We start from the raw sequence: 93,155 nt of genomic DNA, 5'->3' as shown, positions 1-93,155 counted from the left end.
CCGCTTGATCCCTTGCTCCATTTGGCACCTCTTCGTTTCGGCGAAAAAGTGTCAACCTATTTCAGGACGGGTCACGCGCATGAAAAAAAGCCCCGCATTGCGCGGGGCCTGTCCGTCACACCGGCATCTGGCCGAAGCGGCCGCTGTTGAAATCGTCGATCGCGGTCCGGATTTCCTCTTGCGAGTTCATCACGAACGGCCCGTAACCGACGACCGGCTCATCGATCGGCTCGCCGCTCAGAATCAGCAGCTTGGCATCGCCGTTCGCTTCGATCTCGACGTCGCGGCCGTCGCGGCTCAGTTGCACGAACTGCGCTTCGCGGGCGACCGTCTCGCCGTTCACCAGCAATGTCCCGCTCAGCACGACCACCGCGAGCGTCCGCCCTTCGGCGATCGGGAACCGTGCACGGCCGCCTGCTGCAAGCCGCACGTCCCACACATCGATCGGCGTGTGCGTGCGGGCCGGGCCGCGCCGCCCGTCGAACTCGCCCGCGATGATCCGCGCGCGACCGGCGCAGTCCGGCAATTCGACCACCGGGATGTCCGCGTTGAGAAGCGTCTGATAACCGGGCGCACCCATCTTGTCGGCGGCGGGCAGGTTCACCCACAGCTGCACCATCTCGAGCGGGCCGCCCCGCTTCGTGAACGCTTCCGAGTGAAACTCCTCGTGCAGGATCCCGCTCGCGGCCGTCATCCACTGCACGTCGCCCGGGCCGATCACGCCGCCCGCGCCGGTCGAGTCGCGGTGTGCGACTTCGCCGTCATAGACGATCGTCACCGTTTCGAACCCGCGGTGCGGGTGCTGCCCCACCCCGCGCGGCACCGAAGCCGGCTCGAAGTTCGCAGGACCGGCGTAGTCGAGCAGCAGGAACGGGCTCAGATGCGTGCCGTGCGACTGATAGCTGAACATCGAACGCACCGGGAAACCGTCGCCGACCCAATGACCGCGCGGCGCACTGTACACACCCTGGATCTTCTTCATTTGCCTTCTCCGAATTGCGGCGAAACCCGTGTTTCGCATCCTGAGAAGGAATATAGAGGTGGAACGATCGATGCGGTAGACTGCCAAAATCGCACTCAGCGTTCTATTTGATGAACGATAACGAACGGGATCTGAACGATCTCTATTACTTCGTGCAGGTGGTCGAGCACGGCGGCTTCGCGCCGGCCGGACGCGCGCTGAACATGCCGAAATCGAAGCTGAGCCGCCGCATCGCGCTGCTTGAAGCTCGGCTCGGCATGCGGCTGATCCAGCGCTCGACACGCCGCTTCACCGTCACCGACGTCGGCCAGACCTATTACGCGCATTGTCGCGCGATGCTCGTCGAAGCGGACGCCGCCGACGAGGCGATCGCGCTGCTGCACGAGGAGCCGCGCGGCATCGTGCGGGTCAGTTGCCCGGTCGTGCTGCTCGATTCGCTGGTCGGCGCGATGATCGCCGCGTTCATGGTCACGTGCCCGCGCGTCGAGATTCATCTCGAGGCGACCAACCGGCGCGTCGACGTCGTCGGCGAAGGGATCGACGTCGCGATTCGCGTGCGCCCGCCGCCGCTCGAGGACAGCGATCTCGCGCTGCGCGTGCTGGCCGAGCGCGGACAGTGTCTCGTCGCGAGCCCCGCGTTGCTGCGCGAACGTGGCGTGCCGGCCGTCCCCGCAGACCTGACCCGCTTGCCGAGCCTCGATCACGGCGTGCCGCAGGCCACGCACGTATGGCGGCTGCGCGGCCCCGACGGCGCGCAGGCGGAAATCCATCACCAGCCGCGGCTCGTGACGGGCGGCATGCTCGCGCTGCGTGCGGCGGCCGTCGCGGGCGTCGGCATCGTGCAATTGCCGACGATGATGGTGCGCGACGAAGTCGCGCGCGGCGAACTGGCGATCGTGCTGCCGGACTGGGCACCGCGGCGCGAAATCGTGCACGTGGTATTCGCTTCGCGGCGCGGGCTGCTGCCCGCGGTGCGCGCGCTGCTCGATTTCCTGGCCGAGCGGTTCGCCGAGCTCGAACCTGATTGAGCGACGGCGCTGCGCGTTCACCACCGCGCCCGCGAACCACGCGCTGCAAACAGGCCGCGCGTGCCGTAGACTGCGGAACGCGCATCGCGCTTTTCACAACCTCGCTGCCCACAACCCTTTTCGCATTTCAGCCATGTTCACGCTGTCCACCGCCCCTCACGCCTCCAAGGCCGAACTCTATGCAACGCTCGTCGAGCAGGCACGCGCGCTCGTCGAGTCGGAACGCGACCTCACCGCGAACGCCGCGAACTTCTCCGCGCTCGTCTATCACTCGCTCGACCGCCTGAACTGGGCCGGCTTCTATTTCTTCGACGGGACGGAACTCGTGGTCGGCCCGTTCCAGGGCAAGCCCGCGTGCGTTCGGATCGCGCTCGGCAAGGGCGTGTGCGGCACGGCCGCGCAGACCCGCGAAACGCAGGTCGTGCGCGACGTGCACGAATTCCCCGGCCATATCGCCTGCGATGCCGCGTCGGAATCGGAAATCGTCGTGCCGCTGGTGGCCGCCGACGGCACGCTGATCGGCGTGTGGGACGTCGATAGCCCCGTTGCCGCACGTTTCGATGACGAAGACCGCAACGGGATGGAAGCGCTGTGCCGCGTATTCGTCGAACACGCATGGCAGAAGGCGCGCGGTTGAGCCCCGGTTGAGCCCCGGTTGAGCCCCGGTTGAGCCCCGGTTGAGCCGCGTGGCGCTGCGGGTCGCGGCGGTGGAGACGATCATCTGCTGATCGTGCCGCGCGACGCCAAATGAAAAGGGCCCCATGAAGGGGCCCTTTTTCGTTGCGCCGCTGCGTGCGGCATGCCGCGCGTCAGGCCGCGTGCGTGCCGGACAGCGCCGCGAACGCCGGCGGCTTCACGTCGTCCGACAGGATCTCGAAGCCCTGCTCCGTCACGACGACCATGTGCTCCCATTGAGCGGACAGCGAATGGTCCTTGGTGACGACCGTCCAGCCGTCGGCCAGCACGCGCGTATCGCGCTTGCCCGCATTCAGCATCGGCTCGATCGTGAAGATCATCCCCGGCCGCAGCGGCACGCCGGTGCCCGGGCGGCCGTAGTGCAGCACCTGAGGCTCGTCGTGATACACGTCGCCGATCCCGTGCCCGCAATACTCGCGGACCACGCTGAAACCCTCGCGATGTGCGACCTGCTGGATCGCGTAGCCGACGTCGCCGAGCGTCGCGCCCGGGCGAACCGCGCGGATGCCCGCATGCATCGCCTCGTAGGTCGTCGCGACGAGGCGCCGCGCCAGTTCGCCCGGCTCGCCGACGAAGTACATGCGGCTCGTGTCGCCGAACCAGCCGTCCTTGATCACCGCGATGTCGAGATTCACGATGTCGCCGTCGCGCATCGGCCGCGACGACGGAATGCCGTGACAGACCACGTGATTGACCGACGTACACAGGGTTTTCGGATAGCCGTGGTAGCCGATGTTCGCCGGGATCGCGCGAAGCTCGTCAACGATGTATTCGCGGCAGCGCGCATCCAGCTCGTCGGTGGTGACGCCCGGCTTCACGTGCTCGGTGATCATCGTCAGCACCTGGGACGCGAGCTTCGCGGCCTCGCGCGACTTGGCGATTTCCGCGGCACCGCGGATCGGGATTTCGCGTCTCGCCATCACGCCACCTGCTCGATGCCGTGGGCGACCGGCTCCGTCGGCCGGGCATCGCCGCCGCGCGCTTCGGTCTCGATCAGCATCCGGCAGATATCGCCGTAGGACAGCGACGGATTGAGCTCCGCCAGCATCCCGACGCGCAGCCAGTGCTCCGCCTGTGCATTGATCGAACGGCTCAGCGCGGTACTGGTCGAGCGCAGCCGTTCGTGCATGTGCTCGGATATCTTGATGATTCCCATGTGTCTCTAATTAAACGAAATATAGCTGTTTCGTATATTACGCTCACCCGGGTCGTCGGGCAAGCACGCAGCCGACAGCGAATCGTCGACCCGCGACAGCAGGAATCCCGTTGACATCAAATTCCAGCTTGCTGGACAATAAATCCATCATGCAAGAATCAACCGCCGCCCCCGCCGACGACACCGGCATCAACGAACGCATCGCCCGGCGCGTGCGCGACCTGCGCACGCTGCGAGGCTACACGCTCGATGCGCTCGCCGCGCGTTCCGGCGTCAGCCGTTCGATGATCTCGCTCATCGAGCGCGCGTCGGCGAGCCCGACGGCCGTCGTACTCGACAAGCTCGCGGCCGGTCTCGGCGTGTCGCTGGCCGGGCTGTTCGCCGGCGATCGCGACGACGCACCCGCGCAGCCGCTGGTGCGGCGCGCACAGCAGGCGGAGTGGCGCGATCCGGCATCCGGGTACGTGCGGCGCAATCTGTCGCCGCCCGGCTGGCCGTCGCCGATCCAGCTCGTCGAGGTCGATTTCCCGCCCGGCGCGCGCGTCGCGTACGACTCCGGCGGGCGCGAAAGCGCGCTGCATCAACAGGTGTGGGTCGTCCGCGGGTGCATCGACGTCACATTCGGCGACCAGCTTCACAAACTACACGAAGGCGACTGTCTGGCCATGCGCGTCGATCAACCTCTGGTTTTCAGCAACCCGTCGTCGCACGTCGCGCGCTATGTCGTCGCGATCTGCGATGCCCCCGCCGCCATCGGCGCGCGGAATGTGTCATCCGTTCAAGGCCGACAGGCGCAGGAGCCCGTATGAATTCCCCAACACCGCGCGACGACGTGCGCCTGATCGATTGCAACGAGGCCGAGCATGCCGCGGCCATTCTCGAGATCCTGAACGATGCGATCTTGAACTCCACCGCGCTGTACGACTACCAGCCTCGCCCACCGGAAGCGATGGTCACCTGGTTCGCGACGAAGCGCGCCGGCGGGTTTCCGGTCGTCGGCGCGGTCGACGAATCGGGCACGCTGGTCGGCTTCGCGAGCTGGGGCACGTTCCGCGCGTTCCCGGCGTTCAAGTACACGGTCGAGCACAGCGTCTACGTCCACCGCGATCATCGCGGCCGCGGGCTCGGCGAGTTGCTGCTGCGCGAGTTGATCCGGCGTGCGCGCGAAGCTGACGTGCATTTGCTGGTCGGCTGCATCGACGCGACCAACAGCGGCAGCGTCGCGCTGCATACGCGGCTCGGCTTCGCGCACTCGGGCACGATCACCGAAGCGGGCTTCAAGTTCGGCCGCTGGCTCGATGCAGCGTTCTATCAGTTGAGGCTCGACACGCCGGCACGGCCGGTCGACGGCTGACCGGCATCGCCGAACGTTCGGCATGCTCATGATGACGCGGGCGGTACCGCGTCCCGCAGCACGCCCATCGCTTCACCCGCGACAACGCGCGATCGCCCCTCCCCACCGGAGCGCGTTGTCGCCCCTCCTCCGGGCCTTCCCGGGCCCCGGCCTTGCCCCTTTGCCCCGTGACCGCACGTGTGACGTTCGCCGCATTCTTGTGCGAGAACGGTAGCGATACGGTATTCCCCAGCGGCCGCAGCACGGCCGCGTACCGATCCATCACCGGAGAATGCCGTATGAAAACGCCCCCTGTCCTGTCGCACCATGCCGGATCGCGACGCGATGCCGGCCTCGCGCGCCGCGCGGCCCGACGCGTTGCGTGGTCGCTTGCCGCCCTCCCGCTTTTCTGCGGACAAGCATTCGCGGCCGGCGCGTGTCCGACGCCGTTCGCGTTGAGCGGCAACACCGATCTGCTGTGGAAGGAAGTCACCAACAACCAGTGGCGCAACATGCTGCCGCGCGGCTGGACCGACAACGGTTTTCATTTCTACAGCCGGGTGCGCAGCCGCGGGCCGGAGAACGGCATCAACACGCCGTCGGACCTCGAATCGGAAATCCGTAAACAGGTGTCGGACGAACCCGCCGGCGGCGGCAACCCGAATCGGCGGACGATCACGCTGCCGATACTGAACAGCAAGGGCCAGCATCTGCTCGCGATTTACGACTACGACGGCAAGAGCACGTCGAAGTGCGAGTTGGTGACGCTGACGTATCCGGCGGAATAGATGCGCGAATGAGGCGCGGAAAAAAGAAAAGCCCCGCCGAAGCGGGGCTTTTTCTCTTCTTACCTGGAGGCGCGAGCCGGAGTCGAACCGGCCTAAACGGCTTTGCAGGCCGCTGCATAACCGCTTTGCTATCGCGCCAAAAGCGGACTGTCCGGATGCCGTGGAGGCAAGCGACAGATTTTTTATTCGAGGACCATCAGTCCATCAAATAAAAAGGGAAGCGTGGCTTCCCCATTACTTGGAGCGGGAGACGAGTCTCGAACTCGCGACCTCAACCTTGGCAAGGTTGCGCTCTACCAACTGAGCTACTCCCGCATTGTCCTGCACCTGCAGCGCTTTGCCGTACAACACGCTGCCAGAAAAATCTGGAGCGGGAGACGAGTCTCGAACTCGCGACCTCAACCTTGGCAAGGTTGCGCTCTACCAACTGAGCTACTCCCGCATGTGTCCTGCATCTGCAGCGCTTTGCCATACAACACGCTGCCAGAAAAAATCTGGAGCGGGAGACGAGTCTCGAACTCGCGACCTCAACCTTGGCAAGGTTGCGCTCTACCAACTGAGCTACTCCCGCATGTGTCCTGCATCTGCAGCGCTTTGCCATACAACACGCTGCCAGAAAAAATCTGGAGCGGGAGACGAGTCTCGAACTCGCGACCTCAACCTTGGCAAGGTTGCGCTCTACCAACTGAGCTACTCCCGCGTATTGCTACGCTACTGGTTCCCCGTCACACACTTACTTCGTCGTGCAGCGGAGAAGCGAAATTATGTCGAAGGCACATTCGTGTGTCAAGGGCTTTTCCAGCCCTTTTTCCAAAAACCTGCGCAATCGACCATGCGGAGCCGATCACGCGCCGCCTCGCTCGCGAATCTGCGGCCATGCAAGCTTCATGTAGTACAGCATCGACCAGATCGTCAGCACCGCCGCGAGATACATCAGCCACTCGCCCCACACGCGCGTGTCGATCGTCGCGATGCCGAGCGGCAGCGGGCCGTAGTACAGCAGCATCGGGATCGCGACCATTTGGCACGCGGTCTTGAACTTGCCGAGCTGGTTGACCGCGACGCTCTTCGACGCGCCGATCTGTGCCATCCATTCGCGCAGCGCCGAGATCGCGATCTCGCGGCCGACGATCACGAGCGCGATCGCCGCATCGACCCGCGAAATCTGCACGAGGATCAGCAGCGCGGCGGTCACCATCAGCTTGTCAGCGACCGGATCCAGGAACGCGCCGAACGACGACGTCTGATTCCACTTGCGGGCGAGAAACCCGTCGAACCAGTCGGTCAGCGCGGCGAGAATGAAGATCGCCGCCGCCGCGAGGTTGCGGTGCGCGCCGCCCATCACCGTGTCCGGCAGATAGAACACGCCGACGACGAGCGGGATCAGCACGATCCGTACCCACGTCAGGAAAATCGGGAAATTGAACGGCATGGCAGGCGGGTCAGTAAAGGATTTGCAATTGTGCCGTGTCGACCGGCCTGCCACAAGAACGCGAGATCGCGCGCAGGAGCCGCCGGCCGCACGGCCGCTTCAGTGAAGCTGTTTGTAGATCTGCTCGGCGAGTGCGTGCGAGATACCTTCGACGCTCGCCAGTTCCTCGACGCTCGCAGCGACCACGCCGCGCAGCCCGCCGAACCGCGCGAGCAGCCGCTGCCGGCGTTTCGCGCCGATCCCTTCGAGCTCCTCGAGCCGTGAGGTCTGGCGCGCCTTCGCCCGCTTCGCGCGCATTCCGGTGATCGCAAAACGATGCGCCTCGTCGCGGATCTGCGCGACGAGCATCAGCGCGGCACTCTCCTTGCCGAGTTCGAGCGGCGCGCGGCCGTCCGCGAACACGAGCGTCTCGAGGCCGACCTTGCGCCCTTCGCCCTTCGCGACGCCGACCAGCATTGACGTGTCGAGCCCGAGTTCGGTGAACACCTGTCGCGCGATCTCGACCTGCCCCTTGCCACCGTCGATCAGCACGATGTTCGGCAGCAGGCTCGATGTCTCGGCCTTGCGCGTCGATTCGCCGTCGATGCCGGCCGCGTCGTCGGCGGCCGCCGCCTGCGCGGCCTGCTCGACCATCTTCTCGTAGCGGCGCGTCAGCACCTGCCGCATGGCCGCGTAATCGTCGCCCGGCGTGATCCCGGTGATGTTGTAGCGACGGTACTCGCCCGATTGCATCTTGTGATGGTGATATACGACGCACGACGCCTGCGTCGCCTCGCCCATCGTGTGGCTGATGTCGAAACATTCGATCCGCAGCGTGGCAAGATCGTCGCATTCGAAGCTGAGCGTCTCCGCGAGCGCGCGCGTGCGCGCCTGCTGCGAGCCCTGCTCGGACAGCAACCGTGCGAGCGCAATCTGCGCATTCTGCTCGGCCATCGACAGCCACGCGCGCCGCTGCCCCTGCGGCTGCCGCACCAGCGAGACCTTGTGACCGGCCTGCTCGGACAGCAAGTCGAGCAGGTCGCGGCTCGCGGGCGCGTGGCTCACGACCAGCACGGGCGGCACGCGATTGCCGAGATAGTGCTGCGCGATGAACGCATCGAGCACCTCGGCCTCCACCGACGCCCCCGCGTCGCGCGCGGCGGCAGCGTCTGCCTCGGGCCCGTCGGGCAATGCCGCGGCAGTTTCGTCGGCTGCGTCCGCCGCCTCGGCTTCGTCGCCGAGCCCGCCTTCGGCAAGCGTCAGCGCACTTTCGACGTGCGTCGGGAAATACGCCTTGTCGCCGAGATGCCGGCCGCCGCGCACCATCGCCAGGTTCACGCACACGCGCCCGCCCTGCGCGACGACCGCCAGGATGTCGACGTCGCTGTCGCTGCCGACCTCGATCGCCTGCTGGTGCAGCACCGTCGCGAGCGAGCTCATCTGGTTGCGCACGGCGGCCGCCTGCTCGAACTTCAGCTCGGCCGCGAACGCGTGCATCTTCTGCTCGAGCTCCTTCATCACTTCCGACTGCCGACCGAGCAGAAACCGCGCGGCATTCGACACGTCGATCGCGTAGTCGTCCTCGGAAATCGCGCCGACGCACGGCGCCGTGCAGCGCCCGATCTGATGCAGCAGGCATGGCCGCGTGCGGTTGTTGAAGACCGAATCCTCGCAGGTGCGCAGCTGGAACACGCGCTGCAGGATCTGGATGCTTTCGCGCACGGCCCATGCGCTCGGGAACGGCCCGAAGTACTGGTTCTGCTTGTCGACCGAGCCGCGGTAGTAAGCCATGCGCGGAAAGCGGTGCGCGGTGAGCTTCAGGTACGGATACGACTTGTCGTCGCGAAACAGGATGTTGTAGCGCGGCGTGAGCGCCTTGATCAGATTGTTCTCGAGCAGCAGCGCTTCGGCCTCCGAGCGCGTGACGGTCGTCTCGATGCGTGCGATGCGCGTGACCATCATCGCGATGCGCGGCGACAGCTGCGTCTTCGTGAAATAGCTGGATACGCGCTTCTTCAGGTCGCGCGCCTTGCCGACGTAAAGTACGGCGCCCGCCGTGTCGTAGTAGCGGTAGACGCCCGGCATGTGCGGCAACTGCGCGAGGATCTTCTTGGGTTCGAACGGGATGTCGGCGGCTTCTGGGGATGTCATGCGTGATCCGGGTGCCTTGTGGCGCGGAACGGGTCCATTAGAATCGCCAGTTTAGAGCATTCACCGGTCCGCTTCGATGCCCCGCACCACCCCTGCCTCCCCTGCGCCGCTCGCACCCGACGAACCGATCGCGTGCGACCTCTTCTGCACCGTGATCGACAACTTCGGCGACATCGGCGTGTGCTGGCGCCTCGCGCGCCAGCTCGCACACGAGCACGGCTGGCAAGTGCGCCTGTTCGTCGACGATCTGCGCACGTTCGCGCGGCTGCTGCCGGGGGTCGATCCCGATGCCGGACGGCAGACGCTCGACGCCATCGTGATCGAACACTGGCATGCGGAAGCCGGCGACGCGCTGGAGATCGCCGACGTCGTGATCGAGGCGTTCGCGTGCGAGCTGCCCGGCGCGTATCTCGCGGCAATGGCGCGCCGCGCGCGCCGCCCCGTGTGGATCAATCTCGAATACCTGAGCGCCGAGGACTGGGTCGCCGATTTCCATCTGCGGCCGTCGCCGCATCCGCGGTACCCGCTGCTGAAGACGTTCTTCTTCCCGGGACTATCGGCCGGCACGGGCGGCGTGCTGAAGGAACGCGACCTCGACGCGCGCCGCGCGGCCTTCGAAGCCGACACGGCAGCGCGCGCCGCCTGGTGGCGACAGGCGACCGGCGACGCGCCGCCGGCGCCGGGCACGACCGTCGTCAGCCTCTTCGCCTATGAAAATCCGGCCGTCGACGCGCTGCTCGCGCAATGGCGCGACGGCCCCTCGCCCGTCGTCGCGCTCGTGCCTGCCGGCCGCATATCGCCGGCCGTTGCCCGTTTCTTCGGGGTCGAATCGTTCGGCGCCGGCGCGCGCGCGACCGCCGGCAACCTGACCGCTTACGGGCTCGCGTTCGTCCCACAGGCCGACTATGACGCGCTGCTGTGGGTGGCCGACATCAACTTCGTGCGCGGCGAAGACTCGTTCGTCCGCGCGCAATGGGCGCGCAAGCCGTTCGTGTGGCACATCTACCCGCAGGCCGACGACGCGCACCTGCCGAAGCTCGACGCCGCGCTCGCGCACCTGTCGGCCGGCCTCGCCGACGCGCCGCGCGCCGCGCTCGAGCGCTTCTGGCACGCATGGAACGGCGGCGGCACGCCCGATTGGGCCGATTTGCTGCAACACCGTGCCGCACTGGACGCCAACGCGGCATGCTGGGCCGACGCGCTGGCGGGCGTCGGCGATCTCGCCGGAAAGCTGGCGGAATACGCAAAATCTCAGTTAAAATAAGCGGTTATCCGACGGCTGACCACGCAAGCGCTCGCGTTTGGGGCTCTTGGCACCCACCGGAACGCCCCCCGCTTGCGCCGTCAGCCGTTGTGCAACGCTCAGGCACCTATTTATTTGATTGGATCAGGACAGTTTTTTTATGAAGACCGCACAGGAACTCCGCGTAGGCAACGTCGTGCAGATCGGCAGCGACGCATGGGTCATCGCAAAGACGGAATACAACAAGTCGGGCCGTAACGCCGCCGTCGTCAAGATGAAGATGAAGAACCTGCTGACGAACGCAGGCCAGGAATCGGTCTACAAGGCTGACGACAAGTTCGACGTCGTCGTGCTCGACCGCAAGGAAGTGACGTACTCGTACTTCGCCGATCCGATGTACGTGTTCATGGACGCCGACTACAACCAGTACGAAGTCGAAGCGGAAATGATGGGCGAAGCGCTGAACTACCTCGAAGACGGCATGGCTTGCGAAGTCGTGTTCTACAACGAGAAGGCGATCTCGGTCGAACTGCCGACGATCCTGGTTCGCGAGATCACCTACACGGAACCGGCCGTCAAGGGCGACACGTCGTCGGGCAAGGTGCTGAAGAACGCCAAGCTCGCGACGGGCTTCGAACTGCAAGTGCCGCTGTTCTGCAATACCGGCGACAAGATCGAAATCGATACGCGCACGAATGAATATCGCAGCCGCGCGTAATCGCTCGCGATTTCCGGATCGAACAAAGCGCCCTTCGGGGCGCTTTTTGTTTGCCTGCCGCAAACAGCACCGATGCGTCGGCACCATCGATCACACAAAATCCAGCACTAAAGGTATTCAATTTGTATCATCGGTAACTGTTTTATAGCGACAAAGAAATAATGCACGTCGGGCGTTCAGCGGGGCATAAAATCAGTTTTTATTCTGATATGCGGCTGCGGCCGGCTCGATTGCCGACAGCCCGCCTCTCTTGACTCGACTCGCGTCCACCATGCCACACGCCCTGATTGTCGAAGACGATCCCAACAGTCTGTCCGGCCTGACCGCGCTGCTCGCCGCGGACGGCTTCTCGGTCGACACGGCCACGTCGCTCGCCGAGGCACGCACGGCGCTCGGCCGCTCGATTCCCGATGTCGTACTGGTCGACCTGAACCTGCCGGACGGCAGCGGATTCGACCTGCTCCAGCATCTGCCGCAGCAGCAGCCGAACGGTTCGCTGCCGGTGATCGTGTTGACGGGCAACGCGACGGTCGAGAGCGCGATCGAAGGCCTGCGTCACGGCATCTGGGACTACTTGCTGAAGCCGATCAACATTCCGCGCCTGCGCAGCCTGCTGGCCCGGATTCCGCGCCCGTACGAACTGATCGACGAAGTGCGGACGCTGCGCGCGTCGCTGCGCCACCTGGGCCGTTTTGGTGCGCTGGTCGGCCGCAGCGAGGCGATGCAGCACGTGTACGACATGATCGAGCACAACGCCGGCACCGAAACGGCCGTGCTGTTCACCGGCGAAGCCGGCACCGGCAAGAAGCTGGCCGCGCGCACGCTGCACGAACTGAGCCGGCGCCGCAAGGGGCCGTTCGTGTCGTTCGACTGCCGCACGATCGCGCATGCCGGGCGTCACGGCGCGTCGCTCGACAGCGTGCTGTTCGGCCATGAGCGCGGCGCGTTCGACGGTGCCGAGCGGCGCGAATCGGGCCTGTTCGAACAGGCCGGCGGCGGCACGCTGTTCCTCGACGAGATCACCGCACTGCCGCTCGTGCTGCAGGAAGCGCTGCTGCATGCGCTCGACTCGCAGAACTTCATGCGGATCGGCGGCACGAGCTCGATCGCGAGCGACTTCCGGCTGATCGCGGCCACGCGCCGCCCGGCCCGCGAGGCGGTCGCGAACGGCACGCTGCGCGAGGATCTGTGGCTGCGTCTCGATGCGGCGTCGATCACGATGCCGCCGCTGCGCGAGCGCGAGGGTGATGCGCTCGCCATCGCGGACGCGCTTATCGACGAACTCAACCGCGAAGCGAGCGCCACCGGCCGCAGCACGACCGACAAGCGCGCGGCACCGGGCTTCGTGCGCGAATGCCTGTCCTACGAGTGGCCCGGCAACGTGCGCGAATTGCAGGAGCGCGTGCGTTTCGCCTATGACGCGTCCGGCGATTTCATCGAAACGCTGCGCGCGGGCGAAGCGAGCTTCGCCGCCGGCGCCGCGCTGAACGGCAGCAGCGTGCAGATCAAGGTCGGCACCCCGCTGTCCGACGTCGAGGACCTGCTGATCCGCGCGACGCTCGACGCGGTCGGCGGCACGCGCCATCGGGCTGCGACGCTGCTCGGCATCAGCCCCAAGACGCTGTACAACAAGCTGCAGCGGATGAAGGTCAACTGACCGCGCCGCAGTTGTTCGGGGCGCGCTCGGGATTTGACGGTTAGTTGCGCAAGGGCATGTCGCCTTGCGCCTCGCCCCGCCTCGATGGTGTCAAGTCCTGGAAAAGCAAAAAGCCGCGCTTCTGCGCGGCTTTTTGCTTTCGACAACGGGAAAGACGACATCACGCCGCCCTTCCCCGCTTACGCCAGCGCGCTGCTCAGCAGTGCCTGCGCCTGCAGATACTCGGGTTGCGCGATCAGCTTGTCCCACTTGAGCGGCTTGCCGCGCGCCCGCATCCGCTTGATGCGCCGCACCGACTCGGCCGACGCCTGGGCCTTCAGCCCGTTCAGCACGACCTCGGCGGCGTCCGGCTGGTTGCAGACGAGCACCATGTCGCAGCCGGCGGCGAGCGCTGCGTCAGCCGCCTGGGTGAGCGTGCCGCCTTCGCGTGCCGCCTCCATCGACAGGTCGTCGCTGAAGATCGCGCCCGTGAAGCCGAGCCGCCCGCGCAGGATGTCCTGCAGCCACACGCGCGAGAAGCCCGCGGGCCGCTTGTCGACCTGCGTGTAGATCACGTGCGCGGGGATCACCGCGGACAGCGACAGGCCGAGCCAGTCGTACGGGGCAACGTCCTGCTTGAGGATCGCGTCGAGCGGCCGGTCGTCGGTCGGCAGCGCGACGTGCGAATCGGCTTCCGCGAAGCCGTGCCCCGGGAAATGCTTGCCGCAGTTCGCCATGCCCGCGAGCGACAGCCCGTGGTTCAGGCTCTTCGCAAGCAGCGTGACGACGCGCGGGTCGCGATGGAACGCGCGATCGCCGATCACCTTCGAGTGCCCGTAGTCGAGATCGAGCACCGGCGTGAAGCTCATGTCGATCCCGCATGCGCGCAGCTCGGCGGCCAGGATGTAGCCGACGGCGGTCGCGACCTTCGTCGCGAGCAGCACGTCTCGGTCCCACAGCTCGCCGAGGCGACGCATCGCCGGCAGCACCGTGAAGCCGTCGGTGCGGAACCGCTGCACGCGGCCGCCTTCATGATCGACGGCGATCAGGATGTCTTCGCGCACCGCGCGGATCGAGTCGGTCAGCGCCGTCAGTTGCGCACGATTCTGGAAATGCCGCGCGAACAGGATCACGCCGCCGGTATTCGGATGCGCGAGGCGCCGCGCATCGTCGCGCGACAGGGTCGTGCCGACGACGTCGAGCATGACCGGGCCGGGAGTCGTTTTCATCGAATCGGAATTCCGTCAGGAGGAGGTTCGGGAAACAGGTGCAGTGCCAGGCGCGGCGTCCGTTTCGGCGACCACGAACGACACCGCGTAGTCGCGTTCGTCGCTGACCGTCACGCGCGCCGTGATGCCACGCGCGGCAAGCCAGTCGGCCAGCTCGCCCGAAGCGACCACGTACGGCTCGCCGCTGCGCTGGTTGAGCGTTTGCAGCGCGCGCCACGTCATCGGCCAGTGCATGCCGAGCCCGATCGCCTTCGAGAACGCTTCCTTCGCGGAAAAGCGCGTCGCGAGAAACGCGATGCCGCGCGCCTCCGAGCGCGCACGGCGAGCATGGAACACGCGCAGCTCGTCGGGGCCCAGCACCTTCTCGGCGAACCGGCCGCCCGTGCGCTCGAGCACGGCCGCGATGCGGCTCACCTGGACGATGTCGGTGCCGATGCCGTAGATCGCCATCTCAACGCCCGCCGTGATGCGCGGACGATGCCGGGCGGCGAGCGAAGCGCGCGCGCACGTCACGCATCGTCAGCGCGCGCCGCCGTGCAGCGCGGCGACCCGTGCGGCGACCATGATCGCCTTCATCTCGCGCACTGCGTTGTCCCAGCCTGCGAAGATCGCGTGCGCGACGATCGCATGGCCGATGTTCAGTTCGACGATGCCGTCGATCGCGGCGATCTGCTGCACGTTCGTGTAATGTAGGCCGTGGCCGGCGTTGACCTTGAGACCCAATTGCGCGCCGGCCTGCACGCCGGCGACGATGCGCTCGTATTCGCGCTGCTGCTCGGCCTCGTCGTGCGCATCAGCGTAGCGGCCGGTATGCAGCTCGACCACCGGCGCGCCGGCTTCGTGCGCGGCGCGGATCTGCGTCTCGTCCGGATCGATGAACAGCGACACGCGCACGCCGGCGTCGGCGAGCTGCCTGCATGCCGCACGCACGGCCTCGAAGCGGCCGGCAACGTCGAGACCGCCTTCGGTCGTCAGTTCCTCGCGCTTCTCCGGCACGAGGCACGCGTCGTGCGGACGCACTTCGCATGCGATGTCGAGCATCTCGGCCGTCACCGCGCATTCGAGGTTCATCCGCGTCTTCAGCAGAGGGCGCAGCGTGCGCACGTCGGCGTCGACGATGTGGCGGCGATCCTCGCGCAGATGCAGCGTGATCGCGTCCGCACCGGCCTCTTCGGCGGCGAGCGCCGCGCGGATCGGATCGGGATAGGACGTGCCGCGCGCGTTGCGCAGCGTCGCGACGTGGTCGATGTTCACGCCGAGGTCGATGGCAGTGGGCGTTGTCAGGAAGAAGCTCATAGGTTTTGCAGGTCGATCAGGATCTGACGCGTGGCAAGCGGCGTACCGCCGAGATAGGTGTTCAGCAGGAAGCGCATCAGCGTCTTGCTTTGCGCGACCGTCTGGGCTCGATGGTAATCGTCCTGCTCCATGTCGAGCAACGTCTGTCCGGTAATCACCGGCCAGTGCGACGGAACGTCGTCGTCCGCATTGCGCACGCCGCGCTCGGGATCGAACACGTAGCGGCGATCCGGCTCGACCGCACGGCGCGCGACCGTGCGGTTCAGCGCCATCGCATAGCCGGTCTCGCGCAGCAGCACGCGCTCGAACGAACGCAGCACCTGCACCGCGGGCTCGCCGTGCGCAAGGCGCGTGAGGGTCAGCACGTAATGATTGAAGAGCGGCGGCTGCGGATCCTCGCGCGCGCAGAATTTCACGAGCAGCTCGTTCGCGTAGAAGCCGCACAGCAGCCCGTCGCCGCCGAGCGGGAGCATCCCGCCGACCCACTCGGCACCCGTCAGCGTGCGTACTTCGGATTTGCCCGACCAGGACAGCAGCAGCGGCTGGAACGTCTGCAGCACGCCGCGCAGCGCGGAGTGCGGGCGCTTCGCGCCCTTCGCGACGAGCGCAAGGCGGCCATGATCGCGCGTGAGCACGTCGATGATCAGGCTCGTTTCCCGATACGGATAGCTGTGCAGCACGAACGCCGGCTGCTCGGCGACGCGGAAATCGGACGTGCGAGACGTCGCGCGCCGCGCCTTGCGACGCGGCGGTTCGGGCGGTGCCGGCAACGGCGCGTCGTTCGCGCCGGCGGTCACCGCGTCTTCGGTCGACGTCAGCGCGTCATTCGTACCCATAGGCACGCAGCCCCGCCTCGTTGTCGGCCCACCCGCTCTTCACCTTCACGAAGGTCTCGAGATACACGGGGCCGTCGAACAGCTTCTCCATGTCCATCCGCGCCTCGGTGCTGATCTGCTTGAGCTTCTCGCCCTTCTTGCCGATCACCATCGCCTTGTGCGAATCGCGCTCGACGAGAATCGTCGCGAAGATACGCTTCAGGCGCCCTTCCTCCTCGAACTTGTCGATCAGCACGGTGCTCGTGTAGGGCAGTTCGTCGCCGGTCCAGCGGAACACCTTCTCGCGCAGGATTTCGGCCGCAAGGAAGCGCGAGCTGCGGTCGGTCAGTTCGTCCTCGCCGTAGATCGGCTCGCCTTCCGGAAGGTACGGCTTGATGGTGTCCAGCAGGCGCTTGATGTCTTCCGGCCGCTGTGCCGACAGCGGCACGAGTTCGGTGAATTCGCGCAGCCCGCTCATCTGTTGCATGAACGGGAACAGCGTCGCCTTGTCGGACACACGATCGATCTTGTTCGCGATCAGCAGCGTCGGCATGCCGGGCGGGATCAGGTCGAGCACCTTCTGATCGTCGGGCCCGAAGCGGCCGGCCTCGATCACGAACAGGATCACGTCGACCGACGTGAGCGTCGACGTGACCGCGCGGTTCAGCGAGCGGTTCAGCGCCGTGCTGTGACGCGTCTGAAAGCCCGGTGTGTCGACGAACACGAATTGCGCGTCGTCGAACGTGTTGATGCCGGTGATGCGATGGCGGGTCGTTTGCGCCTTGCGCGACGTGATGCTGATCTTCTGGCCGACGAGTGCGTTCATCAACGTCGACTTGCCGACGTTCGGGCGGCCCACGATCGCGATCATGCCGCAACGGAAACCGGTAGGAGCGGGAGTGTTCATATCGTTTGGGAGACAGGTTCGGAAACGGCCGCGCGGCGCGCGGCACGATCGAGGGGCAATTCAGTGGTCGGCATCGGCCACGCGCGCCTGCGCGGCAGCGAGGCTTGCGCCACCCTGCGGCGTCTCGGTGCCGGGCGCCGCGGCGTCGCGGGCGCGCAACGTTGCACGCGAAGCGGCGTCGGAACCGGCGGCGGGCTTGTCGGTGGACGCGGCCGGATCGGCCGCCTGGCCCGCCTGCTTGTCGGCTGCACGGGGTGCGGCTTCCGCGTGCTTGTCCGCAGTGCGCGCGCCGGCTTCGTTGCGATCCGACGGCTTCTCAGGCGCCTTCTCGGCCGGCTTGTCGGCAATCGGCTTCGGGGGCCGGTCGGCCTTGTCCGTGGCCGTTTCCACATGCGCCGCGCGAATCGCGGCCATCGGCGCCTGCGTCGGCCGCTCGGTCGTGTGTGCGCCGGCGTCGGTCGCCGCCGACGCGGCAGCAGGCGCCTTCGCGTCGCGCGTCGTCGCACGCTCCTTTCGTTCCGGCGAACGCAGGTCGAGCGCTTCCTGCACGCCCTTCACGCCCGGCACGATTTCAGGCTCGACGTGCTTCGACCCGCGTGCGTTCTTCGAACGCTTCGGCTTCGAGGCCAGCATCGGCGCGGCCGCCAGCACCTCGTCGAGCGCCTTCTTCGCGGCAGCCTGCTCGGCCGCCCGCCGGCTCGCGCCGGAGCCTGACACCTTCACGTCGAGCTTCGGCACCGTGCATTCGACCTCGAACTGCTGATTGTGCGCCGCACCATGAGTCGCGACGACCGTATAGGTCGGTAGCGCGATCTTGTGCCCCTGCAGGTACTCCTGCAGCAGCGTCTTCGCATCCTTGCCGAGCGTGCGCGGATCGATGTGGTCGAGAATCGGGATATAGAGGCGCTTGATGACCCCTTGGGCGGCTTCGAAGCCGCCATCGAGGAATACCGCCCCGATGATGGCTTCGAACGCGTCCGCGAGGATCGACGGGCGACGGAAGCCGCCGCTGCGCAATTCGCCCTCGCCCAGCCGCAGCCCTTCCGAAATATTCAGGGCCTGAGCGATTTCGTAGAGCGACTGCTGCTTGACGAGGTTGGCGCGCACGCGCGACAGGTCGCCTTCGTCCAGCTTGCTGAAACGCTGGAACAAAAGGGCGGCCACCGCGCAATTCAGAACGGAATCGCCGAGAAACTCGAGCCGTTCATTGTGCGTGGCACTGTGACTGCGATGGGTCAAAGCCTGGCGCAATAATTCCGCATTGCGAAATTCGTAGCGCAGCCGGCTTTCCAACTGGGATAGGGGCATGTGCAGGAGTATAACGCGGGCGCCGGTCGGGCCGAAACGGCACGGCCGGACGCGAAAAGGCGTGACGAGGCGGTGTTACCGCCGGTTCTTAAAGTAGTTCGGCAATACGCGACGCGGCCCGTGCGTCGCGTATTGCGTGCGAGTCAAACGCGATCAGTTGAAGGAACCGATGCGCTTCAGGTCGCCGAAGTTCATCCAGATGAAGAACGCGCGGCCGACGATGTTGTTGTCCGGCACGAAACCCCAGTAGCGGCTGTCGGCGCTGTTGTCGCGGTTGTCGCCCATCATGAAGTAGTGGCCCGGCGGCACCTTGCAGATCACGCCGCGGCTGTTGTACGTGCAGTTGTCGCGATACGGATAATCGTAGGCGCCCATCACGAACGGCGGCACGGCGGGATTGTTGAGGATCGCGTTCTTCTTGTTGCCGATCGTTTCCTCGAACTGCTTCGCGTAGTTCTGGCGCTCGTCGTCGAAGAAATCCGGCAACGGCGTTTCGGGCACCGGCTGGCCGTTGATCGTCAGTTGCTTGTCCTGGTAAGCGACCGTGTCGCCCGGCAGGCCGATCACGCGCTTGATGTAGTCGACCGACTCGTCCTTCGGATAACGGAACACGACGACGTCGCCGCGCGACAGCGGGCTGCCCTGCGTGATCTTCGTGTTCGTGATCGGCATGCGCAGGCCGTATTCGAACTTGTTGACGAGGATGAAGTCGCCGACCAGCAGCGTCGGCACCATCGAGCCCGACGGGATCTTGAACGGCTCGACGACGAACGAACGCACGACGAAGACGGCCAGGATCACCGGGAAGAAGCTCGCGGTGTACTCGAGCCACCACGGCTGGCGCAGCTTTTCGTCGCGCAGCTTCGAACGCGTCTGCCCCGCGTTTTCGTCCGCGAAACGCTTGTCGATACGCGACTGCTGGCGATCGAACTCCTCGATCGCCGCGTCGGCCGCCTTGCGTCGCCGCGGCAGGAACACCAGTTTGTCCAACACCCACGCTACGCCCGTCACGACGACGAGCACAAAAAGAATCAGCGCAAAATTCATAAAAGGATCAGTCCTGTTATTTGTCTTCGACGCGCAAGATCGCGAGGAACGCTTCCTGCGGGATCTCGACCGAACCCACCTGCTTCATGCGTTTCTTACCTTCTTTCTGCTTCTCGAGCAGTTTCTTCTTTCGCGTGATGTCGCCACCGTAGCACTTCGCGAGCACGTTCTTGCGGAGTGCCTTGATGTTCTCGCGCGCGACGATGTGCGCGCCGATCGCGGCCTGGATCGCCACGTCGTACATCTGGCGCGGAATGATCTCGCGCATCTTCGCGGCCACTTCACGGCCGCGATACTGCGACTGCGAGCGGTGCACGATGATCGACAGCGCATCGACCTTGTCGCCGTTGATCAGCATGTCGACCTTCACGACGTCCGACGTGCGGTATTCCTTGAACTCGTAATCCATCGACGCATAACCGCGCGACACCGACTTCAGGCGATCGAAGAAGTCGAGCACGATTTCGGCCATCGGGATTTCGTACGTGAGCTGCACCTGGCGGCCGTGATACTGCATGTTGATCTGCGAGCCGCGCTTCTGTTCGCACAGCGTGATCACGGACCCGACGTAGTCCTGCGGCATGTACAGGTTCACGGTGACGATCGGCTCGCGAACTTCGGCGATGCGGCCGGGCTCCGGCATCTTTGCCGGGTTCTCGACCATGATCGTCGAGCCGTCGCTCTGCACGACCTCGTAGACGACCGTCGGCGCGGTCGTGATGAGATCCATGTCGAATTCGCGCTCGAGCCGCTCCTGCACGATTTCCATGTGCAGCAGCCCGAGGAAGCCGCAACGGAAACCGAAACCGAGCGCCTGCGACACTTCCGGCTCGTACTGCAGCGATGCGTCGTTGAGTTTCAGCTTCTCGAGCGACTCGCGCAGCGCGTCGTACTGGTTCGCCTCGACCGGATAGAGGCCCGCGAACACCTGCGGCTTCACTTCCTTGAAACCCGGCAGCGGCTCGGTGGCGGGCTTGGTCGAGTGCGTGACGGTATCACCGACCTTCGCGGCCGTCAGTTCCTTGATGCCGGCGATGATGAAGCCCACCTGCCCGGCCGACAGCGATTCGAGATTGCGCGACTTCGGCGTGAATACCCCGACGTGCTCGACCGGATACTGTGCGCCGGTCGCCATCATCTTGATCTTGTCCTTCGGACGCAGCGTGCCGTTGACGATGCGCACGAGCATCACGACGCCGACGTAGTTGTCGAACCACGAATCGATGATCAGCGCCTGCAGCGGCGCGGCCGGATCGCCCTTCGGCGGCGGCACCTTCGCGATCAGCGCTTCGAGCACGTCCTCGACGCCGAGCCCTGTCTTCGCGCTGCAGCGCGTCGCGTCGGTCGCGTCGATGCCGATCACGTCCTCGATCTCCTCGATCGCGTTCTCGGGGTTCGCGGCCGGCAGGTCGATCTTGTTCAGCACCGGCACGACCTCGACGCCGAGCTCGATCGCCGTGTAGCAGTTCGCGACCGTCTGCGCCTCGACGCCCTGGCTCGCGTCGACCACGAGCAGCGCACCTTCGCACGCGGACAGCGAACGGCTGACCTCGTACGAGAAGTCGACGTGCCCCGGCGTATCGATCAGGTTGAGGTTGTAGACCTTGCCGTCGCGGGCGCGATAGGACAATGCCGCCGTCTGCGCCTTGATCGTGATGCCGCGTTCGCGCTCGATATCCATCGAATCGAGCACCTGCGCTTCCATTTCACGGTCGGCGAGGCCGCCGCATACCTGGATGATGCGATCCGCGAGCGTCGACTTGCCATGGTCGATGTGCGCGATGATCGAGAAATTGCGAATATGATCCATTCAGTGCCGATCAAGCGAAAAAGGCGCGCTCGACGACTGCGGAGCACGCCTTGTAAGTCGGTGAAAAAACGGCTTATTTTAGCCGAAAAGGCCTTTGCCGGGCGGTAATTTGGGACGTCTGGTCGAGGACGCCCGGTCAGGGCGCCCTGCCGGAGGCCTTGGCGGGCAGACTCGCATCGGAACTCCGCGCAGCGCGCGGCCGGCGGCGGGGCCAGATTCAGCGCCGCGCCGTGAGCGCGCCGCGCACCCTCTCCTCGTCGAACCGGTGGCGGCACACTTCCGTGCCGTCCAGCAACAGCACCGGCACGTCCTCGTCGTAACGGGCGACGAGCGCCGGATCGGCATCGACGTCGACGTAGTCGACGGCAACGCCGAACTCGGCCGCCACCGGCGCCAGTGCATCGCGCATATCGTCGCACAGGTGGCACCAGCCGCGGCCGTAGAGCGTGAACATCGGCGTGTTACTTCTGGATCGGGCGCGGGCGCACCGGCACGAATTGCGTGTTGTCGCCGCGCCGCACGAGCACCGCGACCGCCTTCTGCGGATCCAACTGTGCGGTCACGTCGGCGAACTGCTTCGCGCTCGTGATGTCGGTGTCACCGACGCGCAGCACGATGTCGCCGCGCTGCAGGCCCGCACGGGCCGCCGGACCGTCGACGCCGTCGATCTGCACGCCATTCTTCAGCTTCAGCGACTTCAGCTGGTCGGCCGAAAGGTCGCTGACCGTCAAGCCGAGTGAATTGGCCTGGCGCGGCTTCTGCGGCACATTCTTGCGCTGCTCGGCCTTCGCCGTCGTCTCCGCCGGCGTCTCGGCGATCGTGATCGGCACATCACGCGCCTGACCCTTGCGCCACACGCTGACGGTCGCCTTGGTGCCCGGCTTCGTGTCGCCGACCATGCGCGGCAGATCCGACGCCGTATCGACCGGCCGGCCGTTGAACTTCAGGATGATGTCACCCGGCTGAATGCCCGCCTTGTCGGCCGGACCGCCCGGCTCGACGCTGCTGACGAGCGCGCCTTCCGCCTTCGGCAGCCCGATCGAGTCGGCCACGTCCTTCGTCACTTCGCCGATCGCCACCGCGATGCGACCGCGCGTGACCTTGCCGGTCGCCTTCAGCTGGTCTGCCACGCGCATCGCCTCGTCGATCGGGATCGCGAAAGAAATGCCCATGAAACCGCCGGTGCGGCTGTAGATCTGCGAGTTGATGCCGATCACCTCGCCCTGCATGTTGATCAGCGGGCCGCCCGAGTTGCCGGGGTTCACCGCGACGTCGGTCTGGATGAACGGCAGGTAATCGCCCGTGTTGCGGCTCTTCGAACTCACGATGCCGGCCGTCACGGTGTTGTCGAGGCCGAACGGCGAGCCGATCGCGACGACCCACTCGCCGACGCGCACCTTGTTCGAATCGCCGATCGCGACGACCGGCAGATTCGACGCCTGGATCTTGACGACCGCGACGTCCGTGCGGTCGTCGACGCCGACCAGTTTCGCCTTGAATTCGCGCTTGTCGGTCAACGTCACGTAGATGGTGTCCGCGTCGTCGACGACGTGCGCGTTGGTCATCACGTAGCCGTCCGCCGACACGATGAAGCCCGAGCCGACGCCGCGGTTCTGCTCGGTGTCGGGCGGATTGTCCGGCGCCGGCGCGTTCTTCGGGCTGCCATTGCCGTTGCCGGGCGCCTGCGGCAGCGGAATGCCGAAGAAGCGCCGGAAGAATTCCGACATGTCGCCGTTGTCGAAGCCCGGCGGGAGCACGCCGCGCGGCCCGGGCGTCGGCACGTTCGCGGTGGTCCGGATGTTCACGACAGCCGGCCCGACCTTCTCGACCAGATCGGCGAAGTCGGGAAGGCTGGCCGCAGGAGGCGTGACAGCGGCAGCGGTATGCGAGGCAAGCGGCAGGCTGGCAAACAGCACCGCCGCCGCGAACACTTTGCGCAGCGTGAGTTTCGTCATGTCGAAAGCCGTAGCGTTACTTGGAAGCCTTGTATTCTATGGCAGACGCGAACTGCTGCAACGTGGCCGGCGGCACTTCGCCGAGCACGGTGATCCAGTAGTCGCCGCGACGCTTCACGAGCACGTGGGTCGCGCCGGTGCTTCCCGCACCTTCCTTGCGCGTGTTCTTTTCGGCCGGCTCGATGAAGACGGAGATCGTCGCGAGGCCGTCGGTGAAGACGGCCTGGTCGACCGGAATCGGCGGATCGCCGGCGTCGCGCGCGGCCATCGGCCGGCGCACCTCGCGAATCTTCCGGAAGCCGGCAATGGTCGGTGCGATCTGCCAGCCCTGCGCTTCCATGTCGACCGTCGCGACCGGCGGGCGGACGACCGTCCAGCCGCTCAGGTTGCGCATGCCGGCCGCAATCGCGGATTTGTCGCCGGCCGCGCCGCCCGTCTGCACTTGCGAAAACGCGACCTGCTCGAGCACGTGATCGCTCGCATCGAGCGTCTGCGAACGCAGCAGCAGCCCGGTGCGGGTGTCGGCCCACAGCTTGTACGTGAACCGGTACGCATCCTTCGGTACGAGTTCGACCACTTGCGCGTCGACCCCGGCCACACGGTCCTTGCCGAGCAGCTTCGCGTCATAAACGGACATCACGTGTTCGCCGCCCGCGCCGAGCAATGCAGGGAACGAATCGCGCGTCTGGCGGCGCTCGACCACGCACAACTTGCGCTCGGGAACGAACGTGTACAACTCGTCGTTGTGCCGCAGAACCTTGCGCGGCTTGCCGTCGAGCGACTCGATCCGCTCGAACTCGCCGTCGCGGGACGCCACGTGCGCGATACGCGACGACTGAACATAGCCGCCACGCTGGTAGACGAACGTACCCTCGTAGCTCTGCTGCTGCGCCGCCTGCTGGATGCGATCGAGCCAATCCGCCGCACCCTTGCGGGTCGCGACGGGATCGTCCGGTTGCTGGGCGCTGGCTGGGAGGGATTGGACGGACAACAGGGCGGCTGCGCAAAGCAGGAGGGCCGGCAGCCGCTTCCATCCGGAGATGGCGTGATTCAACTGCAATGTCCGCATCGGGTTTATTGGCCTGGCGTGGTGGTCACGGCAGCGCGGATCAGCGGCATCGAGCCCGTGACGACGGGCTGCTGCGCGAATTGCTGGTGCGCTTCAAGGTATTGGTCGAGACTTGCGTCGCGGATGATGTTGACGTCCTGCAGGCCCGGCTGCGCCGATGCCTGCGCAACCGTCACGCGCTGCAGGTTGCCGCTCTGCGGTGCGCCTGTCGATGCGACCCGAACGGCGCCCGGCGCGCCGGCCGTCTGCATCTGCGGGACGACGATCCACGTCAGCGTGGCGGCCGCGGCGGCCACCGCGAACGCGGGCACGACTCGCCGGCGCAGCGACAGCAGCTTGCGCGCGACCGGCGCGGCGGCCGGCGCGAGCAGGTGCGGCTCGCTTTCGAGCGCGGCCGACATGCGCGCGGTGAACGCGACGCTCAGCGCGGGCGACAGCGCGAGCTCGTCCGAGCGCAGCGCATCGCCGATCAGGTGGTAATGGGCCCACGCAGCGCGATCCGCGCGGTCGAGCTCAGCCAGAAACTGCCCGTGATCCGGGCCGTCGAACAGTTCACCGTCGACCAGAGCGGAAAGGCGCTCGCCGCGCGAGCACGCTTGCGACTGCGTATTGACCGACCCCATGATGCTCCCCATCTTGCACACACCCCGTCGTGAATTCACGACTCTATCCGTAACTAGACCCCGACCCGCGTCGTTGCGCCCGTCGCGCTTACCAGCGCTTGCCTTCGGGCGTATCGAGCAGCGGACGCAATTTCGCAGCAATTGCCTCGCGCGCCCGGAAGATCCGCGACCGGACCGTCCCGATCGGACAATCCATCATTTCCGCGATCTCTTCGTAGCTCAGGCCCTCGATCTCGCGCAGCGTGATCGCCTGGCGCAGTTCTTCGGGCAGGACGGCCATTGCAGCGTTGACCGTCTCGGCAATCTGCTTGCTCATCAACATCGACTCAGGCGTGTTGATATCCCTTAGTTGGTCTGCGTCGGAGAAAGTTTCCGCTTCCTCGGCATCGGCCTCGGTGGAGGTCGGTGCCCGGCGGCCCTGCGTCGCAAGGTAGTTCTTCGCCGTATTGACGGCAATCCGGTACAACCACGTGTAGAACGCCGACTCGCCGCGAAATTGCGGCAGCGCACGATACGCCTTGATGAACGCGTCCTGGGCCACATCCTCGACCTCGGCGGGATCCCGCACGAGGCGCGAGATCAGCCGAATGATCTTGCGGTGGTATTTGGAGACCAGGAGTTCGAACGCTGCCTTGTCGCCTTTCTGCACGCGCTCGACCAGAGCCTGATCGATTTCTTTTTCACTCACCTGACAAATCCGTTAACTAGGGATGCAACGCGGAGCGTTATTGTAGCGTTCCGGCGCCGGCCGCTGGTTACGGTCGGTAACTGTGCCACCATCATGCCCGCCCCGCCGTGCCCGCGGTGCGCGCCAGCACGGACAGCGCGCTGAACGACGCGGCATCGAGCGCATCGGCCGGGATCAGCAGCGGCAGGGCGCGCCGGGCGCCCTGCCCGACCGACAGCACGAGCAGCAGGCTGCTCCAGTGTGCATGGCCGGTCACGCGACCCCGGGCCAGCAAGCGCCCGGTGCGGCCAAACGCCGCAATCTCCCCGAATGCATCGATCCGCAGTTCGGCCGGCAGCCGACGGGCGCAGGCCCGCGCGGCACACACGGCAAGCAGCGCAGCCGTCGCCGCGGACACGCACGCGCCGGCGGCAGCACCGGCCCGTGGCGCCCAGAACAGGTACGCGGACGCGGCAGCCGCTGCGACGAACACGGCCAGCACGACATACGACACGGCCGAGGCCCGCAACGCAAAGCGCTGCGGACGCCCGGCCGGAGCATCGAATGGACTCGTCAAGCGATTCGGCGTCAGACGCGCTTGAACACCAGCGTGCCGTTGGTACCGCCGAAGCCGAAGTTGTTCTTCACGGCGACGTCGATCTTCATGTCACGCGCGGTATTCGCGCAGTAATCGAGATCGCACTCGGGGTCCTGGTTGAAGATGTTGATGGTCGGCGGCGACACGTTGTTGTGCAGCGCCAGCACCGTGAACACCGACTCGAGGCCGCCCGCGCCGCCCAGCAGGTGGCCCGTCATCGACTTCGTCGAGTTCACGACGATCTTGTACGCATGCTCGCCGAAGGCCGCCTTCACCGCGTCGGACTCGTTCTTGTCGCCCAGCGGCGTCGACGTGCCGTGAGCGTTCAGGTACTGGACCTCATCAGCGTTCACGCCGGCGTCGCGCAGTGCCGCAACCATGCAGCGGCGCGGACCGTCCATGTTCGGCGCGGTCATGTGGTACGCATCGCCCGTCATGCCGAAGCCCGAGACTTCCGCATAGATCTTCGCGCCGCGCGCCTTCGCCGCCTCGTACTCCTCGAGCACCATGACGCCTGCACCCTCGCCCAGCACGAAGCCGTCGCGGTCCTTGTCCCACGGACGGGACGCAGTGGCCGGATCGTCGTTGCGGGTCGACAGCGCACGCGCGGCCGCGAAGCCGCCGATGCCGAGCGGCGACACCGTCGATTCGGCGCCGCCCGCGACCATCACGTCGGCGTCGCCGGCCTGGATCAGGCGCGCCGCGAGGCCGATGCTGTGCAGACCGGTCGTGCAGGCCGTCACGGCCGCGAGGTTCGGGCCCTTCAGGCCGAACATGATGCTCAGGTGACCCGAGATCATGTTGATGATCGAACCCGGCACGAAGAACGGCGAGATCCGGCGCGCGCCGCGATCGACGTAGGTCTGGTGCGTGTCTTCGATCATCGGCAGGCCGCCGATGCCGGAGCCGACCAACACGCCGATGCGTTCCGCATTGGCTTCGTTCACTTCGAGGCCGCTGTCCCGGATTGCCTGGACGCCGGCCGCGATGCCGTAATGGATGAACGTATCCATGTTGCGGGCTTCCTTCGCCGGAATGTATTCCTCGGCGCTGAAACCCTTCACCTCACCCGCGAAATGCACGGCGAGGTTCGACGGATCGAACTTCGTGACGGTGGCGATGCCGGACCTGCCGGCGACGAGATTGGCCCAGCCGTCGGCAACATTATTGCCAACAGGCGAAATCAGCCCCAGGCCTGTAACGACAACACGACGGCGGCTCACGGTAACCTCTTTTCCATTGGATGACAAAAACAAAAGCCACAGTGGCCACAGGAACCAGCCCTGCGAGCCCTGTGGCTGTTAGTCCGTCCGGCGCGGTTGCCGGCAGGATGGCGCGTCAAACGCGAAGATCGCGGCGACGTGGCAGACAAGCGCTAAGGCGCTTACGCCTTGACGTTTGCGCGAGCGTAGTCGATCGCTTGCTGAACGGTCGTGATCTTCTCTGCTTCTTCGTCCGGGATTTCCATGCCGAACTCGTCTTCGAGCGCCATCACCAGTTCGACCGTGTCGAGCGAGTCCGCGCCCAGGTCGTTCACGAACGATGCTTCGTTCTTGATCTCGGCTTCTGCGACGCCCAGTTGCTCAGCGACGATCTTCTTGACACGTTGTTCGATGTTATCCATTACCCCTCCGAGGGAAAGTTCAGATTTACAAGTGCGCGCATTTTATCAGGTTTGCTGACGCCAAAACGCGCGTTGGCTTGATGGTCGATCAAGCGCCTATCCGCCTGAAAAACGGGATACGGCGCGGATGGTAAACGAAAACCGTTACGACATGTACATGCCGCCGTTCACGTGCAGCGTCGTGCCGGTGATGTAACCGGCCTGCGGCGATGCGAGGAACGCGACGGCATGGGCGATGTCTTCCGGGCTGCCGAGGCGGCCGAGCGGAATCTGGGTCTTGAGCGCGGTCTGCTGTTCTTCCGGCAGCGTCTTCGTCATGTCGGTGTCGATGAAGCCCGGCGCGACGCAGTTCACCGTGATGCCGCGGCTGCCGATCTCGCGCGCGAGCGCACGGGTCATGCCCGCGACGCCGGCTTTCGCAGCCGCGTAATTGGCCTGGCCAGGGTTGCCGGCCGAGCCGACCACCGACGTGATGTTGATGATGCGGCCGCCGCGGGCCTTCATCATCGGGCGCAGCACTGCACGCGACAGGCGGAACACCGACTTCAGGTTGGTGTCGATCACCGCGTCCCAGTCCTCGTCCTTCATCCGCATCGCGAGTTGGTCCTGCGTGATCCCGGCGTTGTTGACGAGCACGTGGAGCGCGCCGAATTCCTTCACGGTCGCGTCGATCAGCGCTTCAGCGGCCGCCGCGTCGTTGACGTTCAGCACCGCGCCGCGGCCCGTCACGCCCGCTTCCGCGAACCCTGCGGTAATCGCGGCGGCGCCCGATTCGCTCGTCGCCGTGCCGATCACCGTCGCGCCCAGGCGCGCGAGTTCGAGCGCGATCGCCCGGCCGATGCCGCGAGACGCGCCGGTCACGATCGCGACCTGTTTATCGAGAGTCTTTTCCATGAATCGAATATCCGTCTCTTGAGGAAAGGCGCCGCGTCAGGCGGTCGCCAGCTTCAGTGCTTCGTCGAGCGAAGCCGGATCGAACACCGATGCGCCGACCAGGTTGCCGTCGATGCGCTTCGTCAGGCCTGCCAGCACCTTGCCGGGACCGCATTCGATCACGTGCGTGACGCCCGTGCCCGCGATGTGCTGCACGCATTCGACCCAGCGCACCGGGCCCGCGGCCTGGCGCACCAGCGCGTCCTTGATCGCAGCCGGATCGCTGACCACGGCGACGTCGATGTTGTTGACGACGGGAATCTGCGGCGCCTTCACGTCGACGTTCGCGAGATAGTCGCGCAACTGGTCCGACGCCGGCTTGAGCAGCGACGAATGGAACGGCGCCGACACCGGCAGCGGCAACGCGCGCTTCGCGCCCTTCGCCTTCGCGATCTCGCAGGCCTTCTCGACGGCCGCCTTCGCGCCCGCGATCACGACCTGCGCCGGAGCGTTGAAGTTCACGGCCTCGACGACGCCCGCTTGCGCGGCTTCGACACACACCGCGCGCACCGTGTCGTCATCGAGACCCAGGATCGCGGCCATGCCGCCCTCGCCGACCGGCACGGCCGTCTGCATCGCCTGCGCGCGGAAGCGCACGAGCGGCACCGCGTCCTTGAACGCGATCGCGCCCGCGGCGACGAGCGCCGTATATTCGCCGAGGCTGTGGCCCGCGACGATCGACGGAGCCGGGCCGCCGGCCTGCTGCCATGCGCGGTAGCACGCGTAGGCGGCCGTCAGCATCACGGGCTGCGTGTTGGTGGTCAGATTCAGTTCTTCGGCCGGACCTTCGGCGATCAGCTTGCCGAGATCCTGATTGAGTGCATCGGATGCTTCCTGAAGCGTCTCGCGCACGACGGCCAGATCGGCGAATGCGTTGAGCATGCCGACCGACTGCGAGCCCTGCCCCGGAAAAACGAATGCAAATTTCATGTCGTCCCCAATTGAATCGATTCGGACGGCGCGCGCGAACGGCGCGCCGGTTCGGGATCCGCGCGCAGCCATTGCGCGCCGCGGATCAGTAGCGGAAGACGGATGCGCCCCACGTGAAGCCGCCGCCGACGCCTTCGATCAGCACGTGCTGACCGCGCTGGATGCGGCCGTCGCGCACCGCGGTGTCGAGCGCCAGCGGGATCGACGCAGCCGACGTGTTGCCGTGCTGGTCGACCGTCACGACCATGCGCTCCTGCGGCAGGCCGAGCTTGCGGCAGGTGCTGGTCATGATGCGGATGTTGGCCTGGTGCGGAATCAGCCAGTCGACCTGCTCCGGCGCGAGATTCGCCTTGGCGAGCGCCTCGATCGCGACCTTTTCGAGCACGTTGACCGCGAGCTTGAACACGGCCTGCCCGTCCATGTACAGGAACGCGCTGCCGTCGATCACGCCGCGATTGACGTTGCCCGGTGTGCAGAGGATGTTCGAATAACTGCCGTCCGCGTGCAGCGCGCTGCCGAGCACGCCCGGTTCTTCCGATGCGGACAGGATCACCGCGCCCGCGCCGTCGCCGAACAGCACGCAGGTCGTACGATCCTTGAAATCGAGAATGCGCGAGAACGTCTCCGCACCAACGATGAGCGCCGTGCGGTGCTGGCCACTGCGGATGAAGCTGTCTGCCGTCGCCATCGCATAGGCGAAGCCGGAGCACACGGCCTGCACGTCGAATGCCGCGCCGCCGTTCTTGATGCCGAGCTTGTTCTGCAGCAGGCACGCCGTGCTGGGAAACACGTAATCGGGGGTCGAAGTCGCGACGATGATCAGGTCGATCGACTGCGGATCGATGTCGGCCGCCTCGATCGCACGACGCGACGCTTCGAGCGCGAGATCGCTCGTCGTGACGTCCGGTGCGGCGAAGTGACGCGCATGGATGCCCGTGCGCGCAACGATCCACTCATCGCTCGTCTCGATGCCTTCCTTCGCGAGTCGATCGGCGAGCTGCTGGTTCGTGACGCGGTCGGGCGGCAAATAGCTGCCCGTGCCGAGCACGCGGGAATAGAGAGTCGATTGGGCCATTTATGCTTTAGAGGATTGCGCAGCGGAAGGTTCGGCGTGATGGCCTGCGGCCGGGCTCGTCTGGCCCGCGCCGCCCGCGTCGTGTTCGCCGTCGCCGAGCGACACCGAATTGTCCGCCATCGCGCGCGCGAGGCGCTCCAGCACGCCGTTTTTGACGGCATCATACCCCCGTTTGATCGCCCACTCAAACGCATAGGCATCGGCCGAACCGTGGCTTTTGATCACGAGGCTCTTCAGCCCCAGCAGCGCTGCGCCATTGTACTGGCGGTGATCGACGCGCTTCTTGAAACGCATCAGCACCGGCAGCGCAAGCAGCGCCATCAGCTTCGACATCAGCGAACGGCCGAACTCCTCGCGGATGATGTCGGAGAGCATCTGCGCGAGCCCTTCGGACGTCTTCAGCGCGACGTTGCCGACGAAGCCGTCGCAGACGATCACGTCGACCGTGCCTTTGTAGATGTCGTTGCCTTCGACGTTGCCGCGGAAATTCAGCGTGCTGGCGCGCAGCAGTTCCCCTGCGCGCTTGATCGTCTCGTTGCCCTTGATGACCTCTTCGCCGATGTTCAGCAGGCCGATCGTCGGACGCTCCTTGCCTTCGAGCGCGGCAACGAGCGCGTGCCCCATCTCCGCGAACTGCAGCAGGTGCTGTGGCTCGCAGTCGACGTTCGCGCCGAGGTCCAGCATCATCGTGTAGCCGGTCGGGTTCGGCAGCGCGAACGCGATCGCAGGCCGCTCGATGCCGGGCAGCGTCTTGAGCACATAACGGGAAACGGCCATCAGCGCGCCGGTATTGCCGGCGGAGATACAGGCCTGGGCCGCGCCGTCCTTGACGTGGTTGAGCGCGACACGCATCGAAGAATCCTTCTTCTTGCGCAGCGCCACTTCGACAGGGTCGTCCATCGCCACGACTTCGGTGGCGGGCACGATGGTCAGCGCGGGATCGTCGAGGGCTTTCAGCTTTTTCAGCTGAGCGCGGATCGCGCTTTCGATGCCGACGAGCATCAGGTGCGCATCGGGATGCGCGCGGACGAACTTGACTGCCGCGGGAACGGTCACGGACGGGCCGTGGTCGCCTCCCATGCAATCGATTGTGAGCTTTACGGTCATGGAATGCGACGAATTTCAGGCACAAAAAAGCGGCAGTTGAATGCCGCCTTTTTGTTGAGCCAGGAAAGTGTCAAGCGAACCAGTTGTCACGCGAACGGCGAACGTAGCGCGCAACGCGTGACTTGACGCTTAGTCGTTCTTCGTCTTGACGACTTTCTTGCCGCGATAGTAGCCGTTCGGGCTGACGTGGTGACGCAGATGCACTTCACCCGTGCTCGGCTCGACTGCCAGCGGCGCTGCCGTCAGGAAATCGTGCGAACGATGCATGCCGCGCTTCGACGGCGACTTCTTGTTTTGCTGGACTGCCATGACTAACTCCTAAATAATTTTCCGGATTCTAACACAGCCCGATCCGGCGCTTAACTACCCTGGCCCAAAGCCCTTACGCCTTCCCGCGCCACAACTGCTTAGTGTTTCTTGCCGCCGTCCCCGTCCTTCTTCAGCGCTTGCAGCGCCGCGAACGGATTCGGCCGTTTGCCTTCGTCCTCGTCTTCGGCGGACTCGTCGTCCGCGTCTTCCGAAGGACCGCTCGCACCCGACACGAGGCTTTCGTGAACTGCCGGGCAAACCTCGTGCTTGGGCACGAGCGGCAACGAAAGCAGCAACTCCTCTTCGATCAAGTCGACGAGATCGAACTGGCGTGAGCCCACGATCACATCGGCTTCATCGTCGTCGAGCGGAAATTCTTCAGCTTCTTCTTCGGTCGCAACGACCCGGTAGGTCATGTCGACGTCGAACGTCTGGTCATACGGGGTCATGCAGCGCTGGCACGTGAGCCACGCATGGCCGTGCACCGCGAGGCGCAGATACGGCTGCTGCCCATCGGCGCCGTCGTCCTGCAACTCTTTCTGGGTGAACCCTTCGGCCTGCCACGTGAAGACCGTGTCGCGATCGGACGCGTCCGCCGGCACTTCGTTCAGCATGCGCGGCAGCTGCGACAGACGCACGGCACCCGCTGCTTGCCGCCCGCTGCGGGCGAATTCGAACAGGTCGACCGCGTGCGGATCAAGCGACGCCGCAGGCTTGCCAGAAGAAGTGTTCATGTTGCGCTCCTGCCTACAGGCTGACTTGCGGGATCCGGCTTGCCGACGCCACATATTTGGCGCCGCACACGTGCGCGATCTACGCCGCGTACGATGACGTACTTTACTTCCGAAGACCCGGCAGGCGCCACCACAGCGAAAGCCTGCCGACGAAAAGCGGGAAAGCATACCTGTTTTACCTTTTTCGGTCAATCACTTATGCTTGCGCCCTCGCAACACCGCGCCACACCTGACGACTCATCGACCCAACCGACCATGCCGGATACCGTTTGCCGCCCGCCACGGCTGATTCTCGCCTCCAGTTCCCGCTACCGCCGCGCGCTCCTCGAGCGCCTCGGCATACCGTTCGACGTCATGTCGCCCGACCTCGACGAAACCCCGCTCGCGGGAGAAACGCCGGCCGCGACCGCACTGCGCCTCGCCCGCGCGAAGGCGCGCGCGGTCGCCGCGACGATCGACGCGCCGGACGGCGTGCTCGTGATCGGGTCGGATCAGGTCGCGACGTTCGACGGCCGCCAGATCGGCAAGCCCGGCACGCACGAGCGCGCGCTCGCGCAGCTCCTGTCGATGCAGGGCCGCGACGTCGAATTCCACAGTGCGCTCAGCCTGTACGACAGCCGCACGGGTGAAACCTGGAGCGAAGACGTCGTCACGCACGTGCGCTTCCGCTCGCTGTCCGAAGCCGAACTCGACGCTTACCTGCGCACGGAAACGCCGTACGACGTCGCCGGCAGCGCGAAGTCGGAAGGGCTCGGCATCGCGCTGCTGGATGCCATCGACTCCAACGACCCTACGGCTCTCGTCGGCCTGCCGCTGATCGCGCTCACGCGAATGCTGCGCGCCGCGGGCTATCCATTGTTCGCTACCCAGGGAGACCGCGCATGACGGCCGGCACGCTCTATCTCGTCCCGAACACCCTCGGTGAAGGCGACGCATCGATGCTCGCCGCCGTGCTGCCCGCAGCCGTGCAGGCGCGCGCCGGCACGCTCGGCTACTACATCGGCGAAAACGCGAAAACGACCCGCGCGTTCCTGAAGAAGATCGGCACGACGCGGCCGATCCAGGAGATCGAGATTCGGGAACTGAACGTCAATACGCCGGCCGGCGAGATCGACCGGCTGCTCGCACCGGTGCTGGCGGGCGCGGACGCCGGGCTCGTATCCGAGGCCGGCTGCCCCGCCGTTGCCGATCCCGGCGCGCTGCTGGTCCGCCGTGCGCACGAGCGCGGCGTGAAGGTCGTGCCGCTCGTCGGGCCGAGTTCGATCCTGCTGGCGCTGATGGCATCGGGCCTGAACGGCCAGAGTTTCGCGTTCAACGGCTATCTGCCGGTCGATGCGGCCGCGCGCGCGAAAAGGCTGCGTGAACTCGAGCAGCTGTCGCGCAAGGCGCGCCAGACGCAGATCTTCATCGAGACGCCGTACCGGAACCATGCGATGCTCGACACGCTCGTCGCGACCTGCGCGCCGTCGACACAGATCTGCGTCGCGGCCGACTTGACCCTCGAGACCGAGACAATCGCCAGCCGCTCGGTGGCCGACTGGAAAAAGGCGCCTGCGCCGAATCTGCACAAGCGCCCAGCCATCTTCCTGCTGCTCGCGAACTGAGATCGGCGCCGGCAACAGCCTCGCGGCACGGCCCCCCCCCGCCCCGATCGGCACGGCGCCGGCCGGCTGCCGCTCAGCGCAGGCTGAACGACGTGCCGCCCGCGGTCAGCGCCTTCATCGCGGCACCGCCGACCGCCGCGCCGAACTTGCGCGCAACGCGATTCGTCAGGCTTTCCTTCACCGTGTAGTCGACGAGATCCGGCGCCTTCAGCACGTCGCGCGCGACCGTGTCGGTCGTGCCGTAGCCGTCGGCGAGCCCGAGCTCGACGCTCTTCTCGCCGGTCCAAAACAGGCCCGAGAACATGTCGGGCGTTTCGTGCAGCCGCTTGCCGCGGCCATCCTTCACGGCCTTGATGAACTGCGCATGGACCTGGTCGAGCAGCGCCTGCGCATGGGCATCCATCTTCGGCGTGTCGGGCGAGAACGGGTCGTAGAAGCCCTTGTTTTCACCCGCCGTGTGCAGGCGGCGATCGACGCCCAGCTTGTTCATCAGGCCCGTGAAGCCGAACCCGTCCATCAGCACGCCGATCGAGCCGACGATACTCGCCTTGTCGACGAAGATCTTGTCGGCGGCGGACGCAATGTAATAGCCGCCCGATGCGCACATGTCGGTCACGACGACGTACAACGGCTTGTCCGGATACTTCGTGCGGAGCCGGCGGATCTCGTCGTAGACCATCCCTGCCTGCACCGGGCTGCCGCCCGGGCTGTTGATCCGCAGCACGACGCCGGCCGTGCCGGTGTCGTCGAAAGCGGCATCCAGCGCCGTATTGATGTCGTCGGCATTCGCGTTGGTGCCCGCCGCGATCTCGCCGTCGATCGTCACGAGCGCCGTGTGGCGCCCGCTCGACGAGAACTTCGAGTCGCTCGAGAAATCGATCAGCGCGAACGCGAGCAGCACGAATACGCCGAGAAACGCAAAGCGGAAGAAGATCTTCCAGCGCCGCGCCGCGCGCTGTTCCTTGACGGCCGCAAGCGCGATCCGCTCGAGCGCCGCACGCTCCCAGTTCGGTTCGCGGCTGTCGGGACGGGAGGAGGAATCAGGGATGTTCGGTTGGTCGGCCATGCAGTAATGTCTTCAGTCGGTCGTGGCGGAGGGGGGCGCAGCGGCGGGGCCCAGGTCGGCATCCGGCACCCAGAATACCGCACGCCCGTCCGGCGTGTCGCGTTCGTCGACCTCGACCGGCCGCAGGCGACCGCCGCGGCACGGGCCGCCGACACACTTGCCGGTATCCGGCGCATAGATCGCGCCGTGCGTCGCACACATCAGGTACAGGCCCGACGACTCGAAGAACTGCCCTTCGGCCCAGTCGAGTTCCATCGGCACGTGCGCGCAGCGGTTCAGGTAGCCGTACGCACGACCTTCGTAGCGCACGAAGAACACGACCGCCTGCTCGCCGCGCAGCGATGCGTCGACGCGCACGCCGGCGCCGCCGTCGGCCAGCGCGTCGGATGCGCACACGCGCACGACTTCCGGCGCCGTGCTCATGCGTGCTCCCGCAGCCACGCCGCCAGCGCGCCGACGTCCGGCGCGACGAAGCGCGGCGTCAGCGCGGCCAGCGCATCGGCCGTGTGCGCACCGTACGAAACACCGATGCCGGCGGCCCCGGCGCTGGCGGCCATCTGCAGGTCGTGGGTGGTGTCGCCGATCATCACGGTACGCGCGAGATCCTGCCCCAATTCTCGCGACAGTTCGTGCAGCATCGCCGGGTGTGGCTTTGAGAACGTTTCGTCCGCGCAGCGCGTCGCATCGAACAGGCTCGTCAGCTTTGACTGGTCGAGCACGCGGTTCAGCCCGACGCGGCCCTTGCCGGTCGCGACCGCGAGCAGGTAACCCATGTCGCGCAATTCCGCGAGCAGTTCGCGCACGCCGGCGAACAGCTCGATGCGCTGATCGTCCAGCAAGTAGTGATGGCGGTAACGTTCGGCCAGCCGCGGATAGTCGGACGGATCGAGGGTCGGCGCAGTAATCTGCAGCGCATCGCGCAGGCCGAGGCCGATCACATAACGGGACGCCTCATCCGAAGGCGTGGGCAGGCCGAGATCGCGGCACGCGGCCTGGATGCTGTGCGCGATGTGCGCAGTCGAATCCATCAGCGTACCGTCCCAGTCGAAGACGATCAGATCAAATTGCTGTCGGGCCATGCGAGTCAGACGGTATCGCGCAGAGCGCTGAGTTGATCGAGGAAGCGCCGGCATTCGTCCGGCAGCGGCGCGTCGAACTGCAGCGCCTCGCCGGTCAGCGGATGCGCGAGCTTCAGCCGGTGCGCGTGCAGGAACATCCGTTTGAGCGACGGCTGCGCATTCGCGCGCGCCAGCGCCTTGTTCAGTGCGAAGTCGCCATACTTGGCGTCGCCGGCGATCGGCAGGCCGAGATGCGCGAGGTGCACACGAATCTGATGGGTCCGCCCCGTTTTGAGTTCCGCTTCGACCAGCGCATAGTCCGGCCAGCGCTCGATCAGGTTGAACACCGTGTGCGACGGCAGGCCGTCGTCCTGCACGCGCACCCGCCGCTCCCCTTCCGGGGTCGAATACTTGAACAGCGGCGCCTTCACCGCACGGCGGCGGCCCCAGTCGGACTGCCATTCTCCGTGTCCGCACGCGAAGTAGCGCTTGTCCATCCGGTTCTCGCGAATCTGCTCGTGCAGGCCGACGAGCGCCGAGCGCTTCTTCGCGAGCATCAGGATCCCGGACGTTTCGCGGTCGAGCCGATGCACGAGTTCGAGGAACTTCGCGCGTGGACGCGCCTGACGCATCTGCTCGATCACGCCGAACGCGACGCCGCTGCCGCCGTGCACGGCGACACCGGCCGGCTTGTTGATGACGAGCATGGCGTCGTCTTCGTACAGCACCTCGAATTGCGCGGGCGGCACGATCGGCGTGTCGGCGCGCGCGAGGTCCGCCGCGGCCACGCGCACGGGCGGTACGCGGACGATGTCGCCCAGGGCCAGGCGGTACTGCGCATCGATCCGGCCCTTGTTCACGCGCACTTCGCCGCTGCGGAGGATCCGGTAAATATGGCTTTTCGGCACGCCTTTACAGACGCGCAACAGGAAGTTGTCGATCCGCTGACCGGCCGAGTTTTCGTCGATCTCGATCATCGATACCTGGCCGCTTGCGACTGAATTCTGGGATATTTTGCCTAACTCATTCATACTGAATATAATTTTGCCCAGCCTGACGTTGAGGGTGGCCTGACCGGCCGGCCCCGACCGAGTCGGGCAAGGTGCAAGCGGAAACCATTATTTTACTTGCGCCGGGGGTCCGCTGCTCGCCCCTAATCAAAGAGATGCAGCAAGTTGCACGCACGGCGCCGCCCGTCGGCAAGGATCGCGCCCATAGGCGGATTCGGTCGGCAAGGCGCCGCGGTAACGGAAAGTTGGTTGAAAAGAATTTGATCGGCAGCCCGACGGCGCGAAGTGCGTCCGCAGGCTGCCGGTTGCGAAAATTACGGCGTTGCGCCCGATTTGGCCCCGCGAAGCGTGCGGGGCTTGGCGACGTCAAACCAGGGAAGTACACCCCAAGCGGGAAAGTCGGGCTGGATTCGATACTCCCCGCTGCGGCCCAAGCCGCAGCATCTGCCGCCCGTCGGCGCGCGCGACGCATTGCGCGCGCCCGTGGCAATGCGCGGACTCAGGCTTAGCGCGCTTTTTTGCAGCGTGCGGTGTGTGAACGCCGTGCTTTGAAGCCGTATTCGCAGGTGCCCTACGGCCGCCGGCCCCGTCTTTCGGGCCCAAGCGCCTCTTCAGGCAATTCTCCCCGCCATCCTTCCCGCTCCAGCGTGCTTGTGACAACACAACAAGGTGCGGCCTGCCGTCGTTCCCGCCCTCGCGACTGACAACCGCGAGGCGCCGGCTGCGGAGCCGCCTGGAGTCGTACATGAAACGCATGCTGTTCAATGCGACGCAGCAGGAGGAGCTGCGCGTCGCCATCGTTGATGGGCAAAAGCTCATCGACATCGACATCGAGACAGCCGGGCGCGAACAGCGCAAAGGCAATATCTACAAAGGTGTCGTCACCCGCATCGAGCCGTCGCTCGAAGCGTGCTTCGTCAACTACGGCGAAGATCGCCACGGCTTCCTGCCGTTCAAGGAAGTCGCCCGCCAGTACTTCAAGGAAGGCATCGACATGCGCTCCGCGCGCATCCAGGATGCCCTGCGCGAAGGCCAGGAGCTGATCGTCCAGGTCGAGAAGGAAGAGCGCGGCAACAAGGGCGCCGCCCTCACGACCTTCATCTCGCTCGCCGGCCGCTACCTGGTGCTGATGCCGAACAATCCGCGCGGCGGCGGCGTATCGCGCCGGATCGAGGGCGACGAGCGTCAGGAACTGCGCGAAACGATGGCGCAGTTGCAGATTCCGGACGGCATGAGCATGATCGCCCGCACCGCGGGCATCGGCCGCAGCGCCGAGGAACTGCAGTGGGACCTGAACTACCTGCTGCAACTGTGGCGCGCGATCGAAGCGGCGTCGCAAAGCGGCAACGCCGGCCAGCCGATGCTGATCTACCTGGAATCGAGCCTCGTGATCCGCGCGATCCGGGACTATTTCCAGCCCGATATCGGCGAAATCCTGATCGACACGACCGAGATCTACGATCAGGCCCGTGCGTTCATGGACATCGTGATGCCGGACAACGTGTCGAAGGTGAAGCGCTACCACGACGACGTACCGCTGTTCTCCCGCTTCCAGATCGAGCACCAGATCGAAACGGCCTACTCGCGCACGGTGCCGCTGCCGTCGGGCGGCGCGATCGTGATCGACCACACCGAAGCGCTCGTCGCGATCGACGTCAACTCGGCGCGCGCGACCAAGGGTGCGGACATCGAGGAAACGGCGACCCGCACGAACCTCGAAGCGGCCGACGAAGTGGCCCGCCAGCTGCGCCTGCGCGACCTCGGCGGCCTGATCGTGATCGACTTCATCGACATGGAGTCGGCGAAGAGCCAGCGCGAAGTCGAGCAGCGCCTGAAAGACGCGCTCAAGCATGACCGTGCACGCGTGCAGATGGGCAAGATCTCCCGCTTCGGCCTGATGGAACTGTCGCGCCAGCGCCTGCGTCCGGCCCTGTCGGAAGGCAGCCACGTGACGTGCCCGCGCTGTAACGGCACCGGCCACATCCGCGATACCGAATCGTCCGCGCTGCAGGTCCTGCGGATCATTCAGGAAGAAGCGATGAAGGAAAACACCGCGGCGATCCACTGCCAGGTGCCGGTCGAGGTGACCGCCTTCCTGCTCAACGAAAAGCGTCAGGAAATCAACAAGATCGAGTCGCGCTTCAAGGTCGGCATCGTGCTGATCCCGAACAAGCACCTCGATACGCCGCACTACAAGCTCGAGCGCCTGCGCCATGACGACGCGCGCCTCGACGATCCGCGTGCGTCCTGGAAGATGGCAGAGGAAGCCGCCCGCGAACTGGAGTCGGAAACCGGCTACAGCAAGCGTGCGGCCGACGTGAAGCCGAAGCAGGAAGCGGCAGTCAAGGGCATCACGCCCGAGCGTCCGGCACCGAGCCCGGCACCGCAGCGCCCGGTCGAGCCGGCGGTTGCGGCGCCCGCACCGGTCGCCGCCGCGAGCGGCGGTTTCATCGGCTGGCTGAAGGGTCTGTTCGGCATGTCGCCGGCTCCTGCGCCCGCGCCGGTCGCACCGGCACCGGTCAAGGAACAGGCAACCCGTCCGGCCCGCGAGCGGACCGAGAAGACCGAGCAGCGCGGCGGCGATCGCAACCGCAACCGCCGTGGCGGCGCCCAGCAGGCTCAGGGTGGTCGCGACCAGGCAGCGGCAGGCCGTGGCCAGTCGCAACGCCTGGAACGCGAAGGCAAGGAAGGTCGCGAGCCGCGCGAGGGTCGCGAACCGCGTGAAGGCCGCGAACCGCGTGAAGGCCGCGAGCCGCGCGAAAGCCGCGAACCGCGTGAAGGCCGTGAGCCGCGCGAAAGCCGTGAGGGTCGCGAAAGCCGCGAGGGCCGTGGCCCGCGCGAAGGCCGCGAGCCGCGTGAGAGCCGTGAACCGCGTGAGAGCCGTGAACCGCGTGAGAGCCGTGAACCGCGCGAGAACCGCGAACCGCGCGAGCGCACCGAGCAGCCGGAAGCCGTCGAGGCAGCCGGCCGCGGCGAGCGCCAGGAGCGCGGCGAACGTCGCGAGCGCGGAGAGCGCCGCAAGCCGGTGCAACACGCGGCGACGCTCGAAACCGTCACCCGTGGCGAGAACCATCCGGAAGCGGAAGCCGACCAGGCCGCAGCCGTCGCCCTGCCGGGCGCCGATGTCGCAGCCGACGCGGAAGCCAGCGCACGTGACGGCGAGGAACGTCGCCGTCGCCGCCGCGGTCGCCGTGGCGGTCGTCGCGAGCGCGAGGACGAAGGCGCTGTCGTCGACCACGCCGAGCAAGGCGCGGACGGCGAAGCCGCCATGCAGGCCGTGACGACGGAACCCTCGAGCGCGGGCGAGCCGGCTCATACGGCCGCACCGGTCGCAGCCGAGCCGCAACCGGCACCGGTTCGCGTCGAAGCAACGCCGGTCGCACCGCTCGAGCCCGCCGTCGTCGCACCGGCAGCCGAATCGGCACCGGTGGCGCCGGCCGCTGCTCCGGAAGCCGGCCCGGCTCCGGTCGCGGTTTCGCCGACCGATGCGTTCGAAGTGCCGGCCGCGCCGGCTGCCGTCGAAGCGCCGCAGTCCGCGCCCGTCGAGCAGGCCGCACCGGCACCGGTCGTCGCAGCCGAAGCGGTTCCGGCCGTTGTCGAACCGGCTCGCGTCGAACCGGCCGTTGCCGAACCGGCTCGCGTCGAACCGGCCCACGTCGAACCGGCTCACGTCGAACCGGCCCACGTCGAACCGGCCCACGTCGAACCGGCTCACGTCGAACCGGCCCGCGTCGAACCGGCCCGCGTCGAAACTGCACCGGTCGAAACCGTTGCCGCGCCGGCTCCGGCGCCCGTGCAACCGGCCGCTGCGCCAGCTTCGGCGAGCCTCGATGCCGTGCTGGAACAAGCCGGTCTCGTGTGGGTGAACACCGACGCCGACAAGTTCCGCGCTGCTCAGGAAGCCGCGTCGCGCCTGCCGCGCGCGGTCCGCGTTCCGCGCGAGCGCAAGGCGCTGCCGCCGGTCGACCCGACCCCGATGCAGCAGGTCGAAACGTCGCAACATTAAGCGGCGCATCGCCCGACCAGGAAAAGCCCGCCCCCGGCGGGCTTTTCCATTTCCGCGCCGAGGGTTTCCGCCCACCGGCCCGGCCAGCCGCTTGCGGCTAGAATAGAAGCTTGGCTCGCACTTCTTTCGACATGTCCCGACGCATCATTCCCCTCGCAGACGTCAGCGGGATGCCGGATATCTCCGGCGTCGCGCATACCCCTGACGGCGCCTTGACCGACACGTTCGCCAGGCCGCTGCGCGACCTGCGCATCTCGGTGACGGACCGCTGCAACTTCCGTTGCGTGTACTGCATGCCACGAGACGTGTTCGACAAGAACTACCCGTTCCTGCCGCACAGCGCGCTGCTCACGCACGAGGAGATCGAGCGCGTGGCGCGGCTGTTCGTCGCACACGGCGTCGAAAAGATCCGGATCACCGGCGGCGAACCGCTGCTGCGCAAAAACCTCGAATTCCTGATCGAGCGCCTCGCGCGCCTGACGACCCATGACGGCCGCCCGCTCGACCTGACGCTGACCACCAATGGCTCGCTGCTCGCGCGCAAGGCGCGCGCGCTGAAGGATGCCGGCCTCACGCGCGTAACGGTCAGCCTCGACGCGCTCGACGATACGTTGTTCAAGCGCATGAACGACGCCGACTTCGCGAGCGCCGACGTGCTCGACGGCATCTTCGCCGCGCAGGCCGCGGGCCTCGCGCCGGTCAAGGTCAACATGGTCGTGAAGCGCGGCACCAACGACAGCGAGATCCTGCCGATGGCCGAGCGCTTCCGCGGCACCGGCGTGATCCTGCGTTTCATCGAATACATGGACGTCGGCACGTCGAACGGCTGGAACATGACCGAAGTGCTGCCGTCCGCGGACGTCGTCGCACGGATCGCCGAACAGTTCCCGCTCGTGCCGCTCGAGCCGCACACGGCGGCGGAAACCGCGCAGCGCTGGGGCTATGCGGACGGCAGCGGCGAAATCGGCGTGATCTCGAGCGTCACACAGGCATTCTGCGGCGACTGCACGCGCGCGCGGTTGTCGACCGAAGGCAAGCTGTACCTGTGCCTGTTCGCATCGACCGGCCACGACCTGCGCGCCCTGGTGCGCGGTGGCGCCAGCGACGCCGAGATCGCAACCGCGATCGCCCGGATCTGGCAGGCCCGCACCGACCGCTATTCGCAGCTGCGCGGCAGCGCGGCCGCCGACGCGGCACCCAACGGTGCCGGCAAGCGCGTCGAAATGTCGTACATCGGCGGCTGACGCGCGCCCGCCGCCCCGATTTCCCGCGATGTCCGCTTCCGCCTCGCCTACCGTCACCGGCCTGCTGCTCGCGGGCGGACGCGCGACCCGCATGGACGGCGCCGACAAGGGCCTGCAACTGCTCGACGGCACGCCGCTTGCGCTGCACGTGCTGCGCCGGCTCTCGCCGCAGGTCGACGAGACGCTGATCAGCGCAAATCGCAACGCCGATCGCTACGCCGAGCTCGGTGCGCCGTTCGACGCGCGCATCGTGCCGGACGAAACACCCGATTTCCCCGGCCCGCTCGCGGGCCTGCTCGCCGGCATGCGGGCGGCGCGCGCACCGCTCGTCGCGTGCTCGCCGTGCGACACACCGTATCTGCCGACCGACCTCGTCGCACGACTGCACGCGGCGCTCGATGCGCAGCAGGCCGACATCGCGATGGCGGTGACCGTCGACGCGCAACAGGCACGTTCGCCGCAGCCGACCTTCGCGCTGCTGCGAACGTCGCTCGCCGACGATCTCGCGGCCGGACTCGCGGCCGGCGAGCGCAAGGTGCGTGCGTGGTACGCACGCCACAAGACGGTCGAAGTCGAGTTTTGCGACGAGCGTGCGTTTTACAATGCCAACTCCTGGCAGGAACTTGCCGCGCTTGCCCGCCGCTGACGGCACCGGCATCCGCTCCCGCCCGCCGCATGCGCCTTCGCGCTCCGGCGCCCTCCGCGCGCCACCGGCCACGAACCCGATACGCCTTGCGGCGCAGTCACACTGATGATCACGCAATCCTCGCCCGCCTCCCGAACCGCACCCGATTCCGCTGCCCCGTTGTCGCTCGCCGATGCGCAGGCGCTCGCGTGCCGGTTCGCGGTGCCGGTCGACGCGTGCGACACGGTGCCGCTGCATGACGCCCTCGACCGCGTGCTCGCGGCCGACGTCAATGCGCCGTTCGACATTCCCGCGTACGACAACTCGGCGATGGACGGCTATGCATTCGACAGCAGCGCACACACGCCCGCATCGACCGCCGACATCGCATTGACGGTCGCCGGCACGGCGCTCGCCGGCCATCCGTTCGATGGCGCCGTGGCGCCCGGTGCATGCATCCGCATCATGACCGGCGCGCCGATGCCGGCTGGATGCGACACGGTCGTTCCGCAGGAACGCGTGCGCGTCGACGGCGACGTCATCCGCTTCGCCGCGCACGACGTCACGCGCGGAGCAAACTGCCGCCGGGCCGGCGAGGACCTCGCGCGCGGCGCGTGCGCGCTTGCCGCTGGCCGCATCCTGCGCCCGTCCGATCTCGGCCTGCTCGCATCGTTCGGATTGCGCGACGTCACGGTGCGCCGCCGCGTGCGTGTCGCCGTGTTCTCGACCGGCGACGAACTGCGCGAACCGGGCGAGCCGCTCGGCCGCGGCACGCTGTACGACAGCAATCGCGGGATGCTGATCGCGATGCTCGAAAGGCTGCACATCGACGCGCTCGATCTCGGGATCGTCCGCGACGATCCGGCGGCCCTCGAACGCGCGCTGCGCGATGCCGCCGCCGCACAGGCCGACGCGGTGATCACGTCGGGCGGCGTGTCGGTCGGCGAAGCCGATTTCACGCGCGACGTGATGGCGCGGCTAGGCGACGTGACCTTCGCTAGTCTCGCGCTGCGGCCCGGCCGGCCGCTCGCGTGCGGCACGCTCGCACCCGCGGGCGACGGCGCCGGCCACGTGCTGTTCTTCGGGCTGCCCGGCAATCCGGTCGCCTCCGCCGTGACGTTCTATGCGATCGTGCGCCCCGCGCTGCTGACGCTGGCCGGCGCGCATGTGCCACCGCCCGCGCTGTATCCGGCACGCAGCACGCAGGCGCTCAAAAAACGCCCGGGCCGTACCGAATACCTGCGCGCCATCGCGACGCGCGACGCCGACGGCCAGTGGCTCGTCGCGCCGGCCGGTTCGCAAAGTTCCGCATCGCTGAGCGGCCTCGCGGCCGCCAACTGTTTCATCGTCCTGGGCCACGATTGCGCAGCAGTCGACGCGGGCGCCCCGGTCGACATCCTGCCGCTCGACGGCTTGATCTGAATTCCAATCGGTATATCTCTACGGGGCCATCCACACATGAAGAAACAAATCTCGTCGATCGCCGCGGGGCAGACCGCGAAGGCGCTGATCCTCGTCTACCTGACGTTCAGCGTGCCGATCGTGCTGCTCGGCATCCTGGTCGCGTACATCCGCTACGGGATGGTCGAACTGAGCACGATCCTGAGCGCGCTGCTGCTGAACGCGATCCTCGGTTTCGTGCTGCTGTGGATCGCCTGCCACGCGTACAACTGGGTCGCGTCGCGCTTCGGCGGCATCGAGATCGTGCTGTCCGATCCGCCGGAGGAAGCGTGAGCGGCACGCCGCTGATCCGCACGGCCGAGGCGCGCGACGTCGGCGCGATCCTCGCGCTGATGCGCGAGCTGGCCGAGTTCGAGAAGCTCACGCACCTGTTCGTCGCGAGTGACGCCGATCTGGCCGACGCGCTGTTCGGCGAGCGCCCCGCCGCCGAAGCGCTGGTGGCCGAGCGCGATGGCGCGATCGTCGCGTATGCGCTGTTCTTTCACAACTATTCGACGTTCCTCGGCCGTCGCGGCCTGTATCTCGAGGATCTGTACGTACAGCCGGCGCAGCGCGGCACGGGCCTCGGCACCGCGATGCTGCAGCACCTCGCAGCACTCGCAGTCGAGCGCCGCTGTGCTCGCTTCGAATGGTCGGTGCTCGACTGGAACCAGCCGGCGATCGACTTCTACCAGAAGATGGGCGCGACCGTGCTGCCGGACTGGCGCATCGTGCGCGTCACCGGGGATGCGCTGAACACGCTCGCCGAACGTTGAACGCGGGCCGGCCACGCCGGTCGGTGCTGCAAAAGAAAACGGGCGCCGCGGCGCCCGTTTTTCGTTCCAGCCGGCTTCGGCTGTACGCGTGATGCGTCATGCATCGTCCGCATCGGCACCCTCGGCACCCTCGGCGCCATCGGCGCCATCGGCGCCTTCCGTGCCGAGCATCCCGGCGGCCGTCTCACCCGGCAACGCCTCGACCTGCTTCAGCTTGCGGTTCATCACGCGGGTGCGCTGCTCGGCGGCCTCGATCGAGCGCGTGACCGTTTCAAGCTGCGCCTTCGTGCGCGCGAGCACATCGCCGAACTTGCCGAATTCAGTCTTCACTGCGCCGAGCACCTGCCACACTTCGCTCGAGCGCTGCTCGATCGCGAGCGTGCGGAAGCCCATCTGCAGGCTGTTCAGCAGCGCGGTCAGCGTCGTCGGCCCGGCCACCGTCACGCGATAGTCGCGCTGCAGCAGGTCGGTCAGCCCAGGGCGGCGCAGGATCTCCGCATAGAGCCCCTCGGTAGGCAGGAACAGCAGCGCGAAATCGGTCGTATGCGGCGGTGAGACGTACTTCTCGGCGATCGTGCGCGCTTCCAACCGCACGCGCGCCTCGAGCGCACGGGCCGCGTCCTCGACCGCCACCGAATCGGCACGCTCCTGCGCGTCGATCAGCCGCTCGTAGTCCTCGCGCGGGAATTTCGCGTCGATCGGCAGCCACACCGGCGGCGCGTCGCGCGTGCCGGCTTCGCGCCCCGGCAACCGGATCGCGAACTCGACGCGTTCGCTGCTCTTCGGCACCGTCGCGACGTTCTTCGCGTACTGATCAGGCGTGAGCATCTGCTCGAGCAAGGCCTCGAGCTGCACCTCGCCCCAGGTGCCGCGCGTCTTCACGTTGGTCAGCACCTTCTTGAGGTCGCCGACGCCAGCCGCGAGGGTCTGCATCTCGCCGAGCCCGCGGTGTACCTGCTCGAGCCGGTCCGACACGAGCTTGAACGATTCGCCGAGCCGCTGTTCGAGCGTCGCATGCAGCTTCTCGTCGACGGTGCGGCGCATCTCCTCGAGCTTCGCCGCATTGTTCGTCTCGATTTCCTTCAGCCGCTGTTCGAGCGTCGCACGCACTTCGCCGATCCGGCGATCGTTGGCCTCGGTCAGTTGTGTGAGCTGCCGGTTCAGCGTGTCACCGAACAGCCGCAGCGCGACCGTCTGCTCTTCGCGCGCCTGCTGCGCCTGGCGCTGCACGCTCTCGCGCATCGCGTCGAACTGCTGCGCATTGCCCGCGACGAGCTTGCCCAACTGTTGCGCGAAGCCCTCGATCTGATTGTTCTGCACGGTCGCGATGCTCGTGAGCTGCGTCGCGAGCGTCTGCTGAAGCTGCGAGAAACTGCCGGCCAGCTCGGTGCGCGAGCCTCGTGCGTTCTCGACGATCTCACCACGCAGCTCGCGCTCGAGCCGCTCGACCGCGAGCGCCTGCGCGTGCGCGGCGTCCTCGATCTGGTCGCCCAGCACGGCCGCATCGTCGTGGCGGCCGCCGCCGCGCACGATCGCGACGATCGCCACCGCGAGCGCGACGGCCAACACGACGACCGCCGCCAGCAACAACATCGTCGTCATGCGCGCGGCTTCCCGATTACGTCAGGGTTGATCGGGTTCGGCGGCTGCCCCGCGCGCGGCCCTTCGCCCAGCGCGGCGATCAGGTTGTCGGCCGCGAGGTTCGCCATCGCGCGGCGCGTCTTCTCGGTCGCGCTCGCGATGTGCGGCGTCAGCACGACGTTCGGTACCTCGAGCAGCGCCGGATGGACGCTCGGTTCGCCTTCATAGACGTCGAGGCCGGCCGCGGCGATCGTCCCGTCGCGCAGCGCGACGGCCAGCGCTGCGTCGTCGACGATGCCGCCGCGCGCGATGTTGGTCAGCGTCGCGGTGGGCTTCATCTTCGCGAGCTCGGCCGCGCCGATCGTGTGATGGTTCTCCTTCGTGTACGGCAGCACGAGAACGACGTGATCGGCGCGCGCCAGCAACGCATCCTTCGACACGTATTCGGCGTTCAGCTCGGCCTCGATCTCGGGCGCAACCCGCGACCGGTTGTGATAGATCACCTGCATCCCGAAGCCGCGCGCGCGCCGTGCGAGTGCCTGGCCGATGCGCCCCATCCCGATGACGCCGAGTGTCGAGCCGTATATGTCGCTGCCGAGGAAACCGTCGTACGCCCACTTCTGCCAGTGTCCGGCGCGCAACCAGTGCTCGGATTCGGCGATCCGCCGCGCGGCGGCCATCATCAGCGCCCAGCCGAAATCCGCGGTGGATTCGTTCAGCACGTCGGGCGTATTGGTGCCGAGCACGTTCGCAGCGTTGAACGCGGCCATGTCGAAATTGTTGTAGCCGACCGCCATGTTCGACACGACGCGCAGGCGCGGCGCCGCCGCGAGCGCGGCCGCGCCGACCGGGTCGCCCGCCGTCAGCGCGCCGTCCTTGTCCGCGAGGCGCGCGGCGAGCGCGTCGGGGGCGAGCGCATCGCCATTGTTCCAGTCGACTTCGAAATACTGCTCGAGCCGTTCGATCACGTCCGGAAAGATCGGACGTGCGACCAGGATCTTCTGCATCGCCATCTCCGCATGCCGCGGCCGGCACGCGGCACATCGTGCACCGCCGGAGCCGTCCGCGCTTGGTTGAAAATCGTCAGCCTACGCCGGGAAGAAGATCCACGACGTCAGCAGGAATACGGGTACCAGGATCACGAGCGCCCAGCCGAGATAGGCGAAGAAGCTCGGCATCTTCACGCCGCGCGATTCCGCGATCGCCTTCACCATGAAGTTCGGCGCATTGCCGATGTAGCTGTTCGCGCCCATGAACACCGCCCCCGCGGAAATCGCGGCGAGCGTCGTCGCGCCCGTCGTCATCAGCGCTTGCGCATCGCCGCCCGCGAGGTTGAAGAACACGAGATAGGTCGGCGCGTTGTCGAGGAACGACGACAGCAGGCCGGTCGCCCAGAAATACATCGCGTCGATCGGCTTGCCGTCGGGCCCCGTGACGAGATGGACGATCTGTGCGAACGCACCGTCCGCACCCGCGCGCAGGATCACGATCACCGGCGCGATCGTCACGAAAATCCCCGCGAACAGCTTCGCGACCTCCTCGATCGGCGCCCAGTTGAACGCGTTGCCTTCGCGCGCCGAGCGCGGCGTCAGCGCGAGCGACGCGAGCGCCACGACGACCAGCGCGACGTCGCGCACGAGATTCTGCAGTTCGACGTGCGTGCCCCACACGTCGAACGAGATGCCCGGCTTCCAGATGCCGCTCATCAGCACGAGGCCGATCACGGCCACGAGCAGCACGAAGTTGACCTTGCCGTCGATCGACAGCGCGCCGCCATCGGGCGTCGGGTCGAGTGCGGCCGGCCGCTCCTCACCGGCCTTCCGGTAGAAGTACGTATCGAGCACGAAGAAAAGCGTCAACAGCACCGCGCAGATGAACAGCATCGGCAGTGCGAGATGCGTGGTCGTCCAGAAGAAGCCCACGCCGTTCAGGAAGCCCAGGAACAGCGGCGGATCGCCGAGCGGCGACAGCGAGCCGCCCGCGTTCGCGACGAGGAAGATAAAGAAGATCACGACGTGCACGACGTGCTTGCGGTTATCGTTCGCGCGCAGCAGCGGCCGGATCAGCAGCATCGCGGCGCCCGTCGTGCCCATCACGCTCGCGAGCAGCGTGCCGAGCGCGAGGATCGCGGTGTTCAGCTTCGGCGAGCCGTGCAGGTTGCCGTTGACGCAAATGCCGCCGGCGACCGTGTAGAGCGCCGTCAACAGCACGATGAACGGGATGTACTCCTCGAGCAGCGCGTGCACGAGCGTACCGAACGCCGTGCTCGCACCGAACGCGACGGCGAACGGGACCAGGAACACGATCGCCCACGCCGCGGCGATCTTGCCGAAGTGGTGATGCCAGAACACCGGCGCGACGAGCGGGAACACCGCGATGGACAGCAGGATCCCGGCGAACGGGATACCCCAGAGTGCGGACAGCGTGGCACCGTCGAGCGTGGCGGCCGATGCAAGCGCGGGAACGGCGCCAAGCGCGGCTCCCGACGCCATGCCCGCCCAGGCGGCATGTCGTTTCATGCAGAACTTCCTTGTGCGAGTGAGTCGAGTGAGGATGGACCAGGTGCGCGCGTCATGCGCCGCGTACGACGATCACGTGAACGCGGTACGGGCCGTGCGCGCCCAGCACGATGGTCTGCTCGATATCGCCCGTGCGCGACGGGCCCGATACGAAATTGACCGCGCGCGGCAATTCGCCGCGCTCCGCGCGAATCAGCGCGAATGCGTCTTCATGGCCCGCGACGATCCGCGACGCCGGCACGATCGCGATGTGCGTCTCCGGCAGCAGCGCGGCCGATGCATAGGTGTCGGGGCCGGACAGCAACACCAGCGAACCCGTTTCGGCGGTTGCGCAGAAGCAGCCGGTGAGGCCGACGAGATCGCCGTCGCGCGGCTTGCGGCATTCGACCGACAGGCCGGCGCCGGCCCAGTCGAGCTCGGCCAGCGTGCGCCATGCGACGGCCTGCATCGGCAGGCCGTGAGCGGAAAGATAGCGGGCGGCGGCGGCCGGCGCGTCGGCCAGTGTCGCGACTTCGTCGACCGTCGTCGAGAGGCGCGCCGCTTCATCGCCGAATGCGGCGACGAGGTCGGCCGGCATCGGCGGGCGCGGCCCCTCGGGATGGCCGGCGAGGTAGTCGGCGACGCCGTCGCGCTCCGCTGCATCGGGTTCGGGCGCGCGTCGTTGCGCCGCGCGAATGCGTGCGAGGATCTGGCGACGCGCAGCGGAAGTGTCCATGAACGGTCCTCGTGACGTTGGCGTGCGATACCGTCGGATTATACCGGCCGCCCTCGCCGCGACGCACCTGGCCGCATGGCCGACGCTTACTGCGATGCGTCCTCGTCGACCGGCTGCGCGATGCCGAACACCTGGCGCAGGTACGCGAGATACGCCTTGTCGTCGCACATGCTCTTGCCCGGCGAATCCGACAGCTTCGCGACCGGCTGTCCGTTGCAGCGGACCATCTTGATCACGATCTGCAGCGGCACGTAGCCGAGATCGTTCGTGAGGTTGGTGCCGACGCCGAACGCGAGCTTGCAGCGGTTGCGGAACCGTTCGTACAGCTGCATGACCTTCGGGATGTCGAGCGCGTCCGAGAACACGAGCACCTTGGTACGCGGGTCGCAGCGGTTCGCCTCGTAGTGGCGCAGCATGCGCTCGCCCCACTCGAACGGATCGCCCGAATCGTGGCGCGCGCCGTCGAACAGCTTGCAGAAGTACATGTCGAAGTCGTTCAGGAACGCGTCCATCCCGTAGACGTCCGACAGCGCGATCCCGAGGTCGCCGCGATACTCCTTCGCCCACATCTCGAAACCATAGGTCTGTGAATCGCGCAGCCGCGGGCCGAGCGCCTGGCAGGCCTGCAGGTATTCGTGGGCCATCGTGCCGAGCGGCGTCAGGCCGTGCTTCATCGCGTAGAACACGTTGCTGGTGCCCGCGAACTGCGGCCCGAGCCCGTCGCGCAGCGTCAGCGCGACCTCCTCGTGCCACACCTTCGAGAAGCGCCGGCGCGTGCCATAGTCGGCGATCTTGCAGTCGGCGAACTCGGGCTTCGCGCCGAGCAGCTTGATCTTCTCGCGCAGCCGTTCGCGGCCCTCGCGATAATCGGGCTCGCGCTGCGTGTTGCGGAAATAGACTTCGTTGACGATCGCGAGCGCCGGAATCTCGAACAGAATCGTGTGCAGCCACGGCCCCTCGATCACGATGTCGATCTCGCCGTTGCCCTTCGGAGAAGGCGTGATCGAGATGTATTTCTCGTTCAGATGGAACAGCGCGAGGAAGTCGACGAAGTCGCTCTTGATGAAGCGCATGCGCCGCAGGTAGTCGAGTTCGTCGTCGGTGAAGCGCAGCGCACACAGGCCGCGCACCTCGTCGCGGATCTCGTCGATGTACGGGACGAGATCGACGCCGGGCGTGCGGCACCGGAACCGGTACTCGACGTGTGCGGCAGGAAAGTGATGCAGGACGACCTGCATCATCGTGAACTTGTAGAGATCCGTGTCGAGCAGCGAAGTGATGATCATGATTGCGGCACCGCCAATATCGGGACAGGGCCCGGCGCACCGCGCGCCGCCCGGTCTGTCTGCCGGCCATGTTACCCGAATGCGGGCCCGACCATCGTGAAACCGCCTCCCCCTTGCCCACCGCGTCGTGCGGCCGGCCGCACGCACCGCGCCCACGGTCGGCCCCATAAACTAATCACGAAACGATATAAGCCGGAAAGCCGACCACGCCATGCGGGTTTTGCGCTTCAGTTACAATGCCGCTTTTGGCGCAAACGCCACCCCATATATACCGCGAAGCAGGAGCGTTTTAATGACTCACGTTGTGACCGAAGGCTGCATCAAGTGCAAATACACGGATTGCGTGGATGTGTGCCCGGTGGATTGCTTCCGTGAAGGTCCCAACTTTCTCGCCATCGATCCGGACGAGTGCATCGACTGCGCCGTGTGCGTCGCCGAGTGCCCGACCAATGCGATCTATGCCGAAGAAGACGTTCCGGGCGACCAGCAGCAGTTCACCGAGCTGAACGCCGAACTGGCGAAGACCTGGCCGTCCATCACGAAGACGAAGCCGGCACCGGCCGACGCGGACGAGTGGAAGGACGTGCAGGACAAGCTGCACCTGCTCGAACGCTGATCGCGCAGCGGCGCCGCAAATTTTTTTGCATACCGCCGCTCAAAAGTGTTGACAGGTTAGCGAACGCTCCATAAAATCTCGTTTCTCTGCTGTTGTTGTTTGTTCCCCGATAGCTCAGTCGGTAGAGCGCCGGACTGTTAATCCGTAGGTCCCTGGTTCGAGCCCAGGTCGGGGAGCCAAAAACACAAGAGCCCGTTGAAAGTGGACGGGTTTTTTGTTGGCCACCAAACAAGCACGCAGATGTACCGATTTATTCCCCGATAGCTCAGTCGGTAGAGCGCCGGACTGTTAATCCGTAGGTCCCTGGTTCGAGCCCAGGTCGGGGAGCCAGACAGCAAAAGGCCCGTCATTCGACGGGCCTTTTGTTTTTCCGGCGCCCGTCGGTCACCGCCGCGCATGCTAGAGTCTCTGTCCCGCATTCGCATCCGGTTCCGTCGATGAAGCATCGTCTCCTTTCCGCCGCACCGTTCGCCCTTCTGCTCTCCGCCTTCGCCGCCGCGCCGCTCGCGCACGCGGAGGAAGTCGGCAGCGTCAACACCCATTTCCGCGTGACGGGCTCTGACCGCGTGGTCGTCGAAGCGTACGACGATCCGCTCGTGACGGGCGTCACCTGCTACGTGTCGCGAGCGCGCACCGGCGGGATCAAGGGCACGCTCGGCGTCGCCGAGGATCCGAGCGAAGCGTCGATCGCGTGCCGGCAGGTCGGCCCGCTCAGCTTCAAGGAGCCGCTCAAGCAGCAGACCGACGTGTTCAGCGAGCGGATGTCGTTCATCTTCAAGACGCTGCACGTCGTGCGCGTGGTCGACAAGAAGCGCAACACGCTCGTCTACCTGACCTACAGCGACCGCATCGTCAGCGGCAGCCCGAAGAACGCCGTGACCGCGGTGCCGATGCCGGCCGGCACGACGATTCCGGTCAAGTAAGCCCGCGCCGGCCGGGCGCTCGAGCGATACACTGTCGATTCGACCGCCCTCGCGCCCGACCATGTCCGCCACCCGCCTTCTTCCGGACTCCGCACGTTACTGGCGCACGCCGCTGCTGCCGGGCGCGGATCTGCTCACGGCCACCTATCGCGACCATACGTTCGCGCCGCACTGGCACGACGCGTACACGATCCCGGTGATCCTCGAGGGAGCGGAGCGCTACACCTGTCGCGGCAGCGGCCATGTCGCCGAAACGGGCACCGTGCCCGTGATCAATCCCGGCGAAGTGCACACGGGCTCGCGCGCGACCGACGAAGGCTGGTGCTATCGCGTGAGCTACGTGCCGGTCGACTACATTCGCGCGCTCGCGAGCGCGATCGCGGGGCGCCCGCAGGACGCGCCATGGTTCCCGACCGACGTGATCCGCGACGCCGATCTCGCGGCACGGCTCGCGCTGGCCCATCGGATGATGGAGGCCGGCAGCGAATGCATGCCGGCGTTCTATCCGCACGAGCAGCCGGCCGCCGACGCTCCGGCCGCGACGGCCGCACGCGTCTACGATCCGCTCGCCGCCGAAACGGCGATGCTCGATGCGTTGTCGACACTGATCGCGCGCCATGCCGACGCGCGGCTGCAGCCGGCAGTGCTCGCGGCCGACGAGCCGCGCGTCGACGCGATGCGCGAGAGGCTCGCCGCCGATCTCTCGAGCACTGTCACGCTCGACGACGTCGCGCAGGCTGCCGGCCTGTCGCCGTTCCACGCAGCGCGCCTGTTCACCCGGACGATCGGGATGCCGCCGCACGCATGGCGCAACCAGCTGCGGCTGCAGCGCGCGCTGGCGCCGTTGCGCGCGGGCGTGTCGATCGCCGACGTCGCCGCGGCCAGCGGCTTCGTCGACCAGAGTCACTTCTCACGACATTTCAAACGAATGTTCGGCGTGCCGCCCGGACGCTGGCAAGCGCGCTGACGCGCACTCCCCGCCCTGCATTCGACATGACGCGGCAACCGGCACGCAGGTTGCGCCGCCGGCACCGCGGGCGCAAGAACGTACAAGCCGCCACGGGCAGCGCTCCGCTATCCTGCATTGCATGGAGACGCACCCCTTGAATCCAGCACCCACACACTCGCCCCCGCCCCGCCGCCCGCTCAACGAATGGCTCGACGGCGCACGCGACACGATCCCGATGATGGTCGGCGCGGCGCCGTTCGGCGTGATCTTCGGCACGCTGGTCGGCGGTGGCCCGCTCGCCGCATGGCACGGCGCGCTGATGTCGCTCGCGGTGTTCGCGGGCTCCGCGCAATTCATCGCGCTCGGCCTGATCGCCGGCAGCGCAAGCTTCGTCGTCGTGCTCGCGACGACGCTGATCGTGAACCTGCGTCACCTGCTGTACAGCGCGACGCTCGCGCCGTACGTCGCGCACCTGCCGCTGCGCTGGCGCGCGACGCTCGGTGCGCTGATGACCGACGAAGTGTTCGCGGTCGCCTACGCGCACTACCGGCACTTCCCGCCCGGTGCAATCGGCCCCCACTACTTCTTCGGCTCGGGCCTCGCGATGTACCTGAACTGGCAGGTCTGGACGCTCGCGGGCATCGGCTTCGGCGCGGCCTTCCCGGGTCTCCAGTCGCTCGGCCTCGATTTCGCGATGGCGGCGACATTCATCGCGATCGTCGTTCCGCAACTCGGCACGCTGCGCTATTTCGCGGCCGCCGCGACGGCCGGCACGCTCGCGTACTTCTGGCAGGGCTGGCCGTACAAGCTCGGGCTGCTGGGCGCGGTCGCCGCCGGCGTCGTGGTCGGCGTCGCGCTGACGCTGCGGCACGAGCGTTCGCACACCGCTTCACGCACGGAGACTGCATCGTGAGCTACGCGCTGCTGATCCTCGGGATGGCCGTGATCACCTATGCGATCCGGACGACGCTGTTCCTGTTCGGCGAGCGGCTGACCTTCCCGCCGCTCGTGCGGACCGCGCTCGGCTTCGTGCCCGTCACCGTACTGACCGCGATCATCGTGCCGATGACCGTCTCGCCGCACGGCGGCACGGCCGAACTGACCTGGCGCAATCCGCAGCTCGTCGGCGCGCTCGCCGCCGTGGCCGTGTCGGCGACGACACGCCGACCGCTCGTGACGATCGCGGTCGGGCTCGCGGTGTTCTTCTTCTGGCAAGGGATCGTGATGCCGCACTGGCTGCCGGCCTGAGCGAACGTCGCCGGCCGCGCTCAAGTTTTCGCCCGGCGCGCCGATATCGGGTATGAAGACCCGCCATCGGCCTCGGCGCGAACCGGTCCGTCGACGCTGCGCCCGCACCGGTGCGCGGTGTCGGCCGCCGGCCCGCGCAGGCCGCCATCGAGACGATTCATGGGCCAGATCACCCTTTCCCTCAAAGACGACACGCTTGCGTCCCTGCGCAAGGACTACGACGCATTCGTGCGCGTGTCGCTGAAACTCGACCCGCAGTTCGCGACGCCGTCGTTCGAGGATTTCCTGCGCGCCAAGCTGCTCGACAACATGGTGCCGCTGACCGAGCATGCCGTGCAGCGGATGCTCGAGGGCGGCCAGTACGCGTGGGCGAAACGCACGCTCGACAAGGAATTTCCGGACGTCGTCGCGATCCTGATGCGGCAGGCCGGAGAATTCGGCTTCGGCTTCGCGTCGCGCTCCGAATGGACCCCCGACGAGCTCGCGAAGGCGTGCCGCGACTGGGCCAAGGCGATCGTCGCCGAAGCGCAGAGCGACGCGTCGCTCGTCGATCCGCTCGCCGCGCAGATCAAGAGCGCGGTGCACGACATCCAGGCGCTCGAGGAAACGATGCAGACGCCCGCATGGCGGCTTGCGGAATCGCTGCGCCAGCGCGTCTACGAGGCGAAGCTCGCGTGCGAGATGAGCGTCGGCAGCGCCGCGCGCGACAAGCTCGGCGAACTGCGCGGCCTGCTGCGGCTCGGGCTCGCGCACGGCTCGTTCCAGAAACAGGAAGCGCAGCAGATCATGGAATACCTGCGGCTGCTGAAGCCCGAAATCTTCGTCGACGAGCCATACGACGTATTCGCGCGGCTTGCCGCGTGGCTGCGCAGCGTCTTCACGCCGTCCGCCGCACGGCCGGCGCACGGACCGGGGCCGGAACAGCACCGGTCATGACGGCCCGCGTCCACGCATGAAGAACGGCCCGGTTCGCGCGAAGCGAACCGGGCCGTCGATCGATCGCCGTCACGACGCGCCGTCCGGGGCGAACGTCGTGCGACGTCGGGGGCCGCTTACTGCGCGGCGCCCGAGGCCGATGCACCGCCCTGCACGCCGGCTGACGCGCTGCCTTCGACCGCCTCGTCGCCCACCTTCGACTTCGCCGAGCCGGCATGATGCTTGGCCGACTTCGCCGCATGCTTCGCGTGCTTCTTGGCCGAGTGGACCGACGACGCCGCCGTATCCTTCGCGCCGTCGGCAGCCGCACCGACCGCGTCGGTCGCGCCGCCGACCGCATTGCCCGACGCGTTCGCGCCAGCGCCTGCCCCTGCTGCCGGCGCCTGCATCTGCATGCCGGCACCTGCGGTGCCCTGTGCCGCGACACCCGTCTGCGCGAATGCGGCCGAAGTAGCGAACGCCGTCAGCGCGGCACCGATCAGCATCGTACGAATCTTGGACATGACAATCCTCCTCAAGAAGTTGTGGGCGCGGACCGCCTCGATTCGGTCCGTCGCGTCCCCTGCCGCAACACGCAGCAGGTACGACGAAAGACCCGCAGGCCGCACGTCCGGTTCTCCAATCTCTCAGACTGTTACCCACCGTTTCATTTGCTGACGAATCGCTCACAGTCCTTAACAACTGCCGCGCGCGGGCCTGCGCGACCGTCCGCACTCGCGCGCCGGCCCTCGGTGCCGTATGATGCGGGGCGATTCCTCCTGCGCATCGCGCGCATCCTTCGTCATGCCCAATCTGGATTTCACGCTGACCGGCGAATACGTCGAGCTGCACAACCTTCTCAAGATCACCGGCCTCGCGGACAGCGGCGGCACGGCGAAGATGTTCGTCGCGTCCGGCGCGGTGAAAGTCGACGGCGTGGTCGAACTGCGCAAGACCTGCAAGATCCGCGCGGGGCAGGTCGTGCTGTTCGGCGATACGCGGATCGCGGTTCACGACGCGTAGCGGTTCCCCCTGACCGCGACATGGCCATCGGCACGCGCGTTCGACACCGTTCGAATAAAGCCGTAATCTAGGCGTCTCTCAAAATAAATACAGACAGCGCGGGCCCGCACCCGCGCGAGCGCTCATTCCATGTCGCATTCCGGTCTTACGCAGACGCCCGTCGCATCGCCGTCGCTGTCCAGTCATGCCGCCGATACCGCGCGCCTCGCCGCGCCGCTCGCGATCGCGCAGCTCTCGCAGATGGCGATGAGCGTCACCGACACCGTACTGCTCGGCTCACTCGGCCCCGATTCGCTCGCGGCGGGCGGCCTCGGCGCGAACTTCTTCTTCGTCATCGTGACCGTGCTGCAGGGCGTGCTCTCGTCGGTCAGCGTGAGCGTCGCGCATGCGCGCGGCGCGCAGGCGGAACACCGCGTGCCGCACATCTACTGGACCGGCTTCATGCTGTCCGTGCTGCTCGCGATTCCGGCGATCGTCGCGCTGTCGCTGTCCGAACCGATCCTGCTGATGTTCCACGAGCCGCCGACGCTCGCGCATCACGTCGGCGAGTACACCGGCATCCTGCGGTTCGCGGCGCTCGGCAGCCTGATCGGCGTCGGACTGATGCGCGCATTCCTGCCGGCGATCGGCGCCGCACGACGCCTGCTGTGGGTTTCGATCGGCGGCGTCGGCGTCAACGGCGTGCTGAACTACGGGCTGATCCACGGCGCATTCGGCTTGCCGCGGCTCGGCTTCCTCGGCTCGGCGGTCGCGACCACCATCACCATCTGGCTGACCGCGCTCGCGCTGATCTGGCTGCTGCACGGCCGCCAGCGGTTCCGCCATTTCGTGACCGCCTCCCGTCCGAAACTGCCCTTGATGGGCGAGCTGATCGGCATCGGCTGGCCGGTGGCGATCACGTACGGGGTCGAATCGACGCTCTTTCTCGCCACGGGTCTCACCATCGGCGTGCTCGGCGCGACGTCGCTTGCCGCGCATCAGATCGCGCTGAACGTCGCGTCCGTGGCGTTCATGGTGCCGCTCGCGATCGGCCAGGCCGCCAACGTGCGGGTCGGCTACTGGGTCGGCGCCGGCCAGCCGGTCGCCGCGCGACATGCGGGCTTCGTCGCGCTCGGCCTCGGCGTCGCGTTCATGTCGCTGTCGGGGCTCGTGCTGATCGTCGCGCCGCATGCGATCGTCGGCCTGTATCTGCAACTCGACGACCCGGCCAACGCGGCGACCGTGTCGCTGGCCGCATCGCTCCTCGGCATCGCGGCGGTGTTCCAGATCGTCGACGGCATGCAGACCGTCGGGTCGGGCGCACTGCGCGGACTGCGGGACACGCGCATCCCGATGCTCGCGGCGACCTTCGGCTACTGGGGAATCGGTTTTCCGACCGGTTACTGGCTGGCATTCCATGCCGGCCTCGGCGCTCGCGGCCTGTGGTGGGGGCTCGCGGCCGGCCTCGCGAGCGTCGCCGTACTGATGGCCTGGCGCTTTCACCGGAAGACCTCGTCGCTGGTCGCGCCGACGCGTTGAGCTCGGCACGACGCAAAATCGCAGCCGGCGCTATGCTTGTCGATTGAAGACCCAGGACGCCGCGCCAGCGGCGCGATTGCCTCACGATACGCCAGACGCCGCGCGACCCGCGGCCTTTCACCTTCCCAAGAGGAGTGCATCATGAACGAAGCAGTTCGGATGGAACGCGACACGTTCGGCGAGATCGCCGTGCCGGCCAACCGGCTCTGGGGCGCGCAGACGGAACGCTCGCTGCAGAATTTCCGGATCTCGACGGAGAAGCAGTCGCCCGAGCTGATCCACGCGCTCGCAATCGTCAAGCGTGCCGCGGCCGCCGTGAACCAGTCGCTCGGCGTGCTGGCCGACGAAAAGGCGCGCGCGATCATCGACGCGGCCGACGAGATCATCGCGGGCAAGCATCCGCGCGAATTCCCGCTCGCGGTCTGGCAGACGGGCTCCGGCACGCAGACCAACATGAACCTCAACGAGGTGATCGCGAACCGGGCGAGCGAGCTGCTCGGCGGCGAGCGCGGCGAAGCACGCAAGGTCCACCCGAACGACGACGTGAACCGCGGCCAGTCGTCGAACGACGTGTTCCCGACCGCGATGCATGTCGCGGCCGCCTACGCGATTGTCAACCACCTGCTGCCCGCGCTGCGCACGCTGCGCGCGACGCTCGACGCGAAGTCGAAGGCTTTCGCCGACATCGTGAAGATCGGTCGCACGCACCTGCAGGACGCGACGCCGCTCACGCTCGGGCAGGAGTTTTCCGGCTACGTCGCGCAGCTCGACCAGGGCATCCGGCACGTCGAATCCGCGCTGCCGCACCTGTACGAACTCGCGCTCGGCGGCACCGCCGTCGGCACCGGGCTGAACGCGCATCCGGAGTTCGCGGTGCGCGTGGCCGACGAGATCGGCCGGCTGACGAAGCTGCCGTTCGTGACCGCCCCGAGCAAGTTCGAAGTGATGGCGGCCGCCGACGCGCTGGTGTTCGCGCACGGCGCGCTGAAGACGGTCGCGGCCGGCCTGATGAAGATCGCCAACGACGTCCGCTGGCTTGCGAGCGGGCCGCGCTGCGGGCTCGGCGAACTGTCGATTCCGGAAAACGAACCGGGCAGCTCGATCATGCCGGGCAAGGTGAACCCGACGCAGTCGGAAGCGGTGACGATGCTGTGCTGCCAGGTGTTCGGCAACGACGTCGCGGTCAACGTGGGCGGCGCCAGCGGCAATTTCGAGCTCAACGTGTTCCGGCCGATGATCGCGCACAACGTGCTGCAGTCGGTCCGGCTGCTCGCCGACGGCGCGCAGAGCTTCAACGACCACTGCGCGGTGGGCATCGAGCCGAACCGCGCGCGCATCGACCTGCTGCTCAACGAATCGCTGATGCTCGTGACGGCGCTCAATCCGCACATCGGCTACGACAAGGCCGCGCAGATCGCGAAGAAGGCGCACAAGGAAGGCACGACGCTGAAAGCCGCCGCGCTCGCGCTCGGCTACCTGACCGAGGCGGAATTCGACGCGTGGGTGCGCCCGGAAGAGATGATCGGATCGCGCTAATCGCGGTGAGGTGACGCGATGACGGGCGCGGCATGCATGCGCGGCGCCCGTTGTCGTCAGACGGTGCCCTTCGCCACTTCCTCGGGCTTCATCTCGACGATCTTGTCGAGCGCGGCGCGCACGTCGGCCGCATATTTTGCGAGCACCTTCTGTTCGTCGGTCTCGGGCACGAACGGCGGCACCGGCACCGGGTTGCCGTTCTCATCGACCGCGACGAACACGACGAGGCAATCGGTCGTCTGGCGCAGTACGCCGCCCTTCGGATCGCCGGCGTGCACGGACACATGGATGTGCATGCTGGTGCGCCCCGTCGCGACGACGCGCGCCTTCAGTTCGACCAGGTTGCCGACGAGAATCGGCCGCTGGAAGCGGATGTTGCCGACGCTGACCGTCACGCAATAGCGGCTCGACCAGACCGCCGCACACGCATACGCGACCTCGTCGATCCACTTCATCAGCGCGCCGCCATGCACCTTGCCGCCGAAGTTCACGGACGACGGCTCGGCGAGGAAGCGGAATACGGTTTCGGTGCGGTCGAGGGCGGCCGGTACGGGGGACGGTTGGGACATCGTGGTAGCTCCAGGCGGCGGGGGCACTGCAATCGGCGCATTATACGTTGCACTGCGGCAACACGTCGCGGAGCCCGCCGCGCGGCAGCGACGGCACGCCCGCCCGCACCCTGAGCCGGCATCGGAAGTCGGCGCCCGTCAGCGGCGCACCGTGATGCCCTGGTCGATCGTCCCGTACATCTCGAGGCTGCCGCCCCGCGCGCCGGCGGCACCCGCACCGCCCTGCGCACAGGCCGCGCAGAGGAACGCGGCCGCCAACAGGCAGAAAATCGTCTTCATCGTTGCATCGTGTCGCATCCGGCGGCCCACTGCCGCCGCGTCGGGTCATTCTACGCGCACGGCCGGCGACCGCGCGTCGCACACCGCCCCGCCGCATCCGACATTTCATCCGAACGCGAAACATCGAATGCGCGCAGCGCCTACACTGCAGGCATTCCGCCTGACGAGACACGACGATGACCGATCAAGACGACCACCACTTTCCAGGCCTGAGCCGGATCGGCGCACTGATCGCCGATCCTGGGCGCGCCGCGATGCTGTGGGTGCTGATGGACGGCAGCGCGCGGCCGGCCGGCGAGCTGACGATGATCGCGGGGCTGTCGCCTTCCGCGGCGAGCGCGCACCTTGCGCGCCTGACCGAAGGTGGCCTGCTCGCGCTCGACGTGCGTGGCCGGCACCGCTACTACCGGCTCGCGTCGGCGGACATCGCGGCGTCGCTCGAGGCACTCGCGAACGTGGCCCGCGCGGCCGCGCCGAACCGTCCGGTGCCGCCGCCGTCGCGCACAGTGCCGGCCGAACTGCGCTACGCGCGCACCTGCTATGACCACATGGCCGGCGAGCTCGCGGTCCGCATCTTCGACGGGCTCACCGCACGCGGCTGGCTGCAGGCGGACGGCGATGCGATCGAAGCCACCGAACTCGGCACGCAGGCGCTCGGGCGCTGGGGCATCGACGTCGCACAGCAGCGCACGCGCCGCCGCCGTTTCGCATGCCGCTGTCTCGACTGGAGCGAGCGCCGCCCGCATCTCGGCGGCGCGCTGGGCGCGGCACTGCTCGACAGCTTCTGCACGCACGGCTGGATCGAGCGTACCGCGCGGCCGCGCGTGCTGCGCGTCACCGTGCCGGGACAGCAGATTTTCGACGACTGGCTTACGTCCACTTGACGCGCGCATTGCGACCGGACGACAACGGCGCGCGATGGACAGGTTTTGTTACATCGCGGGCCATCCGACTTACAAAACACTGAGCACTGAAACAGGCCGAGCGGATATTGTGAACTCAACGGCACGAATCGACGCGCCGCAATAACGACGAAGACGCTCATCATGGCCTCCCTGTTCACGCTCAAGCGAACCGCCCGCTGCACGCTGCTCGCCGTCGCCACGCTGGCGACCCTGCCGTCCGCATTCGCGCAAGCGGCACAGGCCGCGACGTATACGGCCGCCGCCCGACAGCCGGGCGGCGATCCGCCGGGCCGCGTCGCCCGGCTCAACTACATGTCGGGTGCCGTGACGACGGAGCCCGCCGGCACCGATACCTGGTCGTACGCTGCCGTGAACCGGCCGCTGACGACCGGCGACCAGCTGTGGAACGATGCCGGTGCGCGCTCGGAACTGCACATCGGCTCGACCGCGGTGCGTCTCGGCGAATCGACGAGCCTGTCGGTCCTGAACCTCGACGACAACACGACGCAGCTGAAGGTCGGGCTCGGCACCGTGTCGACGCACGTGCGCGATCTGCCGCCCGGCGGAACCTACGAAATCGATACGCCCAATCTCGCGCTCGGCATCACGGGCCCCGGCGACTATCGCGTCGACGTCGCGCCGAACGGCGCGACCACGACGGTCACCGTCCGCAGCGGCAGCGCGACCGTCTACGGCAGCAACGGGCAGTATCCGCTGTCGCCCGGGCAGCAGGTCGTGTTCACCGGCACCGACCTGCAGGTCGCGCAGCAATCGGCCGCACCAGCCCCCGATGCGCTCGACCAGTGGGCCGCCAGCCGCGATGCGGCCGAGCAGCGCTCGGTATCGGCCCGCTACGTGTCGCGCGACGTTCCCGGCTATCAGGACCTCGACGCGAACGGTACGTGGCGCGAAACCCCGAATTACGGCGAGGTCTGGGTGCCGAACGACACGCCGGCCGACTGGGCGCCGTATCACGACGGTCACTGGATCTGGCAGGCGCCGTGGGGCTGGACCTGGGTCGACGATGCGCCGTGGGGCTTCGCGCCCTATCACTACGGCCGCTGGGCCTACGTCGACGACAGCTGGGCATGGGTGCCCGGCCCGATGGTCGTCAGCCAGCCGCCCGTCTATGCGCCTGCGCTCGTCGCGTTCGTGGGTGGAGGCGGCGGCCCCGACTGGAGCGTCGCACTGACGGTCGGCGGCGTCGCCGCGGCCGGCTGCGCGTGGTTCGCACTCGGCCCGGGCGAACCTTGGCATCCCGGCTGGGGTGGCTGGAGCCCGCACTACTACGATCGCGTGAACCGGAACATCGTGGTCAACAACGTGACGGTCAACAAGACCGTGAACGTGACGAACATCACCAACATCACGAACATCAACAAGACGTACGTGAACTTCCGCGCGCCGCACGCGATCACGGCCGTGCCGGCCTCCGCGTTCGTGCACGGTCAGCCAGTCGCGCACTTCTCGCAGCGCGTCGATCCGCAGCAATGGCGCAACGCGCACGTGATGCCGGGCACCCCCGGCATCGCGCCGGTACGCCAGAGCTTTACCGGCGGACTGCGCACGGCCAGCTACCGCCCGCCGGCAGCGATCGGACAGCACACGTTCGTCGCGACACGCAATCCGGCGGTACCGGCCGCGTATCGCGACCAGGCGGCCGCGCGTCTCGCCCGGCAAGGCGCGCGCGTGCCGGGCGCGGGCGCGCCCGTCGCGAAGACGAGCGTGCCGGCCGACTATACGGCTCGCCCGGTCAGCGTTCCGGGCAACCCGAAAGCCGGTGCATGGGCGATGCGCAACGTTCAGCTCGTGAACCCGCACGGTCCTGTCGTGCAACCGGCGCACGCGCCGCGCGACGGGCAGCCAGCCCCGGCACAGGCACTGGCCGCACGGCCGGGTGCGCCGATGCCTGTCGTGCCGAATGGCGCGCGGCCGACCAACGGCGAAGGCCTCAATGCGCCGCGCTTCACGAACGGTGCCACGCCGCAGGCACCGGGCAATCCGGCTGCGCATCAGGCATTGGGCCCTGAAAATGGCGTCCCGCACCCGCCGACGGCCGCCAACACGCCGACCGGGCACGACAACACGCATGCTGCCGCGGCGCCCGCGCCCGCGTGGATGCAGCCGCATACGCCGATGGAGCGTCAGCGCCCGACGCCGCCGACGGCTCTGCACGCAGCGGGACAGAATGCACTGCCGCCCGTGCGCGGCGCGGCACCGGCCCCGCATCCCGAAGCCGCGCCCAGTACGCAACTCGGCGGGCGGCAGGAAACGCCGCGCGCGTTGCCGCAACCACGGCTCGATACGACCGCGCAGATTGCGCAGCCGCGTCCGCATCCTGACTTCGCGGCACCGGCCCAGCATGCGCAACCGAGGCCCGAGCGGGCCGCCCCGACACCGCAACCGAGCCCCGAATTCGCGCAACCGGCACCGCGGCACGAAGTCGCGCCGCCGCGCGTGAACGAGTACCGCCCGCCCGCGCCGGCCGTGCACGAAATGCCGCGACCGCAGCCGCAGGCTCCGCGAGTGGAGCCGCGGCCGTCGATGCCCGCGCCGCACATGGAACCACGGCCGCAACCGGCGCCGCACGTCGAGGCGCCGCGCCCGAGCAATCCGCCGCCCGGCGGCCACGACGAGCGGCACCGCCAGTAACCGCGCCCGATGAAACGGAAAGGCCCGACCGGCGAATGCCAGTCGGGCCTTCTTCATTCCGTCTAGCGCGGATTGCGTAACCCGCGCCGCCGTCGAACGCCAGGGCTCAGACCGCCATCGGCGCGGTCAACGGCTCATGATGCCGATAGCCGACGAGCGAGAAGTCGGACGGCTCGATCTGCTCGAGCCATTCGGGCGCATAAACACCCGTCTTCGCGTAGTCCGGCACGCGCTCGGCAATCTCGAGCTGCGGGCTGTCGTACGGTTCGCGCGTGAGCTGCTGCTGCAGCATGTCGAGCTGGTTCTCGTAGATGTGCGCGTCACCGATGAAGTACGTGAACCAGCGCGGCGTATAACCCGTCAGCCGACCGACGAGCGACAGCAGCGCAGCCCCTTCCGTCAGGTTGAACGGCGTGCCGAGCCCGACGTCGTTGCTGCGGATGTACAGACACAGCGAAATCTCGCGCTTCGTGACGTTCGGCAGGAACTGGTACAGCAGATGGCATGCGGGCAGCGCAATCTGGTCGAGTACGGCCGGATTCCACGCGTGAAACAGAATGCGGCGATCGGCCGGGTTCTCCATGATCGTGTCGAGACACTGGCGCAACTGGTCGATCGCCTTGTACAGCAGCACCTTCGGCGCACCGTCTTCCTCGAAGCGCGTGACGATCCGGAAACCGCGGCGCGTCGCGTCGGCGATTTGCGCGTCGGCGCCTGCGTCGAGCACCTTGTAGCCGGGCCACTGGCGCCATTGCACGCCGTACACGTCGCCCAGGTCGTCGACGCCCTGGCGGTACGGGTTCGCGAGCCACTGCGCATTGTCGTTCGCGTTCGCGTCCCACACCTTGCAGCCGAGCGCGCGGAAATCGGCCGCGCTGCGCGATGCCCGCAGGAAGCCGACCAGTTCGCCGATCGCGGACTTGAACGCGAGCTTCTTGGTCGTCACGGCCGGGAAACCTTGCTGCAGGTCGAACCGCAGCATCGCACCGGGCATGCTGATGGTGCGGATGCCCGTGCGGTTCTCCTGCCAGGTGCCGGTGTCGAGGATGGTGCGAACGAGGTCGAGGTACTGTTTCATGCGGGTTCCTTCGGCCGCGAGGGCGGCCGTCACCCGCCAATTTTAGCAAGCGTGGCGCGGAACCTCCGGCAACGGCGCCGGAAACCCTCCCAGCGGGTCGCTGCGATCGCGCATGCCATGCGCGCACATCAGCCTGTACAGCGTGACACGCGACACACCGAGTTCGCGCGCCGCATCGGCGAAACGGCCGCGGTGGCGCAGCAGCGCCTGCTCGATCGCCTGCCGTTCGGCCGCTTCCCGCGCCTCGGTGAGCGAGACGGGCGCCAGGATCGCGAATTCGTTGAGTTCGAGATCGGCCGCGGTAATCATCCGGCCCTCCGACATCACGATCGCGCGGCGCACGCGATTGATCAGCTCGCGCACGTTGCCGGGCCACGAATAGCCGTACAGCGCGGTGATCGCATCCGGCGAGAAGCCACGCAGGCGGCGATGCGCATCGCCCTTGAAACGCTCGAGCATGTGGCGCGCCAGCAGCTCGATATCCTTGCCGCGCGCGCGCAGCGGCGGCTCCTCGATCTTCAGCACGCACAGCCGATGGAACAGGTCCTCGCGGAACAGCCCGTCGCGCAGCGCCGCTTCCATGTTCACGTGCGTCGCGCAGATCACGCGCACGTCGACCGGCACCGACACATGCGCGCCGAGCCGCTCGATCTTGCCTTCCTGCAGGAATCGCAGCAGGCTCGCCTGGCTCTCGAGTGGCAGGTCGCCGATCTCATCGAGAAACAGCGTGCCGCCGTTCGCGGCCTCGACACGGCCGATCTTGCGCTGGTTCGCGCCCGTAAACGCGCCGCGCTCATAGCCGAACAGTTCGGCTTGCAGCAGCGTCGACGGAATCGCACCGCAATTGATCGCGACGAACGGCGCCTGCGCGCGCGCCGAGCGCTCGTGGATCGCAACGGCCGTCAGTTCCTTGCCGGTACCCGATTCGCCGGAGATGAACACCGGTGCTTCGGTCGTGGCGACGCGCCGGATCGTCCTGAAGAGTCCGAGCATCGCGTCGCAGGTGCCGACCATCTCGCCTTCGGCCCGCCCGGCGCCGACGGGCGCCGCCACCGGGTCGGTCAGTGCGACCATGCCGTGCGCATGGCCGATGGTCTCGACGATGCGCGATGCCTCGTACGGCATCGTCAAGTAGTCGAAGCAATAGTCGCGGATGAGATGCCGCAGCGTGGGGTCCTGCAACTGCCCACGCCGGGTCGCCGCGATCCAGCCGATGTGCTGGATGCTCAGACACGATTCGAGTTCGCGCAGATCCGCGGGCCGAAAGCCCGGCGAGAAATCGAGCAGGCCGGCGGTTGCCACGCCGTGCTGCACGACTCGCCGCACGTCGCGTGCGCTTTCCGCAAGATCGACGCGCCACCCGCATTCGTCGAAATGCCCGCGCAACGCATCGTTCGGCTCGCGCGAGAAATAGATCACATGCCGCTGCTCGGCTCCCATATGCCCACCCCGTTCATCAACCGTCTAACGATTGCAGCACACGCCAAGTCGCGTGCAAAAGGATCGAACCGGGTCAGCCGAAGCGGCTCGATTCGCCATGCCGATGCGCGGCGACGAACAGCCTCGCATGATGGCGCTTGTCTCGCGTCAAGTTATTGTTGGGTCACGACGGCTTAGTTATAGGCGCTGAATACGACAAACCGATTTCAGCGCAAATGGGCGAGCGGCCGAATCGCTCAATGGTCGACGTTTATCAATCATCTGCACATAGCACACGCGCAGTGAAGCGTACCTGCATCGACACACGCTCAGATTTTCATCCTTGAAGCGTATCGAATGAATCCGCAGTACTCCCAAGCCCCATCGTTTCACGCCTGAAACATTTCCCGGCGTTTTCGCTTGCGATTCACGACGCTCATCCGCGAATCGCAGACGCGACAATGCTCTTCGCCTGATGGCATGTATTTCGCTGAATGTGTCACGGATCGGAGAAGGCAGCCATGCGAACACTTTTTTCACGGTCTTGTGTGCAGGTGACGATTGCAGCATGTGCGCTCGCGTGCCCGTTCACGCCGGCCCGCTCGGAAGAAAGCGCGCGGCCCGAACGCGCGATGCTGCTTGCCGATAACGCGCCGCACACGCAACAGGACAACCGCATCGGTATCGTGCCGGTCGCCGCACCCCAACCGCGTTCGTCGGGCAAGACATGGGTGACGCTGTGGGACGAACTCGCCCCGCCTGCTCCGGTGCCGGTACCGATTCCTGTTCCGCTTCCCGGCAACGCGCAGCATGCGATGGAGGGAAACGCCGGAAACCGCGTGCATCAATAATCTGCATATGAGGCCACGTGCCGCTCAATCGATGAGGATTGCAGACGAATAGGATAAGTCAGGTCATTTCACGCAGCGTCGATATCTCGACGCGAACCGTTTTTGTGTCCGTCCCCCGGCGGGCACTCTTTTTATTCAGGACATGACGGCGCAAAGGCCGCACCTCGTCGCCACCGTCGGCGAGGTGCGACGGACCGGAAACTGCCGAGGCGCCCGCGCATCCGCATCGATGCGGTCGCGCGCCGCCATTCCGGTAGAATCGGCGCCATTCCGGTTCTCCTCTTCCCCGACCTTCATGACGACGTTGACCTTGATTGTCGCGCGCGCCCGCAACGGCATCATCGGCCGCGACAACCAGTTGCCCTGGAAACTTCCCGAGGACCTCGCGTTCTTCAAGCGCACGACGATGGGCGCGCCGATCGTGATGGGCCGCAAGACCCACGAGTCGATCGGCCGGCCGCTGCCGGGCCGCCGCAATATCGTCGTCACGCGCGACGCAGCGCGCCGCTTCGACGGCTGCGACACCGTCACGTCGCTCGCCGATGCGCTCGCGCTCGCCGCGCGCGACGGGGTGGCCGAAGCATTCCTGATCGGCGGCGCACAACTCTATGCGGAAGGCCTGGAACTCGCCGACAAGCTGGTCGTCACCGAGATCGACGCGGACTTCGACGGCGATGCGTCGTTCCCGGCACCCGATCCCGCGCACTGGCAAGAAGTGTCGCGCGATCCGCATCAAGCCGCCGCGCCGAACACGTTCGGCTATGCGTTCGTCGTCTACGCGCGCAAGTGCGACTGACACGCGGCACACAGCAAAAAGCCCGACCGGCGCACTCACGCCGGTCGGGCTTTTTCGTTTCCTGGCGGCGGAAGCCGCGCTGCTTACTGCCCGGCGATCGTCATCTGCTCGATCAGCACCGAGCCCGTTTCCTTCGTACCGCGCACGATCGAATCCGCGCCGATCGCGACGATATGCCGGAACATCTCCTGCAACGTACTCGCGACGGTGATTTCCTCGACCGGATATTGGATCACGCCGTTCTCGACCCAGAAGCCGGCCGCGCCGCGCGAATAGTCGCCGGTCACGTAGTTCACGCCCTGCCCCATCAGCTCCGTCAACAGCAGGCCCGTGCCGAGCTTCTTCAGCATCGCGTCGAAATCATCGCCCGGCTGCGTGTTCGAACTGCGCAGCGCGAGGTTGTGCGAACCGCCCGCATTGCCGGTCGTCTGCGTGCCGAGCTTGCGCGCCGAATAGGTCGACAGGAAGTAGCCTTCGACGACACCGTCGCTGACGACGCTGCGCGCACGCGTGCGCACGCCTTCCTCGTCGAACGGCGCGCTGCCCATCGCACGCGGCACGTGCGGATCCTCGACGACCTGCACGTGCGGTGCGAACACCGGCTTGCCGAGGCTGTCGACGAGGAACGACGTCTTGCGGTACAGCGCGCCGCCGCTGACAGCCTGCACGAATGCGCCGAGCAGGCCGGCCGCGAGCGGCGCCTCGAACAGCACGGGCACCTTGCGGGTGTCGAGACGGCGCGCGCCCATCCGTGCCAGCGCACGCTCGGCCGCATAGCGCCCGACCGCTTCCGGCGCAGCGAGGTCGACCGCGCTGCGCTTCGACGAATACCAGTCGTCCCGCTGCATGTGGCGGCCGGTGCCCGCGATCGGCGCACACGCGATGTAGTGGCGCGAGTACGGGTAGCCGGCGAGGAAGCCGCGCGACGTCGCAAGCACGAACTGCGAATGCTGCGCCGACACGCTCGCGCCTTCCGAGTTGCGGATCTGCGGACTGACCGCGAATGCGGCGTCCTCCGCGCGGCGGGCGAGCTCGACGGCCTCGTCGGCCGACAGCGCCCACGGGTGGTAGAGATCGAGGTCGCGCGGGTCGGTTTCGAGCAGCTCGGCCTCGGCAAGGCCGGCCGCGTCGTCCTCGGCCGTGAAGCGCGCGATGTTGTACGCGGCGGCGACGGTATCCTTGATCGCGGCCGGCGAGAAGTCCGACGTGCTCGCGTTGCCGCGCTTCTTGCCGATGAACACCGTCACGCCGACCATCTTGTCGCGATTGTGTTCGATCGTCTCGACCTCGCCGCGGCGCGCCGACACCGACAGGCCGTCACCTTCGGAGATTTCGGTCGCGGCGTCCGTCGCGCCGAGTGCCTTCGCATGGCGAAGGATGTCCGAGGCAATTTCTTTGAGCTGGTCCTGCGTGTGCGGGAAATAGCGCGCTTGTACGTCGAGATTGGCTGCCATCGTCGTGATATCCGGTGGCGGGCGAGCCGCCCGCATGTTCAAAATGTTGCGTATCCCGCGATCATAGCAAGGTCCGGGGCCGCATACCGACAAGCTTGGGGTGTTCGCGCCGCGATACAATGCCGCCCATGACACGCAAAACCCGAATCCAGCCGATCGAGCATGCCGACGACGACACCGGCAACGGCTACGATCGCCCCAGCAAATCCCAGTTGAAACGCGAGATGCACGCGCTGCAGGAGCTCGGCCAGGCCCTGGTCGACCTGCCGAAGGACGCGCTCAAGCGCATGCCGATGCCCGAGGGCCTCGCCGACGCCGTGCGCGAGGCGCGCCGGATCACCGACCACGAAGGCAAGCGCCGCCAGCTCCAGTACGTCGGCCGCGTGATGCGCTCGCTGACCGAGGATGAAACGGTCGCGCTGCGCACCGCGCTGGACGCCCAGCGAGGCGTGAACAAGGCCGCGACCGCTCGCCTGCACTGGATCGAGCGCACGCGCGAACAGCTGCTCGCCAACGACGACGCGCTGACCGAATTCCTCCGCCAGCACCCCGAAGCCGACATCCAGGAAGGCCGCACGCTGATCCGCAACGCGCGCAAGGAAGCGCAGCAAGGCAAGCCGCCGCGCTATTTCCGCGAATTGTTCCAGTGGATCAAGACCGCGAGCGGTACGCCCGACGGGGATGACGAAGCGGCCGACGACGCCGGAGACGACCATGACGACGACGAAGCGTAACCATCCGGACGAGCTCGTGGTCGGCCTCGTGTCGATCAGCGACCGCGCCAGCACGGGCGTTTATGAGGACAAGGGCATTCCGGCGCTGCAGGAATGGCTCGCCGGCGCATTGCGCTCGCCGTGGCGCGCCGAAACCCGGCTGATCCAGGACGACGCGCCGACGATCTCCGCCACGCTGGCAGAACTCGTCGACGTGGCGGGCTGCGATCTGGTGCTGACGACCGGCGGCACCGGCCCTGCGCGGCGCGACGTGACGCCGGAAGCCACGCTGGCCGTTGCGACGAAGGAAATGCCGGGATTCGGCGAACAGATGCGGCAGATCAGCCTGAATTTCGTGCCGACCGCGATCCTGTCTCGACAGGTCGCGGTGATTCGCGAGACGGCCGACCACGCGGCCCTGATCATCAACCTGCCCGGCCAGCCGAAGTCGATCCGGGAAACGCTCGAAGGGCTGCGCGACGCCGACGGCAAGTCGACCGTGCCCGGCATCTTCGCGGCCGTGCCCTACTGCATCGACCTGATCGGCGGCCCGTACATCGAGACCGACGCCGCAGTGGTCGCGGCGTTTCGGCCGAAGAGCGCGCAACGCGCGCCGCGCTGAGCGCGCGCCGGCCTGCTCAGGCGGCCGGTGCGGACTCGCCTGCCGGCGCCGACGCAGCCGGAATCAGGAAATGCTCGCGGTAGTACTTCAGTTCGTCGATCGACTCGTGGATGTCCGCGAGCGCCGTGTGCATCGCGCGCTTCTGGAAGCCCTTGTAGATCGCGGGCTGCCAGCGGCGGCACAGCTCTTTCAGCGTGCTGACGTCGAGATTGCGGTAGTGGAAGAATTTCTCGAATTCCGGCATCCAGCGCGCCATGAAACGGCGATCCTGGCAGATCGAATTGCCGCACATCGGCGACTTGCCGGGCGATACGTACTGCGCGAGGAACGCCTGCAGTTGCGCGGCGGCGTCCGCCTCGGTCACGGTCGACGCGCGCACGCGGTCGATCAAGCCCGAGCGGCCGTGCGTCGACTTGTTCCAGTCGTCCATCTTGGCGAGCGTTTCGTCGCTCTGGTGGATCGCGAACACGGGGCCTTCCACGGCGATGTCGAGCGTGGAATTGGTCACGACGACCGCGATTTCGATGATGCGGTCGTTATCCGGGTCGAGGCCCGTCATCTCCATGTCGAGCCAGACGAGGTTCAACTCGTTGCGCACGAGCGCGGGCTGGCTGGCGGAAGCGGCGGTATCGGTCATGAGTCATCCTGGAAAATGGCGGACGGCGCGCGGCGCCGCCCGGGCGGCCGGCATCGCGTGAGCGGGCCCGGTCCGCAAGAACATATAATTCTCGCATAGAACCCTTTGGCGCCTTCGATGTCACCCTTTTCGTTCACCCTGCTGTTCGCGCTCGCCGTGCTCGCGATGGTCGTCACCAAGCTGTGGCTCGCGTCGCGGCAGATCCGCTTCGTCGCCGCCCACCGCAACGGCGTGCCCGCGCAGTTCAGCGCCACCATTCCACTGACCGCCCACCAGCGCGCAGCCGACTACACGGTCGAGCGCACCCGGCTGGCGATGTTCGAAATCGTCGTCAGCGCGGCCGTGCTGGTCGGCCTCACGCTGCTCGGCGGCGTCGGCGCCCTCGACACGCTGCTGACCGGCTGGTTCGGCCGCGGCTACGGGCAGCAGGTCGCGCTCGTCGCCGCCGTGCTCGCGATCACGAGCGTGATCGACGTGCCGTTCGAGTATTACCGCCAGTTCGGGATCGAACAGCGGTTCGGCTTCAACCGCATGACCAAGCGCCTGTTCTTCACCGACATGCTGAAGAACGCGCTGCTCGGCGCGCTGCTCGGCCTGCCGCTGCTGTTCGTCGTGCTGTGGCTGATGAACCAGGCCGGCAGCCTGTGGTGGCTGTGGACCTGGATCGTCTGGGTCGCATTCCAGATGCTCGTGCTGCTGATTTACCCGACCTTCATCGCGCCGATCTTCAACAAGTTCGAACCGCTGAAGGACGAAGCGCTGCGCACGCGCATCGAGTCGCTGATGAAACGGTGCGGCTTCGCCGCGAAGGGCCTGTTCGTGATGGACGGCAGCCGCCGTTCCGCGCACGGCAACGCGTATTTCACGGGCTTCGGCGCATCGAAGCGGATCGTGTTCTTCGACACGCTGCTCGCGCGGCTGTCCGGCCAGGAGATCGAGGCCGTGCTCGCGCACGAACTCGGCCACTTCAAGCGCCGCCACGTAATGAAGCGGATGCTCGTGTCGTTCGTGCTGAGCCTCGTGCTGCTCGCGCTGCTCGGCTGGCTCGCGCAGCGCACGTGGTTCTACACGGGGCTTGGCGTCACGCCTTCGCTCGACACGAGCAACGCGGGCGCCGCGCTCGTGCTGTTCTTCCTCGCGATCCCCGTGTTCCTGTTCTTCGCGACGCCGTTCAGCAGCCTCACGTCGCGCAAGCATGAATTCGAGGCCGACGCGTTCGCGGCCAGCCAGACCGACGCGCAGGATCTCATCAGCGCGCTCGTGAAGCTTTACGAGGACAACGCGTCGACCCTCACGCCGGACCCGGTCTACACGGCCTTCTACTACTCGCATCCGCCGGCGTCGCAGCGGATCGACCGCCTGATGCAGCACGCATGAGCCGGCCGACCTCCCGCAAGCCGGCTCCGCGCGCATCAGGCGCGTCGCGTGTCGAAGGCCGCGTGATCGCGGCGCACGGCCGCCACTACATCGTCGCGCCTGACGACGGCTGCCCGATGCTGCAGTGCTTCCCCCGTGGCAAGAAAAGCGAGATCGCGGTCGGCGACCGCGTCGTGTACGAACAGGCGTCGGCGGACCAGGGCGTGATCGTCGAGATCGGCGAGCGGCGCAACCTGCTGTACCGTTCCGACCAGTTCAAGTCGAAGCTGTTCGCGGCCAACCTCGACCAGTTGCTGATCGTGCTCGCAACCGAGCCCTATTTCAGCGAGGACCTCCTCGGCCGCGCGCTGATCGCGGCCGAAGCGAACGAATTGAAGCCGCTCGTCGTGCTGAACAAGATCGACGTCGAGGCCGCGCTGCCGGTCGCCCGCGAGCGCCTCGCGCCCTACCGCGCGCTCGGCTACGACGTGCTCGAACTGTCGGTGAAGGGCTCGCCCGACGATGCGCGCGCGCAACTGATGCCGCATCTGGCCGGGCATTCGACGATCCTGCTCGGCCAGTCCGGGATGGGCAAGTCGACGCTCGTGAACCTGCTCGTGCCCGATGCCGAAGCCGCGACCCGCGAAATCTCGGCCGCGCTCAACAGCGGCCGCCATACGACGACGTTCACGCGCCTCTACCCGCTCGAAGGCGGCGGCGCGCTGATCGATTCGCCGGGTTTCCAGGAATTCGGCCTCTACCACCTGACGGAAGGCCGCCTCGAGCGCGCGTTTCCGGAATTCCGCCCGCTGCTCGCGGACTGCCGTTTCTATAATTGTCATCATCTGCACGAGCCGGGCTGCGCGATTCTCGAAGCCGTCTCCGACGGCCGCATTTCACCATCGCGGCATGCGCTTTACGCACAGCTCGTGCACGAGGCAAGCCAGATCGTCCGCTGACCGCGCGGCGGACAGAAGGCGGCCGGGGCCGGCCCGGCCTTCACCGACAGGAGCCGCGATGCGTTTCAAGGCCCCCGATCTCGCCACCGCGCAGCATTGGGCGAACGTGCTGCAGGTGGCCGGCATCGGCTGCGAACTGCACAACTGCTACGCGACCGGCGCGCTCGGCGGCTTGCCCGCCGACGCTTGCGCCCCCGAGCTGTGGCTCGACGACGAGCGCGACGATGCACTCGCCCGGCGGCTCCTCGATGCGGCGTCGCACGGCCCGTCGGCCGGCGCCGTTCCGTGGCGCTGCCGCCAATGCGGCGAGGCGCTGGAGGCCCAGTTCACCGCCTGCTGGCAATGCGGCGCCGTACGCGATCCGCTCGACGACTGAGTGGACTGACCGGACGCACAGCAAAAAGGCCGGCATGAAGCCGGCCCTTTCGTTTCATCGCGCACATTCGCTGCCGCGTCACGACACCCAGACGGCCAGCGTCAGCATCAACAGCAGAATCATCCACAGGATCACGGCGCGCCAAACCAGGCCGACCGCGGACTGCAGCGTGCGCGGCGTGCAATCATCGCCAACCGTCAACGGGCCGCTGTCACCGACCGCCAACGCGTCGAGACTCGACGGTTCCGCGAGCGGCCCCGCGAGGCGCGCGCCGAGCGCGCCGCTGCCGGCCGCGAGCAGCACGCCGTCGTTCGGATCGGGCCACTGGCGCGTGTGATTGCGCCACGCGTAGATCGCATCCTCGAAGTTGCCGACGATCGCGAAGCCGAGCGCGGTCAGTCGCGACGGAATCCAGTCGATCACGAAGAACGCGCGCTGCGCGAACGTCGAGAACGCGGCCGTGCGATCGTCGCCCGGCGTCGACCAGGTGCGCGCGAGATATTCGGAGATGCGGTACAGCACGGCACCGGCCGGCCCGATCGGCAGCACGTACCAGAAGAACACGCCGAACACGTGGCGATGCGACGCCACGACCGCATGAATCAGCGTATGGCGGACGATTTCACCGACCGGCATGTCGACCGTGTCGAGGCCCGTCCACTCGTGCAGGATTTCACGCGCGCGCGGTACGTCGTCGTTGTTGAGCGCGAGATGGATATCGGTGAAGTAGTGGCTGAACTGGCGGAAGCCGAGCGTGAAATACACGACGACGACGTTCCAGATGAACGCGAGCACGAAGCTCACCTTGAACAGGAGGAAGTAGATCAGCGCAACGACCAGAACCCACGGCAGCACGACTGCGATCCATGCGAGCAGGCCATGCTTTTGCTTGCCGGCGTCGAGGCCATGCGCGACGGTTTCCGCATGAAACTGGAACAGCGCGAACACCGGATTGCTCGGCGACAACGCGCGGACCTGTTCGATGATGAGGGCGAGAAGAACCGAAAAGAAAGTCATGCGTGGTGCCGTCTTCGGAGTTATGTCATTTTTTGCATAACGATAGCACAGCGTAAGGGGCGCATGGCTGCCGACGCGACGGGCCGACAGCCGGCCCCGCGCGCAGGTTCGGGTGGGATGCTATCCGGCTGCCAAGAAGCGGTACAGATTGCGCAACATGCCGGCAGTTGCGCCCCAGATGAAGTAATACCCGGCCGATTCGCCGTTCGGATAGGGCATCGCAAAAAAACGACGCTCGCCGCCTTCCCAGCGGAACACGCGCACCTGGTGGTTTGACGGATTCATCAGGAACGCGAGCGGCACCTCGAAAATCTCGGCAACTTCGAACGTGTCGGCCTGCACGGTGAACGGGGGATGCACGAGACCCACGACGGGCGTCACGCAGAAGCCGGTCCCCGTCAGGTAGTCGGGCAGCGCACCGAGAATCTCCACCGGTTCGTCAGCCAGCCCGATTTCTTCCTTCGCCTCGCGCAACGCGGTCGCCGTCGCATCGCGATCGAACGACTCGCGACGACCACCGGGAAAGCTGATCTGCCCGGCATGGTCGTTCAGGTGATCGGCGCGCTGGGTCAGCAGCACGGTGAGGCCGCTCTCGCGAACGACGAGCGGGATGAGGACGGCAGCGCTGCGCGGATCGACACCCTCCTGCAGCCGTACCTCTGCCGGCTCGACGCTCCATTCGAGCGTGCGCGCGAAACGCTCGCGCAGCCCGGACGGCGTCATCAAGCGGGATTCGATGGACGGCAGGCCGGCGCCGGTGCCTTCGACCGGCAGCACTTCGGGATCAATGATGGGGCGGCGATTCAATCGGGGTCTCGAGTTCGTGACGTATCGAGCATATTGTCGCGCCAGAATGAAAAAAGCACCCGGGTGGGTGCTTTTTCCTTACAGCTCTTACTCTTGGGAAGCTGCTGCGGTGCGATCCTTCGACACCAGCTTTTCCTTGATTCGAGCCGACTTGCCCGAACGCTCGCGCAGGTAGTACAGCTTCGCACGACGCACATCACCGCGACGCTTCACGACGATGCTCGCCAGCAGCGGCGAGTAGGTCTGGAACGTACGCTCGACGCCTTCGCCCGACGAGATCTTGCGGACGATGAAGTTCGAGTTCAGACCACGGTTGCGAATCGCGATCACGACGCCTTCGTACGCCTGAACGCGCTTGCGGTTTCCTTCAACCACGTTCACGTTCACGATCACCGTGTCGCCCGGGGCGAATTCGGGGATCGTCTTGCCGGCGAGCGCGCGCTCGATCTCTTCCTGCTCAAGTTTTGCAATCAGATTCATCACTGACTCCTAAAGCCATCTTGTCGGCGTTTGCACCCGCCTGCTTCCAGGCTTGGCCCCGATAGAGGATGGATTCACATCAGGCGCCGCGCACGCATGCACGGCACCGCCATTTCCCGCCCGCGACGCCGCCTCAGGAGGCATTCTTCGCTTCGCGTGCGAGGTTCGCAAGCCAGGCCTCGTCGGCACGGCTCAACAACTTCTCGCGGCGCGCCCGGACGATCAGGTCCGGCCGCTTCCGCAACGTATTCCTCAATGCTTCCTGGCGCCGCCACCGCTCGATCTCGGCATGATGGCCACCGAGCAGCACGTCCGGCACGCGCATCCCCTCGTACTCCTCGGGGCGCGTGTAATGCGGACAATCGAGCAGCCCGTCGGCGAAGCTGTCCTGCACGGCCGACTGCGCATCGTTCAGCACGCCGGGCAACAGGCGCACAACGGCATCCATCATCGCCATCGCCGGCAGTTCGCCGCCGGACAGAACGAAATCGCCGAGGCTGATTTCCTCGTCGACGCAACGGTCGAGCAGACGCTGATCGATCGCCTCGTAGCGGCCACACAGCACGATGACACCCGGCTCCTGCGCCATTCGCACCGCACGTTCGTGCGTGAACGGCGCACCTTGCGGCGACATCATCACCACACGCGTGCTCGCGACGCCCTGCTCCGCCTGCGCTGCTTTCGCAGCACCGATCGCGGCCTCGAGCGGCCTGGCCAGCATCACCATGCCCGGACCGCCGCCGTACGGACGATCGTCGACCGTGCGGTAGTTGTCCGTCGTAAAATCACGCGGATTCCAGGTGCGCAGCCCGAAGCGGCCCTGCTTCACGGCCCGGCTGGTGATACCCCAGTCGGTCAGCGCGCGGAACATTTCGGGAAAGAGCGTGACGACGTCAAACTGCACCGCGCTCTCCGTAACCTGATTCATTAGTAATCGGCTTCCCAGTCGACGACGATGCGACGTGCCGCCTGATCCACCGTTTTGACGTAGACGCCGACGAACGGAATCAGCCGTTCGTCGGTGGTCGGCCGACCGTCCTTGCCGACTGCCGGATACTCGACGCGCATGATCGAATGCACGCCGTTGTCGATCATCCCGCTCACCGTCCCGAGTGCCACCGATTGCTCGTTGACGACCTCGAGGCCGATCAGGTCGACCCAATAGAATTCGTCCGCGGCCAATGCCGGGAAATCTTCCCGGCGCACGAACACGCGAAAGCCGCGCAAAGCCAGTGCGGCATCGCGGTCGCTGACACCCGCGGTATGCGCGACGACAGTGTCGCCGTGCGTCTTCGACTGCAGGATGCGGGCGGACAACCGCTCCCCACCCCGTTCCAGCCACCAGCGGCGCGCCTTGAGCAACGCATCGCCGCCACGACCGGCGTCGGCATGCGTCGCCACCTTGACCCAGCCTTTCAGGCCGTAGGCGTCGACCACCGCCCCGACCTCGACAGCATCGTCGGGCCAAGCTTGCACCGCCTCGAGACTGCCCGACTCGGCAGCCTCACCGGCGCTCGCGACAGTGTCGCGCTCGACCGGTTTGCGGACGAATGCGCCAAACGACGCTCGCCCGCGCTTTGCGTTACCGGAATCGTGACCGGACATCAATGCTCCTTGCAGCCGGCACGACCGGCACACCGCGCCATGTTAGGCAGCCGGTTGCGCCTTTTGCGCTTCCTTCACGAGACGCTGAACGGTCGGCGACAGTTGCGCGCCAACGCCTTGCCAGTACGTCAGGCGGTCCTGAGCGATACGCAGCGATTCGCCCTTCGTGGCGACCGGGTTATAGAAGCCGACGCGCTCGATGAAGCGGCCGTCACGACGGTTGCGCGAATCGGTAGCGACGATGTTGTAGAACGGGCGCTTCTTCGAGCCGCCGCGAGCCAGACGGATGATAACCATATGAAATCCTTCGGGGAAACCGGGTTCGAAACTACTGAAACGTGCGATTATAGCCGGAAACCAAAGCCACAACAAACACTTACGCGCAAAAATTCCACGGACTACCTGCGCGCCAGGCATACAATCGTCGTGTCCACGACGCTCACCGCCGCCATGCCGCTATTTTGCGTCACCCCGGTGGGCCGCGCGCAGCACCGCCTCGCGGGCTTGCTGACCGGCCTCGTCACCTGTCTTGCAGCCACCATGGCTTGCGCCGCAACGGCGGTGGACAAACTCGTCGTGCCATCCGGCTTCCGTGTCGACGTGCTGACCGACGCCGTGCCGACCGCCCGCGAAATGGCATGGTCGCCCCGCGGAATCCTGTATGTCGGCTCGCGCGAAGGCCGCGTGCATGCATTCGTGATGCAGGAGGGCCGGATCACGGCCCGATACGTGATCGCATCGGGGCTCGACATGCCCGTCGGCGTCGCGTATCGCGACGGCGCGCTCTATATCTCCGCCGTGTCGCGCATTCTGCGCCTCGACCACATCGACGACCGGCTCGCCAGTCCTCCGGCGCCGGCGGTCGTGACAGACGCGCTGCCGACCGATCATCATCACGGCTGGAAATTCATTGCATTCGGCCCCGATGGCAAGCTCTACGTGCCAACCGGCGCACCGTGCAACGTGTGCCTCGCCGATCGCAGTCGATACGCGATCATCGCACGCATGAACGCGGACGGCAGCGGCCGAGAAGTGTTTGCCCGCGGCGTGCGCAATACCGTCGGCTTTGCCTGGCACCCCGATTCGCACGAGCTGTGGTTCACCGACAACGGGCGCGACTTGATGGGCGACGACGTGCCCGACGACAAGCTGAACCGTGCGCCGCGCGCAGGCCTCGATTTCGGCTTTCCGTACTGCCACGGCGGCGACACGCCTGACCCTGAATTCGGGAGCGCCGACGTGTGCCACCGCTACGTGCCACCCGTGCTGAAACTCGGCGCGCACGTCGCGGCACTCGGCATGCGCTTCTATACGGGGCCGATGTTTCCGGCGTCATATCGCAACAACATCTTCATTGCCGAGCACGGTTCGTGGAATCGCAGCACGAAGGTCGGCTATCGCGTGATGCGCGCGGTCGTGTCGGCCGACGGCAGCCACGCAAGCCAGACACCGTTCATCACCGGCTGGTTGCGCGCGGACGGCACCGTGTGGGGGCGTCCGGCCGACGTACTGCCGCTGCCGGACGGCTCACTGCTCGTCAGCGACGACTACGCAGGCACCATCTATCGCGTCACCTATGCGGCACCTTGACGCAGGCAAGGGGTGACCCGGCCCGACCGGGCATCGTAGAATGCTTGCCGGGCCAAGCGCCCCGCGCCGGCCTGCCGGCCGCCCATGCCAACGATAATCCGCCGCCATCCATGTCCAGCAGCACCGCATCGTCGTCCCGCCGCTTCCGCTCCAAGACGCTCACCGCCGCCCTCGCGTTCCTCCTCGGTTCGCTCGGTGCGCACCGCTTCTACCTGTACGGCTTTCGCGACGTGTACGGCTGGGCGCACCTGCTCGCGACGATCGTCGGGATCCCGGGTTTCCTGCTGCTCGCCGCGACCCAGCGCAGTGCCAACCTCGGCTGGTGGCTCGCCGTGCCGGGTGCGATCTCGCTTCTGGCTGCGTTCCTCGCCGCGCTCGTCTACGGCCTGCGCCCCGACGAGAAATGGGACGCGCAATTCAATGCCGACACCGGCAAGCACAGCCAGTCAGGCTGGACGGTGATCTTCATCGTGATCTTCTCGCTGCTGATCGGTGCGTTCCTGCTGATGACCGCGCTCGCGCTGTCCTTCCAGACATACTTCGAATCGCAAGTCGAAGCGGCGAAGCAAATCTCGCAGTAAGCTGCCGACACGCATCGGTCAGATCAGAACAGCGTCAGCTGCACGTCGTCACGCGACTTCGCGCCGGTTGCGCCCGCCATCGGGGGCTGCGCTGCCGCCCCGGTCGCCGGCGCACCGCGAAACTGCGACAGATCCAGAATGCCGTTCGCGCGCTCGTTCAACCCGAGCCGCTTCACGGCCTGACGGAACCGCTGCCGCAACAGGTCTGCCCAGATTCCCTCGCCCTTCATCCGCTTCGCGAAATCCGAGTCGTAGTCCTTCCCGCCGCGCATGTCGCGCACGCGGTTCATCACGCGCTCCGCGCGATCGGGGAAATGCGCGGAGAGCCAATTCTTGAACAGCGGCGCGACCTCCCACGGCAGGCGCAGGATGATGTAACTCGCGTGCGTCGCGCCGGCCTCCGCACAGGCTTCCAGCACACGCTCCATGTCCGGCTCGGTGACGAACGGGATCATCGGTGCAATGCTGACGCCCACCGGCACGCCCGCGTCGCGCAGCGCGCGGATCGTGCGCAGACGGCGCGCCGGCGTCGCCGCACGCGGCTCGAGCGTACGCGCGAGATCGGCATCGAGTGTCGTGATCGTGACCGCGGCCATCACCTGCCCGCGTTCGGCCATCGGGGCCAGCAGATCCAGATCGCGCTCGATCAGTGACGACTTCGTGATCGCGGCGAACGGCAGCCCGTGATCGTGCATCACCTGGATCACGCTGCGTGTGATGCGCAGATCGCGCTCGACCGGCTGGTATGCATCGGTGTTGACGCCAAGCGCGATCGGCTCCGGCACGTAGCGCTTGCGCGAAATCTCCCGCTCGAGCAATTCGGCCGCGTTGACCTTCGCATAGATGCGGCTCTCGAAATCGAGCCCCGGCGACAGACCGAGATAACTATGGGTCGGCCGTGCAAAGCAGTAAATGCAGCCATGCTCGCAGCCGCGATACGGATTGAGCGACACGCTGAACGGTATGTCCGGCGACTGGTTGTGCGTCAGGATGCTCTTCGCGCGCTCCTCGAACACCTGCGTGCGCAGCGGAGCCGGCAGATCGGTGTCGACCGATTCGTGGGTCCAGCCGTCGTCGACCGCTTCGCGCAGCGCCGTTTCGTATCGCCCCTGGAGGTTGTCGACCGCACCACGCCCCTTGCGGGGCGCCGGCGGCGCTATCGGAAATTCGTTGTCGGACCGACCGTCCATGCACTCACCCATTCGCCTGCACCCAATACTGTATGTTTATACAGTATTGGGTGCAGCATGCCAAGGGCGAGATAGAGGGACGGACTGTAGGCCACAGCCAGGGTCATTCGCCGACCGAGATCGTCAGCGTCTCCTTGATTTCTTCCATCACGACATAGCTCTTCGACTGCACCGCGCCAGGCAGCTGCAGCAGGATGTCACCCAGCAGCTTGCGATAGTCGGCCATTTCACCGATCCGCGCCTTGATCAGGTAGTCGAAGTCGCCGGACACGAGATGGCATTCGAGCACCTCGTCAATCTTCATCACTTCGCGCCGGAACTGCTCGAACATGTTGCCGCCCTTGTGGCCGAGCGTGATTTCGACGAACACCAGCAACGCGGCACCGAGTTGTCCCGGATCGACGCGTGCGTGATAGCCGGTGATGACGCCGTCGCGCTCCATGCGCCGCACGCGTTCGATGCACGGCGTGACGGTCAGCCCGACCTGCTCCGCGAGGTCCTTCATCGCCATCCGGCCATCGTCCTGGAGCAGTTTGAGGATGCGCCGGTCGAGCTTGTCGAGCGAGCGTACTGGCTGGCGTTGCGTTCTCATTTGTTTATGCTGAAAACCTGAAAAATACGATAACAAAACCTACACATTCGACAATACCATAGCGCAAAAAACTAGATCAGTTAGAGGTTACACGGAGACGCAGGTGCGCCCGGCCTCGACCTGATCCTTCCATCTGGAGCAGCTATGCGAGTCGTCATTCTGGGCAGCGGTGTGGTGGGCGTGGCAAGCGCGTATTACCTCGCGCGCGCCGGTCATGAAGTCACGGTGATCGACCGGGAAGCCGGTCCGGCGCTCGAGACGAGCTTCGCAAACGCAGGTCAGATCTCGCCCGGCTATGCCGCGCCGTGGGCCGCGCCCGGCGTGCCGCTGAAGGCCGTCAAGTGGATGTTCGAGAAGCACGCGCCGCTCGCGATCCGCCTCGACGGCACGCGCTTCCAGCTCCAGTGGATGTGGCAGATGCTGCGCAACTGCACGGCCGAGCGCTATGCAGTCAACAAGGGCCGCATGGTCCGCCTCGCCGAATACAGCCGCGATTGCCTGCAGGCGCTGCGCGCCGACACGGGCATCCAGTACGAAGGCCGCACGGGCGGCACGCTGCAGCTGTTCCGCACGCAGCAGCAACTCGACGGCGCGGCGAAGGATATCGCGGTGCTGCAGGAAGCCAACGTGCCGTTCGAACTCCTGTCGCCGGCCGAGCTCAAGAATGCCGAACCGGCGCTCGCCGCCGTGTCGCACAAGCTGACGGGCGGCCTGCGACTGCCGGGCGACGAAACCGGCGACTGCCAGCTGTTCACGACGCGCCTCGCGGCGCTCGCGGAATCGCTCGGCGTGAAGTTCCGCTACAACACGCCGATCGACGCGCTCGCGATCGCGGGCGGCAAGATCGCCGGCGTGCAGTGCGGCAGCGAGACGGTGCGCGCGGATGCATACGTCGTCGCGCTCGGGTCGTACTCCACCAACTTCATCTCGAACCTGATGAAGATCCCCGTCTATCCGCTGAAAGGCTATTCGATCACCGCACCGATCGTCGACGAGACGGCCGCGCCCGTGTCGACGGTGCTGGATGAAACCTACAAGATCGCGATCACGCGTTTCGACCAACGCATCCGCGTCGGCGGCATGGCGGAGATCGTCGGCTTCGACAAGAACCTGCGTGCCGCGCGCCGCGAGACGCTCGAAATGTGCGTGAACGACCTGTTCCCGGGCGGCGGCGACACGTCGAAGGCAACGTTCTGGACAGGCCTGCGCCCGATGACGCCGGACGGCACGCCGATCGTCGGCCGCACGCCGGTCTCGAACCTGTTTCTGAACACCGGCCACGGCACGCTCGGCTGGACGATGTCGTGCGGGTCGGGCCAGCTGCTCGCCGACCTGATCTCGGGCAAGAAGCCGGCAATCCAGGCCGACGACCTGTCGGTGCATCGCTACCTGAAGGACGTAGCCGGCCAGACGCGCCCGGCATACGCATAAGTCGGAACGGCCCGCCGCGACGCAGGCCGGTCCGCCGCAAAAAAAAGGCGCCCTCGGGGCGCCTTTTTCGTTACAGCGAATACGTTGCGGGCCCGGAACAGAGCCTCCGTCGACTCATGCACGGTTGTTGCCCTTCGCGCCGACGATCAACGCTTCTGGCCCACCTGTCCGCACGACGACATGTTCCGCGCGGCATTGAGCGAGCATGGCTCGCTGCCCGGCAGAACATCCCGCCCGCTTCTGTCGTCGCACAAAAAAAGGGGCGCGTATCGCGCCCCCTCGTCTTGCGTACTTGCCGCCGAAGCGTCAAGTCACGCCGTGTCAGCCCAGTTCGTTCACGAGTTCCGGCACGAGCGCGAACAGGTCGCCGACGAGGCCGTAATCGGCCACGCTGAAGATCGGCGCTTCCGGATCCTTGTTGATCGCGACGATCACCTTCGAATCCTTCATGCCGGCCAGGTGCTGGATCGCACCCGAGATACCGACCGCGATGTACAGCTGCGGCGCAACGATCTTGCCGGTCTGGCCGACCTGGTAGTCGTTCGGCACGTAGCCGGCGTCGACTGCCGCGCGCGACGCGCCCAGCGCTGCCGACAGCTTGTCGGCCAGCGGCTCCAGCACCTTCGTGTAGTTTTCACCGCTGCCCAGACCGCGGCCGCCCGACACGATGATGCTCGCCGACGTCAGCTCCGGACGATCCAGCTTCGTCACTTCACGGCTCACGAACTGCGATTTGCCTGCATCGGCCGCCGCGTCGATCTTCTCGACCGACGCGCTGCCGCCTTCCGCCGCCACCGGATCGAAACCCGTTGCACGCACCGTGATCACCTTGATCGGATCGCTCGACTGCACCGTCGCGATTGCGTTGCCTGCGTAGATCGGACGCTCGAACGTGTCGGCCGAATCGACCGCCGTGATGTCCGAAATCTGCGCGACGTCCAGCTTCGCGGCGATACGCGGCGCGATATTCTTGCCGTAGGCGGTTGCCGGCGCGAGGATGTGCGAGTAATCCTTCGCGATGTTCAGCGCGGTCGCCTCGACGTTTTCCGCCAGGCCCGCTTCGAGCTGCGGCGCGTCGGCCAGCAACACCTTCGACACGCCCGCAATCTTGGCTGCCGCATCGGCCGCGCCCTGCGCGTTGTGCCCCGCGACCAGCACGTGAATGTCACCGCCAATCTTCGCCGCCGCCGCCACCGTGTTCAGCGTCGCGGCCTTGATCGACGCGTTGTCATGTTCTGCAATCACCAGAATCGTCATTTCTTTCCGCTCCCTCTTACAGCACCTTGGCTTCGGTCTTCAGCTTCTCGACCAGCGTCTTCACGTCCGGCACCTTCACGCCGGCCGCGCGCTTCGGCGGCTCGGCCACCTTCAGCGTCTTCAGACGCGGCGTGACGTCCACGCCCAGGTCTTCCGGCTTCACCGTTTCCAGCGGCTTCTTCTTCGCCTTCATGATGTTCGGCAGCGTCACGTAGCGCGGCTCGTTCAGGCGCAGGTCGGTCGTGACGACTGCCGGCAGTTGCAGCGACAGCGTTTCCGCGCCGCCGTCGACTTCACGCGCAACCGTGGCGCGGCCATCGGCGATCGTGACCTTCGATGCGAACGTCGCTTGCGGCAGGCCCGCCAGCGCGGCCAGCATCTGACCCGTCTGGTTCGAATCGTCGTCGATCGCCTGCTTGCCGAGAATCACGAGTTGCGGCTGCTCCTTGTCGACCAGCGCCTTCAGGATCTTCGCGACGGCCAGCGGCTCGACGCTGTCGTTCGACTCGACGAGGATCGCGCGATCCGCGCCGATCGCCAGTGCCGTGCGCAGCGTTTCCTGCGCTTGCGTCACACCGACCGACACCGCGATCACTTCGGTCGCCACACCCGCTTCCTTCAGGCGCACGGCTTCTTCCACCGCGATTTCGTCGAACGGGTTCATCGACATCTTCACGTTCGCAATGTCGACGCCCGTGTTGTCCGACTTCACGCGGACCTTCACGTTGTAATCGACCACTCTTTTCACTGGCACCAGGATTTTCATGCACACGCTCCAAAGTTACGAATACGACCAGAGGCCATTCTATAGCGAGGCCTCATGACTGCGCGGCCAAGCGGACCAATCCATCGCGGCTATCGAGGATAACGCCCCTCTTCGGCGCGCCGGCAATAGCGAACGGTCGTTCTATTTTAAAAGAGAAAAAACCCGGACGCAAAGCCCGGGTTTTCGATCATCAACTCTAATCGTCACCGGGCGCGCCCAGCACCACGTGTTACCAGGCGGCAATGACCGCGCCGCCGAACTTCTGTTCGATGAACTGCTTCACTTCCGCGGAATGGTAGGCCGCTACCAGCTTCGCGACCCACGGCTTGCTCCGGTCAGCGTCGCGAATCGCGAGAATGTTCGCGTAAGGGCCGTTCGGGCCCTCGATCGCGATCGCGTCCTGTTTCGGCTTCAACCCGGCTTCCATCGCGTAGTTGGTGTTGATCGCCGCCGCGTCGACGTCGCCGAGCGAACGCGGAATCTGCGCCGCATCGAGTTCGACGATCTTCAGCTTGCGCGGATTGTCGACGATGTCGAGCGGCGTCGCCTTCAACCCGGCGTCCGCACGCAGCTTCAGCAGCCCCTGCTTCTGCAGCAACAGCAGCGCGCGGCCGCCATTGGTCGGATCGTTCGGCACCGCGATGCGCGCGCCGGGTGTCAACTCGGCCAGCGACTTCACCCGCTTCGAATAGATACCCATCGGGAATGTGACGGTGTCCGCGACCTTGATCAGCTTGTAGCCGCGATCCTTCACCTGCGCCTGCAGATAAGGATCGTGCTGGTAGCTGTTGGCGTCGAGATCGCCCGACGCGAGCGCCGCGTTCGGCTGCACGTAATCCGAGAATTCGACGATACGGATGTCGAGGCCGCTCTTGGCCGCGACCTTCTTCACCACGTCCATGATCTGCGCGTGCGGACCGCCCGTCACGCCCACCTTGATGGTTTCGGCCTGCGCGTGCGCGCTCGCGAACAGCGCGGCCGCGCCGAGTGCGGCCGCGAACTTCAGCATGAAGCGTCGTTGCATCGTCTCCCCCTACCCATGAATGTCGTTTTACTTGTGGCTCAGCCGGCGCACGAGCCAGTCGCCGAACGATTGCACGATCTGCACGAACACGATCAGGATCGCGACGACCGTCCACATGACTTCCGGCAGATAGCGCTGGTAGCCGTAGCGGATCCCGAGATCGCCGAGCCCGCCGCCGCCGATCGCACCGGCCATCGCTGAATAGCCGACGAGCGACACGAACGTGATCGTCAGACCCGCGACGATGCCAGGCAGCGATTCGGGCAGCAGCACCTTGAACACGATCTGCGACGTCGTCGCGCCCATCGACTGCGCGGCCTCGATCAGCCCGCGGTCGACTTCGCGCAGCGCGGTCTCGACCAGTCGCGCGACGAACGGCGCGGCCGCGAGCGTCAGCGGCACGACCGCCGCGGCCGTGCCGATCGACGACCCCGTCACGAGCCGCGTGAACGGAATGACCGCAACCAACAGGATGATGAACGGCGTCGAGCGCACCGCGTTCACGATGCCGCCGAGCACACGATTCACGCCGAGGTTCTGCAGCACGCCCTGGCGGTCGGTCAGGTAGAGCAGCACGCCGAGCGGCATCCCGACGAGCGCGCCGACCGCTCCAGAGATGCCGACCATGATCAGCGTCTCCCAGAACGACTGCACGAACATATCGAACATCTCACTCAACATACGAAAGCTCCTCTACCACCACACCTTGCTCGCGCAGGAACGCGAGCGCCTGCCCGACCTTGCCCGGTTCGCCGCCCGCGAGCACCGCGAGCGACCCGAACGCCTGCCCCTGGATTTCGTCGATCTGGCCGTGGAGGATGTTGAAATCCAGTTCGTACCGGCGAATCGTCTCCGACAGGATCGGCTGGTCGACACCCGAGCCGGTGAACGCGAGCCGCAGCAAATGCCCGCTGCCCGTCTTCAGCCGCTCGGCCACGCGTGCCTTGAGCGCGGGCGGCAGTTCCTGCGCGATCACGTCGCCGATAAGCGCGCGCGTCACTTCGTGATGCGGCTGCAGGAACACGTCGATCACGCGGCCTTCCTCGACCACGCGCCCCGCGTCGAGCACCGCCACGCGATCGCACACTTGCTTGATCACTTCCATCTGGTGCGTGATCAGCACGATCGTCAGGCCAAGTTCGCGGTTGATGCGCTTCAGCAGGTCGAGGATCGCGCGCGTGGTCTCGGGATCGAGCGCCGACGTCGCTTCGTCCGACAGCAGCACCTTCGGCTTGCTCGCGAGCGCACGGGCGATGCCGACGCGCTGCTTCTGACCGCCGCTGATCTGCGCCGGGTAGCGGTCCTTCTGCGCGGACAGCCCGACGAGGTCCAGCAGCGGCAGCACGGTGGCCTCGATGTCGGCACGGCTCGCGCCAGCAAGCTCGAGCGGCAACGCGACGTTGTCGAAGACCGTGCGCGACGACAGCAGGTTGAAGTGCTGGAAGATCATGCCGATTTCGCGGCGCGCTTCGCGCAGCGCGCTAGCCGACAGCAGCGTGAGATCGAGCCCGCCGACGACGACGTTGCCTTCGGTCGGCCGCGTGAGCAGGTTGATGGTGCGCACGAGCGTGCTCTTGCCGGCGCCGCTTCGGCCGATGATGCCGAACACTTCGCCCTGCGGGATCGTCAGATTGACGTTGTGCAATGCGTCGACCCAGCCGGTCGGCCCGGGGAAACGCTGCGACAGATTGCGTAATTCGATCATGTAAACAAAACGGCGGCCGACAGGCGAAGCCCGCCAGTCGGCCGCCGATGCATCTGGAATAGCCGGCGATTTTACCGCAAACGCCTCATTCCACTTAATAATCGATTTCGATCTTTTCATAACCAGACGAAATTAGAGGGGCATTGCTGGTCCGCCGTGTGAGTGCCGCGACTATGATCCGGAACACCGATGCCAACTAAACAGGGGACCCGCTAGATGACCGCCACCACCACGCAGGTCGCCGCACGCGCCGCCACCGCAGCACGGGACACGGCAGCGCCGCCCGCCCCGCGGATGGGCCGGCTCCGTACCGCGGACGGGCTCGAACTGGCGTCGTATCGCTGGCCGGCCGGCGACGGCACGGAGCCGCCGCGCGCGACGATCGCTCTCGTGCATGGCCTCGCCGAGCACGCGGGCCGCTACGCGGCGCTCGCGGCCAGATTGAATGCGGCCGGAATCGACGTGCTGGCGATCGATCTACGCGGGCACGGCCAGTCGCCCGGTAAACGCGCGTGGGTCGAGCGCTTCGACGATTACCTGAACGATGCGGATGCCCTGGTCGCCGAAGCCGCCCGCGACGATACGCCGCTCTTCCTGATGGGGCACAGCATGGGCGGCGCCATCGCGGCGCTGTATGCGATCGAACGCGCGCCGATTCGCGGCCACGCGCTGGCGGGCCTCGTGCTGTCGAGCCCGGCGCTCGCGCCGGGACGCGACGTGCCGCGCTGGATGCTCGCGATGAGCCGCTTCATCAGCCGCGTGTGGCCGAGCTTCCCCGCGATCAGGATCGACGCGGCGCTGCTGTCGCGCGATCCGGCCGTCGTCGCGGCCAATCGTGCCGATCCGCTCGTGCACCACGGCGCGGTGCCGGCGCGCACCGGCGCCGAGATCCTCGACGCGATGGCGCGCATCGAGCGCGGTCGCGGCGCGCTGCGCGTGCCGGTGCTCGTCTATCACGGCACGGAGGACAAGCTGACCGAGCCCGACGGAAGCCGCACGTTCGGCGCGCGCGTCGGCTCGCCCGATCGCACGCTGACGCTGTACGAAGGCGGGTTCCACGAAACGATGAACGATCTCGAGCGCGACCGCGTGATCGATGCGCTGATCGAGTGGATTCACGCGCACGTGCGGGCGCGCTGAGCGCGCCGCCCCGCTCCCGGTCAAATGCCGGCCAGCACGCGCAGGTGCGCCACGACGCTGCGGCCGAGCGCGGACAGGTTGTAGCCGCCCTCGAGACAGCTCACGATGCGGCCCTGCGCATGCCGGCGCGCGACGTCGACGATCTGCGCGGTCAGCCATTCGAAATCGGCCTCGACGAGACCGAGGTTGCCGATGTCGTCCTCTCGATGCGCGTCGAAACCGGCCGACACGAACAGCATCTGCGGCTTGAACGCGTCGAGACGCGGCAGCCAGAACATGTCGACCGCTTCGCGGATCGCCATCCCGTTGCTGCGCGCAGGCATCGGCAGGTTGACCATGTTCGGCGCCTGGTGATCGACGCCCGAGAACGGGTATAGCGGATGCTGGAAGAAGCTGCACATCAGCACGCGCTCGTCGTTCGCGAAAGCCGCTTCGGTGCCGTTGCCGTGGTGCACGTCGAAATCGACGATCGCGACGCGCTCGAGGCCATGGACGTCGAGCGCATGCCGCGCGGCGATCGCGACGTTGTTGAAAAAGCAGAAACCCATCGCGCGCGCGGGCTCCGCGTGATGGCCGGGCGGCCGCACGCTGCAGAACGCATTCGCGTAGCGGCCTTCGATCACGGCGTCGGTCGCTGCGATCGCCGCGCCGGCCGCACGCAGCGCGGCGCGCCACGTGTCGCGGTTCATCAGCGTGTCGGGATCGATCTCGACGTAGCCGTCGACGGGCGTCATGCTGCGGATGTAGTCGATGTGGGCCTGCGTATGCACGCGGCCCAGCGCCACCTCGCTCGCGAACGGCGCGGTTTCGTGCACGATCAGGTCGTCGATGCGGCTCGCGATCAGTTGATCCTGGATCGCCGACAGGCGGGCCGGGCATTCCGGATGCCATTCCCCCATCTCGTGCAGCATGCAGTCGGGGTGCGTATAGAAGGCGGTTGCCATAAGCTGTCATCCGCGACGCAGGGTGCGCCGCAGGTCTCCATCAATGATGTCTATCGTCTGCCGCGAATTCGCCGCTAACTTACCACAACGGTGCGCTGCTTCGCCCCGGCACGCAGGATGCGTCGGGTATACTGCGCCGAACCCCATCGCCCTGTCCGCCCGCTTCGACATGAATTCCAGCAAGCCTGCCGCCCTTCTCTCCGCACTGTCCAGCGTTCGCGTTCCGCTCGTTGCTGCTGCCGTCGCCGCTACCGTGGCGGTCGCGCCCGCCGTCGCGCAGACGCAGCCCGCGAAGTCGCCCGGCACGCGCGTCGCGCAGGCGCAACCGCAGCAGCCGGTGCCGCAAGGCCAGACCTTCGAAGAGGAAATCGTTCCGCAGCGTTACGCGAACAACGCGAAGGTCGATGCGTTCATCGACGAGATGGTGAGCCGCAACGGCTTCGACTCCACGAGCCTGCATGCGCTATTCTCGCGCGTCAGCTACTCGGCCACCGCCGTGAAGCTCGTGAAGCCGGCTCCGACGCCTTCGGTAAAGAACTGGCGCGTCTATCGTTCGCGCTTCATCGAACCGATCCGTATCAACGCGGGCGTGAAATTCTGGAAGGCGAACCAGGCGACGCTGCAGCGCGCGTCCGAGGAATTCGGCGTGCCGCCCGAAGTGATCGTCGGCATCATCGGCGTCGAAACGATCTACGGCCGCTACATGGGCAACTTCCGCGTGCTCGATGCGCTGACGACGCTCACGTTCGACTACCCCGACACGCCGAATCGCGACAGTCGCCAGGCAACGTTCCGCAAGAATCTCGAGGACTTCCTCGTCTGGACCCGCGACAACCAGCTCGACCCGACCACCGTGCTCGGCTCGTACACGGGCGCGATCGGCATTCCGCAGTTCCTGCCGAGCAGCATTCGCGAGTATGCGGTCGACTACGACGGCGGCGGCCACGTCGATCTGCGCAGCAGTCCTGCCGATGCGATCGGCAGCGTCGCGAACTACCTGAAGCAGCACGGCTGGGAAACCGATCGCCCGGTAGTCTGGCGGATCACGCCCGACACGGGCAGCCTCGGCATTGCCCAGGCGGCCGCGGACGGTCAGCCCGAACCGCACTGGGCACTGTCGCAACTGCTTCGCGCCGGCATGACGCTCAACGAGCCGATGGTCAACATCACCACCGAAGCTGGCACGCCGGTCACCGTGGTCGATCTGCCGTCGCCGGGGAGCGCGACCGAATACATGCTCGGCCTCAAGAACTTCTACGTGCTGACGCGCTACAACCGCAGCTTCTTCTACGCACTCGCCGTGTACCAGCTCGGCGAAGCCGTGAAGGCGCAGATGGAAGCGAACGGCGCGCTGCCGCTACCTGCGGTGGACACGGAAGCGCCGGCGCAGTAAGCACGGTCCGCGCAAAGAAAAAGCGCCGCTCGTGCGGCGCTTTTTTTATCGCGTGTGACCCGTCCTGAAATAGGTTGACACTTTTTCGCCGAAACGAAGAGGTGCCAAATGGAGCAAGGGATCAAGCGGAC

At 66.6% G+C, this 93,155-nt stretch carries 96 protein-coding genes and 7 tRNA genes; 41 read left to right on the top strand and 62 right to left on the bottom strand.

Annotated elements, in window-relative coordinates; all coding sequences use genetic code 11:
- Window positions 1–115: 115 nt before the first annotated feature.
- Window positions 116–982 carry a pirin family protein gene (locus tag WS75_RS00685; protein WP_059678712.1) on the bottom strand — a complete coding sequence of 289 codons (867 nt, stop codon included), beginning with the start codon at window positions 980–982 and terminating at the stop codon, window positions 116–118.
- 110 nt (window positions 983–1,092) lie between these two features.
- On the opposite strand from WS75_RS00685, the gene WS75_RS00680 reads away from it, so the two are divergent.
- Window positions 1,093–2,010: a LysR family transcriptional regulator gene (locus WS75_RS00680; protein ID WP_059678711.1), complete on the top strand. Its 918-nt coding sequence runs from the start codon at window positions 1,093–1,095 to the stop codon at window positions 2,008–2,010.
- 133 nt (window positions 2,011–2,143) lie between these two features.
- A complete protein-coding gene (locus WS75_RS00675) occupies window positions 2,144–2,647 on the top strand; it encodes a GAF domain-containing protein (protein WP_059678710.1) in 504 nt (167 codons plus the stop codon).
- A 172-nt stretch (window positions 2,648–2,819) separates the two neighbouring features.
- On the opposite strand, the gene map is transcribed toward WS75_RS00675, so the two are convergent.
- Window positions 2,820–3,626, bottom strand: a complete 807-nt coding sequence (gene map, locus WS75_RS00670) for a type I methionyl aminopeptidase (protein ID WP_059678709.1) — start codon at window positions 3,624–3,626, stop codon at window positions 2,820–2,822.
- A complete protein-coding gene (locus tag WS75_RS00665; RefSeq protein ID WP_059678708.1) occupies window positions 3,626–3,862 on the bottom strand; it encodes a ParD-like family protein in 237 nt (78 codons plus the stop codon). Before WS75_RS00665 ends, map begins: the two co-directional genes overlap by 1 nt.
- A gap of 149 nt (window positions 3,863–4,011) precedes the next feature.
- Here WS75_RS00665 and WS75_RS00660 point away from each other — a divergent pair, with 149 nt between their 5' ends.
- The 3 genes from WS75_RS00660 to WS75_RS00650 all read left to right on the top strand — a co-directional run bounded on the left by WS75_RS00660 (window position 4,012) and on the right by WS75_RS00650 (window position 5,983).
- Window positions 4,012–4,671: a helix-turn-helix domain-containing protein gene (locus WS75_RS00660; protein ID WP_059678707.1), complete on the top strand. Its 660-nt coding sequence runs from the start codon at window positions 4,012–4,014 to the stop codon at window positions 4,669–4,671.
- Entirely contained in the window at window positions 4,668–5,216 is a 549-nt protein-coding gene (locus WS75_RS00655; RefSeq protein ID WP_059678706.1) for a GNAT family N-acetyltransferase, read from the top strand. Before WS75_RS00660 ends, WS75_RS00655 begins: the two co-directional genes overlap by 4 nt.
- 278 nt (window positions 5,217–5,494) lie before the next feature.
- A complete protein-coding gene (locus WS75_RS00650) occupies window positions 5,495–5,983 on the top strand; it encodes a hypothetical protein (RefSeq protein ID WP_059678705.1) in 489 nt (162 codons plus the stop codon).
- A gap of 64 nt (window positions 5,984–6,047) precedes the next feature.
- On the opposite strand, the gene WS75_RS00645 is transcribed toward WS75_RS00650, so the two are convergent.
- From WS75_RS00645 to uvrC, 7 genes are all read right to left on the bottom strand, one after another.
- Window positions 6,048–6,121 (bottom strand) — tRNA-Cys (locus tag WS75_RS00645).
- Between the two features lie 101 nt (window positions 6,122–6,222).
- A tRNA-Gly gene (locus WS75_RS00640) sits at window positions 6,223–6,298 on the bottom strand.
- A 51-nt stretch (window positions 6,299–6,349) separates the two neighbouring features.
- Window positions 6,350–6,425, bottom strand: a tRNA-Gly gene (locus WS75_RS00635).
- Window positions 6,426–6,478: 53 nt separating this feature from the next.
- A tRNA-Gly gene (locus tag WS75_RS00630) sits at window positions 6,479–6,554 on the bottom strand.
- A gap of 53 nt (window positions 6,555–6,607) precedes the next feature.
- Window positions 6,608–6,683 (bottom strand) — tRNA-Gly (locus WS75_RS00625).
- Between the two features lie 144 nt (window positions 6,684–6,827).
- Entirely contained in the window at window positions 6,828–7,415 is a 588-nt protein-coding gene (pgsA, locus tag WS75_RS00620) for a CDP-diacylglycerol--glycerol-3-phosphate 3-phosphatidyltransferase (RefSeq protein ID WP_006757520.1), read from the bottom strand.
- Window positions 7,416–7,514: 99 nt separating this feature from the next.
- On the bottom strand, window positions 7,515–9,545 hold the full coding sequence (gene uvrC / locus WS75_RS00615) for an excinuclease ABC subunit UvrC (RefSeq protein WP_059678704.1): 2,031 nt from the start codon (window positions 9,543–9,545) through the stop codon (window positions 7,515–7,517).
- A gap of 76 nt (window positions 9,546–9,621) precedes the next feature.
- Here uvrC and earP point away from each other — a divergent pair, with 76 nt between their 5' ends.
- The 3 genes from earP to WS75_RS00600 all read left to right on the top strand — a co-directional run bounded on the left by earP (window position 9,622) and on the right by WS75_RS00600 (window position 13,163).
- Window positions 9,622–10,809: an elongation factor P maturation arginine rhamnosyltransferase EarP gene (gene earP / locus WS75_RS00610; RefSeq protein WP_059678703.1), complete on the top strand. Its 1,188-nt coding sequence runs from the start codon at window positions 9,622–9,624 to the stop codon at window positions 10,807–10,809.
- Window positions 10,810–10,948: 139 nt separating this feature from the next.
- Window positions 10,949–11,506, top strand: coding sequence for an elongation factor P (gene efp, locus WS75_RS00605; protein WP_034206788.1), 558 nt, complete (start codon window positions 10,949–10,951; stop codon window positions 11,504–11,506).
- Window positions 11,507–11,777: 271 nt separating this feature from the next.
- Window positions 11,778–13,163, top strand: a complete 1,386-nt coding sequence (locus WS75_RS00600) for a sigma-54-dependent transcriptional regulator (protein WP_059678702.1) — start codon at window positions 11,778–11,780, stop codon at window positions 13,161–13,163.
- Window positions 13,164–13,342: 179 nt separating this feature from the next.
- Here the strand turns inward: WS75_RS00600 and nagZ are convergent, their stop codons facing one another.
- The 22 genes from nagZ to WS75_RS00490 form a co-directional block, all read right to left on the bottom strand.
- Complete coding sequence (gene nagZ / locus WS75_RS00595; RefSeq protein ID WP_059678701.1) at window positions 13,343–14,371, bottom strand: beta-N-acetylhexosaminidase; 1,029 nt, start codon at window positions 14,369–14,371, stop codon at window positions 13,343–13,345.
- 15 nt (window positions 14,372–14,386) lie between these two features.
- Window positions 14,387–14,821 carry a holo-ACP synthase gene (gene acpS, locus WS75_RS00590; protein ID WP_059678700.1) on the bottom strand — a complete coding sequence of 145 codons (435 nt, stop codon included), beginning with the start codon at window positions 14,819–14,821 and terminating at the stop codon, window positions 14,387–14,389.
- Window positions 14,822–14,890: 69 nt separating this feature from the next.
- Complete coding sequence (pdxJ, locus tag WS75_RS00585) at window positions 14,891–15,667, bottom strand: pyridoxine 5'-phosphate synthase (protein WP_059607063.1); 777 nt, start codon at window positions 15,665–15,667, stop codon at window positions 14,891–14,893.
- The gene (recO, locus tag WS75_RS00580; protein WP_014897645.1) at window positions 15,664–16,503 is read right to left on the bottom strand and encodes a DNA repair protein RecO; all 840 of its coding nucleotides are present in this window, start codon (window positions 16,501–16,503) and stop codon (window positions 15,664–15,666) included. Before recO ends, pdxJ begins: the two co-directional genes overlap by 4 nt.
- A complete protein-coding gene (era, locus tag WS75_RS00575) occupies window positions 16,490–17,389 on the bottom strand; it encodes a GTPase Era (protein ID WP_059607060.1) in 900 nt (299 codons plus the stop codon). Before era ends, recO begins: the two co-directional genes overlap by 14 nt.
- A gap of 60 nt (window positions 17,390–17,449) precedes the next feature.
- Entirely contained in the window at window positions 17,450–18,697 is a 1,248-nt protein-coding gene (rnc, locus tag WS75_RS00570; protein WP_059678699.1) for a ribonuclease III, read from the bottom strand.
- 153 nt (window positions 18,698–18,850) lie between these two features.
- Window positions 18,851–19,744, bottom strand: a complete 894-nt coding sequence (gene lepB / locus WS75_RS00565) for a signal peptidase I (RefSeq protein WP_059678698.1) — start codon at window positions 19,742–19,744, stop codon at window positions 18,851–18,853.
- Between the two features lie 16 nt (window positions 19,745–19,760).
- On the bottom strand, window positions 19,761–21,554 hold the full coding sequence (gene lepA, locus WS75_RS00560; protein WP_059678697.1) for a translation elongation factor 4: 1,794 nt from the start codon (window positions 21,552–21,554) through the stop codon (window positions 19,761–19,763).
- 217 nt (window positions 21,555–21,771) lie between these two features.
- Window positions 21,772–22,008 carry a glutaredoxin family protein gene (locus tag WS75_RS00555; RefSeq protein WP_059678696.1) on the bottom strand — a complete coding sequence of 79 codons (237 nt, stop codon included), beginning with the start codon at window positions 22,006–22,008 and terminating at the stop codon, window positions 21,772–21,774.
- A gap of 7 nt (window positions 22,009–22,015) precedes the next feature.
- Entirely contained in the window at window positions 22,016–23,509 is a 1,494-nt protein-coding gene (locus tag WS75_RS00550; protein WP_059678695.1) for a DegQ family serine endoprotease, read from the bottom strand.
- A gap of 16 nt (window positions 23,510–23,525) precedes the next feature.
- Window positions 23,526–24,578, bottom strand: coding sequence for a MucB/RseB C-terminal domain-containing protein (locus WS75_RS00545; protein ID WP_059678694.1), 1,053 nt, complete (start codon window positions 24,576–24,578; stop codon window positions 23,526–23,528).
- A gap of 5 nt (window positions 24,579–24,583) precedes the next feature.
- Window positions 24,584–25,201: a sigma-E factor negative regulatory protein gene (locus WS75_RS00540; RefSeq protein ID WP_059678693.1), complete on the bottom strand. Its 618-nt coding sequence runs from the start codon at window positions 25,199–25,201 to the stop codon at window positions 24,584–24,586.
- Window positions 25,202–25,289: 88 nt separating this feature from the next.
- Window positions 25,290–25,889 (bottom strand): RNA polymerase sigma factor RpoE, encoded by a 600-nt coding sequence (gene rpoE, locus WS75_RS00535; RefSeq protein ID WP_006752490.1) that lies wholly within the window; start codon window positions 25,887–25,889, stop codon window positions 25,290–25,292.
- Between the two features lie 91 nt (window positions 25,890–25,980).
- The gene (locus WS75_RS00530; protein ID WP_059678692.1) at window positions 25,981–26,445 is read right to left on the bottom strand and encodes a hypothetical protein; all 465 of its coding nucleotides are present in this window, start codon (window positions 26,443–26,445) and stop codon (window positions 25,981–25,983) included.
- An 11-nt stretch (window positions 26,446–26,456) separates the two neighbouring features.
- Entirely contained in the window at window positions 26,457–27,689 is a 1,233-nt protein-coding gene (gene fabF / locus WS75_RS00525) for a beta-ketoacyl-ACP synthase II (protein WP_059678691.1), read from the bottom strand.
- A 161-nt stretch (window positions 27,690–27,850) separates the two neighbouring features.
- Complete coding sequence (gene acpP / locus WS75_RS00520; protein ID WP_004197638.1) at window positions 27,851–28,090, bottom strand: acyl carrier protein; 240 nt, start codon at window positions 28,088–28,090, stop codon at window positions 27,851–27,853.
- Between the two features lie 144 nt (window positions 28,091–28,234).
- The gene (gene fabG, locus WS75_RS00515; RefSeq protein ID WP_059678690.1) at window positions 28,235–28,984 is read right to left on the bottom strand and encodes a 3-oxoacyl-ACP reductase FabG; all 750 of its coding nucleotides are present in this window, start codon (window positions 28,982–28,984) and stop codon (window positions 28,235–28,237) included.
- A gap of 36 nt (window positions 28,985–29,020) precedes the next feature.
- Complete coding sequence (gene fabD, locus WS75_RS00510; protein WP_059678689.1) at window positions 29,021–29,953, bottom strand: ACP S-malonyltransferase; 933 nt, start codon at window positions 29,951–29,953, stop codon at window positions 29,021–29,023.
- 85 nt (window positions 29,954–30,038) lie between these two features.
- Window positions 30,039–31,028, bottom strand: a complete 990-nt coding sequence (locus tag WS75_RS00505; RefSeq protein WP_059678688.1) for a beta-ketoacyl-ACP synthase III — start codon at window positions 31,026–31,028, stop codon at window positions 30,039–30,041.
- Window positions 31,029–32,135 carry a phosphate acyltransferase PlsX gene (gene plsX / locus WS75_RS00500; protein ID WP_059607035.1) on the bottom strand — a complete coding sequence of 369 codons (1,107 nt, stop codon included), beginning with the start codon at window positions 32,133–32,135 and terminating at the stop codon, window positions 31,029–31,031.
- Between the two features lie 129 nt (window positions 32,136–32,264).
- Entirely contained in the window at window positions 32,265–32,444 is a 180-nt protein-coding gene (gene rpmF, locus WS75_RS00495; RefSeq protein WP_006051932.1) for a 50S ribosomal protein L32, read from the bottom strand.
- Window positions 32,445–32,542: 98 nt separating this feature from the next.
- Entirely contained in the window at window positions 32,543–33,178 is a 636-nt protein-coding gene (locus tag WS75_RS00490; protein ID WP_059678687.1) for a DUF177 domain-containing protein, read from the bottom strand.
- 255 nt (window positions 33,179–33,433) lie between these two features.
- Here WS75_RS00490 and WS75_RS00485 point away from each other — a divergent pair, with 255 nt between their 5' ends.
- Together WS75_RS00485 and WS75_RS00480 are read left to right on the top strand one after the other, a co-directional pair.
- A complete protein-coding gene (locus WS75_RS00485) occupies window positions 33,434–34,063 on the top strand; it encodes a Maf-like protein (protein ID WP_059678686.1) in 630 nt (209 codons plus the stop codon).
- Window positions 34,060–34,782: an SAM-dependent methyltransferase gene (locus tag WS75_RS00480; RefSeq protein WP_059447957.1), complete on the top strand. Its 723-nt coding sequence runs from the start codon at window positions 34,060–34,062 to the stop codon at window positions 34,780–34,782. Before WS75_RS00485 ends, WS75_RS00480 begins: the two co-directional genes overlap by 4 nt.
- A 73-nt stretch (window positions 34,783–34,855) precedes the next feature.
- Here WS75_RS00480 and WS75_RS00475 read toward each other — a convergent pair whose 3' ends face one another.
- Genes WS75_RS00475 through WS75_RS00460 form a run of 4 tightly spaced genes read right to left on the bottom strand, consistent with a single transcriptional unit; the run spans window position 34,856 to window position 37,937 of the window.
- Window positions 34,856–35,848, bottom strand: a complete 993-nt coding sequence (locus WS75_RS00475) for a S49 family peptidase (protein WP_059678685.1) — start codon at window positions 35,846–35,848, stop codon at window positions 34,856–34,858.
- 12 nt (window positions 35,849–35,860) lie between these two features.
- Window positions 35,861–36,271 carry a Rieske (2Fe-2S) protein gene (locus WS75_RS00470; RefSeq protein WP_059678684.1) on the bottom strand — a complete coding sequence of 137 codons (411 nt, stop codon included), beginning with the start codon at window positions 36,269–36,271 and terminating at the stop codon, window positions 35,861–35,863.
- Window positions 36,268–36,927, bottom strand: a complete 660-nt coding sequence (locus WS75_RS00465) for an HAD-IA family hydrolase (protein WP_059607022.1) — start codon at window positions 36,925–36,927, stop codon at window positions 36,268–36,270. Before WS75_RS00465 ends, WS75_RS00470 begins: the two co-directional genes overlap by 4 nt.
- Before the next feature lie 5 nt (window positions 36,928–36,932).
- Complete coding sequence (locus tag WS75_RS00460) at window positions 36,933–37,937, bottom strand: RluA family pseudouridine synthase (RefSeq protein ID WP_059678683.1); 1,005 nt, start codon at window positions 37,935–37,937, stop codon at window positions 36,933–36,935.
- Between the two features lie 724 nt (window positions 37,938–38,661).
- On the opposite strand from WS75_RS00460, the gene WS75_RS00455 reads away from it, so the two are divergent.
- The 6 genes from WS75_RS00455 to WS75_RS00430 all read left to right on the top strand — a co-directional run bounded on the left by WS75_RS00455 (window position 38,662) and on the right by WS75_RS00430 (window position 46,007).
- Window positions 38,662–41,922 (top strand): Rne/Rng family ribonuclease, encoded by a 3,261-nt coding sequence (locus tag WS75_RS00455; protein WP_059678682.1) that lies wholly within the window; start codon window positions 38,662–38,664, stop codon window positions 41,920–41,922.
- 131 nt (window positions 41,923–42,053) lie between these two features.
- Complete coding sequence (gene moaA / locus WS75_RS00450; RefSeq protein ID WP_059678681.1) at window positions 42,054–43,166, top strand: GTP 3',8-cyclase MoaA; 1,113 nt, start codon at window positions 42,054–42,056, stop codon at window positions 43,164–43,166.
- A 28-nt stretch (window positions 43,167–43,194) separates the two neighbouring features.
- Window positions 43,195–43,812, top strand: coding sequence for a molybdenum cofactor guanylyltransferase MobA (mobA, locus tag WS75_RS00445; RefSeq protein WP_059678680.1), 618 nt, complete (start codon window positions 43,195–43,197; stop codon window positions 43,810–43,812).
- 105 nt (window positions 43,813–43,917) lie between these two features.
- Window positions 43,918–45,213: a molybdopterin molybdotransferase MoeA gene (gene moeA / locus WS75_RS00440; RefSeq protein ID WP_059678679.1), complete on the top strand. Its 1,296-nt coding sequence runs from the start codon at window positions 43,918–43,920 to the stop codon at window positions 45,211–45,213.
- A 36-nt stretch (window positions 45,214–45,249) separates the two neighbouring features.
- Window positions 45,250–45,525, top strand: a complete 276-nt coding sequence (locus WS75_RS00435) for a hypothetical protein (RefSeq protein WP_006476519.1) — start codon at window positions 45,250–45,252, stop codon at window positions 45,523–45,525.
- The gene (locus WS75_RS00430; protein WP_059678678.1) at window positions 45,522–46,007 is read left to right on the top strand and encodes a GNAT family N-acetyltransferase; all 486 of its coding nucleotides are present in this window, start codon (window positions 45,522–45,524) and stop codon (window positions 46,005–46,007) included. Before WS75_RS00435 ends, WS75_RS00430 begins: the two co-directional genes overlap by 4 nt.
- Window positions 46,008–46,103: 96 nt before the next feature.
- On the opposite strand, the gene WS75_RS00425 is transcribed toward WS75_RS00430, so the two are convergent.
- The 5 genes from WS75_RS00425 to pncB form a co-directional block, all read right to left on the bottom strand.
- Window positions 46,104–47,609 (bottom strand): DNA recombination protein RmuC, encoded by a 1,506-nt coding sequence (locus WS75_RS00425; protein WP_059678677.1) that lies wholly within the window; start codon window positions 47,607–47,609, stop codon window positions 46,104–46,106.
- Complete coding sequence (locus WS75_RS00420; RefSeq protein WP_059678714.1) at window positions 47,606–48,595, bottom strand: 2-hydroxyacid dehydrogenase; 990 nt, start codon at window positions 48,593–48,595, stop codon at window positions 47,606–47,608. The genes WS75_RS00425 and WS75_RS00420 overlap by 4 nt, the downstream gene beginning before the upstream one ends.
- Window positions 48,596–48,676: 81 nt before the next feature.
- The gene (locus WS75_RS00415; protein WP_059678676.1) at window positions 48,677–50,107 is read right to left on the bottom strand and encodes a sodium:proton antiporter; all 1,431 of its coding nucleotides are present in this window, start codon (window positions 50,105–50,107) and stop codon (window positions 48,677–48,679) included.
- A 52-nt stretch (window positions 50,108–50,159) separates the two neighbouring features.
- Window positions 50,160–50,822 carry a LutC/YkgG family protein gene (locus WS75_RS00410; protein ID WP_059678675.1) on the bottom strand — a complete coding sequence of 221 codons (663 nt, stop codon included), beginning with the start codon at window positions 50,820–50,822 and terminating at the stop codon, window positions 50,160–50,162.
- 86 nt (window positions 50,823–50,908) lie between these two features.
- Entirely contained in the window at window positions 50,909–52,108 is a 1,200-nt protein-coding gene (gene pncB / locus WS75_RS00405) for a nicotinate phosphoribosyltransferase (RefSeq protein WP_059678674.1), read from the bottom strand.
- Between the two features lie 292 nt (window positions 52,109–52,400).
- On the opposite strand from pncB, the gene fdxA reads away from it, so the two are divergent.
- From fdxA to WS75_RS00365, 8 genes are all read left to right on the top strand, one after another.
- The gene (gene fdxA, locus WS75_RS00400; protein WP_059678673.1) at window positions 52,401–52,724 is read left to right on the top strand and encodes a ferredoxin FdxA; all 324 of its coding nucleotides are present in this window, start codon (window positions 52,401–52,403) and stop codon (window positions 52,722–52,724) included.
- Between the two features lie 103 nt (window positions 52,725–52,827).
- A tRNA-Asn gene (locus WS75_RS00395) sits at window positions 52,828–52,903 on the top strand.
- 75 nt (window positions 52,904–52,978) lie between these two features.
- A tRNA-Asn gene (locus WS75_RS00390) sits at window positions 52,979–53,054 on the top strand.
- Between the two features lie 107 nt (window positions 53,055–53,161).
- Window positions 53,162–53,647, top strand: a complete 486-nt coding sequence (locus tag WS75_RS00385) for a CreA family protein (RefSeq protein WP_059607001.1) — start codon at window positions 53,162–53,164, stop codon at window positions 53,645–53,647.
- A gap of 61 nt (window positions 53,648–53,708) precedes the next feature.
- Entirely contained in the window at window positions 53,709–54,614 is a 906-nt protein-coding gene (locus tag WS75_RS00380; protein WP_059678672.1) for an AraC family transcriptional regulator, read from the top strand.
- Window positions 54,615–54,735: 121 nt separating this feature from the next.
- Window positions 54,736–55,509, top strand: coding sequence for an AzlC family ABC transporter permease (locus WS75_RS00375; RefSeq protein WP_059678671.1), 774 nt, complete (start codon window positions 54,736–54,738; stop codon window positions 55,507–55,509).
- Entirely contained in the window at window positions 55,506–55,844 is a 339-nt protein-coding gene (locus WS75_RS00370; RefSeq protein ID WP_059606996.1) for an AzlD domain-containing protein, read from the top strand. The genes WS75_RS00375 and WS75_RS00370 overlap by 4 nt, the downstream gene beginning before the upstream one ends.
- Window positions 55,845–56,003: 159 nt before the next feature.
- Window positions 56,004–56,780 carry a DUF4088 family protein gene (locus WS75_RS00365; protein ID WP_059678670.1) on the top strand — a complete coding sequence of 259 codons (777 nt, stop codon included), beginning with the start codon at window positions 56,004–56,006 and terminating at the stop codon, window positions 56,778–56,780.
- A gap of 116 nt (window positions 56,781–56,896) precedes the next feature.
- Here WS75_RS00365 and WS75_RS00360 read toward each other — a convergent pair whose 3' ends face one another.
- On the bottom strand, window positions 56,897–57,283 hold the full coding sequence (locus WS75_RS00360) for a hypothetical protein (RefSeq protein WP_059678669.1): 387 nt from the start codon (window positions 57,281–57,283) through the stop codon (window positions 56,897–56,899).
- Between the two features lie 280 nt (window positions 57,284–57,563).
- Here WS75_RS00360 and WS75_RS00355 point away from each other — a divergent pair, with 280 nt between their 5' ends.
- The 3 genes from WS75_RS00355 to fumC all read left to right on the top strand — a co-directional run bounded on the left by WS75_RS00355 (window position 57,564) and on the right by fumC (window position 60,836).
- On the top strand, window positions 57,564–57,782 hold the full coding sequence (locus tag WS75_RS00355; RefSeq protein WP_006753074.1) for an RNA-binding S4 domain-containing protein: 219 nt from the start codon (window positions 57,564–57,566) through the stop codon (window positions 57,780–57,782).
- 129 nt (window positions 57,783–57,911) lie between these two features.
- Complete coding sequence (norM, locus tag WS75_RS00350; RefSeq protein WP_059678668.1) at window positions 57,912–59,300, top strand: multidrug efflux MATE transporter NorM; 1,389 nt, start codon at window positions 57,912–57,914, stop codon at window positions 59,298–59,300.
- Window positions 59,301–59,441: 141 nt separating this feature from the next.
- Window positions 59,442–60,836 (top strand): class II fumarate hydratase, encoded by a 1,395-nt coding sequence (gene fumC / locus WS75_RS00345; RefSeq protein WP_059678667.1) that lies wholly within the window; start codon window positions 59,442–59,444, stop codon window positions 60,834–60,836.
- Window positions 60,837–60,892: 56 nt separating this feature from the next.
- Here the strand turns inward: fumC and WS75_RS00340 are convergent, their stop codons facing one another.
- Together WS75_RS00340 and WS75_RS33995 are read right to left on the bottom strand one after the other, a co-directional pair.
- Window positions 60,893–61,405 carry an acyl-CoA thioesterase gene (locus WS75_RS00340; RefSeq protein WP_014897688.1) on the bottom strand — a complete coding sequence of 171 codons (513 nt, stop codon included), beginning with the start codon at window positions 61,403–61,405 and terminating at the stop codon, window positions 60,893–60,895.
- 138 nt (window positions 61,406–61,543) lie between these two features.
- Window positions 61,544–61,684 (bottom strand): hypothetical protein, encoded by a 141-nt coding sequence (locus tag WS75_RS33995; RefSeq protein ID WP_174906966.1) that lies wholly within the window; start codon window positions 61,682–61,684, stop codon window positions 61,544–61,546.
- A 176-nt stretch (window positions 61,685–61,860) separates the two neighbouring features.
- Between WS75_RS33995 and WS75_RS00335 the strand changes: the two genes are divergently transcribed.
- Both WS75_RS00335 and WS75_RS00330 read left to right on the top strand, forming a co-directional pair.
- Window positions 61,861–62,568, top strand: coding sequence for an ArsR/SmtB family transcription factor (locus tag WS75_RS00335; RefSeq protein WP_059678666.1), 708 nt, complete (start codon window positions 61,861–61,863; stop codon window positions 62,566–62,568).
- A 162-nt stretch (window positions 62,569–62,730) separates the two neighbouring features.
- Window positions 62,731–65,241 (top strand): DUF6600 domain-containing protein, encoded by a 2,511-nt coding sequence (locus WS75_RS00330; RefSeq protein ID WP_059678665.1) that lies wholly within the window; start codon window positions 62,731–62,733, stop codon window positions 65,239–65,241.
- A gap of 106 nt (window positions 65,242–65,347) precedes the next feature.
- On the opposite strand, the gene WS75_RS00325 is transcribed toward WS75_RS00330, so the two are convergent.
- Both WS75_RS00325 and WS75_RS00320 read right to left on the bottom strand, forming a co-directional pair.
- Window positions 65,348–66,319 carry a thymidylate synthase gene (locus WS75_RS00325; RefSeq protein ID WP_059678713.1) on the bottom strand — a complete coding sequence of 324 codons (972 nt, stop codon included), beginning with the start codon at window positions 66,317–66,319 and terminating at the stop codon, window positions 65,348–65,350.
- A gap of 42 nt (window positions 66,320–66,361) precedes the next feature.
- A complete protein-coding gene (locus WS75_RS00320) occupies window positions 66,362–67,759 on the bottom strand; it encodes a sigma-54 dependent transcriptional regulator (RefSeq protein ID WP_059678664.1) in 1,398 nt (465 codons plus the stop codon).
- Window positions 67,760–68,292: 533 nt separating this feature from the next.
- Between WS75_RS00320 and WS75_RS00315 the strand changes: the two genes are divergently transcribed.
- Both WS75_RS00315 and WS75_RS00310 read left to right on the top strand, forming a co-directional pair.
- Window positions 68,293–68,589, top strand: a complete 297-nt coding sequence (locus WS75_RS00315; protein WP_257129295.1) for a hypothetical protein — start codon at window positions 68,293–68,295, stop codon at window positions 68,587–68,589.
- A 295-nt stretch (window positions 68,590–68,884) separates the two neighbouring features.
- Window positions 68,885–69,385 (top strand): dihydrofolate reductase, encoded by a 501-nt coding sequence (locus WS75_RS00310; RefSeq protein WP_059678662.1) that lies wholly within the window; start codon window positions 68,885–68,887, stop codon window positions 69,383–69,385.
- 83 nt (window positions 69,386–69,468) lie between these two features.
- Here the strand turns inward: WS75_RS00310 and pmbA are convergent, their stop codons facing one another.
- Window positions 69,469–70,839 (bottom strand): metalloprotease PmbA, encoded by a 1,371-nt coding sequence (pmbA, locus tag WS75_RS00305; protein ID WP_059678661.1) that lies wholly within the window; start codon window positions 70,837–70,839, stop codon window positions 69,469–69,471.
- Between the two features lie 128 nt (window positions 70,840–70,967).
- On the opposite strand from pmbA, the gene yjgA reads away from it, so the two are divergent.
- Both yjgA and mog read left to right on the top strand, forming a co-directional pair.
- Window positions 70,968–71,573 carry a ribosome biogenesis factor YjgA gene (gene yjgA, locus WS75_RS00300; RefSeq protein WP_306453389.1) on the top strand — a complete coding sequence of 202 codons (606 nt, stop codon included), beginning with the start codon at window positions 70,968–70,970 and terminating at the stop codon, window positions 71,571–71,573.
- On the top strand, window positions 71,554–72,174 hold the full coding sequence (gene mog / locus WS75_RS00295; RefSeq protein ID WP_082728832.1) for a molybdopterin adenylyltransferase: 621 nt from the start codon (window positions 71,554–71,556) through the stop codon (window positions 72,172–72,174). The genes yjgA and mog overlap by 20 nt, the downstream gene beginning before the upstream one ends.
- Before the next feature lie 16 nt (window positions 72,175–72,190).
- Here the strand turns inward: mog and orn are convergent, their stop codons facing one another.
- A complete protein-coding gene (gene orn / locus WS75_RS00290) occupies window positions 72,191–72,811 on the bottom strand; it encodes an oligoribonuclease (RefSeq protein WP_059678659.1) in 621 nt (206 codons plus the stop codon).
- 117 nt (window positions 72,812–72,928) lie between these two features.
- Here orn and WS75_RS00285 point away from each other — a divergent pair, with 117 nt between their 5' ends.
- Genes WS75_RS00285 through WS75_RS00275 form a run of 3 tightly spaced genes read left to right on the top strand, consistent with a single transcriptional unit; the run spans window position 72,929 to window position 75,502 of the window.
- Entirely contained in the window at window positions 72,929–74,188 is a 1,260-nt protein-coding gene (locus WS75_RS00285; protein ID WP_059678658.1) for a M48 family metallopeptidase, read from the top strand.
- The gene (gene rsgA, locus WS75_RS00280; RefSeq protein ID WP_059678657.1) at window positions 74,185–75,126 is read left to right on the top strand and encodes a ribosome small subunit-dependent GTPase A; all 942 of its coding nucleotides are present in this window, start codon (window positions 74,185–74,187) and stop codon (window positions 75,124–75,126) included. The genes WS75_RS00285 and rsgA overlap by 4 nt, the downstream gene beginning before the upstream one ends.
- 58 nt (window positions 75,127–75,184) lie before the next feature.
- Window positions 75,185–75,502 carry a putative signal transducing protein gene (locus WS75_RS00275; RefSeq protein ID WP_059678656.1) on the top strand — a complete coding sequence of 106 codons (318 nt, stop codon included), beginning with the start codon at window positions 75,185–75,187 and terminating at the stop codon, window positions 75,500–75,502.
- A gap of 78 nt (window positions 75,503–75,580) precedes the next feature.
- Here the strand turns inward: WS75_RS00275 and WS75_RS00270 are convergent, their stop codons facing one another.
- The 6 genes from WS75_RS00270 to rpsP form a co-directional block, all read right to left on the bottom strand.
- Window positions 75,581–76,519 (bottom strand): CobD/CbiB family protein, encoded by a 939-nt coding sequence (locus WS75_RS00270; protein WP_059678655.1) that lies wholly within the window; start codon window positions 76,517–76,519, stop codon window positions 75,581–75,583.
- Between the two features lie 120 nt (window positions 76,520–76,639).
- Window positions 76,640–77,326: a CoA pyrophosphatase gene (locus WS75_RS00265; protein ID WP_059678654.1), complete on the bottom strand. Its 687-nt coding sequence runs from the start codon at window positions 77,324–77,326 to the stop codon at window positions 76,640–76,642.
- An 87-nt stretch (window positions 77,327–77,413) separates the two neighbouring features.
- On the bottom strand, window positions 77,414–77,806 hold the full coding sequence (gene rplS / locus WS75_RS00260) for a 50S ribosomal protein L19 (RefSeq protein WP_011883860.1): 393 nt from the start codon (window positions 77,804–77,806) through the stop codon (window positions 77,414–77,416).
- Between the two features lie 133 nt (window positions 77,807–77,939).
- Window positions 77,940–78,734 (bottom strand): tRNA (guanosine(37)-N1)-methyltransferase TrmD, encoded by a 795-nt coding sequence (gene trmD, locus WS75_RS00255; RefSeq protein ID WP_059447922.1) that lies wholly within the window; start codon window positions 78,732–78,734, stop codon window positions 77,940–77,942.
- Window positions 78,734–79,411: a ribosome maturation factor RimM gene (gene rimM, locus WS75_RS00250; protein WP_059678653.1), complete on the bottom strand. Its 678-nt coding sequence runs from the start codon at window positions 79,409–79,411 to the stop codon at window positions 78,734–78,736. The genes trmD and rimM overlap by 1 nt, the downstream gene beginning before the upstream one ends.
- A 42-nt stretch (window positions 79,412–79,453) precedes the next feature.
- Window positions 79,454–79,708, bottom strand: coding sequence for a 30S ribosomal protein S16 (rpsP, locus tag WS75_RS00245; RefSeq protein WP_006476550.1), 255 nt, complete (start codon window positions 79,706–79,708; stop codon window positions 79,454–79,456).
- A 153-nt stretch (window positions 79,709–79,861) separates the two neighbouring features.
- On the opposite strand from rpsP, the gene WS75_RS00240 reads away from it, so the two are divergent.
- Together WS75_RS00240 and WS75_RS00235 are read left to right on the top strand one after the other, a co-directional pair.
- Window positions 79,862–81,001 (top strand): PQQ-dependent sugar dehydrogenase, encoded by a 1,140-nt coding sequence (locus WS75_RS00240; protein WP_059678652.1) that lies wholly within the window; start codon window positions 79,862–79,864, stop codon window positions 80,999–81,001.
- A gap of 110 nt (window positions 81,002–81,111) precedes the next feature.
- The gene (locus WS75_RS00235) at window positions 81,112–81,582 is read left to right on the top strand and encodes an NINE protein (protein ID WP_059599369.1); all 471 of its coding nucleotides are present in this window, start codon (window positions 81,112–81,114) and stop codon (window positions 81,580–81,582) included.
- A 23-nt stretch (window positions 81,583–81,605) separates the two neighbouring features.
- Here the strand turns inward: WS75_RS00235 and WS75_RS00230 are convergent, their stop codons facing one another.
- Window positions 81,606–82,784: a PA0069 family radical SAM protein gene (locus WS75_RS00230; RefSeq protein ID WP_059678651.1), complete on the bottom strand. Its 1,179-nt coding sequence runs from the start codon at window positions 82,782–82,784 to the stop codon at window positions 81,606–81,608.
- Window positions 82,785–82,875: 91 nt separating this feature from the next.
- Window positions 82,876–83,364, bottom strand: coding sequence for an Lrp/AsnC ligand binding domain-containing protein (locus tag WS75_RS00225; protein WP_006762687.1), 489 nt, complete (start codon window positions 83,362–83,364; stop codon window positions 82,876–82,878).
- 144 nt (window positions 83,365–83,508) lie between these two features.
- Here WS75_RS00225 and WS75_RS00220 point away from each other — a divergent pair, with 144 nt between their 5' ends.
- Window positions 83,509–84,795 carry a D-amino acid dehydrogenase gene (locus tag WS75_RS00220; protein ID WP_059678650.1) on the top strand — a complete coding sequence of 429 codons (1,287 nt, stop codon included), beginning with the start codon at window positions 83,509–83,511 and terminating at the stop codon, window positions 84,793–84,795.
- 321 nt (window positions 84,796–85,116) lie between these two features.
- Here the strand turns inward: WS75_RS00220 and WS75_RS00215 are convergent, their stop codons facing one another.
- From WS75_RS00215 to WS75_RS00195, 5 genes are all read right to left on the bottom strand, one after another.
- Window positions 85,117–86,052 carry an electron transfer flavoprotein subunit alpha/FixB family protein gene (locus WS75_RS00215; protein ID WP_059678649.1) on the bottom strand — a complete coding sequence of 312 codons (936 nt, stop codon included), beginning with the start codon at window positions 86,050–86,052 and terminating at the stop codon, window positions 85,117–85,119.
- Window positions 86,053–86,068: 16 nt separating this feature from the next.
- Window positions 86,069–86,818 (bottom strand): electron transfer flavoprotein subunit beta/FixA family protein, encoded by a 750-nt coding sequence (locus WS75_RS00210; RefSeq protein WP_059678648.1) that lies wholly within the window; start codon window positions 86,816–86,818, stop codon window positions 86,069–86,071.
- A gap of 229 nt (window positions 86,819–87,047) precedes the next feature.
- On the bottom strand, window positions 87,048–87,842 hold the full coding sequence (locus WS75_RS00205) for a MetQ/NlpA family ABC transporter substrate-binding protein (protein WP_059678647.1): 795 nt from the start codon (window positions 87,840–87,842) through the stop codon (window positions 87,048–87,050).
- 27 nt (window positions 87,843–87,869) lie between these two features.
- The gene (locus WS75_RS00200) at window positions 87,870–88,523 is read right to left on the bottom strand and encodes a methionine ABC transporter permease (protein ID WP_059529977.1); all 654 of its coding nucleotides are present in this window, start codon (window positions 88,521–88,523) and stop codon (window positions 87,870–87,872) included.
- Window positions 88,513–89,547 carry a methionine ABC transporter ATP-binding protein gene (locus WS75_RS00195; protein WP_059678646.1) on the bottom strand — a complete coding sequence of 345 codons (1,035 nt, stop codon included), beginning with the start codon at window positions 89,545–89,547 and terminating at the stop codon, window positions 88,513–88,515. The genes WS75_RS00200 and WS75_RS00195 overlap by 11 nt, the downstream gene beginning before the upstream one ends.
- Before the next feature lie 216 nt (window positions 89,548–89,763).
- Here WS75_RS00195 and WS75_RS00190 point away from each other — a divergent pair, with 216 nt between their 5' ends.
- The gene (locus WS75_RS00190; protein WP_059678645.1) at window positions 89,764–90,687 is read left to right on the top strand and encodes an alpha/beta hydrolase; all 924 of its coding nucleotides are present in this window, start codon (window positions 89,764–89,766) and stop codon (window positions 90,685–90,687) included.
- A gap of 20 nt (window positions 90,688–90,707) precedes the next feature.
- Here the strand turns inward: WS75_RS00190 and WS75_RS00185 are convergent, their stop codons facing one another.
- Window positions 90,708–91,631 carry a histone deacetylase family protein gene (locus tag WS75_RS00185; RefSeq protein WP_059678644.1) on the bottom strand — a complete coding sequence of 308 codons (924 nt, stop codon included), beginning with the start codon at window positions 91,629–91,631 and terminating at the stop codon, window positions 90,708–90,710.
- Window positions 91,632–91,674: 43 nt separating this feature from the next.
- Here WS75_RS00185 and mltB point away from each other — a divergent pair, with 43 nt between their 5' ends.
- Window positions 91,675–93,024, top strand: coding sequence for a lytic murein transglycosylase B (mltB, locus tag WS75_RS00180; protein ID WP_082729453.1), 1,350 nt, complete (start codon window positions 91,675–91,677; stop codon window positions 93,022–93,024).
- The last annotated feature ends 131 nt before the right edge of the window (window positions 93,025–93,155 follow it).

Source organism: Burkholderia sp. FL-7-2-10-S1-D7 (assembly GCF_001524185.1).
In the GTDB taxonomy this organism is placed as follows: Bacteria; Pseudomonadota; Gammaproteobacteria; order Burkholderiales; family Burkholderiaceae; genus Burkholderia; species Burkholderia diffusa.
This window is presented reverse-complemented; position numbering and strand designations above follow the sequence as displayed.

Bases quoted from the DNA above. Each gene is read 5' to 3' on its own strand.
- WS75_RS00190 (WP_059678645.1), top strand. From the start codon at position 89,764: ATGACCGCCACCACCACGCAGGTCGCCGCACGCGCCGCCACCGCAGCA.
- fabD (WP_059678689.1), bottom strand. From the start codon at position 29,953: ATGAAATTTGCATTCGTTTTTCCGGGGCAGGGCTCGCAGTCGGTCGGC.
- WS75_RS00425 (WP_059678677.1), bottom strand. From the start codon at position 47,609: ATGACGACGATGTTGTTGCTGGCGGCGGTCGTCGTGTTGGCCGTCGCG.
- WS75_RS33995 (WP_174906966.1), bottom strand. From the start codon at position 61,684: ATGAAGACGATTTTCTGCCTGTTGGCGGCCGCGTTCCTCTGCGCGGCC.
- lepB (WP_059678698.1), bottom strand. From the start codon at position 19,744: ATGAATTTTGCGCTGATTCTTTTTGTGCTCGTCGTCGTGACGGGCGTA.
- mobA (WP_059678680.1), top strand. From the start codon at position 43,195: ATGTCCGCTTCCGCCTCGCCTACCGTCACCGGCCTGCTGCTCGCGGGC.
- WS75_RS00230 (WP_059678651.1), bottom strand. From the start codon at position 82,784: ATGGGTGAGTGCATGGACGGTCGGTCCGACAACGAATTTCCGATAGCG.
- WS75_RS00655 (WP_059678706.1), top strand. From the start codon at position 4,668: ATGAATTCCCCAACACCGCGCGACGACGTGCGCCTGATCGATTGCAAC.
- WS75_RS00460 (WP_059678683.1), bottom strand. From the start codon at position 37,937: ATGAATGAGTTAGGCAAAATATCCCAGAATTCAGTCGCAAGCGGCCAG.
- pmbA (WP_059678661.1), bottom strand. From the start codon at position 70,839: ATGGCAGCCAATCTCGACGTACAAGCGCGCTATTTCCCGCACACGCAG.
- orn (WP_059678659.1), bottom strand. From the start codon at position 72,811: ATGACCGATACCGCCGCTTCCGCCAGCCAGCCCGCGCTCGTGCGCAAC.
- earP (WP_059678703.1), top strand. From the start codon at position 9,622: ATGCCCCGCACCACCCCTGCCTCCCCTGCGCCGCTCGCACCCGACGAA.
- WS75_RS00660 (WP_059678707.1), top strand. From the start codon at position 4,012: ATGCAAGAATCAACCGCCGCCCCCGCCGACGACACCGGCATCAACGAA.
- nagZ (WP_059678701.1), bottom strand. From the start codon at position 14,371: ATGAAAACGACTCCCGGCCCGGTCATGCTCGACGTCGTCGGCACGACC.
- WS75_RS00665 (WP_059678708.1), bottom strand. From the start codon at position 3,862: ATGGGAATCATCAAGATATCCGAGCACATGCACGAACGGCTGCGCTCG.
- WS75_RS00465 (WP_059607022.1), bottom strand. From the start codon at position 36,927: ATGGCCCGACAGCAATTTGATCTGATCGTCTTCGACTGGGACGGTACG.
- mog (WP_082728832.1), top strand. From the start codon at position 71,554: ATGACGACGACGAAGCGTAACCATCCGGACGAGCTCGTGGTCGGCCTC.
- WS75_RS00200 (WP_059529977.1), bottom strand. From the start codon at position 88,523: ATGTTGAGTGAGATGTTCGATATGTTCGTGCAGTCGTTCTGGGAGACG.
- WS75_RS00285 (WP_059678658.1), top strand. From the start codon at position 72,929: ATGTCACCCTTTTCGTTCACCCTGCTGTTCGCGCTCGCCGTGCTCGCG.
- WS75_RS00480 (WP_059447957.1), top strand. From the start codon at position 34,060: ATGACGGCCGGCACGCTCTATCTCGTCCCGAACACCCTCGGTGAAGGC.
- rnc (WP_059678699.1), bottom strand. From the start codon at position 18,697: ATGCCCCTATCCCAGTTGGAAAGCCGGCTGCGCTACGAATTTCGCAAT.
- WS75_RS00270 (WP_059678655.1), bottom strand. From the start codon at position 76,519: ATGACTTTCTTTTCGGTTCTTCTCGCCCTCATCATCGAACAGGTCCGC.
- WS75_RS00210 (WP_059678648.1), bottom strand. From the start codon at position 86,818: ATGAAAATCCTGGTGCCAGTGAAAAGAGTGGTCGATTACAACGTGAAG.
- map (WP_059678709.1), bottom strand. From the start codon at position 3,626: ATGGCGAGACGCGAAATCCCGATCCGCGGTGCCGCGGAAATCGCCAAG.
- WS75_RS00225 (WP_006762687.1), bottom strand. From the start codon at position 83,364: ATGAGAACGCAACGCCAGCCAGTACGCTCGCTCGACAAGCTCGACCGG.
- WS75_RS00455 (WP_059678682.1), top strand. From the start codon at position 38,662: ATGAAACGCATGCTGTTCAATGCGACGCAGCAGGAGGAGCTGCGCGTC.
- rsgA (WP_059678657.1), top strand. From the start codon at position 74,185: ATGAGCCGGCCGACCTCCCGCAAGCCGGCTCCGCGCGCATCAGGCGCG.
- pgsA (WP_006757520.1), bottom strand. From the start codon at position 7,415: ATGCCGTTCAATTTCCCGATTTTCCTGACGTGGGTACGGATCGTGCTG.
- efp (WP_034206788.1), top strand. From the start codon at position 10,949: ATGAAGACCGCACAGGAACTCCGCGTAGGCAACGTCGTGCAGATCGGC.
- WS75_RS00275 (WP_059678656.1), top strand. From the start codon at position 75,185: ATGCGTTTCAAGGCCCCCGATCTCGCCACCGCGCAGCATTGGGCGAAC.
- WS75_RS00555 (WP_059678696.1), bottom strand. From the start codon at position 22,008: ATGTTCACGCTCTACGGCCGCGGCTGGTGCCACCTGTGCGACGATATG.
- WS75_RS00375 (WP_059678671.1), top strand. From the start codon at position 54,736: ATGGAGACGCACCCCTTGAATCCAGCACCCACACACTCGCCCCCGCCC.
- fumC (WP_059678667.1), top strand. From the start codon at position 59,442: ATGAACGAAGCAGTTCGGATGGAACGCGACACGTTCGGCGAGATCGCC.
- WS75_RS00205 (WP_059678647.1), bottom strand. From the start codon at position 87,842: ATGCAACGACGCTTCATGCTGAAGTTCGCGGCCGCACTCGGCGCGGCC.
- WS75_RS00365 (WP_059678670.1), top strand. From the start codon at position 56,004: ATGGGCCAGATCACCCTTTCCCTCAAAGACGACACGCTTGCGTCCCTG.
- WS75_RS00410 (WP_059678675.1), bottom strand. From the start codon at position 50,822: ATGGACACTTCCGCTGCGCGTCGCCAGATCCTCGCACGCATTCGCGCG.
- recO (WP_014897645.1), bottom strand. From the start codon at position 16,503: ATGGGTACGAATGACGCGCTGACGTCGACCGAAGACGCGGTGACCGCC.
- WS75_RS00490 (WP_059678687.1), bottom strand. From the start codon at position 33,178: ATGAACACTTCTTCTGGCAAGCCTGCGGCGTCGCTTGATCCGCACGCG.
- rpsP (WP_006476550.1), bottom strand. From the start codon at position 79,708: ATGGTTATCATCCGTCTGGCTCGCGGCGGCTCGAAGAAGCGCCCGTTC.
- WS75_RS00470 (WP_059678684.1), bottom strand. From the start codon at position 36,271: ATGAGCACGGCGCCGGAAGTCGTGCGCGTGTGCGCATCCGACGCGCTG.
- WS75_RS00360 (WP_059678669.1), bottom strand. From the start codon at position 57,283: ATGTCCAAGATTCGTACGATGCTGATCGGTGCCGCGCTGACGGCGTTC.
- WS75_RS00185 (WP_059678644.1), bottom strand. From the start codon at position 91,631: ATGGCAACCGCCTTCTATACGCACCCCGACTGCATGCTGCACGAGATG.
- fabG (WP_059678690.1), bottom strand. From the start codon at position 28,984: ATGGAAAAGACTCTCGATAAACAGGTCGCGATCGTGACCGGCGCGTCT.
- WS75_RS00195 (WP_059678646.1), bottom strand. From the start codon at position 89,547: ATGATCGAATTACGCAATCTGTCGCAGCGTTTCCCCGGGCCGACCGGC.
- WS75_RS00380 (WP_059678672.1), top strand. From the start codon at position 53,709: ATGTCCGCCACCCGCCTTCTTCCGGACTCCGCACGTTACTGGCGCACG.
- WS75_RS00355 (WP_006753074.1), top strand. From the start codon at position 57,564: ATGCCCAATCTGGATTTCACGCTGACCGGCGAATACGTCGAGCTGCAC.
- WS75_RS00310 (WP_059678662.1), top strand. From the start codon at position 68,885: ATGACGACGTTGACCTTGATTGTCGCGCGCGCCCGCAACGGCATCATC.
- WS75_RS00485 (WP_059678686.1), top strand. From the start codon at position 33,434: ATGCCGGATACCGTTTGCCGCCCGCCACGGCTGATTCTCGCCTCCAGT.
- uvrC (WP_059678704.1), bottom strand. From the start codon at position 9,545: ATGACATCCCCAGAAGCCGCCGACATCCCGTTCGAACCCAAGAAGATC.
- norM (WP_059678668.1), top strand. From the start codon at position 57,912: ATGTCGCATTCCGGTCTTACGCAGACGCCCGTCGCATCGCCGTCGCTG.
- WS75_RS00505 (WP_059678688.1), bottom strand. From the start codon at position 31,028: ATGGCCCAATCGACTCTCTATTCCCGCGTGCTCGGCACGGGCAGCTAT.
- WS75_RS00220 (WP_059678650.1), top strand. From the start codon at position 83,509: ATGCGAGTCGTCATTCTGGGCAGCGGTGTGGTGGGCGTGGCAAGCGCG.
- WS75_RS00540 (WP_059678693.1), bottom strand. From the start codon at position 25,201: ATGGGGTCGGTCAATACGCAGTCGCAAGCGTGCTCGCGCGGCGAGCGC.
- WS75_RS00340 (WP_014897688.1), bottom strand. From the start codon at position 61,405: ATGTCCCAACCGTCCCCCGTACCGGCCGCCCTCGACCGCACCGAAACC.
- yjgA (WP_306453389.1), top strand. From the start codon at position 70,968: ATGACACGCAAAACCCGAATCCAGCCGATCGAGCATGCCGACGACGAC.
- acpP (WP_004197638.1), bottom strand. From the start codon at position 28,090: ATGGATAACATCGAACAACGTGTCAAGAAGATCGTCGCTGAGCAACTG.
- trmD (WP_059447922.1), bottom strand. From the start codon at position 78,734: ATGAATCAGGTTACGGAGAGCGCGGTGCAGTTTGACGTCGTCACGCTC.
- WS75_RS00240 (WP_059678652.1), top strand. From the start codon at position 79,862: ATGCCGCTATTTTGCGTCACCCCGGTGGGCCGCGCGCAGCACCGCCTC.
- WS75_RS00685 (WP_059678712.1), bottom strand. From the start codon at position 982: ATGAAGAAGATCCAGGGTGTGTACAGTGCGCCGCGCGGTCATTGGGTC.
- WS75_RS00415 (WP_059678676.1), bottom strand. From the start codon at position 50,107: ATGAAACGACATGCCGCCTGGGCGGGCATGGCGTCGGGAGCCGCGCTT.
- plsX (WP_059607035.1), bottom strand. From the start codon at position 32,135: ATGACCGTAAAGCTCACAATCGATTGCATGGGAGGCGACCACGGCCCG.
- rimM (WP_059678653.1), bottom strand. From the start codon at position 79,411: ATGTCCGGTCACGATTCCGGTAACGCAAAGCGCGGGCGAGCGTCGTTT.
- WS75_RS00680 (WP_059678711.1), top strand. From the start codon at position 1,093: ATGAACGATAACGAACGGGATCTGAACGATCTCTATTACTTCGTGCAG.
- WS75_RS00215 (WP_059678649.1), bottom strand. From the start codon at position 86,052: ATGACGATTCTGGTGATTGCAGAACATGACAACGCGTCGATCAAGGCC.
- WS75_RS00600 (WP_059678702.1), top strand. From the start codon at position 11,778: ATGCCACACGCCCTGATTGTCGAAGACGATCCCAACAGTCTGTCCGGC.
- WS75_RS00675 (WP_059678710.1), top strand. From the start codon at position 2,144: ATGTTCACGCTGTCCACCGCCCCTCACGCCTCCAAGGCCGAACTCTAT.
- pdxJ (WP_059607063.1), bottom strand. From the start codon at position 15,667: ATGAGCTTCTTCCTGACAACGCCCACTGCCATCGACCTCGGCGTGAAC.
- WS75_RS00325 (WP_059678713.1), bottom strand. From the start codon at position 66,319: ATGAAACAGTACCTCGACCTCGTTCGCACCATCCTCGACACCGGCACC.
- acpS (WP_059678700.1), bottom strand. From the start codon at position 14,821: ATGGCGATCTACGGCATCGGCACCGACATCGTCCAGGTGAGCCGCATC.
- lepA (WP_059678697.1), bottom strand. From the start codon at position 21,554: ATGGATCATATTCGCAATTTCTCGATCATCGCGCACATCGACCATGGC.
- fdxA (WP_059678673.1), top strand. From the start codon at position 52,401: ATGACTCACGTTGTGACCGAAGGCTGCATCAAGTGCAAATACACGGAT.
- WS75_RS00420 (WP_059678714.1), bottom strand. From the start codon at position 48,595: ATGCAGAAGATCCTGGTCGCACGTCCGATCTTTCCGGACGTGATCGAA.
- WS75_RS00550 (WP_059678695.1), bottom strand. From the start codon at position 23,509: ATGACGAAACTCACGCTGCGCAAAGTGTTCGCGGCGGCGGTGCTGTTT.
- WS75_RS00320 (WP_059678664.1), bottom strand. From the start codon at position 67,759: ATGGGAGCCGAGCAGCGGCATGTGATCTATTTCTCGCGCGAGCCGAAC.
- WS75_RS00435 (WP_006476519.1), top strand. From the start codon at position 45,250: ATGAAGAAACAAATCTCGTCGATCGCCGCGGGGCAGACCGCGAAGGCG.
- WS75_RS00330 (WP_059678665.1), top strand. From the start codon at position 62,731: ATGGCCTCCCTGTTCACGCTCAAGCGAACCGCCCGCTGCACGCTGCTC.
- WS75_RS00335 (WP_059678666.1), top strand. From the start codon at position 61,861: ATGACCGATCAAGACGACCACCACTTTCCAGGCCTGAGCCGGATCGGC.
- mltB (WP_082729453.1), top strand. From the start codon at position 91,675: ATGATGTCTATCGTCTGCCGCGAATTCGCCGCTAACTTACCACAACGG.
- WS75_RS00475 (WP_059678685.1), bottom strand. From the start codon at position 35,848: ATGGCCGACCAACCGAACATCCCTGATTCCTCCTCCCGTCCCGACAGC.
- WS75_RS00235 (WP_059599369.1), top strand. From the start codon at position 81,112: ATGTCCAGCAGCACCGCATCGTCGTCCCGCCGCTTCCGCTCCAAGACG.
- pncB (WP_059678674.1), bottom strand. From the start codon at position 52,108: ATGATCATCACTTCGCTGCTCGACACGGATCTCTACAAGTTCACGATG.
- WS75_RS00650 (WP_059678705.1), top strand. From the start codon at position 5,495: ATGAAAACGCCCCCTGTCCTGTCGCACCATGCCGGATCGCGACGCGAT.
- moaA (WP_059678681.1), top strand. From the start codon at position 42,054: ATGTCCCGACGCATCATTCCCCTCGCAGACGTCAGCGGGATGCCGGAT.
- moeA (WP_059678679.1), top strand. From the start codon at position 43,918: ATGATCACGCAATCCTCGCCCGCCTCCCGAACCGCACCCGATTCCGCT.
- era (WP_059607060.1), bottom strand. From the start codon at position 17,389: ATGAACACTCCCGCTCCTACCGGTTTCCGTTGCGGCATGATCGCGATC.
- rpmF (WP_006051932.1), bottom strand. From the start codon at position 32,444: ATGGCAGTCCAGCAAAACAAGAAGTCGCCGTCGAAGCGCGGCATGCAT.
- WS75_RS00545 (WP_059678694.1), bottom strand. From the start codon at position 24,578: ATGCGGACATTGCAGTTGAATCACGCCATCTCCGGATGGAAGCGGCTG.
- WS75_RS00385 (WP_059607001.1), top strand. From the start codon at position 53,162: ATGAAGCATCGTCTCCTTTCCGCCGCACCGTTCGCCCTTCTGCTCTCC.
- rplS (WP_011883860.1), bottom strand. From the start codon at position 77,806: ATGAATCTGATTGCAAAACTTGAGCAGGAAGAGATCGAGCGCGCGCTC.